Here is a 113,351-nt window from a genome sequence, read left to right as displayed (position 1 = left end):
ATTCTCGTGCAATTGCCGTTGCCGAAGCATATCGACGAGAATCGCGTCATCATGCGCATCTCAGCGGACAAAGACGTGGATGGGTTCCATCCGACGAACGTCGGGAAAATGATGCTCGGTCTCGAGACGCTATTGCCATGTACCCCGCACGGGATTCTGCACCTCGTCAAGACGCAGACCGACCTTGTCGGCAAGCACGTCGTCGTCGTCGGTCGCAGCCAAATCGTCGGGAAACCGGTCGGGATGCTGTTCTTGAACGAATCTGCCACCGTGACCTACTGCCATTCGAAGACGAATGATCTCGGGGCGATGACACGGCAAGCCGATATATTGATTGTCGCTGTCGGTCGGGCCGGTCTCGTCACCGCTGACATGGTCAAGCCTGGGGCGATCGTCATCGATGTCGGTGTCAACCGCGTCGACAGCCGTCTCGTCGGCGACGTCGACTTTGCAGGTGTCCGTGATGTCGCGAGCGCCATCACCCCTGTTCCGGGTGGTGTCGGCCCAATGACAATCACGATGCTCATGCACAATACGGTCGAGGTCGCCTCCCGTGGCTAATCCGATTCAAGTTTCCGAAGTCGTCCGCTACGTGAAGCGACAGCTCGATGATGACCCGATTCTGCAACAACTTGCTGTCATCGGCGAGATTTCGAACTTCAAACGGTACGCCTCCGGGCACTGTTATTTTACCCTCAAAGACGAATCGTCGCGGATGAAGGCGGTCATGTTCTCTCGTGACGCCCGGACGCTCAATTTCGAACCGAAAGACGGGATGAATGTGATTGTCGTCGCCCGCGTGACGATGTACGAGTCGACAGGCGATATCCAGCTGTACGTCGAACTGATGCGACAGGACGGTATCGGGATGTTGTTCGAACGGTATGAGGCACGAAAACGTGAGCTCGAAGCGAAGGGGTGGTTCGCAGCGGAACGGAAACGCCCGCTGCCAGCCTTCCCGGAGCGAATCGGGATCGTCACCTCACCGAAGGGAGCGGCCCTTCACGATATCGCCACGACGCTCAGACGACGTGCGCCGCACGTGGCCATCACGTTCGCGCCCGTCGCCGTCCAAGGTGATCAATCCGCCCCCCAAGTGGCGAGTGCGATTCGATGGATGAACGAACGCACCGATTGCGACGTATTAATCGTCGGCCGAGGTGGCGGTTCGATTGAAGAGTTATGGGCGTTCAATGAGGACGTCGTCGTCGAGGCGATTCACGAATCTCGGATTCCAGTCATCTCGGCCGTCGGGCACGAGACCGATTTCACGTTGGCTGACTTTGTCGCCGACGTGCGGGCCGCGACGCCGACGGCTGCGGCAGAGCTCGCGACAGCGACAATCGAAGCGCAACGAAAAGACGTCGAACGGTTGACGGACCAGTTGACCCGGTCTGTCACAAATCAGATGTCGTCGATTCGGGAACGGCTCGGTCGGGCGACGAACAGTTACGGCTTAAAGTCGCCCCGCTTCACGCTCACACAAAAGCGGGAGCGGTTCGAACAAGCCGAGATTCGGCTCGAACAAGGTGTCACGAAACAAGTGACGCATGCCAAACATCGTCTGGCCCAGTCCCAGCAACAGCTCGATGTCCGGAAGCTGGCGCAGACGCTTCGTCGCAACGAGGAATCACACCGTCAGTTCGACGGTCGCCTCAAACGCATTCGGCCACTCGAACGACCGACTGACCGCTTCGCAGCTCAAGTCGGTCGCTTGAACGCGGTCAGTCCGCTCGCCGTGCTCGCTCGAGGATATACGTTCATCGAGCAGGACGGGATGTACGTGAAAGATGTCAAACAACTACATGACGGCTTGGTGACAATCCGGTTTCGGGATGGCCACGCCGTCGCGGAAGTGAAGGAGAGACATGATGGCGAAACAACAAGCAGAACAGACGTTTGAAGCGGCGCTCGCCCGCCTCGAGGAAATTGTGACGCAACTCGAGACGGGAGAAGTCGCCCTTGAAGAAGCGATGACGCTCTATGAGGAAGGTGTCCGCTTGTCGGCACTCTGCCAGGCCAAACTGACGGCGGCGGAACAGAAGATGGATGAGATTCTCGAACTCGACGGGACGCTCCGTGAAAAGGGTGGCACCGTATGAGCGCGCAAGCCTATCTCCAAGAGTGGAAGCAGGAAGTGGAGACGGCGACGCGCCGTCTCATCGACGCGTCGTCGATGCCGGAACGTTTATTCCAATCGATGACGTACTCGCTCGAGGCAGGGGGGAAACGGATTCGACCGGCTCTCCTTTATGCCGTCCTCGATACATATGGTCGTTCACGGGCGCTCGGTCATGATGCGGCCGTCGCTCTCGAGATGGTCCACACGTACTCCCTCATCCACGACGACCTTCCGGCGATGGATGATGATGACGTAAGGCGCGGGCGTCCGACGAATCATCGTCAGTTCGATGAGGCGACCGCGATTCTCGCAGGTGACGCCTTGTTGACGGACGCGTTTCGGATTCTGGCCCATGCGGAGCTCGAACCGGCGAAGAGCATCTTGCTCATCGCCCGCTTCAGTGAAGCGGCAGGCAGCGCCGGCATGGTCGGGGGGCAGCTCGATGATATGCTCGCCGAAAAACGCGCCGGCGTGTCGCTGGCGACGTTGCAATCGATTCATGAGCGCAAGACGGGGGCACTGCTCGTCTACGCCCTAGAGGCGGGCGCGATTTTGGCTGACGCCCCGGTGGCAGACCGACAGGCGCTCGTTCGCTTCGGGAACCATCTCGGGATCGCCTTCCAAATCCAAGACGATATTTTGGACGTCGAGGGAGACGAGGCGCTCATCGGCAAGCGGGTCGGTTCGGACGAAGGCAACGATAAAGCGACTTATCCGAAGCTGCTCGGGCTCGATGGGGCGAAGCAAGCGCTCGAACGGGAAGTCTTGGCAAGCGAGGCCGCATTGGCCGAACTATCGGTCGAGGCCCCCCGTTTGCGAGAGCTTCTCGATTTCGTCGTGCAACGCAATCATTAATCTCGGTGACACGATGAGCACATCGTGTCACCTTTGTTTTTGTGAATGTATAGCATCTATCGACACATTCTTGTAAAATGTAAGGTACGAATCAGTAATAAGACAGGAGAAAGGATGGTCATCATGGACTTGACATCCATTCAAGACCCGTCATTTTTAAAAAGGATGTCGGTGCCCGAGTTAGAAGCACTCGGCGCGGACATCAGACGGTTTTTGATTGAAAAATTGGCAGAAACGGGGGGGCACTTGGGGCCAAACCTAGGGGTTGTCGAATTGACGCTTGCCTTGCACCGTGTATTTGACAGTCCGAAAGACCAACTCGTATGGGATGTGGGGCATCAAGCCTACGTCCACAAAATTTTGACGGGACGGACGAGCCAGTTCGACACGCTCCGCCAATACAACGGCTTATGCGGGTTCCCGAAGCGTTGTGAGAGCGATCACGACGTCTGGGAGACGGGCCATAGCTCGACGTCGTTGTCGGCCGCGATGGGGATTGCCATCGCCAACGAATTGAAAGGCCGCACGAACGACCGGGCCATCGCCATCATCGGGGACGGGGCGCTCACGGGGGGAATGGCGCTCGAAGCACTGAACCATATCGGCGCAGAGAAACAAAACGTCATCGTCATCTTGAACGACAATGAGATGTCGATCGCCCCGAACGTCGGTGCGATGCACAATATGCTCGGCCGGATGCGCTCGTCGCGTAAATTGAAACACGCCCGTGAAGAAGTCGAGACGCTCATCAAACACATCCCGATCGTCGGCAACTCGCTCGAACGGAGCGGGGAACGTGTGAAGGATATGCTGAAATCAGCGCTCATCCCGGGGACGTTCTTCGAAGAGCTCGGATTCACGTACTTCGGACCGACAGACGGGCACGATTTACGCGACCTGCTCGAGACGCTCGAGTACGCCAAGAAAATCGATGGACCGGTCATCGTCCACGTCATCACGAAAAAAGGCAAGGGCTATCGCCCGGCCGAACTCGATGGTGTCGGCACGTGGCACGGCCTCGGACCGTATAAAATCGAGTCGGGAGAAGTCATCAAAGGCAAGGTCAAAGGACCGAGCTATTCGAAGGTCGTCGCTGAGACGATCACGAAAGTCGCCGAGACGGACGAGCGCGTGACACTCATCACACCAGCGATGAGCGTTGGCTCGAAACTCGATTGCTTCAACAAGCGCTTCCCGGAGCGGATGTTTGACGTCGGCATCGCCGAACAGCATGCGGTCACATTGGCCGGAGGACAAGCGACACAAGGCTTGAAGCCGGTCGTCTCGATTTATTCGACGTTCTTCCAACGCGCCTATGATCAACTCGTGCATGACATTTGCCGTCAAAACTTGAACGTCGTCTTCACGATCGATCGTTCCGGTCTCGTCGGGGCGGACGGGGAGACGCACCAAGGGGTATTCGATATTGCCTTCATGCGCCACGTCCCGAACATTCGCATCTTGATGGCGAAAGACGAGGAAGAGTTGCAACATCTCGTCTATTCAGCGCTGAAGTATGACGACGGTCCAATTGCCGTCCGCTTCCCGCGTGGAGAAGGAATCGGTACACCGATGAGCGAGACGCTCCGCGAATTGCCGCTCGACGTCTGGGAGACGGTCGCTGATGGGACGGACGTCGCCATCTTGACGTTCGGCCCGCAAGTGCAAGACGCGCTCGAAGTACGCGCCCTGCTTGAAGGACAAGTGAGCGTCCGCGTCATCAATGCTCGGACGATTAAACCGCTGGACGACGCCATGCTCACCGCTTTATATGCGGAAGGCATCCCGCTCGTCACGTTAGAGGAAGCAGCGCTTGCCGGTGGCTTCGGCAGCAGCGTGCTCGAACATGCGAGCGACGCCGGGCAGTTCCCGCGTGTGCTCCGCCTCGGCATTCCGGACCGCTATATCGAACATGGCGGCGTCAATCAGCTGCTCGAAGAAATCGGGCTCCGACCGACGCAAATCGCTGACTCGGTTCAGCAGTTCGTTCAAGTGACAAATCGACAGAATGTGTGAGGAACTATGGAAAAACGAAAGAAAACTAGATTAGATGTTCTCCTCGTCGACCGCGGGTTAGCGGAGACGAGAGAGAAGGCGAAGCGGTCTGTCATGGCCGGGCTCGTCTATAGCGGGACCGAACGGCTCGACAAGGCGGGCGACAAAGTGTTCGACGACATCCCGCTCGAAGTGAAAGGCCAAGTGTTGCCATACGTCGGACGGGGCGGACTGAAGCTTGAGAAAGCGCTCCACGTCTTCCCGTTCGATGTGGCAGGTAACATCGGCATCGATATCGGCTCATCGACAGGGGGGTTCACCGATTGTGCGCTCCAAAACGGGGCAACGCAGATGTATGCCGTCGACGTCGGCTATAACCAGTTGGCATGGAAACTTCGGAGCGATGACCGCGTCGTCGTCATGGAGCGGATGAACTTCCGCCATGCGACCGCGGACCAGTTCCCGGTGGCGCCGGATTTCGCGACGATTGATGTCTCGTTCATCTCGCTGCGGCTCATGATTCCGCCGTTGAAGACGATTTTGAAGCCCAACGGCATCGTCATGGCGCTCGTCAAACCGCAATTTGAGGCCGGGAAGGCCGATGTCGGTAAAAAAGGCATCGTCCGGGACCGGGCCATCCATGAACGGGTCGTCGACGACATGGTCCGTTACTTCGCCTCGGAAGGATTCGAAGTTGCGGGACTCGACTTTTCACCGATCACCGGTGGGGATGGGAATATCGAATTCTTATTGTTCGCCCGGTTCACCGGTGTCGGCAGTGTCGACCCAGCCATCGACGTGGACGCGGTCATCGACGCCGCCCACGCGCAATTGAAGAAGAACGCTTGAGCTGCAGACGAAACGTCTGCAGCTTTTTTATGCGTGGAGGCGACCGACTGGGGAAATCATCCTGCGAATGCTAGACCTTTTTTCGACAATACTTTAGAATGATACTGAGTATGTGAAACAACAAATGAGGTGTCAGCGAGTATGAATAAAGGACAGCGTTTGATTAAAATTCGAGAAATCGTGACAAACCGTGAAATCGAGACGCAAGACGAGCTCGTCGACGAGCTGCATCGCTCTGGATATCCAGTGACCCAGGCAACGGTGTCACGGGACATTAAAGAGCTCCATCTCGTCAAAGTACCACTCAACGACGGGCGCTATAAATATAGCCTGCCGGCCGATCAACGTTTCAACCCGTACGGCAAAATGAAGCGGATTCTCGGCGACAGTTTCGTCTCGGTCGACTCGGCCCAAAACTTGGTCGTCATGAAAGTGTTGCCCGGCAATGCGGATGCAATCGGTGTGTTAATCGACCATTTGTCATGGGATGAGTTGATTGGAACGGTGTGTGGCGATGACACGATTTTGATGATTGCCCGGGACGAAGACCAGGCGAAGCGAATCATCGAACGACTACTCGGAATGTTATGAGGTGAATTATCGTATGTTAGCAGAACTATCGATCAAACAATTTGCGATCATCGATGAACTGAATATCACGTTCAAGCGTGGGATGACCGTATTGACGGGTGAGACCGGGGCGGGGAAATCCATCTTGCTCGATGCGATCGGCCTGCTCGTCGGGGGCCGTGGTTCGAGCGAGTTCGTCCGCTATGGCCAAGACAAGGCGGAGATCGAAGGGCTGTTCAACGTCGAACCAGATCATCCGATTATCGAGGCGGCGACCCAATACGGTATCGAGATTGAAGAAGGGACCGTCATTTTGCGCCGCGACCTACATAGCAGCGGAAAGAGCGTCTGCCGTGTCAACGGCAAGATGATGCCGTTGTCGACGCTTCGTGAGCTCGGACGGCTGCTCGTCGATATTCACGGCCAGCATGAGCATCAACACTTGATGGATGCCGAATACCATCTCGGCATTTTAGATAGTTTTGCCGAAGCCGAGCTCGCGCCGCTCCTCGAGCGTTATCGTGAGGCTTACGTCGATTGGAAGAACGTCGCCGATGAGTTGAAGCGATTGAGTCAAAGCGAACAAGAGCTGGCCCAACGCATGGACCTGCTCGCGTTCCAGACAAATGAGATTGAGGCGGCCGAACTGAAGGTCGGGGAAGAACAAGCGCTCACCGAGGAACGGAACGAGCTCGCCAACTTCGAGCGGATTCATCAACACGTACGGTTATCGTATGAGGCCGTCGCCGACGAATCGAAAGGACTCGACCAAATCGGGATTGCCATGCGCGAGATGGAGGAAGCTTCCTCCTTGTCGACATCGCTCGCGCCGATGGCCGAGACGATCTCGAACGCTTACTTCTTGCTCGAGGACGCCAAATTCCAGCTGCGTGACCAGCTCGATTCACTCGAATTTGACCCGATTCGACTTGATGAGATTGAGACGAGGCTCGCCTTGTTCCAACAGTTGAAACGGAAATACGGGGCTACGATTGATGAGGTCATCACGTATGGGGAGAAAATCGCCGACGAGTTAAAATCGATGACGAATCGGGAAGAACATTTGCAAGAACTATCGGACCGGCTCGCCCGGCTCGAGCAACAAGTACGTACGACCGGACTGGCGTTATCGGCGGCACGCAAACAAGCGGCGACCGAGCTCGAGAAGGCGATTCAGCGTGAATTGAAAGAATTGTATATGGAGAAGACCCAATTCGAAGTCCGGTTCAAAGAAGGGCCGTTCAAAGCGGACGGACTTGACCAAGTCGAGTTCTACATGATGACGAACGTCGGCGAACCGTTCAAGCCGCTCGCCAAAGTCGCCTCAGGCGGAGAGTTGTCCCGTGTCATGCTCGCGTTGAAGTCGATTTTCTCGCGCACGGTCGGTGTCGCGTCCATCATCTTCGACGAAGTCGACACAGGCGTGTCGGGACGGGTCGCCCAAGCGATGGGCGAGAAAATTTTCCGCCTGTCGGTCGGATCGCAAGTGCTCTGCATCACCCATTTGGCCCAGGTGGCCGCCATGGCGGACCAGCACTTGTATATCACGAAGACGGAGACGGATGAGCGCACGAAGACGAACGTCTCGACGCTCGGACATGCCGAACGGGTCGATGAACTCGGACGAATGATTGCCGGGGCGCAGATGACGGAATTGACGAAACAACATGTGGAGGAACTGCTTACCATGTCTCTCCAATTAAAACGGAAGTTTATCGAAGGGGTGTCTTAATTGATCACATTATGCATCGCGGACGACAATCGAGAAATCGTCGATCTGTTGACCCGCCAACTCGAGTCCGAAGACGATTTAAAAGTCGTCGGGACCGCCTACGACGGCGAGGCATGCTTAGACGTCGTCAAGACACACCAGCCGGACGTGCTCCTGCTCGACATCATCATGCCTCACCTAGACGGCATCGGCGTCCTCGAACGGTTACAGACGGAATTGGCGCACGCCAAGCCGGAAGTGATTATGCTCAGTGCGTTCGGAAAAGATGAAGTCACGAAGCAGGCCGTGCAACTCGGCGCTTCTTACTTTTTAGTCAAACCGTTCAACATTCAGCAACTGATCACAAAAATCCGCGAACTCGCCGCTGGTTCGAGCCGTGAGTTCGAGGCGATGTCGCCAGAAGAACTTGATATCTCGCTCTTGTTGCAACAGCTCGGCATCTCGCCGCGCATCAAAGGGTTCAAATATATCCGCCAAGCGGTCGTCTACGTCCGGGAGCGTCAAGAGTTGCTCGGCTTGATTACGAAGGAACTCTATCCGATGGTCGCGAAAGAGCATGAGACGACCTCGTCCCGCGTCGAGCGGGCGATGCGCCACGCCATCAAGACGGCATGGGAGAACGGGATGCGGGACCACGAGATGTTCGATGGTCGTCCCGAGCGCGAGCGCAGTCCGAAAAACTCAGAATTTATCTCGTATTTCGTCACGTATCAATCGTTCAAACAGCAATAATCGATCAGGAGGGCCTCCTCCTGATTTTCTTTTACTTTGTGAAAGAAAGCGCTTGCAAATCGGGCGAGACTTGTTATAATAAAGGTGTACCAAGTTACTTGGACGAGCGTCAGATGAACGCTTTCTAACGTGTTCCGGAACGGGTTAGAGCAAGAAATCATCTCGGACCGCTATCCGTTAATAGCTCAGAGGTGGGAACGACATCTCAAATCGTCATCGTCCCGACGAGAGGTCGCGACGTACGCTCATTCGCGAGGCGATTCCGGCATCGAGTTCGAAGCTAGGGACCGTGCCCGGGGAAAACGAATCGTTCAGTTGACCAAAAGGAGTGTTGTCAACCGTTGAACAGTTTATGGCAAGCGTTCGACTTCACGATGGATGGTTCGACATGACCCGATGAACAAACGTTAGTAACTCGAATGGGTACGTTTCCGTTCACGCAAGACGGCAGTTACTACTTTCTTTCAAACTTCTTCATTAAGAAGACCATTGGACCTCATGTCACAAGATTGTAGCAAGTAGGAGAGGAGATCATCCGTAGTGATCACAATTCAATACGAATAAAAAGGTTCCGCACTTGAAATGAAGTCAAGTTAGGGAACCTTTTTTTGTGTTCAAGAATCTATTCGTGGGACTTTGCCTGTTTTCTTGTCACGATTGAAGATATAACCTGCTACAAAACCGATCCCGCCCATCGCAATCAACAGTCCGAACGTTCCTTGTAACATTGAGGCGGCTGCCACCGACTCGATCCAAGAGAACGGGACGCTCGTCTTGAGGAAGAAACTGTCGCGAAGTAACTTGATGCCATAGACACCGAAGAGGCCAGGGATGATTAAGATCAACAGTGCGATGATGCGCATAGGATCTCCTCCTTAACACTCATAAGTTTAACAGAAAATACATAGGTCGACACGGCCTTTTTTGTGAGGTTGCGAAATCAGTTCAGGTTCAGTAGCATGAATGCAGAACGGTAAAAATGGGGGATGTCTGAATGAATAAACGATTGATGATTGTCGGTGCGGGGAAAGGCGGGACCGAGGTGTTGAAAATGTTGCTCGACTCGCCGCTCGCCACCGTCGTCGCCGTGATCGACCCGGAGTCGACGGCCGAAGGGATGCAGCTCGCACGGAACCAGGGGATCATGACAGCGGGAGATTGGCGGGCGTGTGCCGACAAGCGTCTCGATTTTGTGATTGAGACGACGGGCCGCTCCGAGACGTTCGATGAATTGAAAGGACATTTCGCGGACGCGGTCGTCTTGCCCGGCGAGTTCATCCGCATCGTCGTCGAACGGTTGAAACAAAACCAACAGATGCTCGAGGCGATTATCGACTGTACGAGCGAGGCAATCTCGGTCGCCGACCATAACGGGAACACGATTTTAATCAACCCGTCCTATACGCGACTGACGGGTTTTAAGAAAGAAGACGTCGTCGACAAGCCGGCGACGGCCGACATCGGCATGCAGGAGAGTGTCCACTTGAAAGTGCTGTCGACCGGGCAAGGAGTCCGCGATATCCGGATGCAAATCGGGGCGACGCGGCGCGACATTCTCGTCAATGCCGAACCGATTATCGTCGAAGGGAAGTTGCGCGGGTCGGTCGGTGTCATCCGGGACGTGTCTCAAATCCGAGCGCTCCGTGACGAGCTGCAAGAAGCGAAGACACGCATCCGCAACCTCGAGGCGAAATACCAGTTCGCCGACATCATCGCGTCGAGCGACGCGATGCGCTTCGTCATCGAACAGGCCCGCCTCGCCGCGGTCACGCCGGTCACCGTCCTTATTCGCGGGGAGTCGGGGACGGGCAAGGAACTGTTCGCCCACGCCATCCACGGTGAGTCCCCGCGCAAATACAAGAAATTCGTCCGCGTCAATTGCGCGGCCATCTCCCCGACGCTCCTCGAGAGTGAGTTGTTCGGCTACGAGGACGGCGCATTCAGTGGGGCGAAACGTGGTGGGAAGGTCGGCTATTTCGAAGAGGCCGATGGCGGCTCACTCTTCTTAGATGAAATCGGCGAACTGCCGGTCGATGTCCAAGTCAAACTACTCCGTGTCCTGCAGGAGCATGAAATCGTGCGGGTCGGGGGTACGAATGCGATTCCGGTCGACGTCCGCATCATCGCGGCGACGAACGCCGACCTTGAACAAAAAGTGGCGGACGGCACGTTCCGTGAAGACTTATATTATCGAATCAACCGGATGCCGATTCACATCCCGCCGCTCCGGGACCGGCTCGAAGAAATCGAGCCACTCTGCGAACGCATCGTCCGCAAGCTGAACCAAGAGTACGGCCGCAGCGTGCGTGGGGTGAACCGCGAGGCGACCGAGCTGTTGAAACATCAATATTGGAAAGGCAACGTCCGTGAGCTCGAGAACGTGCTCGGGCGGGCAATCATTTATATGGCGAGTTCTGAACAGTGGATCGCACCGCACCATCTGCAACTGTCACCACGCGTCGCATCGGCCCGGCCGACCGACGCGCTGTCGTTACAGGATGCCGTCTCGCGCTATGAGCGGGATTTGATTGAACGGGCCATCGAAGAGGCGGACGGCAACAAGTCGGAGGCCGCCCGTCGATTACACATTTCGATTCGGACGCTGTATAATAAGCTTGAACGCATGCAATAAATTACCTGCAACTTTTTTCATACCACGCAAAAAAATGCAGACACCACGACCGATTAAAGCGCTTTCAAAAGTGGAAACAAACTTGCATGATAAAAGATGAAGACAGGCAAGGGGGGACATGCATGAATTTTGAACGGATGCTTGAAAAGGCGAAACGGTTGGACGGACGCACCGTCTCGATTGCCGGGGCCGCCGACGTGGAGGTCATCCGCGCCGTCAAACTCGCGACCGACCACGGGCTATCCCGCTTTAAATTGTATGGAGATGCCCGGGAGACAAAACGGTTATGTGACGAGCACGGCATCGAGGAGGATGCGGTCGACATCATCCACGTCAAAGGCGATCAGGAGATGGCCAAGCGGGCGACGCTCGCGGTCAAGACCGGGGAAGCGGATGTGCTCATGAAAGGCATGGTCGCGACGTCGACGTTCATGAAGGCCGTGCTCAGCCGTGAGTCGGGTCTCCGGACGAACCGGACACTCAGCCATATCGCCTTGTTTCAAATCCCGAACCGGGAACGATTGATCGGGGTGACCGACGCGGCCATCCATATCGCACCGACGCTCGAGGAGAAAGTCGACATCATCACCAATGCGGTCGATGCGATGACAGACATCGGCTATGAGTTGCCACGCGTCGCGGCCATCGCCGCCGTCGAAGTGGTCAACCCACAGATGGCCGCCACGACGGATGCCGCGCTACTCGCTCAAATGAACCGACGGGGCCAAATCAAAGGTTGTGTCGTCGACGGTCCGCTCGCGCTCGATAACGCCGTCGACATGGTCGCGGCCAAACAGAAAGGCATCGCGAGCGACGTCGCCGGACAAGCCGACCTATTGCTCGTCCCATACATAGAGGTCGGCAACGTCCTTTATAAATCGATGATGTACTTTGCCGGAGCGAGCGTGGCGGCAATCGTCGTCGGCGCAGCCGCACCCGTCGTCTTGACGAGTAGGGCCGATACGGCCGAGGCCAAACTGTATTCACTCGCCTTCGCACTCTTGCACGCTAAAAAATAAATTTTTGGAGGAATCATCAATGATGGAAACAAACATGGAACCACGCTTTCGAATTTTCGACGTCTTGCAGGCCGAGGACTATGAGCAAATCGTCTTTTGCCAAGATCAGGCGTCAGGACTGAAGGCGATTATCGCGATTCATGACACGACACTCGGACCAGCTCTCGGGGGACTGCGGATGTGGAACTATGCGTCGGAAGAAGAGGCGCTCACGGACGTCCTTCGTCTCGCGAAAGGGATGACGTATAAAAACGCGGCGGCGGGACTTAACCTCGGTGGCGGGAAAGCTGTCATCATCGGCAATGCGAAGACGGACAAATCGGAGGCGTTGTTCCGTGCGTTCGGTCGTTACGTGCAATCGCTCAGCGGTCGCTATATCACGGCGGAAGACGTCAATACGTCGGTCGCCGACATGGACTTCATCCACATGGAGACGGATTACGTGACCGGTGTCAGCCCGGCGTTCGGATCGAGCGGCAACCCGTCACCGGTGACCGCGTACGGTGTATATCGCGGCATGAAGGCGGCGGCGAAATGGAAGTTCGGTTCGGACTCGCTCGCCGGCAAGACGGTCGCTGTCCAAGGTGTCGGTAACGTCGCCTACAACTTATGCCGTCATTTGCATGAAGAAGGGGCGCACTTGGTCGTCACCGACATCAACGAAGAGGCGCTCAAGCGCGCGGAGACGGACTTCGGCGCGACGGTCGTCAAACCGGATGAGATTTATGCGGTCGATTGTGACATCTTCGCCCCATGTGCGCTCGGTGCCATCATCAATGATAAGACGATCCCGCTACTCAAAGCCCAAATCGTCGCCGGTGCGGCCAACAACCAGCTCGCCGAGGACCGTCACGGGGACGTGCTCGAGGAGCGCGGCATTCTCTATGCGCCGGACTTCGTCATCAACGCGGGCGGTGTCATCAACGTGGCCGACGAGCTCGAAGGCTATAACCGTGAGCGGGCGATGAAGAAAGTCGAACTCATCTATGACAACATGCAACGCGTCTTCGAAATCGCCGAGCGCGATGGGGTGCCGACGCATGTCGCCGCCGAGAAGATGGCCGAGGAACGGATTCAGATGATGTCCCGTTCACGCAGCCAGTTCTTGAAAGTCGAAAAGAGCTTATTGGGTGGGCGCTGAGATGACACGACAGCTCATTCTTGCCATCAACCCGGGTTCGACATCGACGAAGGTCGGTTTGTTTGACGGAGCGGACGAGATATTGTCTCGTACCGTCCGTCACGGGGCCGACGTCACAGGATTGTCACTTCCGGAGCAATTGCCGCATCGAGAACGCGAAGTACGGGACTTATTGGCCGAGTCGAATATCGCGGGCGAGGAGTTGTCCGCGATCGTCGGTCGCGGCGGCTTACTGGCCCCGATGACATCGGGGACGTACGCCGTCAACCCGCTCATGCGTGAGGATTTGGCGAGCGGTCGCTTCGGGATGCATGCCTCAAATTTGGGCGGGCTGCTCGCGCACAAGCTTGGCGAATTATTTCAAGTACCGAATTTTATCGTCGATCCGGTCGTCGTCGACGAGCTCGGCCCGCTCGCGCGAATGACGGGAATGCCTGAAATCAATCGCCGTAGCATCTTCCATGCCTTGAACCAAAAGGCGGTCGCGAAACGATTCGCAGCTGAAAATGGAAGCGATTACAAAGAGCTGAACTTGATTATCGCCCATCTAGGGGGCGGTATCACGGTCGGTGCCCACGCCAAAGGGGCCGTCATCGATGTGAACAACGGACTTGACGGCGATGGGCCGCTCGCACCGGAACGGGCAGGCTCGATTCCTGTTGGACAGGTAGTAGAACTATGTTATAGTACCAGGTATAAAGAGTCGGAAATGAAACAGAAAATCGTCGGACGAGGCGGGTTGTTTGCTCACCTCGGGACGTTCGACGCGATTGAAATCGAACAGCGCATGGCAGATGGGGATGAACAGGCCGCTCTCCTTTACGAGACGATGGCATACCGCGTCGCCCAAGAAATCGCCAAACACGGCGCCACGCTACGCGGCGACGTCGACGCGATTCTGTTGACGGGTGGCATCGCCTATTCGACTTGGCTGACCGAGCAAATTAGTGCGCGCGTCGGCTATTTGGCGCCAGTCCACATCTATCCGGGTGAAGATGAGCTGAAGGCACTCGCCGAAGGCGCACTCCGGACCATCCGACATGAAGAAGCAGTTCGAGAATATGAGGGGGATACACATGGCACGAGAATTTGAGATTGTCGTCATCGGCGGCGGTCCTGGCGGATATGTTGCGGCCATCAAGGCGGCCCAAGCCGGGAAAACTGTCGCAATCGTGGAGGCCGAGAAACTCGGCGGGACATGTCTACATAAAGGCTGCATCCCGACGAAAGCGTTGTTGAAAGCGGCCCACGTCTATCAGACGGCAAAACACGGGAGCGCGTACGGTGTTGAGACGGGATCGGTTTCGTTCAATATGGAGCGGGCCCAGTCGTTCAAACGCGACTTGGTCGCGGGACTAGAAAAAGGTATTGAGCACTTGATGAAGCAAGGCAAAATCGAGGTGTTTCGCGGAAAGGCATCGATTTTGGGACCGAGCATCTTCTCGCCGCAGCCGGGAACGGTCGCGGTCGAAGACGAATCCGGGGAGTCCGAGCTCATCTTGCCGAACCAGCTCATCATCGCGACCGGGTCGATTCCGCGCGAATTGCCAGGCCTGCCGTTTGACCATACACGTATCTTGAACTCGGACGACCTGCTCCAGTTCGAGCAGTTGCCAGAATCCATCGCCATCGTCGGTGGCGGGGTCATTGGTGTCGAATGGGCCTCGATGCTCATCGACCTTGATGTCGCGGTCACGTTGATTGAAGTCGGAGAGCGTCTGTTGCCGCTTGAAGACAAGGCGGTGTCACGGGAAGTCGAGCGACTCCTGAAAAAACGGGGCGTCCGTGTGTTGAAAAACGTCACCGTCGACCCGGAACGGACAGAAGTAGCAACCGATGCCGTCTCGCTCGCGGTCGGTGAAGAGACGATCTCGGTCGAGTGTGTGCTCGTCTCGGTCGGACGGGTCGCCAATACGGAGCATCTCGGGTTACAGAACACATCGATTGTCGTCGAGAACGGTGTCATCCAAGTCGATGAGCAGTATCGGACGAAAGAACGTCACATCTTCGCCATCGGAGACTGCATCGGCAAGCTTCAACTCGCCCATGTCGCCTCGGCGGAAGGTGTGAAGGCGGTCGAGACGATTCTCGGTCACGAGCCGACTCCGCTCGATTACGCCTTGATCCCGCGTTGTGTCTATGGGGTCCCGGAAGTCGCATCGGTCGGCATGACCGAAGAAGGTGCCAAAGCAGCCGGGCATGAAATCAAGACGGGCACGTATCGTTTCAACGGCCTCGGCAAGGCCCGCATCGAAGGACAGGCGGACGGATTCGTCAAACTCGTGTCGGACAAGACGACGGACGACCTGCTCGGGGTGCACATCGTCGGACCGAAAGCGACGGAATTAATCACAGAAGGCGGACTCGCTCTCGTCTTGAACGCCACGGCATGGGAAATGGGCCAACTCGTCCATCCTCACCCGGCGCTGAGCGAAGCGTTCCAAGAAGCGGCACTGGCCGTCGACGGATTACCGATTCACGCCTAAGGAGGAAACAGAATGGAACAGATGACTGTGAATTCATATGAGGAACTAGGATTGACGAAACAAGACCTCGGTGCGATGTATGAGACGATGGTCCGCGCCCGTAAAATCGATGAGCGCATGTGGAAATTGAACCGCGCCGGAAAAATCCCGTTCGTCGTCTCGTGTCAAGGACAAGAGGCGGCCCAAGTCGGGGCGGCGTTCGCGCTCGAGAAAGGGACGGATTATATTCTTCCGTATTACCGCGATGTCGCCGTTGTCCTCCACTTCGGGCAGACGGCTCGCGATTTGATGTTGTCGGCGTTCGCCAAGGCGGAAGACCCGAACTCGGGCGGCCGTCAAATGCCGGGCCATTTCGGTTCGAAACAGCATCGCATCGTGACGGGCTCGTCTCCGGTGACGACACAAGTGCCACATGCGGTCGGTGTGGCGCTCGCCGCCAAACTGAAAAAAGAAGAACTCGTCACGTTCGTCTCGTTCGGAGAAGGCTCATCGAACCAAGGTGACTTCCACGAAGGCGCGAACTTCGCGGGTGTCCATAAATTGCCGGTGATTTTGTTCTGTGAGAACAACAAGTACGCCATCTCGGTACCGCTCTCGAAGCAGCTCGCTTGCGAGCGCGTATCGGACCGCGCCAAAGGGTACGGGATGCCGGGCGTCACGGTCGATGGGACAGATCCGATTGCCGTCTATGTCGCCGTGAAAGAAGCCCGAGCCCGCGCGCTTCGAGGCGAAGGCCCGACGCTCATCGAAGCCGAAGTCGAACGTCTCGTACCGCATTCGTCGGATGACGATGACAAAGCGTACCGCTCGGTCGAAGAGTTGGCTGACCTGAAGAATCGTGACGGGAATCAATTGTTCCGGAAGCGTTTGATCGAAGATGGCGTCATGACCGAGGAAGAACTCGCAGAGATCGAGGCGAACGTCGATCGTGAAGTGAATGAGGCGACAGCGTACGCCGACAAGGCACCATACGCGTCTCCTGAATCGACGATGGACCATGTGTACGAGGGGGAAATGTGATGAAAACGTTTATTGAAGCGATCAATGAAGCGATCCATGAAGAGATGGACCGCGATGAGAACGTCTTCGTGCTCGGAGAAGATGTCGGCGTCCGCGGCGGCGTGTTCCGCGCGACGCAAGGCTTGATTGAGAAGTACGGCGAGGACCGCGTCATCGATGCGCCGCTAGCCGAGAGCGCGATTGCAGGTGTCGGCATCGGGGCGGCCATGTATGGCATGCGTCCGATCGCCGAGATGCAGTTCGCCGACTTCATCATGCCGGCGGTCAACCAAATCGTCTCCGAAGCGGCAAAAATCCGCTACCGCTCGAACAATGATTGGACGTGCCCGATGGTCATCCGGGCGCCGTTCGGCGGCGGCATCCACGGCGCGCTCTATCACTCGCAATCAGTCGAGGCGATGTTCAACTCGACGCCTGGCCTCAAGGTCGTCATTCCGTCCGACCCGGTCGATGCGAAAGGATTGCTCAAGGCAGCCATCCGCTCGAACGACCCGGTCCTCTTCTTCGAACATAAACGGGCGTACCGCCTCTTGAAAGCCGACCTTCCGACCGACGACTATACGGTCGAGATCGGCAAGGCTGCTGTCAAGCGAGAAGGTGACGACATCACGATCATCACGTACGGTCTGTGCGTCCACATGGCCCAGGAAGCGGCCAAGACGCTCGAAGCCGAAGGCATCAGCACGCACATTCTCGATTTGCGCACGATTTATCCGCTCGACCAAGAGGGGATCGTCGAAGCCGTCAAGAAGACCGGGAAAGTGCTCCTCGTCACCGAGGACAATAAGGAAGGCAGCATCATCGGGGAAGTCGCGGCCATCATCGCCGAGAAAGCGCTGTTCGAACTCGATGCGCCAATCGAGCGTCTGGCGGGACCGGACGTCCCGTCGATGCCGTATGCACCACCGATGGAGAAATTCTTCATCGTATCCCCTGAAAAAATCGCGGAGCGGGCACGTCAGCTCGCCGCCTTTTAAGGAGGGGTCATATGGAACAGACAATCAAAATGCCACAGCTCGGGGAAAGTGTCACTGAGGGGACGATCACAACGTTTCTCGTCAAACCAGGGGACCGCGTCGAGGAGTATGAGCCGCTCGCCGAGGTCATGACCGATAAAGTGACGGCCGAGATTCCGGCGACGAGTGCCGGTGTCGTGAAACAGATTTTAATCAGTGAAGGTGACACGGTCGCCGTCGGCACACCGGTCCTCGTCATGGAAGTCGAAGGTGCCGACTCGGCGCCCGCGAAAGCAGAAGTGGAAGCAGAACCGGCACAAGTCGAAGCTGCCCCGGTCGAGACGAAGCAAGCGGTCACTGCAGTGTCGGCCGCGCCACGAAAACAGAATAACGGCCGTTTCTCGCCGGCCGTCATCCGACTCGCCAACGAGAACGCAATCGATTTGAACGAGCTCGACGGTAGCGGCCTCGGCGGTCGCATCACGCGCAAAGACGTCCTCCGCTACGTATCGGAAGGCCGTCCGGTCAAGCCGGAAGCGGCGACGCAAGTTCCGGTCCAAGAGACGATGACACAAACGAAGCTCGACGTACCTGAGACGGTCGCGGCACCGGCCGTGTCGCCATCTGTGCCGGCAACCGGCGCGTCGTCGGACCGAGTCGAACTAATTCCGACGGCTGGTGTCCGTCAAGCGATCGCGAACAACATGGTCCGCTCGAAACATGAGGCCCCGCATGCATGGCTCATGATCGAGGTCGATGTGACGAACCTCGTCACGGCCCGGGCCAAGTTGAAAGACGAGTTCTTCAAACGCGAAGGCGTCAAACTGACGTTCATGCCGTTCTTTATGAAAGCGGCGATCGAGGCACTGAAAAAACACCCGATGATGAACTCTGAATGGGCGGGCGATCACATCAAAGTCCATCAAGACATCCATCTGTCGGTCGCCGTCGCGGCGAACGACGCCCTCTACGTCCCGGTCATCAAGCACGCGGACGAGAAGAACATCAAAGGTCTCGCCGTCGCGCTCCAAGACGTCGCGGCCCGTGCCCGCGGCAACCGCTTGAAAGCGGACGAGATGCGGGGCGGCACGTTCACGATCAACAACACAGGTGCGTTCGGTTCGATTCAATCGGCGCCGATTCTGAATTACCCGCAAGCGGCGATTCTGTCAGTCGAATCGATTGTGAAGCGTCCGGTTTGGGTGAACGGGATGTTCGCGGCGCGCGACATGGTCAACTTGTGCATGTCGGTCGACCACCGCGTCCTCGACGGTCTCGTCGCCGGTCAGTTCATGCAGGCGATCAAACAGTCGCTCGAGTCCATCGACCCGGACACGTATACGCTCTATTGATGCACGTCCTGCCTTCGACCGAGGGCAGGATTTTTCATATAAAAACTAAAAAAGCCACGGAAATGTCCGTGGCTGCATCGCTCAGATGGAACGTTCGATCAACCCCACGATATCGCGGCGGATGCGTTCGGGCGAGGCGAGCTCGGCGTTCGTGTAGCTGAGGCGGTGAGTCGATTCGTCGGTCCCGGTCAAGTCGGCGAACAGGCTACCGAGATTGTGGACGCTCTTGTCGACTTGAATCAATAAGTCGAGCGACGCCTCCGTTTGCAGCATGACGACTTCAAGCTCATCGAGTTTACGTCCGTAGCTCGTCCCGTTCGGCGAGTATTCGAGCTCTTGGGCGATTGGGAGACGGCCGGAACGATGGCGGGCCGGGAGCATCTCCGTATCGGCCTTCTTCAAGCGGAAACCGATGTCATCGAGCACATCGAGGACGACTTGCTGGGCCTGGTTCGGTTTGACGAGAATCGAGTCCTCGTCTTTCGGGTCGACGGCCTGGGCGATATCGAGACCGGTCTCGATCCACGATTTCGATTGGCTGACCGAGATTGGCGTGTTGAACGGCACGTCGATTGTGAACGGGATTTCTTTCACTTCTTCGGGACCGATCATGAACGGTGCTTCGTTCAATAAGATTTTCTCAATTGTGAACGTCGAATACGTCGACTTGTCGTTCACCTCGTGCTTATAGAGCGTGTTGAAGAAGATGTAAATCCGGTCGACCGATTGTTCGGTGCTGCCACCCTTGATATGGACGACGCCGTTGAGCGTGCCGCCTGGCACACAAGCGCTCTCTTCGAGTCGTGTATCCACAGTCGCGGCACCGATTCCGATTGATGATAATAACTTTTTGAACATACAATGATCCTCCTTTGACGTTTGCACGTGTTCGTGTAATAGTATGTACGAATACACGTGCACAAAAGTTTCGAAACTATTGAAAAAAGGATGAACGCAGTGGAATATACAGCATTAACCGAACGACTCGCTGATGTGATTCGCCAGAACGAGCTCGTCACAGCGACAATCAGTCAGCCGCGTCAAAAGTCGAACGATTTACGCCGGGTCAAATTGAAGCCGGTCCTGTTGAAGGGCGAGTACCATATACAATTCGAATACCAATTTGAACGGGTGATGAAACATAAAAATCTCACACCGGACGAGGCAATCATCGAACTCGACGACTTGCTAGAGACGTTTCGCCAAGGACAGTTCCAATTGAAGGCGTCCGAGTTCCACTTTCAACTGTCTAAAAAGTTCAAAGTGACGTTCAAGGAACGTGAGACGGCCGTCAAACAAGTGAAGCTGAGCCATAACCGTGAGAAGCAGTACCTGTTGCCGCTCGATGAACCGGTCCCGTTCCTCATCCGCCTCGGCGTCCAGTCCGAGGACGGGAAAGTGAAGCGCCAAAAGTATGACAAGTTCAAGCAAATCAACCGCTTCCTCGAATTTATCGAAGACTCGATCAAACATTTACCGACCGACCGGACGATTCGGATTCTCGACTTCGGATCGGGTAAGTCGTATTTGACGTTCGCCCTTTATCACTTCTTGCATGAGATGAAAGGTTATGACGTCCATATCACCGGGCTCGATTTGAAGAAAGAGGTCATCGAGGAATGCGCCGGGATTGCACGCGACCTCGGCTATGAACGTCTCGAGTTCCTCGTCGGCGACATCAACGAGTTCGAAGGGGAGACGGCGGTCGATATGGTCGTCACGCTCCATGCGTGCGATGTGGCGACGGATATGGCGCTCGCTCGCGCCGTGCGCTGGGGGGCGAAAGTCATCTTGAGCGTGCCGTGTTGTCAAAAAGAGTTGAACCGTCAACTTGTGGCACCGAGCCTCGACGTCATGTTGCAGCATGGGCTCGTCAAAGAACGGTTCGCGGCGCTCGCCACCGACTCGATTCGTGCCGAATTGCTCGGCCTCGTCGGCTATGAGGCGCAACTGCTCGAGTTCATTGATATGGAGCACACACCGAAGAATATCCTCATCCGGGCGTATTTGACGAACCGGGAAGCGACCACAGAAGCGCGGGCACGCTATGTGGCCTTCAAGACGTTGTTGAACGCGACACCGTTCCTCGAAGGACAATTGAGCGATAGACTTGTCCTAACCGATCCACTCGACGTAAAATAAGAAAGAACAGACGCAAGTCGAAAGGGGAAACAATATGGATTTTCAATTATACTTTCAAGATGTAGTCGAACAAGCGCGCAATGAGGTACGCTCTGCAGGGTATACAGAACTCACGACACCGGAAGAAGTCGACGCGGCGTTAACGAAAGAAGGCAAGACGCTCGTACTCGTCAACTCGGTATGTGGCTGTGCTGGTGGCATCGCCCGTCCGGCAGCGGCGTACGTGAATAAGATGGAAGGCGTCAAACCGGACCAGTTCGTGACTGTGTTCGCAGGTCAAGACCGTGAAGCGACGGACCGCGCCCGTGAATATTTCGAAGGTTACGCCCCGTCGTCACCATCGATTGCGCTACTAGAAGACGGCAATATCGTCACGATGGTCGAACGGAGCACGATCGAGTCATCGACGGCCGAAGAGCTCGTCGAGCAGTTACAGACGTTGTTCGATATTTATTACGCCTAAGAAGTGAGCGCAGAGGCATTGCCTTTGCGCTTTTCCTTAAGAAGGGATCGATGAGATGGAACCAGTCGTCAAAATCATGAGCGAGGCCGAATATACGATCGCTTTGTCGCGCGGCGAGATCAACGAGCCTACCCTCCAAACGGAAGGGTACATTCGTTGTTGCACCCCGCAACAGATCGGAAAATTCGTGCGTCGACATTATCATGGGGAGCGAGTCGTGCTCGTCTCGTTCCATGTCGGACGTCTCGGCAGCCTGCTCCACTATGAGTTTGACGAGGACGGGGAACGCTATCCCCACGTGTATAGCGCCATTCCCATCGCTTCGGTCAAACGAGTGCAGCCTTACGGCTCTCGCGACAACGGTACGGTCACTTATTTTGCTTACGAGCGAATGTGACCGTATTTTTTTGGATTTTATGCATGAATATACTTTACAAGTAATAATTATGTGTATATAGTGGTTGAAGAACAAGTCGGACATATGATGAGTCAGAGAACTGTTGAGCAACATTCACATATATGTCATAATTTTGTTAAAGTTCTGATAATTTCATCCTAATGAAGAAAGGGACGATGAACATGAAAAAAGGTTTTCTAGCATTATGTATCGCAAGCCTAGCCGCTTTTTCAGTAGCCTGTGGGGCAGACGTGAATGAAGGAGGTTCGACATCGACCGATGAGGACGACAAAGTCATCGTCATGGGGACGAGTGCGGACTACTTCCCTTATGAATTCGTCGATACGGCGAACGGGGACGAGATTGTCGGATTCGATATCGATATCGCCAAGCAAGTGGCCGAGAACATGGGCTACGAATTGAAAATTGAAGACATGGACTTCGGGAGCCTGCTCGGGGCGCTTAACGCCGGTCGTGTCGATTTTGTCATGGCAGGTATGACGCCGACGGAAGAACGGAAAGAGAACGCCGATTTCTCAGATATCTACTTCACGGCAAAGAACTTGATTTTGTCAAAAGGCGATGCCATCCAGACGCTTGAAGATTTAGATGGGAAACAAGTCGGGGTCCAACTCGGTTCGATTCAAGAAGGGATTGCCAAAGAGCAAATCCCGGGCGCAGAAATCGTCGCCTTGAACAAGATTCCGGAGATCATTCAGGAAATCAAGACCGGCCGCATCGATGCAATGGTCATCGAGGACACGGTCGCGAAGAAATATCTCGATCAAGACAGCGAACTCACGACGTTTGAGATCGTCGACGAGGAAGAGGCCGGTTCAGCCGCTGCCTTCCGCAAGGATGACGAGCTCCGCGATCAGTTCAATGAAGAGTTGAACAAGATGATCGATTCAGGAGAAATCGAGAAGTTGGCTCAAAAATGGTTCGAACAAGAAGCTGCACCAGCAGAATAAAGATTGTAGAAGGCTGACTGAAAGCATCAGTCAGCCTTTTTTAGGAGGAACTCACAATGGATTTTAGTCGGATTTATGATTCTATCCCGTATATTCTCGAAGGGATTCCCGTCATGTTCCAAGTCGTGCTCGTCTCGGCCTTGTTCGGGATCACGCTTGGCGTCGTCGTCGCCACATTCAAAATCGTCCCGAACCGTCTCGTCAACTTCATCGGACACGCCTACACGGCCGTGTTCCGTGGGACACCGCTCATCTTGCAACTCGCGATCATCCACTTCGGGTTGCCACAATTGACCGGTTATATCACGACGCCGTACCAGTCGGCCGTCATCGCGTTCTCACTCAACTCGGCGGCCTATATCTCGGAAATCATTCGGGCCGGGATTCAAGCGGTCGATAAAGGCCAGTGGGAAGCGTCGGATGCCCTCGGCGTCCCGTACGTCAAACAACTGCGGTCGATCATCTTGCCGCAGGCGTTCAAAAACATCTTGCCGGCCCTCGTCAACGAGATGATCACGCTCACGAAAGAATCGGCGCTCGTCTCGACGGTCGGTGTGCTCGACATCATGCGCCGGGCGCAAATCGTCGGTGGGCAGAAGGCGATCTACTTTGAACCGCTCCTGTTTGCCGGTGTGATATACTTTACAATAGTGATGGTGTTGACGTATCTTGGTCAACGTCTAGAAAAACGGCTAAGAAAGAGTGATGGCAGATGATACAAGTAAAAGATTTATACAAACAATTTGGCGACCTCGAGGTCCTCAAAGGCATTACGACATCGATTGAGAAAGGGGAAGTCGTCGCCGTCATCGGTCCGTCCGGTTCGGGGAAATCGACGTTCCTCCGTTGCTTGAACATGCTCGAGGTACCGACGTCCGGAACGGTCAGCGTCGACGGCTATGAGCTCACGAAAAAAGGGGCGAACGTCTCGAAGGCACGTCAAAACATCGGGATGGTGTTCCAACAGTTTAACTTGTTCCCGCACATGAATGTGCTCGACAATTTGACGTACGCACCGATCAACGTCTTGAAAGTGAGCAAGGCCGAGGCGATCGAACGGGCGAAAAAGCTCCTCGAACGCGTCGGATTATCAGAGAAGATTGATGCCTACCCGAGCCAATTGTCGGGCGGACAAAAGCAACGTGTCGCCATCGCCCGGGCGCTCGCTATGGAGCCGAACGTCATGTTGTTCGATGAGCCGACGTCAGCGCTCGATCCAGAGATGGTCAACGAAGTGCTCGACGTCATGAAAGGGCTTGCCGAGACTGGGATGACGATGGTCGTCGTCACGCACGAGATGGGCTTCGCCCGTGAAGTGGCAGACCGCGTCCTCTTCCTCGACGAAGGCATCTTGATGGAGGAAGGCAAACCGGCCGACCTGCTCCTCAATCCGCAGACCGACCGTGCGAAACGCTTCTTAGAAAAAGTCTTATAACTGAAACGATCCATCTGATAACAGAAAGGGAGGATTTCTATGAAGATCACATACTATGGCCATGCAACCGTTCAACTCGATATCGACGGGACGTCCGTCTTGATTGACCCGTTCCTGACGAGCAACCCGCATACGGATGTCGACCCGGCGAGCGTTAAAGCAGACTACATCCTGCTCACCCACGCTCATTTCGACCATATCGAAGACGTCGAGTTGATTGCGAAACAGACGGGCGCGACGATCGTCGCGACGCACGAACTGGCGACATATTACGAGAAGAAGGGCTTCTCGGTGCACGGCATGAACATCGGGGGCGGCCATTCGTTCGCGTTCGGCCGCGTCACGATGACGCAGGCGTTCCATAGCTCGAGCCTCGACATGGGCGACGTCCCGGTCTATATGGGGATGCCGGGCGGATTCATCATCGAGACGAACGCGCTCACGGTGTATCACGCCGGGGACACGGCACTATTTTCGGATATGAAACTGTATGGCGAACGCTTCGAGATTGACGTCGCCTTCCTCCCGATCGGAGACAACTTCACGATGGGACCGGTCGACGCGCTCGACGCGGCGCACTGGCTCCAAGCGAAACGAGTCGTGCCGATCCATTTCGATACGTTCCCGCCCATCAAACAAGACGCTCGAGCGTTCTGCGATCAATTGCATCAACGCGGTCTCTTGATTGAGCCGAACACGACGATCGAGATTTGATGAGTCATCCAGCGGTGCTCGAGACCGAGCGGTACGTGACAAAGCTCCATGCCGGAGACCATACCGGGCATGACATGGCTCATCTCGACCGCGTCCGCCGTTTGGCGATGCATCTCGCGGAAGGCGAGGTGGTCGATGGTCTCGCCTTGACGCTCGCGGCGCTGTTGCATGATGTCGAGGATGAGAAGCTCCGGCGTGACAAAGGGCTCGTCGCACGACACCTCGACACATTGGCACTCGATACCGAACAACGGGCACACGTCCTGACGATGATTGAGGAGACGTCCTTTTCAAAAGGACGATCCCCGTCGTCACGCGAGAGCGCGATCCTGCAAGACGCCGACCGGCTCGATGCGATTGGGGCGATCGGTATAGCCCGGACGTTCCAATTCGCCGGTGCCCGCGGCAATGCCCTTCACGGTGAGGACGACCCGACGAGCGCGGTCGCTCATTTCGAGGAGAAGTTGCTCCGGCTCGCGGATCAGATGCATACGGAGCGGGCGCGACGAATCGCCCGGGAACGCCATGCGTTCATGCTTACTTTTTTGGACCGGTTCGAAGCGGAATGGACAGGTCAAGACATATGAAACGGCCGAGGAGTCTCCTCGGCCGTTTTTTGGTTAGAACGGATGTTTATTGAGCCAATGGCCACCGTCGAGAGAGATGCAGTCCCCGTTCAAATAACGCATCTCATCCGACGCCATCCAATAGGCGAGGTCGGCAATCTCTTCCGGCGTCCCGAACCGGCCGAGCGGCACGTTGCGGCGGATGCGCTCGACTTCTTTGACGTGGACGGCGAGCTTGTCGGCACCGCCCGTCCGCTCGATCGGGCCCGGACTGATCGCGTTGACGCGCGCCCCGAACTGATATCCCCATTCGACGGCGAGCGTTCGCGTCAAATTGAGTACGCCGGCCTTGGCGGCCGCGCTCGGTGCGACACCGGCGCCTGCTTGCCAGGCGTACGACGCGACCATATTGATGATGGAACCGTCACGCAGTTGCTCCCGGTCCCAATGTTTGCCGAGCACGTGGGTGCAGTTGAACGTCCCGTTCAAGACGATATCGATGACGCTCGTCCATCCGTTTGGCGTCAAGTCGAGCGTCGGACAGACGAAGTTGCCGGCCGCGTTGTTGACGAGCGCGTGCACTGGACCGAACCGCTCGACGATTTGATCAAGTGCGACGGCACACCCCTCATAGTCGCGTACGTCGTGTTGCACGGCCATCGCCGCTCCGGGCCCGACCGCCTCCAGTTCACCCATCGCCTCTTGTAACCGCTCCTCGTTGCGGCCGCTGATGGCGACGTTCCAGCCCTCGGTCTTGAATTTTAGCGCCATCGCCTTGCCCATCCCCGATGAGCCACCTGTGATCCAAATCGTTTTCATACAAATCCCCCTTTGGAATGAATGGTCGTTCAGTTTATGTATTCGCTCAGCGCTAGGGGGATTCCTGCAAAAAAAGTGACGGCCATTTGGCCATCACTTCATCTGTTCGAAATAGGTCAATCCGAGATCACGGTCGATGCGATACATCGTCCCGGCGACTTTCTCGCCCCAATACGGGTCAGAGGCGTAATTCACATTGACGCCTGCTTGCTTATTGCCAGGGAACGGTCCACGGTCATAGACGCCCGTCACGTACTTCTCGGCGAATAGTCGGGCCGCCGCGTCGATGCTGGCCTCGACGGATGGATAGGCGGCCGCATTTCCGCTCGGGTCGTTGTCGGTCGCCTGGAAGCCGAACAAGTTATTCTTTTCCCGGGCGATGGCGGACGTACCGAACCCGGACTCGTGTCCGGCGACGGCCATGAGGAACAAGGCGTTGATGCCGAACTCCGCCTCGGCGTCTTTGAAGGCATCGCCTTTCCCAGTGAGCGGGCTGTCATCGAGTGAGCCGAGGAATGCGTCGAGCTCGCGAGCCGAATACGGAGCCTTCGACGCGATCGAGGCGAATTGATATGGCGAATCGAACACGTCGCGCACGTCCTCGGTGTAATAGCGGTCGGACGACTCTTGCGGGGCCGGTCCGACGAGGAATGTGCCGGCCAAATTTCCGTTCGCCTCGACGGTATGGAACACTTGTCCGTCCCGCATCTGATAAAAGCCGCGCCGCTCGACGACGGCGTCCGGATATAGCGTCATGTCGGCCGGTTTCACGTAGACGTCAGCACCAGAGATGTTCACCAACAAATGCGTGTCGGTCGTCTGCACGAGACGGAGACGGGTCCCGCCGGCAACATACGATTGCCGTTGCTTGAACTCGGCGTCTTGATACAAGTTTGTGATTCGGTCGGTCGGGGTGACGGCGATGCCGGTGCCCGTGAAGTCGATGACGTCGCCTGACGAATCGAGCAACGCCCGATTGCCTCCCCGTTCCATATAGGCCCGGGCCTCGTCAAGCGTTTCGAACGACCGGGTCGAGACGTCACCACCATCATACGTCTGAACGATATACGACCCGCTCGGACGGTCTTGGAGCCACAGGAAGCCCAGAACGGCGAGGGCGAGCGTGAACAGCGTGGAAATCACGCCGCGTTTTTTTCTTTTCAATACGATCACTTCCAAACATATGGATTGCCAAACGGAACAAACTAGTGAACAATTTTGTGAGAGAGGAGGAGATATTTATGAAAATCGGATCACGCACGCTCAAAACTGCGGCGGCAGCCGGAATCGCCATGCTCATCTCCGAGACGATTCATCTCGATTACTACGTCTTCGCAGCGATCATCGCCATCCTCAGTATTCAGGAGACACGGAAAAAGTCGTTTCGGGCTTCCTATGAGCGGGTCATGGCCAGCCTGATTGCCATCGGCATGGGGGCATTGATGTTCACCTTGCTCGGTTATTCACCGGCGACGCTCACACTTTATTTTGTCATGTTCATCCCGCTCGTTCAACAGCTCAAACTGCAAGATGGCATGATCACGAGTGTCGTCATCTTGACCCATCTGTACACGGAAGGGCGCTTCTCGCTCGACCTGTTCGTCAACGAATTGTTATTGATCGCCATCGGCGTCGGGGTCGGACTTGTCGTCAACATGTACATGCCGACACTCGATAAAGAGATTGAGCGCATCAAGGACAATATCGACCGGGCCCTCGCCGTTCACTTTTATGATGTGGCCGCCTGTGTCGAGACGGGCGTCTATAACGACCATTCGATGATGCTTTTGAAGACGCGGGATTATTTGAAACAAGGGAAAGATCTCGCGCTCCGTCGCATGGGGAACTCGATTGGGAAGCGGAACGAGGACATGGATTATTTGTACTTTCGGATGCGGGAACGGCAATATGACATCTTGAAGCGTATCGCCGAGAACTCTCGGGAAATCACGATGGTCGTCAATGAGGCCAAACCGGTGGCGACATTCCTCCGACGCGTCGGGGATAACGTCAACCAACGGGCCGACGCTTCGACGTTCCTACGGGAGCTCGAAGAGACGATTGAGCATTATCGAAAAAACGTACCCCTTCCCACATCGCGTGAGGAATTTGAGGTACGTTCATCGCTATTAAATATCTTGTCAGACGTGAAGAGCTACTTGATTTTGAAAGAGCGGTATATCCTGCTATTACAGGAACATGGCCATCCCAGACAAAAACGTGCTCAATAAAAAGATGGATACGATGACGACGACACCGATTTGAATGATGCGTTGACGCTTTTTCTGTTTATTACTCATGACGTTCCTCCAAATGTGTTTGTCCTCATTGTACAGAATGGAAAAGGTTCGTGCAAACGGCACGAGTTTGTTATAATAACCTAGAAATGTTTGGATGGAGGGATGTTTTCATGGTAAACGAGAAACGAGTGCTTGACACATTTTTACAACTGGTCGGGATCGACTCAGAGACGAAAGAAGAAGCAGTCATCTGTGAGCATTTAAAGGCGGTCTTCACAGAGCTCGGATGCGACGTCTATGAAGACGATGCGTCGACGAAAACGGCTCATTCAGGTAACAACTTGATTATTACGCTACCGGCTACAAAACAAGGCGTCGACCCGATTTATTTCACGGCGCATATGGATACGGTCACACCTGGTAAAGGAATCAAGACGAGCATTCAAGACGGTTACGTCGTGACGGACGGGACGACCATCCTCGGGGCGGATGATAAAACCGGATTGACGGCGATGATCGAACTCGTTCGCGTGTTGACGGAGCAAGCGATTCCGCACGGTCAAATCCAATTTGTGATCACGGTCGGGGAAGAATCTGGGCTCGTCGGGGCAAAAGTACTCAATCTTTCGAAAATCGATGCGAAGTTCGGCTTCGCGCTCGATTCGGATGGCCCGGTCGGCGACATCATCGTCGCAGCTCCGACTCAGGCGAAAGTGAACGCCAAAATCTATGGCAAGACAGCTCATGCCGGTGTTGCCCCGGAAAAAGGTGTATCTGCGATTCAAATCGCGGCGAAAGCGATCGCGAAGATGAAGCTAGGTCGAATCGATAAGGAGACGACGGCAAACATCGGACGCTTCGAAGGCGGCCGTGCCACGAACATTGTCTGCGACTACGTCGAAGTGCTCGCGGAGGCCCGCTCGCTTATCCACGATAAGATGGAAGCACAAGCCGAAGCGATGAAACAAGCATATCTTGACGCAGCTGAAGAACATGGCGGACGTGCGGAAGTCGACATCGACATCATGTACCCAGGCTTCAAGTTCGAAGAAGGGGACGAAGTCGTCGAAGTGGCGAAAGCAGCCGCGACAGCGATTGGCCGTCCAATTCGAATCTTGCATTCAGGCGGCGGTTCGGATGCGAACGTGATTGCCGGCGGCGGGATTCCGACCGTCAACCTTGCTGTTGGATATGAAGAAATTCATACGACGAACGAGCGTATGCCACTCGTCGAACTGTACAAGTTGGTTGAATATGTCGTTCAAATTGTCGAGCTCGTCGCGACACCGAAAACGAAATGAAAAAGAGCCGACGTGATGTCGGCTCTTCCTATGTGTTCGAGCTATTATGCGGCGAACTCCAACGATTCTAAAACGAGTTCGTCTGAACAGTGAAGTTCCATCGCTATGTCGTGAATGAGGATTGAGGTGCCTAATTCTTGTTGGTGTTTGCGATTCATTGAAGTCGCCCGTTCCCGGATCTGTTGATAGATCGAGTCGGAATGTTCAACTTTCTTCATCACGGATCACATCCTTTTTCAACGATTGCCTACAGTATAGCATGGAATGGACGACAAGAAAGGACATTATCATTTATGAAGTTACAATTTTTAGGAACTGGCTCTGGTATGCCGTCGAAACAACGGAACGTCTCCGGGTTGGCAGTCACGCTTGCGAAACAGACGTGGCTCATCGATTGTGGCGAGGCGACGCAGCACCAGATGCTGCATACGAAAGTAAAACCGCGCAAAGTCTCCGCCGTTTGGGTGACACACCTTCACGGCGATCACGTCTTCGGTCTGCCCGGGTTCTTGTCGACGCGTTCAGCGCTCGACGGGTCGAGCCCGCTCACCTTATATGGACCGAAAGGCATCAAGAAATGGCTCGAGTTGACGATGAAAGTGACGGGTTCTTATCTCGGCTATGACTTGACGATTGTCGAGTACGAGGACGGCGATACGTTCGAACAGGACGGTCACCTCGTCATCGTCAAACGACTCGACCATCGCTTCCCGTCGTACGGATTCCGTATTGAAGCGCCGGAACGACCGGGCGCATTGCTCGTCGACAAAGTGAAGGCGCTCGGCATCCCGAGCGGACCGATTTATCGGACGATCAAGCAGTCTGACACGTTCGAGTTTGAAGGGAAAACCTACGCCTCTAAAGAATACGTCACTGACGCGGTCCCAGGACCGGTCGTGGCGATTCTAGGCGATACGGTCCCTTGTCCGAACGCCGCGGTCCTCGCCGCAGGGGTCGATGTGCTCGTCCATGAAGCGACGTTCATGCAAGCTGAGGCGAAGCTCGCCCGTCAATACGGTCACTCGACGACAGTCGAGGCGGCGACGCTCGCGAAAACGGCGCAAGTTGGGCGTTTGATCGTCACTCATATCTCGGCCCGCTACCAAGGCCGGGACGAGGCGTTCGTCGACGAAGTGCGCACCGTGTTTCCAGACAGCCATGTAGCCAGTGACTTCTTCGAGTTTACAGTGGGGGATTAACGTGACAGTACAACTATACGTATGGCTAGGCTTTTTCGTCATCAGTACGTTGCTAGGTTTACGCTTGAATCAACTGAAAGAACCGGAACCGAACTTTTTTATCAAATTTTTATTTTTCTCATTGCTCGGGATCGTTTCGTTCCCGATCGGCGGCTTTCATATACCAATCGGTTTTTTGATGTCGTTCTTATTTTTCCCGAAACGCAACAGCCGCTATAAATGGTACGGCGCGCTCGTCGGCTTCTTTTTCTTCATCGTCCTGTTGTTCGTCCCGCTGTTTGATCAATCCGAATTCCGGGCCGAATCACAACAGATTGGCCCGGTGTCGATTCAAGACGAGACGTTTGACGAGATGACGGACAACATCCTGCGCCGCATCAATAGTGACTCGATCAAACTCGACCGGAGCAAAATGATTTTCACTGAGGACGGTGAGCTCCGTTCGCTCGAATATTTGCTCATGGTCGAACGCGCGAACTCGTTCCAACAGATTCGAATCAACTATGACGAGTCGGGCGAGCTGACGTATCGTCAAGTCGATGAACTGAACAAAGATTCGGGCAGTGCCTTCTTCGAGAAGCTCGTCGACTTTCAACATATGCTCGACGCCATCCGGAAACCGGACTGGTCCGAGTTTACGTCACAAGTCGATGCGCCATTGTTGCAACTCTCATTCGATGGACTGTATGACATGTACACGTTCGAGAACGAGTCGATGCTCATGATCAATCGGGACAATCGTCTTGTCAAGTTTTGGTTGCAACGCGAACCGGTACTTGCCAACAGTATTCAACTGTCGGGGCTGAGCCAGCAAGGGCGGACGACAGGCGAGAAATATACGATTCTATACAATTACTCTATCCATCAACGAGAGGATTTGACTGATTTATGAAAAAATTGCTCCTGATGAGTTTACTCGTCCCCCTTTTGACCGCATGCGGAGGGGACACGACCTCGACCGAGGAAGCGGCTTGCGGCGTCGAGCCGACGATTTCCGTCTACAACGCGTCGACCGAAGAGACGTTGTTCAATGAAAAGAGTGTCTGCTTGGAAGAGGGGGCGACGGTGCTCGATGCCCTCGAAGCGACCGAGCTCGACATCGAATCGGTCGGTAACGGCGAGATGACGTATGTGACGGCGATTGACGGCATCGAAGAGAAGTCGGCCGGACAATCCTCGGGCTGGGTTTACGCATTCAATGGTAGTCCGGGCGATGAAGGCGCCGGAGCCAAAGAAGTCGAATCGACCGACATCATTCAATGGCGCTTCGAAGAAGATGCGATTTCTTTCTTCGAATGAGGCAGATTGGGAGCGCAGACATCCGGTCACGCTCCTTTTCTTCTTACTCGTCCATTTATACGTGTTGACGTACGTGAATGACTCGATTTGGCTCCTCCTCGGTCTGGTCGGTTTGTTGCTGCTCGAACGACGGTTTCCGCTGGCGATGCTCGGTGTCATCCTCGCGTTCTCATTGATTTCACTCGCCCCGTTCGCCCTCGGGTGGCGGATTTCATTCGGGGGTGTCACGAATCAATTGATTCCACTGGCGACTTTTTTGTTCGGTATGATTTGGGTCAATCGATTCATGCGTCTCGAACGCTTATTGCCGTTCTTGAACAAGTGGCCCCGTTCCACACGATTGCTCTACGGGGGGTGGGCGCTCGTCCCGACGATGGAACGGGCGGTCCGTCTATCGTTGGCGAGTCATCCGCGACGGGACTGGCAAGAGGCGGTCGTCGTCGGTATCGACAGCCAACGTCTCGAGCCGATATACGTGACGAACCGGATGCGACGCTTTGAAAAGCACGACTGGGTCCAATGCTTCGTCCTCGCTGGTTTCGCGGCGATCGCGATGATGGTCACACCGGTCGTTTGGCTACTGTATCCATATTTGACGAAGGGAGGGGTGCGCGATGCGTTGGTTATCCTTGGCAGACGGACATGACGAATTCGGGGAGTGGGTTCAAGCGGAACAAGCGCGAGTCGTCCGCCTCGATACCCCGCTCGCCGGGAAGGTCGCAACGCTCATTTCTGGAAGTGACGCCCTGCGCGGCGCCGAACTGGCCGCCATTCTCCAAATCGATCACTTGTTCCATAAACGGTTCGACGAGTGCTCGAGCGGGGAACGTCAACTCGTCCGCATCGCGCACGCGCTCGCCGATTCAGCCGAGTCGCTCGTCTTAATCGAGCCGTTCCGACATTTGGATCGGTTTCGGGTCGAGCATTTGACGATGTTACTTAGCCGACTGACCGCACTCGGCGTACGGGTCGCTTACACGGACAGGGCGCGCGAACATACCCCGTCCGACGCGTTCCACGTCAATCCGACCGTGAACCAGCCGCAGCTAGTCGTCACAGACGTGTCTTATCGCCATCCGTTACAGGCGTCCTATGCGGTCGAGCATGTATCATACGAGGCGAAACAGGCGGGACTGACCATCTGTATCGGAACGAACGGGAGCGGCAAATCGACGTTGCTCGAATTGATTGCCAAAAGTGTGCGTCCGTTGTATGGAAAGGTCAAATGGACCGAGCGTCCGGTCTATTTACCGGCCGAACAAGAGTACGGCCCTTTCCCGCAGGCGACGAATCGTCGCGTCGCTCAACTACAAGCCGTCTTCGATTCCGAGGCTTCGCTGTTCTTGTTGGACGAGCCGAGCGTCGGTTTGACCGAGCAAGAGCGAGCTCAGTTTGAACGGGCGTTAATCGAGAAGGCCGCGACGGCACATATATTGTGTGCGACCCATGATGAGCGACTGATACAGGCGGCGGACCGAATTCTTTGCCTGTCGAACGGTACGCTCGTCTTCGATGGTGATGTTGCCGAGTATACGGAACGGAGCGCGCTATGGTCACATACATCGTCATCCTAATCATTGCGGCGGGGGTCATGTCGAGATTTGAGCGGACGGATGTCCCGATAGCCGTCTTGACGCAGATTCTCGCCTTGGCCGTCATCGGGCGCTGGCTGTTCGTGGCCATCCCGAACGTGCAACCGTCGACGGCGCTGCTCATGCTGACGGCTCTGTATTTCGGCTTCACAAGCGCCGCCATGCTGGCGTTGTTTGTCCCGATTTTATCGGGACTGTTGCTCGGACTCGGACCGTTCGTCTTGTTTCAATTTTTAGGCTGGCTCCTCGTCGTTCTTGTCGTCATCCTGCTCAAGCCGCTGCTTCTGCGCTCGCGGTGGATGCTTGCTGTCGTCGGGCTCTTGTCCGGTTTTCTCTATGGCTGGACAGCCAATCTTTCGTTCGCGGAGGTCATCGGGGCCGACTTTATCAAGTTGCTCGTGCTCAGTCTACCGTTCGATGTGGCCCACGGCATCGGGAACGCCGTCTTCCTAATCTTGTTGCACGATTTGTTCGTTCGCATATTTGTGCGGGAAGACGGGTAACAAGAAGGTATCACACCGAGTGAGGTGACACGTGCATGAGCGGATACGTCAATCTGGTTGAAATCGGTTGGTTTCTTTTCATCGGACTGTTGTTTATGGGACTCAATCTATTTTTGATGTCACGTCGGCTCTTACGGACGCGCTACGGGATGATCAGTATCCTCGGGGCGAGCGTCTGGCCGGCACTCATGATCGTCTTGTCCGTCCGAGGCGGAAGCGTCCTTGGCGGGTTGATGGAACGGGCGCTCACGCTCGAAAGCGCATTGTCCTGGTCGGTCGTCGTGGCGACGACACTGATGGTGTGTATCCCGGGCGTGTCACTCATCCGGCGTATGATTCAGCTATCAAAGTCTTAATCAACTGACATAAAGCAGGAGGAGGTCCCGAGTGGGAACCTCCTCCTTTTGTACGTATCTAACCGGGTCAGACAGTCGAGACGTCTTCTGATCCACCATCCGATGGTTTTTGGAAGCGACGCAAAATCTCAAGGCTGACCGCGCGCGGCATGAGCTTGGCCGCGGCGACGAGCAGTTGGTTCGAGACACCCGGCACGATCACGCGTTTGTTGGTCATGACGCCTTTATAGCCGAAGAAGGCGACGAGATGAGACGGCATTTTTGACACCATCATCTCACTGCCGGCCCGGTTGAAGAAGCCGGTATCGGTCGGACCTGGGCAGAGGACACTCACATGCACGCCTGTCCCTTTCATTTCGGCATGGAGCGCCTCGGTGAGCGACAACACATAAGCTTTCGTCGCATAGTAGACCGCCATATATGGACCGGGTTGGAAAGCGGCGACCGAGGCGACGTTCAACACATAGCCATGATTCCGTCCCACCATGTCCGGCAAATAAGCTTTCGTCAATTCGGTCAAGGCGTTGACGTTCAAACGGACCTCTTCGGCCTCGGTTTCGGCATCGAGCTCGATGAACTCACCGGCCGTCCCGAAACCGGCATTATTGATTAAAAAGTCGACCGTCAGTCCGGCATCGGCGATTGCACTCGTCAATCGTTTTACTGCTTGGTGTTCAGACAAGTCGAGGGCGAAGACGTGCACGCTGACGCGGTAACGCTTCTCCAGTACTTTTTTCAATTCGTGCAATCGTGGTTCGTTGCGGGATACGAGGATACAATCAAATCCATCCCGGGCCGCCAAGACAGCCAAATCGAGTCCGATTCCCGTCGAGGCTCCTGTGATTAGGGCAGTTTTTGTCAAAATCGTCCACTCCTTCGATGTAAAAAGTCATACATTGTTACTGATTTCTTCACGAGTTGTTAAATTCCTGCTCGGCCGCGGTGTCAATACGTATGCTAGAGTATAGCGAGAATATGTGATTAGGCTCACAAAGTGAGGAGAAGAAACCAGATGATGATTCAGCTAGTGACTACAGCACAAGGCGTTGAGCAAGCAGAAGCGCTGATGATGGCGGGCTCTGACCGCATCTATATCGGAGAAGCAACATACGGGTTACGCCACAAAGGAGACTGGTCGTTGGAGGCTGTGCGAGAAGTCACAGCGATTGCCCACCGTTACGGCAAAGAAGTGACCGTCGCCGTCAATAATTTGATGCATAATCATCAGATTGAGACGCTGCCCGACTATTTAGCGGCTTTAAAATCAATTGGGGTTGACAGTGTGACGGCCGGTGATCCGGGCGCCATCCGTTTAATCCGTAATGCAAATATCCCCTATTGGTATGATGCTCAAACGCTCGTCACGTCGGCCCGACACATTCAATTTTGGGGCAAGCGCGATGCCATCGGGGCCATCGCGGCCCGTGAAGTGACGCTGACCGAACTCGGCTTGATTCAACAACAAATCGGATTGCCGGTCGAAGTCCAAGTGTACGGCCCGACATGCATCCACCACTCGAAGCGACCGCTGTTGACGAACTATTTCAATGAAATTGGTCGGCCGAGTGACGGGGCGCAAAAGCGTGAGTATTACATCAGTGAACCATCGGACGCGGCCAGCCGCTATCCGGTATATGAAGATGAAAATGGGACGCATGTGTTCTCTGAGGATTTGACGCTCATGGGACAATTGCCCGTCCTGTTGAAGGGTGGGCTACACACGTGGAAACTCGAGGGCTGGCACGCAGGTGACGCGTTCGTCGACATCGTCCGCCTGTTCGATAAGGCCCGTTCAGATTTGTTGAACGGTCGGTTCGACCGTCACGTCATGGAACGTCGTTTCGCCGAACTGCAACCGGAACGATTTAGGCTCGGGACGGGACTATTGTTACGAAATCCAGAAGAGATCAAGTGAGGGATTGAGATGAAAAAACGTCCAGAATTATTAGCACCGGCCGGCAACTTAGAAAAATTGAAGATGGCGATTTTGTATGGGGCCGATGCGGTCTTTATCGGGGGACAACAGTTTGGGCTCCGCTCGCGAGCCGGCAATTTCGGTTATGACGAGATGGCCGAAGGCGTTGCCTTCGCCCATGCACGCGGGGCAAAAGTGTATGTCGCCGCGAATATGGTCACCCATGAAGGGGATATCGAAGGTGCGGGTGAGTTCTTTTGTCAGCTTCGCGATATCGGCATCGATGCCGTCATCGTCTCCGACCCGGCCATGATTGAGGTCTGCCTCACGGAGGCGCCTGGGCTGCCGGTCCATTTGTCGACGCAGGCGTCAGCGACAAACTATGAGACGCTCCGCTTTTGGCAAGAGGAAGGATTGGAGCGGATCGTCCTCGCCCGCGAAGTATCGATGGAAGAAATCAAGGAGATGAAACGGCAAGTCGATGTCGAGATTGAGACGTTCGTCCACGGGGCGATGTGTATCTCGTACTCGGGTCGCTGCACGCTATCGAACCACATGGCGCTCCGCGATGCGAACCGGGGTGGCTGTGCCCAATCGTGCCGTTGGAAGTATGGCTTCTTCGAGGCGGACGAGCTCTTGTCCGATGAGATGGTGGCACGCGACGAGGAACCGTTCTCGATGAGCTCGGTCGATTTGGCGATGGTGCGCCATATCCCAGATTTGGTCGAGGCGGGTGTCGACAGCTTGAAAATCGAGGGCCGGATGAAGTCGATTCATTACGTGGCGACAGTCTGTAACGTCTATCGGCAAGTCATCGATGCGTACTGTGATGATCCTGATGGCTTCGTGTTCGACCCGGCCTGGGAAGAAGAGATTTGGAAAGCGGCACAACGGGAACTCGCGACCGGGTTCTATTACGGCGTCCCAACCGAAAACGAGCAACTGTTCGGCAAACCGCGTGTCATCCCACAGTATGCGTTCGCGGCCCGCGTCATCTCGTATGATGCGTCGACACAGCTGGCGACACTCGAGCAACGGAACCATTTCCGGCGCGGGGAAGAAGTCGAGTTCTTCGGGCCCGGTTTTGTGCGATTCACGCAAAAGGTTGATGAACTATACGATGAGATGGGAGCCGTGATTGAGACGGCGAACCAGGCGATGATGACGGTGCGCGTCAAGGTCGAGCAACCGGTCGCGACCGATTTCATCATGCGTAAGCGAAAAGCGTGTGCCGTGAACACGCCCGTGCCGAGTCAAGTCTGACACATCCGGCAAGACAACATAGTCGACCGTTCCATCCAATCTTGCTACCCTGTTAACATAGACGACAAAGGGGATGGAAGCATGAATCAAAATACGGAGCAGCTCCGGACCGACCCAATCGGACGCCTGCTGTTCAAGCTGTCGCTACCGGCGATGATCGGGATGTTGGTGACGGCACTGTACAATATCATTGATACAATCTTCGTCGCCCGCGGTATCGGGGCATCCGCCGTGGCCGCCATCGGGATTGCGTTCCCGATTCAAATGATTCTCATGGCCGTCTCGAGTGCGGTCGGATTGGGCGGGGCGTCCATCAGTTCACGAAAACTCGGTAAAGGCGACGATGCCGGGGCTGCTGTCACGTTTCTGAACGTGCTCGTCCTCGTCGGCGTGTTCGCCGCCTTCGCGGTCAGTTCCGCCTTTTTCATGCTCGATGACATCTTGAAAGTGTTCGGTGCGACGTCGGCCATCATGGAATTGAGTCGACAATACTTATCGGTCGTGCTCATCAGCTCGCCGTTCTTCATGTTCACGCTTGCGGCGAGCGCGATGGTGCGCGCCGAGGGGCAGGCGCCCTATCAGATGAAGGTCATGCTCACGACCGTCGTCGTCAACTTGGTGACGACGCCGCTGTTCATCTTCACGTTCGGTTGGGGCATTTACGGGGCGGCTTGGTCGACGGCGCTCGCCCAAGTCGTCGGGTCGGTGCTCATGCTCCGTTTCTTCTTCGCAAAAAATCGCCGCACCGAGCTCGATTTCCAATGGCGGAAATTTCGATTGCGGTTTGGCGAGTTGAAAGAGATTATGGCGATTGGGTCGTCTTCGTTCATCATGATGGTGTCGCAGTCAATTTTATTCGTCGGGGTCAACGTCATGCTCGGAACGTATGGGGGCACCGAGGAACTTGCCATCTTCGCGATCATCAATAAATTCATGGCGCTCGTCGGCATGCCGATCATGGGCATCGTTCAAGGCATGCAGCCGATTGTCGGCTACAATTTTGGGGCCAAACAATTTGACCGGATGCGAGAGACGATTTGGACGGCAATGCGGGCCGGAATCGCCATCGCCGTCATCATCTGGTTGACGCTCCAATTGATTCCAGAACAGCTGATGCGTATGTTTACGACCGACGCCAACTTGATTACCGGTGGTGTGACGGCGATTCATGTGTTGTTCGCCGTCTCGTTCCTCCCGAGCGTCCAAATGCTCGTCAACGGCATCTATCAATCACTCGGTAAGGCTCGGGTCGCGATGTTCTTGTCGCTGTCGCGGCAAACGCTCTATACGATTCCGCTCGTGTTCATCTTGCCGAACTTCTTCGGCGTATTCGGGGTGTGGCTCGCGTTTCCAATCGCTGATGCGATGACCTTTTTGACGGCGGTCGGCATGGCGGTGTGGGACCGCAAGTTATTGTTCCGCCCGTCTGAAGACGAAGTCGAAGCGAAGGCAACCAATTTATGAAGCGACGTCCGTTCTTGTAGAGCGGGCGTCTTCTTTTAGGAATAAGTAAATCCCGCCGAGCAGGACGGCCGCACCAATCCATTGCATGACGCCGAGGCGTTCTTCGAAGAAGACGAATCCGAATAGCATGCCCCATAGCGCTTCCCCTAGAATCGTGATGCTGACGACGGTCGCACTGACACGGGCGAGCGCATAGTTGAACAAGTTATGCCCTAAAATCGTCGGGAAGAAGGCAAGGGCGAGGAAGTACCACCAGTTGACCGATTCGAACGCGGTGAACGTCGTCCCCCGGACGAGGAGCATGAAACAGAGAACGACCGCGGCGACGAGATAGACGCTGAACGAATATGTATTCGTGTTCATCTCGGTCCGGACGTGTTGACCGACAAGCCAATAGCCGGCAATGAGCAGCGCGGCGATTAAGGCGAGCAAGTCGCCGAATAACGCTTCACGTCCGAGTTGAATGTCGCCGGCCGCGACAAGCATGCCGCCCATGACAGCGATGAGCGCGAAGGCCAAGCCTTTACGGGTCGGATTCTTTTTAAAAATCAAGGCGTTTCCGATTAAGACAAAAATCGGGCTCGAGGTGACGAATAGGGTCGAGCTGGCGACGGTTGTATAATCGAGCGATAAAAACCAGAGCCAAAAATGAAACGCGAGCAACGTCCCGCTGAGCAACAAGGCGTACCGCGTCATGAGACGTGTCCCGAGGAGTGACTTGAAGTCGACGAAGGGCAACAACATCAGACAAGTGATGAGCATGCGGTAAAACGCGGCCGTCTCGGCCGGTGCGGACGTCCATTTGACGAACAAGACGCTCGTCGATAAGAAAAAGACGGCGGCGAATAAGATAAGATAAGACAAGAGACATCCCCCTTTTTGTTGTACATACTCTTCTAATGATATTATAGAATAGATAAGAAAATACATTCTTTCTCGAAAGTGTCGTTCCGACAAGAGATTTCGGATGACTTTGAAAGTAGGGATCCTATGAGATTAATCATTGCGGAGAAACCGTCGCAAGCTCAAAAACTGGCTGCGCCGTATCCTTCAAAAAAGAAAAAAGACGAGATTGAAATTTCATCTTGTGCCCGGTTCCCGGAAGGCGCCATCGTCGTCTGGGCGGTCGGTCACTTATGCGAACTTCAAGAACCGTCCCACTATAAGCCGGAATGGAAGTCATGGAAATATGAGTCACTCCCGATTGTCCCGGACCGATTCGACTATCGCATCTCGAAAGGCAAGTCCAAACCGTTCCAGACGATCAAGAAGTGGTTACACGACCGATCCATCACCGACGTCATCATCGCGTCCGATGCCGAGCGGGAAGGGGAAGCCATCGTGCGGCTCATTTTACGGCTCGCCGGCAATCAAAAACCGTTGTCGCGCCTATGGATTTCGAGTTTGACCGAGCAGGCGGTCGACCGTGGTTTCGCCGCGCTATTGCCGGGCGACCAGACGGTCCCGTACTATCACGAGGCGATGAGTCGCGCCTGCGCAGACTGGCTCGTCGGTATGAACGCTTCCCGCGCGTATACGACGCTATTGAAGACGATTGGCATCGAAGACGTATTCTCGCTCGGTCGTGTCCAAACACCGACGCTCGCATTGATCGTCAATCGCGAACGCGAGATTAAACAGTTCGTCCCGGAACCGTATTTCGAGGTCGAGGCGACGCTCCAAAAAGGACGTGGCACGTTCAAAGCGAAATACACGCTCGGAAAGACGACGAAACTGAAGACGCGCGAACAAGCCGACGCCGTCGTCGACCGGGCAAGCGGGACAGCCGTCGTCCATTCCATTGACAAGGAAGACAAGACGGAACACCCGCCGTTCTGGTTCAGCTTATCGGGTCTGCAGGCCGAGGCCGGCAAGCGATTCGGCTTCGGGGCGAAGAAGACGCTCGACATCGCCCAAAAGCTATATACGAAAGGCTGGATCAGTTATCCGCGGACCGACTCGAGTTTCGTCACACCGGATGAGGCGACGCTGTTCCCGCAGACGAAAGCTCGCCTATTGAAGTCTGCAGCATACGCCGGACTGAAGGACGTGTTGACCGAGAATCCGTCCCGGAACAGCCGCTACGTCAACGCGAAAAAGGTCAGTGATCACTATGCGATCATCCCGACCGAGGCGTGCGGGGATGTGGCCCGACTCAGTGGGGACGAGGCGAAGCTATACGATTTAATCAATCGGCGTTTTCTCGCTGCTTTCGCCCCACCGGCCAAACTTGAGAAAACGACGGTCGACCTTATGGACGGGGACGATTTGTACCGGGCAAAGGGGACGGTCGTCGTCAGTCCGGGCTATCGTCAAGTCGTCGAGATGAAGTCCAAAGACGTCGAACTCCCGGCGCTCACATGTGGAGAACCATTGACGGAAAAGAAAGTCGAAGTGTTGTCGAAACAGACGGAACCGCCGAAACGGTATACCGAAGGCGCGCTCATCATGGCGATGAAAGTCGCCGGAAAACAGCTCGACGATGAGGAATTGATTCACATCATGAAAGAGGTCGAAGGGCTCGGCACCGAGGCGACGCGGGCCAATATTATCGACGGATTGAAGAAGCGGGGTTATGTCGACCTGCAAAAGAAAGAGCTCGTCCCGACCGACAAGGGGCGTCTGTTGATTGACGTGCTCGGCGACAGCATCCTCGCCTCGCCGGCCATGACCGCAAAATGGGAGAAGCGCCTGAACGAGATCGGACAGGCCTCAGCTTCGGCCGCCGAATTCATCGACCAGGCGAAAAAGATGTCGATTCACATCGTCGAAGAAGCGAAAGCGCGCGTCGAGACGGCGAATCCGGAAGGTTACACGATTGAGGCACGACGCTTCGGGAAAAAAGCGGCGTCACGGCCGAAAGCCTCGTTCGGCGTCTGTCCGAGTTGCGGCAAGGGACTTGTCGAGCATCCGAAGTTCATTGGTTGTAGCGGTTATCGCGAAGGGTGCAAGTTTACGATGTCGAAGCAAGTGCTCGGTGTCGGGATTGCCAAGGATGAGCTGAAACAGATGATCAACGGCGGACAATCGAACGTGCACACGTTCAAAAAAGGGGACAAGACGTTCGAGGCCGCGCTTTACCTTGAAAAAGGGGCGCTTCGGTTCGAATTCAAATAAAAAATAGAGCCATCCGCCGATGGCTCTATTTTTTCTGCTGTTCTTCTTCAGTGATGCGGCGATTGATCTCATCGTAATCGAGCACGATGTCGTCTTTGTTATCTTTATAGGCATACCCTTTTTGAATGACGACGATTGAAGCAATCAAGACGAGCAAGATAATCAAACCGCTCACAGCGAATATCCATCCCATGCGGCATTCCTCGCTTTCGTACTTCTAGTATGCCAAAAACAGACGAGATTCTCCATCTTTGAACCACATCGAACTGTCACAGCATTGAAATACCTAATGAAACGATTAGATATGATACAATAACGTATAGAAGAACACTGACAGAGAAAGTAGGGATGACTATGGCGATTCTGATTGTGGACGACGAACCGGTCAATACGATGGTTCTCGAACAATTATTGCATCAACATGATTATGAGACGATTTCGGTCTCGAGTGGTGAAGATGCGCTCGCGCTCCTGATGGACCCGCAAGCCCCGTCGCTATACGACCTTGTCCTGCTTGATGTCGAGATGCCAGGCATCTCTGGAATCGAGACGTGCAAACGGATTCGACAGATGAGCGGCTATGAAGAGCTTCCCGTCATTATGGTCTCGGGTCGCACCGAGGAAAAACAGATCGCGGAAGGACTCGACGCCGAAGCGTCCGACTATACGACCAAACCGATAAAAATCACAGAACTGCTCGCGCGAATCCGCTCCGCACTCCGGTATAAAGCGGCCGTCGACGAACGGAAAAAATATGAGGCGCGGCTGCAATACGACCTCGATCTCGCGCAAAAGATTCAACAGAGCGCGTTGACCCCGCCCATCAGCAACGATGAGATTGACGTCCGGGCGCTATACTTGCCGTCCAAAAAACTGGCTGGGGACATGTACGCCTGGTTCCAGGTCGCCCCTGACCGCTACGGCGTCATCATCTTCGATGTGATGGGGCACGGTGTCTCATCGGCGTTGATTACGATGGGCATCCGCTCGATTTTGCCCGGTCTCGTCAGCAACGTCCAATATCCGGTAGATGTGATGAGTGAGTTGAACCGTCAGATGACATTCTTGTTCTCGGGAGAGGACATGCAGAGCTATTTCACGGCCGTCTATTGTTATATCGACACGACGAAACGGCAAATCGAGTACGTCAACGCCGGTCACCCGCCGGTCATCGTGACGTCGGACTCGGGCGTGACTCGTCTTGAGACGACCGGTGTCCCGGTCGGCATGTTCGAGGAGCCGAATTTTGAGTCAAACGTCGTCGACATCGAACCGGGGATGACGATGCATATGTATACGGACGGATTGATGGAATGTTACAGCAAAGACATCGACGACGGCATCCGTTGGCTCGAGAAGGACGTCGCTTCTTACGGGCTTGACTACGCCCGTCACGTGGCCGAACAGCTCGTTCCGAAAATCGAGATTGATGATGACTTGTGTCTCGTCACGGTCAAATTGATGTAAAAAGATGGTGTCGCCCCAACGGGCAACACCATCTTTTTTTAGAAATATCGTTTGCGCCACAAAATGTAAAACGCGAGGCTTGAGAATCCGATCATCATCGTGATGGCGAACACGAAGCCGATTGGTTGGCCTTCCCACGGCACTTGGACGTTCATCCCGAATATCCCGGAAATCATCGTCGGGATACTGAGTACAATCGTGATCGAAGCCAAGAACTTCATCACGAAGTTGACGTTGTTCGAGATAATCGAACCGAAGGCGTCCATCTTGATGCTGATGATATCGTTATAAATCGACGCCATCTCCATCGCCTGGCGGTGCTCGACGAACACGTCCTCGAGCAGTTCCTCGTCTTCCTCGTGCTTCTCGAGACTCGGTGTCTTGACGATGCGGTCGAGGACGCTGTCGTTCGCTTTGAGCGACGTCATGAAGTAGACGAGCGACTTCTGTAAGTTCATCAATTGAAAGATTTCCTGATTTCGCATCGAACGTTGCAACTCTTGCTCGAGCTCGTCCATGCGCCGATCGATTTGGCGAAGGAAGCGCAAATACGTCATGCTGACTCGGTGCAAAATCTGGAAGACGAACCGGCTCCGATAGTTCGTCCGGAACAGACGGGCTTTTCCGTTGGCGAACAAGTTGAGCACGTCAAGGTCACGCGAACAAACGGTGATGAAATGTCGCCCCGTGACGATGATACCGAGTGGAATCGTATTGTAGGTGCGTCCCGTGTCGTCTTCTTCGACATATGGGACGTCGATAATCATGAGGAGACCCTCATCATCTTTTTCAAATCGCGGTTTTTCTTCAATATCAAGCGGGTCGTAGACGAAATCTTCAGGAATGCCGGAGGCGGCGATGACTTGATCGGCCTCATCTTTCGTCGGATTGACGAGTTGGATCCAGCTCCCTTTGTCAAAATCTTCGATTTCGTCGACACGCCCAGATGCGTCGGTACGGTAAATCGTTAGCATAATGTTCCTCCTACCTTAGCTCAACCTAATTATAGGTAGGCGACTGGGAGAGTGCAATCGGAAAAAGAGGAGTTTTTTTGTTTTTTCTCGAAAACATGCTACAGTGGGTAGGAATGTTAGTAGGATTGAGGTAAAGGAGGGATGGAGTTGTCACAAACACCCCATAATGCTCTGTTTAACGAAGAAAAGTTGGCGGAGCTCCATCAAATCGCTAGCGGAAATAAAGATTTCTTAAAAAAGATTGCCGAGACATATATCCGCCAATTCGAGGCGAAATTCCCTGAATTGAGACGCATGGTGACGGAACGGGACCACGAACAAATCGAACAGCTCGCCCACTTGTTGAAAGGGGCCTCTTATTCGGTCGGACTCGACGAGACGGCTGCACGGTTCCATCAGCTCGAAATGGCTGGGGAGACGAACGAGATTGAAAACCTCGAACCGATTCTCGACGACATCGAAGCCGATATGCGACGCTTCGACCAGGAATGGGATGCGCGATTAAATAAATTTTCATAAAAAAACGGGATTTCGCTACGATGCGACGTCCCGTTTTTTTGGATTAGGCTAAAAATTCGTCGAGTGTGGCAATCAAGATGCCAATCTCTGGTTTTGTGATTTGGGCGTTCGCCCCGACCGCGTCGCCTTTATGCTTCAAATCGTCCGAGATGAGTGACGAGAAGATGACGATTGGCAGGTCGGCGAAACGATCCATGTCGCGGAGTCGTTTCGTCAAATGCAATCCGTCCATTTGCGGCATCTCGATATCGGTGATCAGTAAGTCACAATGGACGTCGCTCTGTTCGAACGCATCGAGCGCTTCCTTTCCGTTATTGAAGATCGTCGTGTTGAAATAGCCGGCATCATCGAGTGTATCGATGATGAGTGTCCGCAGCATCTCCGAGTCTTCCGCGATCCAGACATGTTTGTTTGAGCGCTCCCGGGCACCGAGTCGTTTGACCGATTCACGGGCCATGATGTCTTTACGGGACAGTTCGAGGGCGATGCGCTCGTAGTCGAGGAGGATAATCATTTGGTCGCCGGTCTTGACGACCCCGTTCGTGATTCCTTGCATACCGCGCGCGAGATCGGACGGCGTGTCGATCTGTTCCCAAGAGATACGCTTAATCTCTGTCACTTGATCGACGCGGAGCACCGATTTCTCACCGTTAAACTCACAGACGATCAAGCGGTCGTTGTCTCCGGCGTCACGCGGATGTCCGATGACCATCGGTAAATCGATGACGGTCATGACCTCACCACGGAGCTCGATCAAGCCCATAATCGCTTCCGGCGTGCCCGGTAGCGGAGTGAGGGGAAGCATCGTGATAATCTCACGTACCTTCATGACGTTAATCCCGAAAATGAACGGGCCTGACTGGAAAATGACGATTTCTAATTCGTTCGTGCCTGCCTCAAGTAAAATATTATGATCCATGCTCACTGGTGGTCCCTCCTAGTTCACGTACTCTCATCTCTTCTATCGGTCGATTTGATGAACATCTTCAGTTGAAAGTGGCAAAGTCGAGGCGGAATTGACAAAAAATTGACGCGTAACCGTTTACATTACATAAACTGAATCTTTATAGTTGTTCAACCGATTTGATTTGCATACAATGGGGGTGGCAACGAGATATCAAAGCTTACTCAGGAGGCAGATAGAGATTATGAGTATGAACACGTATCCATATTTAATTAATGGACAATGGCAGGAATCGACAACGAACGAAACAATCGAACTCGTTTCACCTTATACAGATGAAGTCGTCGGGCACGTCCAGGCGATGTCTCGCGACGAAGTCGACGAGGCGATTCACGGCGCGAAAAGCGCACAACAGGAATGGGCGGCGCTTCCGGTCAACAAGCGTGCCGAACTGTTGTACGCTTGGGCAGATAAACTCGAAGAACGTGTCGATGAGATTGGTCAAATCATCATGCGTGAAGTCGGGAAGAACTTGAGCGACGCGAAAAAAGAAGTCGTTCGGACAGCAGAAATCATCCGTTATACGGCTGAAGAAGGTCTTCGCTTCACGGGTGGGTTCATGCAAGGGGACTCATTCCCTGGCGGCTCGAAGAACAAGATGGCAATCATCAAGAAAGAAGCGCTCGGTGTCGTCCTCGCGATTTCACCGTTCAACTACCCGGTCAACTTGGCAGCAGCCAAAATCGCACCGGCGCTCATCACGGGTAACGCGGTCGTCTTCAAACCGGCGACACAAGGTGCCATCAGTGGTGTGAAGATGGTCGAGGCGCTCCAAGACGCTGGTCTTCCGAGCGGGCTCTTGAACCTCGTCACAGGTCGCGGGTCGGTCATCGGTGATTACTTGACGTCACATCCTGGAATCGACATGATCACATTCACAGGCGGTACGGGAACAGGGCAACACTTGTCACAACAGGCATCGATGGTACCTGTCGTGCTCGAACTTGGTGGAAAAGATCCGGCGCTCGTCCTCGAAGACGCAGACCTCACGCTTGCGGCTGATCAGATTGTCAGCGGCGCGTTCTCGTATTCAGGACAACGCTGTACGGCCATCAAGCGCGTATTCGTGCTCGAGCACCAAGCAGACGAACTTGTCGGCATGTTGAAAGAGCGTGTTGAGAAACTCACGGTCGGGTCACCGGTCGATAACAGCTTTATCGTCCCACTCATCGACAAGAAGTCGGCGGATTACGTCCAAGGCTTGATTGACGATGCCGTCAACAAACAAGCGACGGTCGTCCACGGAAACGAGCGCGACGGCAATCTCTTGCACCCGACGCTTCTCGATCATGTCACGCGAGATATGCGCGTCGCTTGGGAAGAGCCGTTCGGACCGGTCTTGCCGGTCATTCGCGTCAACTCGCTCGACGAGATGATTGAACTCACGAACGAGTCTGAGTTCGGTCTTCAAGCGAGTGTGTTCACGCAAAACGTGAACAGTGCCTTCACGGTCGCCGACAAGCTCGACGTCGGTACGGTCCAAGTGAACGGTCGCACGGAACGTGGGCCAGACCACTTCCCGTTCATCGGCGTGAAGCAGTCAGGCCTCGGCGTTCAAGGGATTGGACGCAGCCTCGAGACGATGACACGCGATAAAGTCACCGTCATCAACCTATAAGACATCGGAGAGGAGAAATCCTCTCCTTTTTTTGTGTGATTGAAATCCATTCTTATCGACAGGTATAATGAGTGAAGATAGGTGGAAGGGGTTGTGGGGACGTGGCGAACTGGATTTCAAGCCAACTGGCAAGACTCGATATACCGACGCCGTTCGAGGTCGGCAACGTGAACGTCTATGTCGTCGAACATATGAACCGATTCTTTATGGTCGATTGCGGACCGGACACGGAAGAAGCATGGACGTCATTGACGACGCAATTGGCCGAGCTCGAACTGACGCTCGCGGATATTGATTTTTTATTTTTGACGCACCATCATGCCGACCATGCGGGTCAGGCGTGGCGTCTGCGTGATGCCTCGATTCCCGTCTATGGACATGAGAAACTCGTTCGCTATTTGGAACAGACACCGAACTTCATTAAGCGGGGCAACCAGTTTTTATACGACCTGGCGCACTGGTTCGGGACACCGGAGGCGATTGTGAACAAACTGCCGGATTATCGGGAGGCGTTGCGTTGGATCGGTCCGACGACCGTGACGATGACGTTCGAGGACGGGCAGGATGTGACGAGCGACGGGGCGTGGAAGACGATTCATCTGCCAGGGCATGCGAGTGACCAGCTCGGATTGCTCGGTCCGGGTGGCGTGTTAATTGCGGGCGACCATTTGATCGATGCGGTCGAACCGAACCCGCTCATTGAACAGCCGTACGAAGAGGAAGGGTTCGCCTCGCCGGTCGTCCTCTATCTCGATTCGCTACGGAAACTGCAAGCGGTCGACTTGAAACTTGTCGTGAGCGGGCACGGGGAACCGATTCACAAACCGCTTCCGTTGATTGAGGCCCGCATCAGTCAGCGTTATGAGCGGAGTGAATTATTGCTTAACGACTGGGTTGATGGTTTGAGCGTCTTCGATTGGTCGATGCGTCTCTATGGACGCAAGATGCGACGGGCGATGCCGCTCGTCTTCAGTGAAGTGTTCGCCCGTTTGACGTTGCTCGAGGAACGTGGGCGTGTCGTCAAACAGCTGACGGACGGAAAATGGATTTATGTGAGAGCGGAGGAAATTGTAGAATGAGACATATTGTCATCACGGGTGCGTCGAGCGGCTTTGGGGCCGCGCTGGCGCATTCTTTTTATGAGTCGGGTGCCAAGTTGACGTTGATTGCTCGGAACGAGGAGCGGTTGCGCGAACTAGGGGCAACGTTATCGGCCGATTGGATGGTGGCCGACGTCTGTACCGACTATGAAACGCTCGTGGAACGAGTCGAACGTACATATGGAGCAATCGACGTCTGGGTGAACAATGCCGGAATCGGCGAGTTCGACCGGGTCGTCGATCAAACGACCGACGTCATCGAGGAGACGATGCGCTTGAACGCGACCGCCCCGATGTTGCTGGCGCGTGATTGTGCGCGAACGATGCGCCGTGGCAGTACGATCATTAACGTCTGCTCGCAAGCGGCGAAAGTCCCGACTCCGAAATCGGCTGTCTATGCCGGATCGAAAGCGGCGCTGCTCCAGTTCTCGAACGCGCTCCGGTTGGAACTGAAGCCGGCTGGGATTCATGTGTTGACCGTCAACCCGGGACCGATCGCGACACCGTTCTTTCTCCGGGCTGATAAGAGTGGTCGTTATGAAGCGAGTGTGAAATCGATTATGCTCGATCCCGATCGCCTTGCGAAACGCGTCGTCGCGGCGTGTGAGGCGTCGAAACGTGAAGTGAATGCCCCGTGGTGGATGGAACTCGGCGCCAAACTGTACGCAATGTGCCCGGTCATGTTCGAACGACTCGCAAAACGGGGATTTGACAGAAAGTAAATGTGTCAACACAGAGAAAAAAGGGGGAGCTATGATGCGCCTATTGAAACAGTTTGGCTTGATGCTGTCACTTATCTTCCTCGCTGCCTGCGGGACGACGCGAGCGGAAATCGCACCGACGTTCGAACAGGCGGCCGAAGAAGCAAAACAGTCGACGGTCAATTTTTATATGTGGGGAGGCGATGATGGCATCAATCGCTATATCGATGAGTATGTCGCGCCCCGTCTGAAAGAGACGTATGACATGGAGTTGAACCGCGTCCCGATGGACACGGCTGAATTTGTGCGCCAATTGTCGCTCGATAAGCGGGCGAACCGAGAAGAAGGCACCATCGACCTGATGTGGATCAATGGGGACAATTTCCGTAACGCCGCCGAGGCGGACTTGTTGCAGGGCGACCTGCTCGACAAAATCCCGAACGCCGCACTGTTGAACGAGGAAGCGCAAGCGACCGATGCGGGAACACCGACAGACGGGCTCGAGATTGCATGGGGCAACGTCCAGTTCGTGCTACATTATGATACGGACAAAGTAAAGAATCCACCGACGACGTTCGACGAATTACATCGTTGGACCGAAGAAAATCCGGGCCGTTTCACGTATCCTGAAGTGACAGACTTCACAGGAAACGCGTTCATCCGTCATTTGCTCTACGCCGAGTATGGCGCTGCGGCCGGTGAAGGTGAGATTCCAGATGACTTCTGGAAGAAGCTCGCGACGTGGTCGCCGTCTCTATGGAAACAAGGGACGACGTATCCGAAGTCGCTCGCCCAGCTTGACCAGCTGTACGCCGCGGGTGACGTTTGGATGACGATGGGCTTTAATGAGCGGCGTGCCGAGGCGGAACGCAACGACGGCGTGTTTCCGAAAGGGACACGGGCGCTCGTGCTCGATCATTCGATTGCCTCGACGCACTTCCTCGCCGTACCGTTCAATGCCAAAAATCCGAACGGTGCGCTCGTCGTCATCAATGAGTTACTGTCACCGGAAGCCCAGCTCGCCAAACAAGATGCGACATACTGGGGGGACGGGACATCGCTTGATTTGTCGAAACTCGATGTGTCCGACCGTGACGCCTTCTTGAAACTTGATGACGGTGTCACTTATCCTGATCCGGAACGTCTCGCCGAACGATCGATTCCCGACTATGGGCCGGGCGTGATTGACGCGATTCGCGAGGAGTGGGACCGTGTCGCGCAGTAGTCTATGGCTCAGTTTGTTCGTCCTGGCTTTGCCGTTCACCGGGGTCGCCTTCTTGATTTACGAGACTGTCGGCTTCGACTGGTCTGAATTGAACGATGCGGCCTGGCGCGCCAGTCTCGCAGTGACGCTGTATGTGACACTCGTCTCGACGGTCCTCTCACTTGTCATCGGCACGTGGCTCGCCCGATCGGTGTATCGGAGGCAATCGACATGGCTCGCATCACTGCTCAGATGGCCGATGTTCGTACCGCACGTCGCAGCAGCGTATTTATTTTATGTCTTGTTCTCGGGTGGCTTTCCGTTCTACGGGTTGGTGGAGGCGAACGAACGTCATCATCTCGTCGTCATCTTGACGTACGTTTGGAAAGAAGTGCCGTTCGTGTTTTTGATGGTAATCGGGACGTATGCCCAATTGAACCGAGGCTATGTGGATATGGCGAAGACGCTTCAACTCACGCCGTTCGAACAATTTAAAGTGGCCGAATGGCCATTTCTCGTCAAACCGCTCCTTGATTCGTTTTGGGTACTCGTCGCGTTCATTTCGTTTGCCTATGAAGTGCCGGCCTTGTTAGGCGTCACGTTCCCTGAACTGCTCGGAGTGCTCGCCTACGAACGATTGACGACCGGCCTGTTTTTAAATGCGTACGAGTCGTATGCGGTCGCTCTCATCTGGACACTGTTCATTTTTATCGGTGTCATCGGCTCCTATACCATGACGGCTAAACGACGACGGCGCATCGAACGGGGGGTGAGACGATGAATCGGCTTATCGTCGCGGGTTTGATCCTGTTCCCGTTCATCGGGCTGTTTTTGGCGTTCCCGGCTGCGTTCAGTTGGGATGAGGCGTTCGGCAACACGGTCCTCTATGTCATCATCCTCGGCCTGGTCAACGTCTGGCTCGGCATCGGGACGGCGTGGTGGCTCATGTTCACCGAGTCGAGATGGAAAACTGCAGTCGAATGGTTCACGTTCCTTCCGCTGTTCATCCCGGTCCTGGCCAGTATGTTCGGTATGTATATCGCTTTGGCGCCACTCGGCCTTGTCGGCACACACATTGGAGTTGGCCTCGTCCTGCTCGTCACGACGCTGCCTTATTCGATTCGGTTGGCGTATAACGCCATGTACGTAATCGGTCGACCGCTCCTTGAACAGACGTTGACGCTTGGCCCGTGGAGCCGGTTCGGTTTCGTGCTGTTCCCGCTCTTGAAAGAGACGATTCGGACGATTGTCTTGTTCTCGACGGTCATCGTCTTGAGTCAATTCGTGCTCGTCCAATTGATGGGGGCGGGGCTCATCCCGACAGTCACGACGCGGCTTTATCAGTTCTATGCAGGCAATGACGTCTCGCTGGCGTTACAGAATACATGGGTGCTCATCCTCGTGCCGGTCCTGCTCTACGTTGGACTCGGAGGACTGTGTGGCATCTGGATTAGATTGGCGAAAGGACGGTTGCAATGAGTTTAGTGTTATCAGGTGTTCAAAAACGCTTTAAAGACCGCGACGTGTTACGCGGCATTGATTTAGACATTCCGAACGGCGAGATTCATGCTCTCGTCGGCGTGAGCGGGTCCGGGAAGTCGACGTTGCTCCGCATCATCGCAGGATTACAGACACACGACTCCGGTACAGTGACGTGGGAGGAGACGCCGCTCGACGGGGTGCCGCCTCACTTGCGCCGAATCACGATGCTGTCGCAATCCCCACTCATGTTCCCACACTTAACGGTCGGCGAGAACGTGACGCTGGCCACGCCGAATCGGTCGCGTCAAGAAGCAGAGACGTGGCTCTCCCGCGTTCGACTGGCAGGTCGCTATGACGCTGAGATTCACGAGCTGTCGGGCGGGGAACAACAACGGGTGAGCTTTGCCCGGGCACTCGCGGCTTCGCCACGGCTCATCCTGCTCGATGAACCGTTCACAAACCTCGATCCCAATCTCAAATACGAGTTGCAGCGCTTGATTCGCGACCTCGTCCGTGAACTTGGATTGACGGCGCTGCTCGTGACGCACGACCGGGAGGAAGCGATGCTCGTCGCTGATCGGGTGACGCTGCTCGAAGCGGGGCGTGTCCGCGCGAGCGGAACCCCACAAGTGTTAGCCGAGACGGAATCGACGTTCGGTGACTTTATTGTACTGGACGGCAGGCTGTATCCCTCGCTTCAGATCGAGGTGACTGACTCCCCGACGGAAGAGACGGTCGAGCTCGTCCGATCGTTCACGCGTTTCGGGCATCGTCTCGGCGAGTATCGCCGCGGGCAGGGGGACTATGTCATCTTGCCGAGAGATGAATCGTTCCGGGACGGCGAGACGTATTATTTACGTAAGAGACAAGGAGGAATTTGATGTTAGACACATACGGTAGCCGGTTCGTTCGTCCCGTCATCGAGCGCGGGGCCGATCGGCTCTTGAAATGGAAGTTTACACCGAATGAGGTGACCGTCCTCGGGGGCATCATCGGCATTTCGGTCGGCCTATTCATCTATAACGACATGCTATGGACGGCCGTGTTGCTGTTGTGGGTGTCCGGTCTGTTCGATGTCCTCGATGGGACGATGGCGCGGCGTTCACAGAGGACGGGCTTTGGGACGGTGCTCGACCTCGTGTTCGATCGCATCGTCGAGATTGCCGTCGTCATCGCGCTCGCCTTACGTCATCCGGAGCACATGCCGATCTTTCTGCTGTTGCTCGGTTCGTTCGTCGTGGCGATGACGTTATTCCTCGCCGTCGGGGCGAGCAGCTCCCGCAGGTCGGAAAAGTCGTTCTATTACCAACCGGGGATTTTGGAGCGGACGGAATGCTTCATCTTGTTCACGCTCATGATTTTATTCCCGACGTGGATTGGCGTCATCGCGACGATGTTCCTCGTCCTTGAAGTGGCGACCATTTTGCAACGGTTGCTCGAAGCGCGGCGGATTTTACGATGAAGCCCCGTCTCGTCCTCGTTGGGCTCGGTCACGGACAGCTCGAGATTCTCGAGCAGCTCGATGCGCTACATGAAATGTATGACGTCCAGTACATCGGGGGACGTGAAACGATTTACACGGGTGCGTTCCCGCAAGTGATTGCCGGGGAGATGGAATCGGCGACGACACGGTTGCGACCTGATGTGACACCGGTCGCGCATCGCCTCATCGGTCTCGACCCGGACGCCCGGATTGTTGAGACCGAACGCGGACAAGTCGGCTATGACGTCCTCGTGCTCGCGACTGGTGCCAAAAGCCGTGGACTTGGCACAGGCATCAAACCGATGACGTCCTACGTCTTGGACGACATCGTCAACTGTGAGGCGGTCACGATTGTCGGTGGCGGCAAGGCCGGGGTCGAGCTCGCCTTCGCATGCATCCGTCACAAGCGACGCGTGACATTGTATGCGCGTCGCCTGTTGCCTGAACTCCCGCGGCACGTCGCTCAGCGCATGGCACGTCGTCTCGTCCGGAGCGGCGTGACAATCATCCTGGCCCCGTTCCAACCTGGACAAGCGGACGGACTCGTCTTGGATGCGACCGGTGTCGTTGCCGACGACTGGTGGTCGGCGTCCGGTCTGGCGGAAGAAGCGGCGTTCATTGAGACCGAGGACGATTTGCGGCATCCGGTCTATCGCGACATCTTCGTCACCGGTGATATGGCGGCTCGGTTGAACGGCGGCGTTGATGCCGTGCGTTCGGGGCGGCACGTCGCCCGCCTATTGCTCGGTACACCGCGACCGTTCAAATCACGGACATCGCTCAATATCTTACTGACGACGCCGGGACAAGCGCTCTTGACGTACGGGAAGTTGACGTGGCACGGGCGGTTTCCATATTGGTTGAAACGGACCATCGACCGGCGCTACGTCGAACGATTTACATGAAGGGACGAAAAAAAGACGGCCATGACGGCCGTCTTTTTGTTTAGTCGTTCAACGTATCGAGGAACGAGCGGATTTGCATCTCCGTCTTGGCGTTCGCTGAGTGGAGATGCTCTTGTTTGACGCCTTCTTTATAGAAGAGAAGCGAGGGGATGCCCCGTACTTCTTGCGCGTCCGACAGTTCCGGCAATTCGTCGCGGTCGACGACGTACCAGTTGAACTGTGGATAGTCTTTGACGAGCTCGTCGACGTACATGTCGAGACGACGGCAGTCCGGGCACCATGACGTCGTGAAGACGACCATGCCTTTATCTTGAATGGCTTCTTGGAATTGCTGATCGGATTGAATCGGTTTCATAATAATCTCTCCCTTCACGTATATTGTCCAAGTAATCGCAATGGGCGTCAACCGATTGGCATTCTCGGTCGCGCCGCAATATGTGATACACTAATAAAAATAGAACCGCAAGGGATAGGTGATGGTTATGGCGTTACGTCATGCACTACTCGGGTTATTGACCCATCAACCCGCTACCGGCTATGCCTTGAACGCGACGTTCAAAGCGCAAATGATTCATTTTTGGCACGCCCATCATACACAGATTTACCGTGAACTGTTAAAAATGGAAGACGAAGCACTCGTCTCCTCTGAGCATGTGGCCCAACATGATCTACCGGACAAAAAGATTTACTCGATTACCGACACGGGACGCCAAGAGTTGATCGACTGGCTGCGGCAACCGACCTCGTACCAACCGAAGATGAAAGACGAGAACTTGCTCCGGGTCAGCCTGTTACAGTTGCTCCCGCTCGATGAGGCGATTCGCTACGTCGAAGAGACGAAAGCGCATCATGAGCAAGTCGCCCATCAAATCAGGGCGTTTCAAGCGGCCCATCAGTCCGAGGCCGATACGCTCGGCTATTTATTGACGAGCGAATATGCGATTCGGATGATGGAAAACTACGCCGGTTGGGCCGATTGGGCCATCGAACAAATGAAACAACGTGACACCGATGCGACCTGACGTTCAGGTCGCATGTTTTGTGTATGGGTGAATCGGCAACCGTGCCAACAGCTCATCAAGTTTGTCCGAATCGATGTCGGCTTGATTAGCGGTAATCAAGTCGTTCAATTGCTTGACCGAAGAGGCGCCTGGAAGGACGACGGCACACGTCCGTTTCGCGGCGGCGAGGGCGTACGCTTGAATCGGCGTCGGGATTGTCGGCAACACGTCGCGCAACTCGGAAGCAGACCATGCCTCGAAGCCTTTGTCCGACAAGCGTTCGGACCACGCAGCGGTCAATAGTCCTTTGGCGAGCGGTCCGCGCCCGACAATCGGGATGTCGAGGTCGAGCGATTCGACGCGACGATCGAGCAACGAGTAGGGTGTCATCAAGACGTCAAGCTCCCCATGCTCGAGCCAATAGCGAATGACGTTTGGACGAATCGAGGAAAGTCCGATCTGTCGGATGACCCCGGCTTGTTTTTGCCGGCGCATGAAGGCGATCGTCTCATCGAGGTCGTCCTCGATCGTGCCGCCATGGACGTAATATACATCCAAATAGTCGGTCTGGAGCCGTTCGAGCGAATCAGAGAGCGCCTGCTTCAAATACGATGCGCTCGGATTCCAGCGCATCCCGTCCTCGGTCCATACGTTCCCGCCCTTGCTCGTCAAGAATAGCTCGTCCCGGCGTCCAGCAAACGTCGAACCGACGAGACGTTCTACCGCGAAGTGATCGTAGACGTCGGCCGTATCGAAATGCCGAATCCCTGCGTCGTAGGCAGCCTCCAGAATCCGACGACCTTCTGCTTCCCCGTACTTTAAAATCGACATCGTTCCTAACCCTAACTCTGGCATTGATAATTCCTCCTTGTTCCGTCTGACGATATGAATCATAATCACAGTATATAGGAAAAGTGAGGGGTACATACAAATGGAAGAGAAAACGATTGAACGGGAAGTCATTTACGAAGGAAAGATTTTTAACGTCGAGAAACACGTCGTCTCGCTACCGAACGGAGGGACCTCGGTCCGTGAACTCGTTTATCATAACGGGGCCGTCGCCGTCCTCGTCGTCGATGAAGACGACCGGATCGTCCTCGTCGAGCAGTACCGGAAAGCGTTCGAATCGTTGTCGCTCGAGATTCCGGCCGGGAAATTGGAGGTCGGTGAGGAACCGATCGCAAGCGCGAAGCGCGAACTTGAAGAGGAGACCGGCTACACGGCCGAGTCGCTTGAAAAAATCTTCTCATTTTACGGAGCGCCCGGTTTTTGTAGCGAGCGGGTCGATGTCTATGTCGCTCATGGCTTGACGGCCGGTACGATGAACCTCGATGAGGACGAGTTTTTACAAGTCCAACGCTTCACGTTCGACGAGGCGATCAAGTTGCTGGCGAGTGGACACATCACGGATGCGAAGACGATTATGGCGATTCAATGGTGGCAATTATCTAAATTGAAATGATTCTAAACTAGAGTGAGTTATGTTACACTTACATAGGAATCATTTTAATTTGAAAAACCGGACGAACTTCGGTATGCTTTGAATAGTGAATTATGCTAAGAGGGGGCGCCTTATGGAAACGCGAATTGAACGGATCAAACAGCAATTGAGCGCCAAAGGATATAAATTGACACCGCAACGAGAATCAACTGTCCGGATTCTACTTGAGAATGAGACGGACCATTTGAGCGCGGAGAACGTGTTCATGCTCGTCAAAAGCATCGCACCGGAAATCGGACTCGCGACCGTCTATCGGACGCTCGAGCTATTGACGGAGCTCGGTGTCGTCGACAAAGTCAACTTCGGTGACGGCGTCGCACGTTTCGACCTCAGACCGGAAGGCGCGAACCATTCGCATCATCATCTCGTCTGTGTCGAGTGCGGTTCGGTCGAAGAAATCATGGAAGACCTGCTCGTCGACGTCGAGAAGAAAGTCGAAAGCAAATATGAATTTTTAATCAAAGACCATCGTTTGACGTTTCACGGCATCTGTAAAGTCTGCCAAGCTAAAGGCGTCACGCTCGAGGGTCATAAAGCAGTCATCAACGGATAAACCAAGACAGGCAGCCTCCCAAAGGCTGCCTGTCTTTTGTATATCATCACGTCGTCAAGTAACGGGACAAGACGGTGGCAATCCCGTCTTCATTGTTCGATGTCGTCACTTCCGTGGCGATGGCCATAATGTCTTCGACGGCGTTGCCCATGGCGATGCCGATGCCGGCATACTCGATGATCGACCGGTCGTTATGCCCGTCACCGAACGCGATGACACGGTCGCGGTTAATATTGAGGTTTTGGAACACCTGGTCGAGCGCCCGGGCCTTGTCGATGCCGAGGTCTGTGAACTCATAGTACATGGCGGCCGTGAACATGCCGGTGACGCGATCCGTGAACGGTCCGGCGAGCGAGGTCGCATGCGCCTGCAGATAGTCAGGTTGTCCCGCGACGAGAATCTTATAGACAGGGAAGTCGATAACATCGGCGAGACGAGGTGCTTCCCGTAATCGGAACCGACCGCCGCGCGACTCATACTCGATGATATTGAACGGCTCACCGTTCAACTCGAGCATGCCGTTGAAGACGTCATTGACGTACATATACGTCTCGTCATTAATCATCGGGATGACGTCGAAGCCGGTCAAATGATCCAAGATGGCACGTGCGTCGTTCGGATGAATCGCCTGTTCGAACAATGTTTCATTAGTCGCCACATCCGTGACGCACGCCCCGTTCGAGGAGACGATGAGTCCACCGTACTCATGTAGCCTTAGTTCTTCTGCGAACGGTTCGATGCCTCGTTTCGGCCGGCCGGAGGCGAGTACGACTTTTTTGCCTTCCGCCTGAAGGTCGAGCAATATCTGTTTCGTGCGCGGTGAAATCATCTTTTGGTCGGTCAACAGCGTTCCGTCAAGGTCGAGTAAAATCGCCTGAATCATCAACTCATCTCCTTAGATTGTCAATTCGAGTTTGTTTTGTTCGGGGTCGAGCAGGACGCTCTCGTAATAACCGTCTCCCGTCGTCCGCGGTCCGTCGATGAGCGGATACCCGTCGGCTTCGAGTCGTCGCGTCAATACATCGACCGCCTCTTTGCTACCGAGCGCGAACGCGATATGCGCGTAGCCGATCGTTTCGCGTGGTGTGCCTTGGACGTCAGGGCGTCGCATCAACTCGAGCCGACATGTCGAATCAGGGAACGTCAGAAAATAGGATTCGAACTGTTTTTGTTCGTTCGTATACTTGTCGTTCGCAGTTGCCCCAAGGTACGTCTCGTAGAAGTGGCGCATCGGTTCAAGGTCGTTCACCCATAGGGCGACATGTTCGATTTTCATGTAAGTTCCTCCTCAGATGGTTGGTGCAAGATGACGTTTAAGCGTTCCGTGTTCAAGAGCATCCCGAGCATTATCAAGACGGTCACGAGCGGAAATAAGCCGAGCGACGTCTGAGACACGATGAGTCCGAATAGCGGGGGCAGGAACGTGCTGCCCGTGTAGGCGAACGCCATCTGGAAGCCCATCAACCGTTTTGCCCGCTCCGCACCAAAGCGTTGCGGCGTCTCATGGAGCATGCTCGGGTAAATCGGGGCCAAGCCTAGCCCGATACAAATCAATCCGACCAACATCGCTCCGGTCGCCGGAATGAGAAACACGAGGCTACCGATTAAAGCAAGGGTTTGCCCGAGCCGAATCATCTGTCGATTCGTGAAGCGGAACGAGAGGAACCCGCTCAGGAAGCGACCGAGCGTGATGCTGCCGTAATAGATTGACACCCACATCGCAGCCGTCGCGACAGAGAACTGTTTCATCTGGACGAGGTAACTGCTCGCCCACAGGCCGATGAGCGCTTCAATCCCACAATAGAGCAGGAACGTGGCCAGCGCATACGAGAGGCCTTTTGGCATCTTTCGTTCGAGCCCGGTCACGGCCGTCTCTTGTCGTTCGAGCGTGGAGGGCTCCGTTTTGATTTCGCGCTTCCAGAGCGGGAACGACAGGAGCAGGAGGAAGGCGAGCGCAAACTGAATCAACGCGACAATCAAATAGCCGTCACGCCACCCGCTCTCCGTCAAGACGCCGGCCATGACGAGCGGTCCGCCCGTCGCTCCGACGCCCCAGAAACAATGGAGCCAGTTCATATGGTGCGCCTTATAGTTTTCTGCGACGTAATGGTTGAGCGCGGCATCGACCGCCCCGGCACCAAGTCCGAGTGGAATCGATAGGACGAACAGCCAAATCAAGGACGGGGCCGCATAAAAGCCGAGCAGGCACAATGCCGTCACAAGTCCGGAACCGAACGTGACCTGCTTCGTATCGAACCGTTCGAGCAATCTACCGCTAAGCAGACTCGATAAAATCGTACCGGCGGCAATGGTCATAAAAATCCACCCGGCCATCGAGATCGGGGCGTTGAACTCGACGTGCATCAATGGCCAACTGACACCGAGCAAGGCGTCGGGCAGGCCAAGACTGATAAAGGCAATGTAAATCACGGTCAATAATAAAAATCCTGTCATAATTCACCTCTTCAAATTGATTCAAGGATCAACCCGACGCAACGTCGAGCCAAGCCTGCGAAATAATCTTCTTCCCATATGCCAATCAATAAATCGGGGGTATGGGCCGCCGGAATGTGACGCTGGCAGGCGTGCCGAATCCCCTCCAACTCGGCATCGACGAGATCGACGTCCGAAAAAATGATGGCGTGCGGATTGAGCGTCGCGGTGAAGGTCGCGACAAGCCGACCGAGCGCATCGAGTGCGGCGTCCGACAATGGGGCCGGGGTCGGGGCCGACCGCTCGCTCGTTATCCGGTCAAGAAACGTCGAGTCGTCATAGAGCGGTAGAAACGAGATTTCCCCGCTGAACCCGGTCTTTCCGCGGATGAGCTGTCCGTTGATGAGAATCCCGGCACCGGGTCCGTTCTTTCCTAAATAGATGTAGACGATTGACTGGTCGCCGCTGAGTTCGTGCGTGTGTCCATACCCATAGACGGCCGCATTCATATCGTTCTCGATGACAGCGGGGCGATCGGTGCGAGACTCGACCCAACGTTTCAAGTCGAGGTGTGCGAACGTCGGATATTCCGGAGCTAAGATGATTGTCCCGTCCGCGACGGCCGCTGCGACACCGAGGGAGATTGCACTCACGTCGGAGGTCTGGTCCAACTGTCGATCGAGCACCGCACCGAGTGCACCAAGGTGGTCCGCGTCTAAAATCAGTTGCGTCCCGTCGTCAATCGTCTTACCGGTGCAATCGATGAGACGATAGCGGATGACCGTCTTCTCGACGTATAGCGTCAATCCGTGCGTGAACTGCTCATTATAGACGTAACGTTTGGCAGGGCGTCCGCCGCGTGAATCCTCGAATCCATGTTCGAACACTTCACCGGCTTGTATCAACTGCTCTAACTGTTTCTTGACAGTCGGAAAGCTGAGCCGGGTCGCCTCCGAGATGGAGGCGACGGTCGAAAGATTGGATAGAACGAGCTGACGCCGCACGGCAATCGTTAAATCTGTAGTGGTATGCTCCATAACCGACTCCTTCCTAACTTTTTAAATTGGTTTAATAAGTCGACTTGAGTGTACCAAATCCTGCCGGGATTCGTAAGCCCCAATCGGAAGGAAAGCGTAAAAACCTCACCAAAATCTGTCACAAAAAAGCTTTTAAAAAAATGAGGTCAGACGTCTTCACAACGGTTTACATAAGTGATATGATGTAAGCGTATTCAGGTGTAACGAGAAAGGAGGGGGATGTCATGCGTTCGCAAGTCGAGTCATTTTTGCAGTACATGACGGTAGAAAAACGAATGTCGACGAACACGAGACAAGCCTATGCGAGCGATTTGACCCAGTACTTATCGACGTTGACCCAACTCGGGGTGACCGAATGGAATGAGGTCACGCGGGCACATATCGTCAAACATATGGAAGAGTTATCGCAAGCCGGTCGGGCCGCCTCATCATTGCGGCGAGCCGTCAGTTCGATTCGGACGTTCCATCATCATTTAAAGATGACCGGTGGCGCCACGACTGACCCGGCGCTCTATTTAGAGACGCCGAAAGCAGAACGTCATCTGCCGGACACGTGGTCGCAGGACGAAGTCGAGCGGTTGCTTGACAGCGTTCCGACGTCAGACCCGCTCGCACTCCGCGATCGGGCCATGCTCGAACTGCTCTATGGCACGGGTATGCGCGTCAGTGAACTTCTTGGGCTCGATTTGGATGATTTACAGTTCGAATTGGGGTATCTACAGTGTGAAGGCAAAGGCGAGAGTGCCCGGATCATCCCGGTGTCATCTGTCGCCCAGAGTTTTGTCGAGCGCTATATCCAACAGGCGCGTAACGGGCTCGGTGGTCGGGAGACCGAGGCGTTGTTCTTGAACGGACGTGGCGGCCGGCTCAGTCGTCAAGGATTCTGGAAGATGATTAAACGACGGGCCAAAGAGGCTGGCATTCAAAAAGAGATCACGCCACACGTGCTCCGGCATTCGTTCGCGACACACTTGCTCGAGAACGGCGCCGACCTTCGGGCCATTCAACAGATGCTCGGGCATGCAGACCTCTCCACGACTCAAATTTACACACATGTCAATAAGGCACGACTTCATGATGTCTATCGAAAACATCACCCGCGTGCGTAACGACACCAAAGGAGGAACTTTTTGTGAAGAAATTTAAACGTATTTTCTTGGTCGTCATGGACTCGGTCGGAATCGGGGAGTCCCCGGATGCCGATCAGTTCGGTGACGTCGGTTCGGACACGCTCGGACATATCGCCCGTGAACACGGAGGCTTGAATATGCCGCAGATGGGCCGTCTCGGCTTGGCGAACATTAAACCGATCGAAGGTATCGAACCGTCTGAGACGCCTAGCGCCTATGGACGTATGGAAGAGATTTCAGCCGGAAAAGACACGATGACCGGCCATTGGGAGATCATGGGCCTTCATATCGATACACCGTTCCGCGTCTTCGAGGAGTTCCCGGATGACTTGATCAATCGTCTCAAAGAGTTCAGCGGACGTGACATCATCGGCAACAAGCCGGCATCAGGCACAGAGATTTTGGATGAGCTCGGCGAAGAACATGTCAACACGGGCGCCTTAATCGTCTACACGTCGGCTGACTCGGTGCTTCAAATCGCGGCGCACGAAGAAGTCGTCCCACTCGACGAATTGTATCGCATCTGTGAATACGCTCGTGAAATCACGCGCGAAGACCCGTACATGCTCGGTCGCATCATCGCCCGTCCGTTCCTCGGAACGCCTGGCGCTTGGGTCCGTACGTCGAACCGCCACGACTATGCGCTCAAACCGTTCGGCAAGACGGTCATGAACACGCTCGAGACAGCCGGGAAAGACGTCATCGCCCTCGGGAAAATCAGCGATATTTACGACGGTGAAGGCGTCACGAAAGCGATTCGGACGAAGTCGAACATGGACGGGATGGACAAGCTTGTCGCATCGCTCGATGAAGACTTCGAAGGACTCTGCTTCTTGAACCTCGTCGACTTCGACGCGCTCTTCGGTCACCGCCGTGACCCGGAAGGCTATGCGATTGCGCTTGAAGAGTACGACGCCCGTCTACCGGAAGTGATGGAGAAGTTGCGTGAAGACGACTTGCTCATCATCACGGCCGACCACGGCAACGACCCGACGGCACCAGGTACGGACCACACGCGTGAATACGTGCCGCTCATCGTCCATCATCACGGCGCGACGGCAGTCGACCTCGGGATTCGAGGAACGTTCGCCGACATCGGCGCCACGGTCGCGGATAACTTCGATGTCGATGCACCAGCACACGGAAAGAGTTTCTTAAACGAAATTTGAGGAGGCACTACTCATGGTAAATTGGAACGAAACAAAGGCATTTTTACAAGAACGCATGAACGGAACACCAGAAATCGGACTCATTCTCGGCTCAGGACTCGGCGTCCTCGCTGACGAGATTGAGAACGCGGTCAAAATCCCTTACGAGGACATCCCGCACTTCCCGGTATCGACCGTCGAAGGACACGCAGGACAACTCGTTTTCGGTGACCTCGAAGGAAAACGCGTCGTCGCGATGCAAGGACGATTCCATTTTTATGAGGGTTACTCGATGGAACAAGTCACGTTCCCGGTACGCGTCCTCAAATTGATTGGTGTCGAGACGCTCATCGTCACGAACGCGGCCGGCGCTTGCAACGAGTCGTTCAACCCGGGCGATTTGATGATCATCACGGATCACATCAACTTCTTCGGCACGAGCCCGCTCATTGGCAAGAACGCGAGCGACTTCGGGACACGTTTCCCGGATATGTCAGAAGCGTACGATAAAGAGCTCGTCACATTGACGGAAGGTGTCGCGGCGAAGCTCGGTCTTACGATTCAAAAAGGCGTCTATTTCGGAAACACAGGTCCGACATACGAGACACCTGCCGAAGTGAAGATGGCACGCCTTCTCGGTGGCGACGTCGTCGGTATGTCGACAGTACCTGAAGTCATCGTGGCCCGTCATTCGGATATGCGTGTGCTCGGCATCTCGTGTGTGTCGAACATGGCAGCCGGGATTTTAGATCAACCGCTCAACCATGAAGAAGTCATCGAGACGACAGAACGCGTCCGTCAAGACTTCCTTTCACTCGTACGCGGCACGATTCAAAGCATGTAACCACTATCTAACTAGGAGGACGAAACTTATGCGCATGGTCGATTTGATTTTGAAAAAACGTAACGGTGGCGAATTGAATGAAGAGGAGATTCGCTTCATCATCGAAGGCTTCACGAACGAGACGATCCCTGACTATCAGATGTCGGCCCTCTCGATGGCGATTTACTTTAACGGCATGACCGAGAAAGAGACGGCGGCCTTGACGATGGAGATGGTCAAGTCTGGTGACGTCATCGATTTGTCAAACATCCAAGGTAAAAAAGTCGATAAACACTCAACCGGCGGTGTCGGTGACAAAATCAGCTTGATCGTCGCTCCGCTCGTCGCGTCAATCGGGATTCCGGTCGCGAAGATGAGCGGTCGCGGTCTCGGCCACACGGGCGGGACAATCGATAAGCTTGAATCGTTCCCAGGCTTCAACGTCGAGTTGACGGAAGAACAGTTCACGAAGCAAGTAAACGATATCAAAATGTCAATCATCGGGCAGACGGGCAACTTGACGCCTGCCGATAAACGTCTGTATGCACTTCGTGACGTGACGGCGACGGTCGATTCGATCCCACTCATCGCGAGCTCGATTATGTCGAAGAAAATCGCGGCCGGTGCCGACAGTATCGTCCTCGACGTCAAGACGGGCTCAGGGGCATTCATGAAGTCGTTCGATGACGCGAAAGCGCTCGCTGAAGAGATGGTTGCCATCGGGAAGAACGTCGGCCGTCAAACGGTCGCCGTCATCACGGACATGGACCAACCGCTCGGTTTCGAGATTGGGAACGCGAACGAAGTGAAAGAAGCGATCGAAGTCCTCTCGGGCAAAGACGTGAACGATTTGAAGACGATCGCCCTTACGATTGCCGGCCATATGGCGGTACTCGGCGAATTCTATCCGACGTTCGACGAGGCGTATGCTGACCTTGAGAAGCGTATGGCAGACGGTCATGCCCTCGAGGTGTTCCGTCAGTTCGTCGCCGCACAAGGTGGCGACGCATCACTCGTCGATGACTTGTCGAAACTTCCACAAGCAAAATATGAGACGACGTTCGTCGCGAAACAAGCGGGTTACGTCGAGTCGATCATCGCCGACGAAGTCGGCGTGGCAGCGATGCTCCTCGGCGCAGGTCGGGCGACGAAAGATGATCAGCTCGACTTCGCGGCTGGGATCACCCTCGAGAAGAAAGTCGGCGACAAGGTCGAGGCCGGTGACGTGATTGCCGTGCTCCGTTCGAATAAAGAAGATATGACTTCTGCGCTCGAGCGGATGGACCACGCGTATACGATCGGTGCGACAGAGCCGAAGGCACGTCCGCTCGTCCATGCCGTCATCCAGTAAGTAGCAAGTCAGAACGTCTGTTTCCACAAAATAGTGGAGACAGACGGTTTTTTTTGATAGAATGGGCAATGTGTGAGTGAGAAAGACTATATGACCATAAAGGGGTAACTTGATATGAAAAAAGGATCAATGCAATTAGAGAACGGTGAAATGATCGAATTCGATTTGTTCCACGATGCGGCACCGATCACGGTTGAAAACTTCGAGAAGCTCGCGAACAGCGGCTTCTATAACGGTTTGACATTCCACCGGGTCATCCCAGGCTTCGTCAGCCAAGGCGGCTGTCCAGAAGGTACAGGCATGGGTGGCGCAGGCTACACGATTCCATGTGAGACGTCGACGTCATTCCCGTACAAGCATGAAGCCGGTTCGCTCTCGATGGCGCACGCAGGTCGCAACACGGGCTCGTCACAGTTCTTTATCGTCCACGAGCCACAGCCACACCTTGATGGCGTTCACACGGTCTTCGGAAAAGTGACGTCTGGCCTCGAGCACGCGGTCAAACTTCGTCAAGGCACGAAGATGGCCGAAGTCAAAGTTTGGGACGAGAATTGATTTCTGCCTGAACGTTATGGCACAATGAGCCATGTCTCTCACGTGTTCACTTAGTGAAACATGAATGACTAAAGGTGGTGAAACCAGCGATGCTGGTGAAATATAAACAATCGTACGAAAAGACGGCGATGGGACTGCTTGCGTTCTCATGTAGCGACAAGTCCCCACTCGCCTTGCTCGACCTCGTTCGGTCCTATGAAGATGATCCTGCCAAATTCCTTTATCTCTGGAGAGTCGGGGAAGACTTCGTCGGGATTATCGGGATGGAGCAACAAGAGACGACGATGATCATCCATCATATCGCGCTGTCTCCGTCGTTCCGCGGCGAGAAGCGTTCTTACGAACTGCTCGATGAGACCCGTAACTTATTGCCGCTCGACTTGACGCTCGTCGGTCGAGGCAAGACCGGGGACTTGCTCGATAAATGGAATCAAGTCGCAATCTAAAAAAGCTAGGCTCAGCGCCTAGCTTTTTTGCGTGCCTCGAGCGCCCGGAGCCGCTCGTTGACGACCGGTGTCCGGTCTCGATACATATGTTTATGGACGAGCTCGTCAAACGTGAGCGTCGTCGGTTCGAAAGTGGGTTTCAAGCGCTCGATTCGTTGCCGCGTCGGGTTGTCGAGCGGGAGCGTCTTGGGAAGCGGCCAACGACCCAGGTCCTTGGCGAACGCGTCCACGTCGATGCCGTGTCCCTCGAGCTCGGTCGCGGCCAATCCAAGCTTTTGCTGCAACGCCGCGATGCTCTTTTTCGCCCCGGCCGAATTGCCGCGTCGGGCATGGTAATGGGCGACGGCGTACTGAATCAGGGCGGCGTAACCTAAATCTTGACGGCCTCCGTCTTGCCATGCTTCCTCGAGCACTTCGTGGCATTCGAAATAATCGGCATGGCATTCAAACAAGAGCGTATACTGGATTAAAGGCGTTGACATCAATTTTCTCCTTTCGTGGTCACGGTACTACAAAACATGTTATACTAAAGCGCAAAAATGTAAATGGCAGGTGTCTCTATGGAAGCGTACAACGTCAAAATCGATACGTTCGAAGGTCCGCTCGACTTGTTGCTCCACTTGATCGGTAAGATGGAGCTCGACATCGCGGACATCTCTGTCTCCGAGGTCACGGACCAGTATGTCGCCTTTATCCGGACGATGCAAAAATTTGAGCTCGATGTGGCCAGTGAATATTTGGTCATGGCGGCGACGTTGCTCCAGTTGAAGAGCAAGCAACTGTTGCCACCCGTACCGGTCGAAGAGGATGATATTCCTGACTTCGGCGAAGAACCGACCCGCGAAGGGTTGATTCGACAGTTGATTGAATATAAGGCCTATAAAGAAGCGGTCGTGTTCATGCGCGAGCAAGAAGAGTCTCGGCTCGAACTGTATAGCCGTCCGGGCGAAGATTTGACGCGCTATATGTCTGACCTCGTCCAACCGTACGACGGACCGCTCAACTTCTCGGACTTGTTGCACGCCTATTCGAAAATGGTCGAACGCAAGCGGTGGAAAGAACGCCGCAAGAAGACGATCAAACGCGAAGAACGGACGCTTGAGGAGCAGATGATGCGGTTGCACGAGCACGTCTCGGCAGAAGGGAAGACGTCGTTCTTTTCGTTTTTCGAAGAGCGGCCTGACGTCTCCGATCTCGTCGTCACGTTCATGGCGTTGCTCGAGCTGATCAAGTTGCGTGTCGTCACGACCAAACAAGAAGACCGGGACATTCAAATCTCGTTCGTCGAATCGTCAAAGGAAAGGAATGAAGCCGTTGTTGTCTTATGAAACGATTATTGAGAGTCTACTGTTCGTCGTCGGTGAAGAAGGGATGGAAGTGCGTGCCCTCGCGGATACACTTGACATTTCTGAAGCCGCCGCCCGCGAACAGTTGAGTAAACTAGAAGGATCGTTTAAAGACTCCGGTCGTCCGTTCCAATTGATCGAGTCGGCGGGCGTATACAAGCTTGTGACGGTCCCCGAGGTTTCCGAGTATATTCAGCGATACGTCGGCACGATGGCCGAACAAGCGTTGTCTCGGGCCGCGATGGAGACGCTCGTCATCATCGCGTATAAGCAACCGGTCACCCGGGCCGATATCGAAGAAGTTCGGGGCGTCAAAGTCGAACGCGTCATCCATACGCTGTTATCAAAAGGATTGATCGAGTCGGCGGGCCGGGCCAAGACGATTGGACGGGCCAAGTTGTACCGGACGACCGAGCATTTCCTGGACCATTTCGGGTTTAATTCACTTGATGAATTGCCCCCATTAACGTTTGAAGACGAGCTCTCGGACGAAGGCGATTTGTTCTTCGGCCAGCCGTCTGCGATTATGCAAGATAGATTGGAGAATGAATAAATGGAACGTTTACAAAAAGTGATTGCCCAAGCAGGTGTCGCCTCACGGCGCAAAGCCGAAGAAATGATTTTAGATGGACGGGTCCGCGTCAACGGGAAAGTCGTGCGCGAACTCGGGACGAAAGTCGGACCGAAGTCTGAAGTCGAAGTCGACGGTGTGAAAATCGAACAAGAAGAGCATGTCTATTATGTCCTCTACAAGCCGAGCGGTTACGTCTCGACGGTCGAAGACGATAAAGGTCGGAAAGTCATCACTGACCTCGTCCCGCCTGGATCGCGTGTCTTCCCGGTCGGACGTCTCGACTATAACACGACGGGACTCATCATCTTGACGAACGACGGAGAGTTCTCGAACATGATGACCCATCCGAAGTTCAAAATCCCGAAACGCTATGTGGCGAAAGTGAAGAACATTCCTTCGTATATCGCGATGAAACAACTCGAGTCGGGCGTCGAGCTCGATGACGGTTATAAGACGGGTAGCGCCCAAGTGAAGATGAAGACGGTCGACCATAAGAAAAACTCGGCCATTCTTGAAATCGTCATCTCGGAAGGCCATAATCGTCAAATCCGTCGCATGCTCGAAGCGGTCGGTTCGGAAGTCATCAAACTGAAGCGCGAGCAGTTCGGTTTCTTGACACTCGACGGTCTCACGACCGGCGAATGGCGTGAACTGTCACGCAAAGAAGTATCAAAGCTGCGTGAACTTGCCAACCCGACCGTACCACCCGTACAACGAGGCAAGAAAAAGAAAAAATAACAACTAAAAATCGTCCTGATATAGGATGATTTTTTAGTTTGTGGAGATTGTGTGACAAAAAGATGAAAAAAGTCTGTTAATGTGCGTTTTTAGTGTTTTTTCAGTACAATAACAACTGAAGGATGGTGTGAACTCATGACAAAAGAAACAAAGTCGGGTGATCGCATGAACCAGGCGATGGCCCATAAGAAAAAACGGTCATTTTGGCGGCTCATGATTATGACGATGGTCCTGTTCGCAGGAGCGGTCGTCATCATGCAATTGATTGAACAAGCCGGTAACGACGGACGGGTCGAGGCTGGTGACGATGCGCCGAACTTCAAGCTTGTCAGTCTGGACGGGACGACGATGGTCGAGCGTGAGACATACGACGGCAAAGGACTACTTTTGAACTTCTGGGGCACGTTCTGTGAACCGTGTGAGAAAGAGATGCCCGTCGTCCAGGACAATTATGCGACCCTTCAGAATATGGGCGTCGATTTTTGGGCGGTCAATGTCGGTGAGACACCGCTCCGGGTCGATAACTTCGTGAACGACCTCGGCGTCAAGCTCGACTATCCGATTTTGATGGATACGCGCAGCGAAGTCGAGAAGGCGTACGGGATTTATAACTTGCCGGTCACGTTCGTCATCGACGCCGACGGTAAAGTGATTGAAAAGTACGAAGGTGAACTCACGAAAGAGAAATTGATGGAGTTGGCCGAGAAGTCATTGTAAGCGAACGGGGGGCGCACATATGCTAGATATGAAATACGACGGCGCCGATTTACGATCGAAGCGTCGTCCACGGTCATGGATTGACCGGGTGTGGAGCTTTTTCGCATCGGTCAAGGTCGGTCTATGGCTGATCGGGCTCATCATCGTCGGATCGGCGGTCGGAACGATTTTTCCGCAAGAGATGTACATTCCGCAACAGCTGCCGGCGAGCCAGTATTACACGGACGAGTACGGGACACCGGGAACGATTTATTACACGTTAGGATTCCATAACCTCTATACATCGTGGTGGTACATCACGTTGATCGTCATGCTGACGTTATCGCTCATCGTCGTATCGATTGATCGGTTCTTCCCGCTCTATAAAGCGTTGAAAAACCAGCCGGTCCGACGTACTGACCGCTTCATGCGCGGGCAACGTCTGATTGGAGAAGGCAAAGGTTCGGACGAACAAATCGATGCGTTTGGTGACGCCTTAAAAGCGAAGCGCTATCAAGTGAAGCGTGACGGGGATGCCCTGCTCGCCGAGAAATTCCGCTTCGGTCGTTGGGGCCCGTACGTCAACCACATCGGACTCGTCATTTTCTTTATCGGCGCGATGCTGCGCGTCTTCCCGGCATTCCATACGGACACGCTCGAATGGGTGCGCGAAGGCGATACGGTTCCGCTCGAGGCGACGGACGATGAGTATTATCTACGCAACGACCAATTCATCTTAGAGATGTATGATCCGGAAAACAACGCCGAAGATGCGAAGTTTGCTGAGGCAATCGAGAAAGCGGGCGCAGTCCCAAAAAACTATGAGACGGAATTGACACTGTTCAAGAAGACCGGAACGAACGAGGACGGATCGCCGCAACTCGAGGAAGTCGATACCGGTTCGACGAAAGTGAACCATCCGTTCAAATTTGAAAAATATGAAGTGTATCAAGAACAGTATTCGAGTCGACCGGAGTTCTTGTCGATGTCCTTCAACGTCGCCGATAAAGAGACAGGCGACGTGTACGGACCGTTCACGGTCGATTTGACAAATCCGGAGACGACGTACGACCTCGGTGACGTCACAGTCAACCTGAACGACTTGTATCCGGACTTTGAGGTCAAGGACGGCCAGCCGAACACGAAATCGCCACGGGCGCTCAACCCGGCCTTCTTCATGGCGATTGACACGCCGGACGGCACGACCGAATCGAACTTGATTGGAATCCGCTTGAACGTCGCTGACGAAGAGAACCGCTATGCGGTCCAATTCGCCGGAACGGAGATGGCGAGCACGAGCGGTCTGCGCGTCAAGAGTGACTCGACGTACCCGGTGTTGATTGTCGGTGGCATCATCTTCATGGTCGGAATCGTGATGGGCATGTATTGGCCGCATCGCCGCATCTGGATTCGCCGTCAAGGCGAGACGGACGTGCTCATCGCCGGTTTCACGAATAAGAACCCATCTTCGCTCAACCGCGAAATCACACCGCTCCTAGAGAAACATGGCCTGCCGATCTGGGAAGATCAGGCACGGTTCGAAAAAAAGACAGACGACAACTCAACCAATGAAAGAGGGGAATCATAATGGAGTGGATTCAGTGGAGCAGTCGTTTGCTCTTCATCGCGTTCATCCTGTACGCTGTCGCGACCGTGTTGTTCACGATCGCGGTCAGCGGGATGCGCAAAGACCGTAACGTCAACCGCATCGCCTACGGCAAATATGCGTTCATACTGGCGGTCATCGGCTTTATCGCCCAAATGGGATACTTTATTTTACGGTGGGTCGGGGTCGGCTATGCGCCGGTATCGAACCTATACGAATACACGACGTTCTTCGGAATGATGATGGTGCTCGGCTTCCTCGTCGTGTACGGGATTTATAAAAATGATGTGCTCGGGTTGTTCGCCATGCCGGTGGCGTTGCTCGTCATCGCGTTCGCCTCGATGTTCTCGAGTGAAGTGGCACCGCTCATCCCGGCCTTGAACAGCGTCTGGTTGAAGATTCACGTCACGACCGCAGCGCTCGGGCAAGGGATTCTGGCCATCAGTTTTGCGTCCGGTCTCATCTTCTTGCTGAACGAGACGTCGATGCGCGAGCAGTCGAAATCACGGACGTGGCTCGAAGTTACGATGTTCGTGCTCATGTGTACGCTCGGCTTTATTCTCGTCTCGATGCTCTTCAAGGCGATTGGCGCCGGTGGCGTCGTCGAGTTCACGAACGACCGCGGGACGCAAGAGTCGTATGAGTACTTCATGCCGATGCTGTTCGTACCGGAAGGGGCGCAGCTCGTCTCTGGTGCCAGCGGCTTGTCACTCGAGTTGCCGACGTTCATCAATACGTTGAAATTGAACACACTCATTTGGTCGGTTATCGCCGGCGTCGTGATTTACGTGTTGCTCCGTTTCGTCATCTTGCGCAAGCGCGTCGCTGAGGCGTTACAGCCGCTCGCGAAGAAGGTCGACCTCGACCTCGCTGACGAAATCAGTTACCGGTCGATTGCCATCGGCTTGCCGGTGTTCATCCTTGGCGGCCTCATCTTCGCGATGATTTGGGCCCAAATCGCCTGGAACCGTTTCTGGGGCTGGGACCCGAAAGAAGTGTGGGCACTCATCACGATGCTCATTTATATCTATTACTTGCATATGCGCATCCAGCGTGGCTGGACAGGAACGAAAGCGGCTTGGCTATGTGTCGGTGGATTCGCCGTCATCATGTTCAACCTCGTCTTCGTCAACCTTGTCATCGCCGGTTTGCATTCGTATGCGTAAACAAAGAAGTCACTTCGGTGGCTTCTTTTTTCATGGCGCTATCAACTGACCGTTGTGAAGCCAAATAATAGAGTGGTATAGTTATGAAAGAGAGCGGAATGTTCACAATTGTGCAACAATCGCTACATCTTGTGAAGGTTCGATTAGGAGGTTTTGTGGATGGCTAATAAAACTAAAATTTTAGTGGTCGACGACGAGGAAAGAATTCGCCGCCTATTAAAAATGTATTTGGAACGGGAACAGTATGTCATCGTCGAAGCGACAAACGGGGAAGAGGCGCTACAGCTCGCCCTCGAGCATGATTTTGATGTCATCCTGCTCGACTTGATGATGCCAAAAATGGACGGTGTCGAAGTGTGTACCGAGCTTCGCAAGTCGAAGGCGACACCGGTCATCATGTTGACGGCCAAAGGGGAAGAGGTCGACCGTGTCCAAGGGTTCGAGGTCGGTGCCGACGATTATATCGTCAAACCGTTCAGCCCTCGCGAGGTCGTCTTGCGCGTCAAGGCGCTCCTTCGCCGTTCAGGCTCGACGAAATATTTGCGTACGGCTGAAAAATCAAAAGACTTGATTGTCTTCCCGCACTTGACGATTGACAATGACGCGCACCGTGTCACGGTCGACGGGGAAGAAATCGCGCTCACGCCGAAAGAGTATGAACTGTTGTTCTTCTTAGCGAAGCAAGTCGACAAAGTGTTCTCACGGGAACAGTTGCTAAAAGAAGTGTGGAACTATGAATTCTTTGGAGACCTTCGAACGGTCGACACGCACGTGAAGCGACTCCGGGAAAAGTTGAACCGGGTCTCTCCAGAAGCCGCGCATATGATCACGACGGTATGGGGTGTCGGTTACAAGTTCGAAGTCGTCAGTGAGTGATGATTCGCCGCAATAGCATCGTCACAAAGTTGTGGTTGACGATTCTCGTATTGGTCAGTCTCATCTTGTTCATCGTCTCCGTCTTGATGCTCGAGTTTTTCAACTCGTTCCATATTGATCAGGAGCGGGGCCATCTGGCCAAGCTCGGAGGACAAGTCCAATCCGTTTTGCTTCAAGAAGGCGACGCGTCACGGACGGTCGATCAAATTATCGAAGTGTATGGCGCCAATTATATATTGGAGAACGGGACGGTCCGCTCGAATTTCGGGACCGAAGTCGATGGGCTCATGACTGAATTGGCACGTCAAGACTGGGGCGCTTATCAAGCCGTCGGAGAGACATCGATTGGAAACTTCTCGTCGTTCGACGACCAGGCCGCGCTCGCATATCGGACGACGTTCTCACTCGAGACGGGCGAGTATACGCTCTATTTGATTGAACCGCTCGATGCGATCTCGAGCGCGAACGAAGGGGCCCGGACGATCATCTTTTGGACGGTCGCCTCGGCCATCATCGTCACGACCGTGTTCGCGTTCTTCTTATCAACGCGCATCACAGCACCGCTCCGGGAGATGCGCGACGCCGTCAACAAGACGGGGGAAGGACAGTTCGACCTGCGTCTCGTGCAAAAATCGAACGATGAGATCGGCGAACTGGCCGGCTCGTTCAATGCGATGAGCAGTCAGCTGTCGACATATGTGAACGCCCTCGATCGGGAACGACTGCAACTGGCCTCGATTTTACGGTCGATGGCCGATGGGGTCATCACGCTCGACCGCCATGCGAACGTCATCGTGACGAACCCACAAGCCCAGCCTCTCCTCATTGACGAGCAACCGCACGAAGTCGTGTTGTCGCTCTATGAAGATGTCGTCGCCGGGGCTCCGGAGAAGACGATTGAAGTGAAACAGCACGACCATTATTACACGTTGACCGTGACACCGCTCCTTGGCGAGGACGATTTCGAAGGCGCCGTCGTCGTCATCCGGGACACGACGGAGAGCCACCGTCTCGACAAGATGCGGACCGATTTCGTTGCCAACGTCAGCCATGAACTCCGGACCCCGCTCGTGACGCTCCAAGGGTATTCCGAGGCGATTATCGACGGCATGACCGAGAGTGATGATGCGACGAAAGAATTCGCGTCGATTATCTACGACGAGTCACTCCGGCTCGCCCGTCTCGTCAACGACTTACTCGATTTGGCACGGATTGAATCAGGCAAAGAGACGATGCAATTCGCGACGTTCGACCTCGGTGAGTTTTTACCGCGCGTCATGCGCAAGTTCAACCAAATGGCGAACGAGAAAGGCATCATGCTCTCGACTGAAGCGCCGCGTCACACGATCGAGGCGGATGGGGACCGATTGGAACAAGTGTTCACGAATTTGATCGGCAACGCCATCGCGCATACCGAGTCCGGCTCGATTCGACTCGAGGCGAGCGAAGAAGAGACCGGTTTCGTGATTCGACTGTCCGACACGGGCAGTGGCATCCCGAAAGAAGATTTGCCGTTCGTGTTCGAACGATTCTACAAAGCGGATAAAGCACGGACGAGCGGCGGCAAGGCGGGTACCGGAATCGGTCTCGCCATCGTCAAGAACGTCATCGATGCCCATCAAGGCACGGTCGACGTCTCGAGCACGCTCGGGGAAGGGACGACGTTCACAATCCGTCTCCCTTACACGCAACCGCAGGCATAACGACAATGGTGACTCCTATGGGTCACCATTTGTGGCATTAAGGAGGAAACGACATGAAACTTTACACACGAGGCGGGGACAAAGGCGAGACGTCGCTCATCGGCGGGCGCGTCTTGAAAGTCCATCCCCACATCCAGGCGATGGGATTGTTAGACGAGCTGAACAGTCACATCGGTCTCGCGCTCGCCCATCAGACGGACGAGACGCTCCGGACCCAACTGACACGAATTCAACACGACTTGTTCGACCTTGGCTCTGAGCTGATGTATAAACAAAATCCGCCCCAACAAGTCGATTTAGTCATCGTCACCGAGCTCGAGACGTGGATTGACGAGCTCGAAGTGAAATGTCCCGAGCTCGTCCGGTTCATCTTGCCGGGAGGCAGTGTCGGAGCGGCAAGCCTGCACGTGGCGCGCACCGTCTGTCGCCGGGTCGAACGAGAGCTCGTCAATGTCGATGCGGCCGTCCGTCAACTCCCATACTACAATCGATTGAGTGATTACTTATTTACGGCGGCCCGTTACGCCAACGTCGTGGCTGGTGTGCCCGACCAAGAATACGCCCGCGGTGCCGATGTCTTTAAAACGAAGAAGAAGGAGTAGATCCAGTTATGAAAGGAATCGAACAATTCCAACAGCGATTGCACTATTCGGTCTACCCGACCCAAAAATTCAAGACGACGACGTGTCTCGTCTCGTTCGCGGCGCCCTTGTCGCCTGAGACGATTGCAGCCCGCGCCTTGTTGCCGTATGTGATGGAAAAGGCGACGGAAGCTTATCCGTCAATCGAGCTGTTCCACACTCCGCTTGAACAACTATATGACGCGAGCCTGTACGCCGGGGCATCGAAAGTCGGGAAAGAGCATATCATCCAGTTCCAGCTCGAAGTCGTGAACGATGACCTCGTCGGCGAACCGGTGCTCGCTCAAGCCATCAAACTGCTCGAGGAAGTGCTACTTCGTCCGAACGCCTATGACGGGGCGTTCCAACCGCTCATCGTCGAGCAAGAGGCCCGCCTTCAACGTCAACGGATTGAATCGGTATACGATGACAAGATGCGCTTCGCCCAGCAACGTCTCCAAGAGCTGCTCGGCGGAGAACTCGCCATCCCGTCGCTCGGGACACTTGACCAGTTGGAACACGTGACACCGCGCACGCTGTTCGAGGCGTATGCATCGATGATTCGCCACGACCGCGTCGATGTCTATGTCGTCGGTGACGTCAACCGCGAACAAGTGACGGACGCGTTCGCCCCGCTCGAAGGGCTCGGCGAACGCCTCGTTCGAGAGTATCCCCAGCCGGTCGACCGTGAGTTCCAGCGGCTCGAGGAACATCAAGCCATCAATCAGAGCAAGTTGCACCTCGCCTATCAGGTCGACATCGACCCGAGAAGTGAGGACGCCGTCCGGATGCAAGTCGTCAACGGCCTGTTCGGCGGATTCCCGCACTCGAAACTGTTCATGAACGTCCGCGAAAAAGAGAGTCTGGCCTATTACGCGGCCTCGCAGTATAGCTCGCTCAGCCGGATGTTGTTCGTCTATGCCGGAATCGATGCCTCGAACCAGGCGAAGACCGAGGCAATTATCGCCGATCAGCTGGCCGACCTTCAAGCCGGCACGTTCGAGGAGGAGACGCTCGAACAGACGAAAGCGATGTTATTCCATCAGCGTCGCCAACTCGGCGACAATCCGCGCCAACTGATCGCTTGGATGAGCGGTTCGGACATCCGTCCGTTCTCGCTCGACGAAGAGATGGCGATTATCGAACGGACGTCGCGTCAAGACGTGGCCGCGCTCGCGAACCGATTGACGCTCCAGGCCGTCTATTGTTTAAAGGGGGGAACCGCATGAGACTCGATTTTCCAAACGTCGGAGAGACGCTTCATCACACCGTCCTCGAGAACGGATTGACGGTCTACTTATTGAAAAAGACCGGCTATGAGAAAACGTACGCCACGTTCACGACCAAATACGGGTCGATCGACCGTCGGTTCAAGCTAGACGACTGGGTCGACGTACCGGACGGGATCGCCCACTTCCTCGAGCATAAGATGTTCGAGAAAGAGGACGGCGACGTGTTCCAACAGTTCGGTCGTCTCGGCGCCTCGGCGAACGCGTTCACGTCGTTCACACGGACGGCATACTTGTTCGGTGCGACGTCGAACGTCAGCGAGAACTTGAAGACGTTAATCGACTTCGTCCAAGCGCCGTACTTCACGGAAGCGTCGGTCGAAAAAGAGAAAGGCATCATCGGCCAAGAGATTCAGATGTATCAAGACAATCCGGGCTGGCGGCTCTACTTCGGTTTGATTGAGGCGATGTACGCCGAACACCCGGTCAAAATCGACATCGCCGGGACGATCGAATCGATCAGCGCCATCACGGCCGACGATCTATATCGTTGCCACCAGGCGTTCTATCATCCGAGCAACATGGTACTGTTCGTCGTCGGGAATATCGAACCGGACGCGATTCTCGCCGAAATCACCGCTAACCAGGCGGCGAAGACGTTCCCGCAACCGCTGTTGACAGCGCGCGAAGCCATCGAGGAGCCGGAGACGGTGTACCTGGCCGAACGCATCATCGAGATGGACGTCTCCGTCCCGAAAGTGATGATCGGCTATAAAGATACGCCGCTCGCCGGCAAGGATGGCATGAAGCAAGAGCTCATCGTCGAACTTCTCATGCATGCCTTGTTCGACACGACGGCACCGCTCTATGCGGAACTGTATGCCGAAGGGTTGATCGATGACGCGTTCTCGTTCGACTATACGTCAGAAGAGACGTTCGCCTTCGCCGTCTTGTCGATGGAGACGCCGCACGTCGACACGTTCGTCGACCGCATCACGTCCTCCCTCGAGCGTCCGCTCGAACTCGGTGCCGAGACGCTCGACCGCAAGAAGCGCATGATGAAAGGGCAATTTTTGAAGGCGCTCAACTCACCTGAGTTCATCGCTAACCAGTTCTCCCGCTATGCGCTCAGCGGCGGTAACATGTTCGACATCCCTGATTTGCTCGATGCGATTTCACTCGATGATCTGTACGCCGCGTATGACCGTCTCTTCCAAGCCGATCACCGGACCGTCTGCATCGTCAAGAAGCCGTGACGACGCTCATCACGGGAGCGAGCGGGGCAATCGGTCGTGCCGTCGCCCGGTCGTTCCGGGACGATGACCTTATCTTGCAGGCGCATACGCAGGCGGAGACGCTACGTGCGTTCGTCGCGAGCGAAGGACTGACGGCCGAGGTCGTCACGTGTGACCTCGATGATGAGGCCGGACTCGAGGCTTGGCTAGACACACTCGGACAGGTCGACCGCATCGTCCACGTCGCCGGCAACCACGCCTACGGGCTGCTCGTCGATCAGTCGCTCCTCGAGCTCGATCGGTTATACCGGATTCACGTTCGCTCGATGGTTCAACTTGTACAACACGTTGTCGGGCAGAAGCCATACGACCAGCCGCTCGATATCGTCGTCGTCTCGAGCGTCTGGGGTGAGGTCGGTGCAGCCGGGGAAGTCCTCTACTCGACGGTCAAGGCCGCCCAGCTCGGATTCGTCAAAGCGTTCGCCCGTGAGGCGGGACCGTTCCATGTCCGCATCAATGCGGTCACGCCGGGGTGGATTGACACCCCGATGAATGATACGGTAGAAGAGACGAAACAAACCGCCCGTGAGGAGATTCCGCTCGGCCGGTTAGGTGGGCCTGAGGACGTGGCGGAGACGATTCGTTTCCTCTGCTCTCCAGCCGCCGCCTATATGACGGGTGCCGTGCTCCGCATCGATGGCGGTTGGGTATAAAACTTTGTCGCCACGACTGAAACGAGTTCTTTTCAATTCTTCTAAAATAATTTAGAATGAACAAGGTAGCGAGCACACATCAGAAAGGGTGGACGAGATGGATCATAAGTTCGAAGAATGGTATCTCGAATATGAACTTTGCCAAAATCGGCCCGGTATCCTAGGGGATATCGCTTCACTGATGGGGATGCTTCAAATTTCAATCGTGACGATTAACGGCGTCGATCTCCAGCGTCGCGGCATGCTGTTAAAGGCCCCGGCAGCGGATCACGTCCATCGTCTGGAACATATTTTGCGCAAGATGGAAGCCATTGTCGTCATCAAGCTCCGGCGCCCGAAACTCCGGGATCGGATCGCGATTCGCCATGGCCGCTACATCGAACACGACAACGATGACAAGAAAACGTTCCGTTTCGTCCGCGAGGACTTAGGTGTCCTCGTCGACTTCGTCGCCGAACTGATGAAAGAAGAGCGGCACTTGTTGATTGGGGTGCGGGGCAACCCGCGTGTCGGGAAGACCGAGTCGATTGTGGCGGCGAGCGTCTGCGCGAACAAGCGCTGGCTGTTCCTGTCATCGACGCTCATGAAGCAGACGGTGCGGACGTCTCTGTTCGAAGAAGAACGCGAAGGGGACCACGTCTATATCATCGACGGTGCCGTCTCGACGCGTACGATGGATGAACGCCATCGTCAATTGATTCGAGAAGTCATGCGGCTGCCGTCCGTAAAAGTCATCGAGCATCCGGACCTTTACGTGCGCAACACCGATTGCGTGTTCGAAGACTTTGATTACATCATCGAACTGAGGAACTCACAAGACGAGGAGATTATCATTCCTCAAGAGACACATCGTGAGGCAGAATGGTTTGAATAACTACTTGAATGGAAGGTGTGGACCCCTGTGACAGAACTAGGGACTTTTTTGAAACAAAGGCGTGAGGCGAGCGGTTTGACGCTCGACCAAATCCAGCAGACGACGAAGATTCAAAAACGCTATATCATCGCGATCGAGGAAGGTGATTACAAAAATCTCCCTGGCTCGTTCTATGCACGGGCGTTCATCAAGACGTATGCGGAATCGTTAGGGCTCGATGTCGATGAACTGTACGAGACGTATGCGAAAGACTTGCCGAAAATCGAGCCGCAACCGACCGTTCAATTATCGCGTAAGCAAACCTATTCGAAAGCGTCCGAGACGTCGAGCCGTGTCTCGCGTTGGGTACCGAAAGTCATGCTCGTGCTCGTCGCCTTCCTGTTGATGACGGCCGTCTATTACGTCGTCCGCAATCTTGATTTCGGCGACCAAAACGCGTCGCAAACAGAACAGACGAATTCAAGCGTATCCATCGATCAAAACAAGGATGTGCCGGAAGAAGAGCCGGTCGAGGAAGAACCGCCGGCCGAAGAGCCGGTCGAAGAAGAACCGGCCGAAGAGACGGGACCGATTGCGGTCGCGTCGACGAACGGGGCAGACCTCACGTATGAGATCGCGACAACCGATAAATTGACGACGGAGATTCATGTGAAAGAGTCACCGGCTACCTATGTCGGTGTTCGGGACACCTCACTCGAAGGACCGTTCCTCGCTCCGGAATATCCGAACCAATCGAAACAAAACCCGATCGTCATCGAGGACGCGGAGACGGATACGCTTCGCATCCGAATCGGCTTGATCGGTGGGGTCGAGAAAATTGTTGTCAATGGCCGGGAGCTTGAATTAGCCGACTCGCCGGTCACACAAAATATATTTGTAAAGAGAGTCGACGCAGAATAAGTTGACTCTCCTTCTAGAGGAGGAGTTCTCGATGAACCTACCTAACCGTTTGACGATGTTACGGGTATTGCTCATCCCCGTGTTCGTCGTCTTACTCGCCGTAGATTTTGATTGGGGAGACATCGCTTTCCTCGGGGCGGACGTACCGCTCCATCAATTCATCGCAGGCGTCGTATTCACGATCGCCGCTATCACTGACTGGCTCGACGGGCATCTCGCCCGGAAGCACAACTTGGTCACCAACTTCGGGAAGTTCATGGATCCGCTCGCTGACAAACTACTCGTCACGGCGGCACTCGTCCTGCTCGTCGAGATGGACCTCGTCGCGGCATGGGTCGTCGTCGTCATTCTCTCGCGTGAGTTCGCGGTGACGGGACTTCGTCTCGTGGCGGCCGATGAAGGGATTGTCGTCGCGGCCGGGAAGTCGGGCAAAGCGAAGACATGGGTCCAACTCTTTGCCATCATCTTCCTGCTGTTCGGCAACCCGATTTTCAGCTATGTCGGCATCCCGTTCGGCGAATGGGCCATGTGGCTCGCGCTCGTCTTGACGATTTACTCAGGGGCCGAATATTTCGCACAAAACTATAAGATCATTGTAAAGTCGATGTAACCATCGGCATAGACGAGTTGTTCAGCTTGGCCGAACAGCTCGTTTTTTTATTGGGGGGGAGGAATTTGGATGAAACGCACCGAAATCATTGCGGTAGGCTCTGAACTGCTCTTAGGGGAAATCACGAACACGAACGCCCGTTACTTGTCAGAACAGCTATCGAAATACGGCCTGTCCGTGCTGTATCATGTAGTCGTCGGGGATAACGAGGAGCGGTTGCGAGCGACGCTCGAACAAGCGCGGGCACGAAGTGAATTCGTCATCGTCACCGGCGGCCTTGGGCCGACAGCGGATGATATCACGAAAACGACACTCGCCGATGTGCTCGGCCGTCCACTGATCCGTGACAAGGCTTCGCTCGAGACGATCCGTCGTTTCGTTGCCTCGCGCGGACGTGAACCGAACGAGGGTGATGCGCGGCAAGCCGACGTTTTGACTGGGGCCGAAGTGCTCACCAACCCGGTCGGTCTCGCGCCCGGGATGTGGATTGAAGACGAACCGACCTGGCTGTTGTTACCGGGCGTCCCGTGGGAGATGAAAGCAATCGTCGACGCCACGTTCCCAGAAAAATTCGGCGGGATGACCATCGTCTCTGAATCGTTGCGCTTTTATGAGATCGGCGAGTCGGCGCTCGACGCGGCCGTCGCCGATTTGATGACCGGATCGAACCCGTCGGTCGCGCCGTACGCCGAATCGGGCGAGGCACGACTGCGCATCAGCGCCCGCGCCGAGACCGAGACCGAGGCGCGACAGATGATTGACCGGATGAAACAAGAAATTTTGGCCCGGGTCGGCCGTTATTATTTCGGTTCGGACGACGATACGCTCGCCACACGGCTGATTCACGAGCTCCAGGCGCGCCAGGCGACGCTGTCGATTGCCGAATCGCTCACGGGCGGTCAAGCCCAAGCGATGCTCACGGCGGTTCCAGGGGCTTCCTCGGTGTTCAAGGGCGGGGTCGTCACATACTCCGACGAGCTAAAAAATAGGTTTTTAGGGGTGTCGCTTGTTACAATTGAGTCACACTCGGTCGTCTCAAAAGAAGTCGCCTTTGAAATGATCCTCGGTCTGACGCGTCAGACCGGAACGGATTATGGGCTGGCGTTCACCGGCGAGGCCGGCCCGACGTCAAGTTCGGGTCAACCGGTCGGAAAAGTGTTCATCGGCATCCGGTCACCGGACGGGATTGACGTGATCGAACGTGATTACCCGCATCAAGAGCGGCATGTCATTCAAGCCCGGGCTACGAAAGATGGAATGTGGGCGCTCCTGCAACAAATGAAAAAAGGCGAATAAACGTTCGTAAAAAACTTGTGTATCGTCTTCGCTTCGCTTATAATGAAAGTATCAATCAAAGGAGGCTCATTAATCTATGAGTGATCGTAAACAAGCGTTAGAAATGGCATTACGCCAAATTGAGAAACAATTCGGTAAAGGCTCAATCATGCGCCTCGGTGAAAATACAGATCAGCAAGTTTCGGTGACCCCGTCAGGCTCAATCGCCCTCGACATCGCCCTCGGTGCAGGTGGTTATCCACGTGGTCGTGTCATCGAAGTGTACGGACCTGAATCGTCAGGTAAGACGACGGTGGCGCTTCACGCCATCGCTGAAGTTCAAAAACGCGGCGGACAAGCTGCCTTCGTCGACGCCGAGCACGCGCTCGACCCGAAATACGCACAAAACTTGGGCGTCAACATCGATGAGTTGCTCTTATCACAACCGGATACAGGGGAACAAGCCCTTGAAATCGCGGAAGCCCTCGTCCGCTCTGGTGCGGTCGATATCCTCGTCGTCGACTCGGTTGCGGCACTCGTTCCGAAAGCCGAGATTGAAGGGGAGATGGGAGACTCACACGTCGGTCTTCAAGCCCGCCTCATGAGCCAAGCGCTCCGTAAATTGTCTGGTGCGACGAACAAGTCGAAGACAATCGTCATCTTCATCAACCAAATCCGTGAGAAAATCGGAATCATGTTCGGTAACCCGGAAACGACACCTGGTGGTCGTGCCCTCAAGTTCTATTCGTCGGTCCGTCTCGAAGTCCGTCGTGCTGAAACGCTCAAACAAGGCCAAGACATGGTCGGGAACCGGACGAAAATCAAAGTCGTCAAAAACAAGATCGCGCCACCGTTCAAGACGGCAGAAGTCGATATCATGTACGGCGAAGGAATCTCGCGTGAAGGCGAGCTCATCGACATCGGGGCCGACCTCGATATCGTTCAAAAGAGCGGCGCGTGGTACTCGTACAACGAGGAGCGTCTCGGTCAAGGCCGTGAGAACGCGAAGCAGTATATGAAAGAGAACCCGTCGGTGGCCGCATCGGTCGAAGAACGCATCCGCGACCATTACGGTCTCAACGGTGAAAAGACGGTCACGGTCGAAGCTGACAACGATGACGTCCTCTCACTCTTAGACGAAGATTAAGTAACATTTCTCGCCTGACACGGTTCAGGCGAGATTTTTTCAGTATAATTTTCTGACGAATTGGTAGTTCTATCCTGTCCGTGCATTGCATTCTAACAGGTAAATAAGTACAATAAAGCTATACGCGGGCTCGCTCGCGTTTTCATTCATGAAAAAATAAAATAACCTTGCGAAAGGGAGGTGAACATGATGGAATGGCTATTAGAGCTTATTCTGATCCTCCTTTTGCCGATAGCTTTTGTTGCAGGTTTTTTTGTGCGTAAATCGATCGCCGAAGCGAAGATTCAAGGTGCCGAGACGGAAGCGACCAAGATTGTAGAGCAAGCGCGACAACAATCGGAAGCGATGCAAAAAGAAGCACGGCTTGAAGTAAAAGAAGAGATGATTCAACTTCGCAATGAAACCGAACAAGAATTGCGCGAACGACGTGAAGAGCAGAAAGTGAAAGAAAATCGTTTCGTCCAAAAAGAAGAGCTTCTCGACCGGAAAGCAGACATGCTCGAACGGAAAGAAGACGCGTTGGATGAACGTGAGGCTGCCCTCGCGAAACGGAAGCGTGAAGCGGAAACGCTCGAGAGCAAAGTGGAGGAATTATATGAGGAGGCGCGCCAAGAACTCGTACGCGTGGCAGCCTTGTCGAAAGAAGAAGCACGGACCATCATCATGGACGAAGCGAAGCAGGAAGCGCTTCACGATGCTGCTCTCCTTCAAAAAGAAATCGAGCAAAAAGCAAAATTAGAAGCTGATAAAAAAGCGAAACACCTCTTGTCTCTCACGATGCAACGTTATGCGGCCGAACACGTCGCCGAGACGACGGTATCTGTCGTCAACTTGCCGAGTGATGAGATGAAAGGGCGGATTATCGGACGTGAAGGACGTAACATCCGCACGCTCGAGACACTCACCGGCATCGATCTCATCATCGATGACACGCCGGAAGCGGTCATCCTGTCTGGATTTGACCCGGTCCGTCGTGAAATCGCCAAGATGACGCTCGAAAAACTCGTTCAAGACGGTCGGATCCATCCGGCCCGCATTGAAGAGATGGTCGAGAAATCACGTCGTGAAGTCGATGAACGCATCCGTGAATACGGGGAAGAAGCGACATTCTCAGCCGGCATCCACGGCGTCCATCCGGACCTCGTCAAGACGCTCGGACGTATGCGTTACCGGACGAGTTACGGTCAAAACGTGCTCGCCCACTCGGTCGAGGTGGCCCACCTCGCCGGCATGATGGCCGCCGAGCTCGGGGAAGACGTTACCCTCGCCAAGCGAGCGGGTCTCCTCCACGATATCGGGAAAGCCATCGACCATGAGGTCGAAGGAAGCCACGTCGAGATCGGTGTCGAGCTCGCCACGAAGTACAAAGAGCATCCGGTCGTCATCAACTCGATTGCCTCGCACCATGGGGACGTCGAAGCGACGTCGACGATCGCGGTTCTCGTCGCAGCGGCTGACGCCTTGTCAGCGGCGCGGCCAGGAGCCCGTCAAGAGACGCTCGAAAGCTATATCCGACGCCTTGAGCGCCTTGAAGCGATTTGTGAGTCGTTCGAAGGAGTCGAGAAGTCATATGCCATCCAAGCGGGACGTGAAGTCCGGATCATCGTCCGCCCAGACGTCGTCGACGACGTCGTGGCGAACAAGATGGCCCGCGACATCTGTAAACGGATCGAAGATGAGCTTGACTATCCAGGTCAAATCAAAGTGACGGTCATTCGCGAAACGCGTGCCGTCGATTATGCGAAGTAACAAGAGCGGAGACATTCTCCGCTTTTTCTATTGGAGGAGGACAAGACTATGAAAATCTTATTTATCGGCGACGTGGTCGGAAAACCGGGTCGTGACATCTTGAGCGCCCAAATCGGACGCTTAAAGAGCAAGTATAGCCCGACGTTCATGCTCGTCAACGGTGAAAACGCAGCCAACGGGCGCGGTATCACAAAAAAAATATACCAACAATTTCTTGAGCTTGGGTTCCATGGCGTGACGATGGGGAATCATACTTGGGACAACCGTGACATCTTTGACTGGATTGATGATGCCGACCGCATCGTCCGTCCGGCCAACTATCCGGACGGCACGCCGGGTGTCGGGATGATGGTGTTGAAACAAGGCGGGAAGAAGCTCGCCGTCATCAACGCGATGGGGACGGTGTTCTTACCGTCGCTCGACTGTCCGTTCCGCACCGTCGACGCGCTCGTCGAAGAGATTCGGGGCGAGGTCGATGCGATTTTCGTCGACATGCACGCCGAGGCGACGAGTGAGAAGATTGCGATGGGGTATCACCTTGACGGGCGCGTCCAAGCCGTCGTCGGTACCCATACGCACGTCCAGACGGCTGACAACCGCATCCTACAAAACGGCACGGCGTATATCACGGACGTCGGGATGACGGGACCGCTCGACGGGGTGCTCGGCATGGATGCCGAGATTGTCTTAAGAAAATTCATCACCCAGCTCCCGGCCCGGTTTGAAGTTGCCGAGGGACGGGAACAATTAAATGGAGTTTTAATCACAATCGATGACCAATCGAAACGAGCCACGAAAATCGAACGCATACACCTAGATGATCAGACCGTATGGTTTGATTGAACAACCTACCCGAGGGGGAAACAAGAATGGACGTACTCAAAGTTTCGGCAAAATCGAATCCTAACTCCGTGGCGGGTGCACTCGCTGGCGTACTTCGTGAAAAAGGAACGTGTGAGATTCAAGCAATCGGCGCCGGGGCGCTCAATCAATCCATCAAAGCGGTCGCGATCGCGCGTGGTTTCGTCGCGCCGAGCGGGCTGGATTTGATTTGCATCCCGGCGTTCACCGATATCATGATTGACGGAGAAGAACGAACGGCAATCAAGCTCATCATCGAACCACGATGAGCTTGCGGTCGGGACATAGGTCCTATTCTTGTAAGAGAAGCCATCGGCGCGGATGGCTTCTCTTTTTTGTTTGAAAAATCGACGTTCTATCTTCTCAGGTTCGTCATTTTATGACAAGATGAAAGGGAACGTGAAGTTCGATTAAGAGATGAAGAGGGGGACGTTTTCAATGGAGCAGCTCGTGTCTACGACAGAGAAGGAAGCAACGACACCTGTGATGAAAGCGATTCAAAAACATACGGCCGGATTCGGGGCCCAATTGGTCGAAGTGCCAATCCCGACACCAGGAGCCGGGGAAGTGTTAATCAAAGTGAAAGCGACATCGATTTGCGGGACCGATGTCCACATTTATGAGTGGGACGACTGGGCAAAGAGCCGGGTCAAGCCGCCATACGTGTTCGGTCACGAGTTCGCGGGGGAAGTCGTGGCGCTCGGGGAAGGAACGAAACGCATCCAAATCGGACAGACCGTATCGGCCGAGACGCATATCGTCTGTCACCAGTGTAAACAGTGTTTGCGCGGGCAGTATCACATCTGTAAGAACACGAAAATCATCGGTGTCGACACGCAAGGCTGTTTCGCTGAGTACGTCGTCATGCCCGAAGAGAACTTGTGGGTCAACCCAGAGTCGATGCCGGCGAAACTCGCCTCGATTCAAGAACCGCTCGGCAACGCCGTCCATACAGTGCTCGCGAGTGACGTGTCGGCCAAGTCGGTCGCCATCGTCGGTTGTGGACCGATCGGGCTCATGGCCGTCGGCGTCGCCAAGGCTGCCGGTGCGAGCCGCGTCTATGCGATTGACGTCAACCCGTACCGGTTGAAGCTCGCCGAGGACATGGGTGCAGACGTCGTCATCAACAGCCTCGAGCAAAATCCGCTCGAATTGATCATGGACGAGACCGACGGGGACGGCATCGATGTCGTCTGTGAAATGAGCGGACATCCGGTCGCCATCGACCAGGCGTTCAAGATGGTCACGGCCGGCGGGGACGTCAACGTGTTGTCACTCCCAGCCAAGCCGGTCGCGATCGACTTGACGCGTGACGTCGTCTTCAAAGGGGTGCGTGTACAAGGCATCACCGGACGTAAGATGTATGAGACGTGGGGCCAAGTGTCGACGCTACTCGCGACAGGTCAATTGAACGTCGAACCGATTATCACGCACGTGTTCAAGCTCGAGGAGTTCGAGCAAGGTTTCGAGCTCATGCGGGCCGGGAAATGTGGAAAGGTCGTCTTAATACCATAACAGGGGGGAATCGATATGGCATTTGAACATATTACAGAAGCAGTCAATGAAATGAAACAAGCGGGCACGTTCCGCTCGCTCGTACCGCTCGAGTCGGCGCAAGCGAATGAGGTCACGATTGGCGGCAAGTCGCTCGTCCAGCTGTCGTCGAACAACTATCTCGGACTTGCCAACCATCCGCGCTTGAAACAAGCAGCGATTGAAGCGGTCGAACAGTTCGGGGCCGGCACAGGATCGGTCCGAACGATCGCCGGGACGTTCGAGATGCACGAGGCGTTCGAACGCGAGCTCGCCGAGTTCAAACATACGGAAGCGGCGCTCGTGTTCCAGTCAGGCTTCGCGACGAACCTCGGCGTCTTGTCGGCACTCCTCGGTCCGGAGGACGTCGTCATCAGTGACGCGCTCAACCACGCCTCGATCATCGACGGCATCCGGTTGACGAAAGCGGCCCGCCGCATCTATAAGCACACCGACCTCGCCGACTTAGAAGCGGCGTTGAAAGAAACGCAAGACTACCGGACGCGCCTCGTCGTCACGGATGGCGTCTTCTCGATGGACGGCAACATCGCGCCGCTCCCAGAAATCGTCGAACTCGCCGAGAAGTATGACGCGGCGGTTATGGTCGACGATGCGCACGCCTCGGGCGTGCTCGGGAAGAACGGCCGTGGGACGGTCAATCACTTCGGGCTCGACGGACGGGTCGCGCTCCAAGTCGGGACGCTGTCGAAAGCGATTGGTGTCCTCGGTGGCTATGTCGCCTGCTCGAACGACATCCGTGACTTCTTGATTCAAAAGGGACGTCCGTTCTTGTTCTCGACGTCACATCCGCCAGCGGTCGTCGCGGCGAACCGTGAGGCGATCCGTGTCATGAAAGAAGAAGAGGAGCTGTTCGACAAGTTATGGGCGAACACCGAGTTCTTCAAGACAGGCCTGCGTGACCTCGGCTTCGATATCGGCCATGCGACGACACCGATCACGCCGGTCATGCTCGGCGAAGAGACGCTCGCGCACACGTTTTCGGACAAGCTGAAAGACCACGGCGTGTTCGCACAGAGCATCGCCTTCCCGACGGTCGAGAAAGGCAAGGCCCGTATCCGGACGATCGTGACGGCGGAACATACCCGTGACGACCTCGAACGTGCGCTCGCCGCCTTCAAGGCGGTCGCGGAAGAATTGAACGTCACGCTTCACGCGTAAGGTTGAAACTGCAGACGAATCGTCTGCAGTTTTTTCATGCAACGAAACGCGAGGCTGTCGACTCTAATGTATGACAGATAAAAAAGGGGGTCGACCGGATGGAACAACGAAGACGCCTCGTCAAGCGGGCGCAAAAAGGCGATGAAGAGGCGTTCATCACCTTGATGCAATACTATGAGTCGACGCTCTATGGCGGTGCACTACGCATGTTGCGCCATGAAGCGGATGTCGCCGACGTGATGCAAGAGACGGTGCTCCTCGCCTATACGAAACTGCATACGTTGCGTGACCCCGAATTTCTACATACGTGGCTATACCGAATCATGCTGAATGAATGTCATCGCCTCATCCGCAAGCGAGAGCGAGAGACAAGCGTGAACGATATCATCATAGAGACAGCGGTAAACGATGCATATCGCGTTGAACTCGACGAGGCGATTCATGCTCTTGCCCCGATGTATCGCGAAGTCGTCACGTTGCGCTATGTGATGGAATTGACGACCCGTGAGATTGCAGACGTACTCGACACACCGGAAGGCACAGTCAAGGCGCGATTGTCGCGGGCGAGACAACAGTTGAAGAAGACCTACTATCGACAGGAGCGTGAATCGGTATGAATGAAGAACTCGACAAACGATTGACACAATTACATAACGATACAAGACTCTCGAGCGGGGCCCGCCAGGCGTTCGATGCTAGCTATGCCAGTATTAGAGAGCAGGCGAACCGGTCGCGTCGCAGAAAACAGCGCCGTATCGGTGGGGTGGTGATGATGGCGGCCGCGGCGATGCTCGTGTTCATCCTGTCGTTTGACGGTACAGCACTTGCCGCCATCGATCGTTTATTTAAGTTCGGGGACCGTGGCGTCGACCAAGTCGTGCTGACGAACGGAGGAGAGCGACCGAACGCGACCGTCACCAATCAAGACGTTTCCATCACATTAGAGCGGGTCATCGCCGATCGCCATCAACTTGCGCTCCGTTTCGTCCTGACAAAAGAGAAAACGAGATGGGAAGACGTCACTGACGTGAGCCTTGATTATCGGGTTCGAAGTGAAGATGGATCGTATATCGATGAGATGGTACCGGATACGAAACCATTGAAGGGGAAAGGAGTAATGCGTAGCCATCAAGTGAACGTGATGGTCGATGAGAACGGATCGCTCGTGTATGAAGTGTTGAGCGAGGCGGGCGACAAAGACATTCCGTCACTTGAAGGGACGACAATCGAGATTGAGACGGTTCGGCTATTCGGTGACGGGGCGACCGAGACAATCGATGGTGATTGGCGCCTCCCGATTACGCACGTGACGGTGCAAGATGTCATCCGTTATAAAGCGGACGATGTCGACTCTTCGCTTGACGTCGGGAGTGCCGTCGCCGACCAGACATCGATGCGAATCCAGCTTTCCGTCAACGGGGACGATTACGATGAGAACTATTTTATCGACCATGTGAAGCTCCGTGATGCGAAAGGGAATGTGTACAACATCGAATCCGGCTATAGCCGGACGGTCAGTGCGGGAAAAACAAATCTGGTGTTCCAAGTGCCATTCACGTCAAGAGATGCCGTGTCGGAACTGATGCTGATTGTGGAAGGCATTGGTCAAGTAAAGCTTCTACCCGTTAATAAGTGACTAACAGCATGCCTGACTCAGGTATGCTGTTTTAGTTTGAAAATTTTGGTAGACATTTTGGGGGGATGACTCTAAAATTTGAAAGGGAATCATTCGAAATTCATTTTTATTTCAAATACCGAATTTATGATCAAGGAGTTTTAGAAATGTCATTATGGATTAATCTTATCGGAATCGCCTGTGTCGGTATACTGTTTTCCACAGTGGGTATTTATCTACTGATTAAACCCGGAAAAGAAATCACGGATGGTTCAGGGAGTGAGGATAGCATCATCGCTACGATTGTGATTCATGTTGTCCTAGTATTCATGACAACGAAACATCTCGGTGCAATCTTGCTACTCGTCGGCATCGGTCTGGGAGTCGTCATGTATATCCTATTATATGACGCACTGTTTCCCTACGAAAAAGCGATGAGGATGCAATGATGGGACAAAACAGAAGCTTATTCATTGGAAGTGTTTTTGCCCCTGATCAGTTTTCCATCCTGACGATTTCGCCACCATTTATCATCAATGTAATTTTTAGTGTATTGATTTTAATTGGAGTCTTTTATTTCCGAAGTGAAACGTGGAAAGGATTAATTTTGAATATTTTTTTGACGATGTGGTCACTTCTTTTTATCTCGACATATATCATGGCTTGGTACGTGCGATTAAAACATGATATCACGCCAGAATTTGGCTCGTTATTTGAGTCAGGTCCGTTTCCAGGATGGAAAGAGTTGCTTACACCAAATATGGAGGAACCAAACGTAACAGGGGATGCCATTGCTTATGGTGCTTTGCTCTTTTATACGCGTAATTTTAACGGTTGGTATATATGGGTGTTAAGAGTAATCTCAATCGTTCCTGTTAGTCTATTTTTCATCAAGTACATTCCGGTCGTCTTCCAGTGGCTGTTCATGTGAAAAAAGCAAGGCACGTAGCCTTGCTTAAAGGATGAACATGCCGCGGAATCCACGGGCCGCATAATAGGAGTCGGCCCCATTATGATAGACGAAGATGTGGTCGTAGCGGCGGTCGCAGAACAAGGCGCCGCCTTTTTGACGGATTGATTCTGGGGTGGCAATCCAGCTCGACGTCTTCAAGTCGAACGTACCGAGCGTCTGCAGATGGCGATACGTTGCTTCGTCGAGTAGCTCGATGCCCATCTCTTTAGCCAACGCGACGGCACTCCCCACCGGTTTGTTTTTCTTTCGTGCCGCTAACGCCGCATCGTCATAGCATAGGCTGCGTCGACCGCTCGGACTTTCCGGTGAGCAGTCGCAAAAAGCTAAGGTGCCGTTCGGGAGTCGAATGACGTCCGGTTCGCCACCGGTCCGCTCCATCTCGGCCAGCGTGGCGAGTTTACGGTCGTCCGCTTGAAGACGCGTCAAGATGTCGGGCCAGGTGAGATCTGGATGTCGTTCCGGGTTGGAGATAAAGCGCGCTTCGAGAGTGTTCAACAACTCGGTTGTTTCTTCGTGTGAAAGGGTGGACATCATCAATCACTCCATTCCAAGGTTTCTTTCAGTATACGACATCACTTGTGAACGATTCAGCATACCGTTTATGGAAAGGGGAATACATTTTGGATTTCGATGCATTAGATGTTCAGCATCTACACGCGCAAACGTTCCAAACGATTGATTTGTTTCAATTCAAAACGATTTGGTCTGATTGTCTGCCGAATGATTCTTATCGTGTGACAGATTATTCAGAGCTGAACTTACATATGACGAAGCAAGAATTAATTCAGCTTCGATGGATTGATTTGACGTTACCGTTCGTTATCTATTCGAATGAACAGCTCGTGTTTTTGTATGACCCGTATCATCGCAAGCTACATACAGATACAGTTGTGTCCGTTGAGCTAGCGGGACATGATGTTTCTTTTCTCGATTTTATAATGGTGCATAGCCAGACGTTTCATGATCCGGATTCGTATTCTCTGAAAATGGAGGATGTTTATGGTTTGGCACCGGACAGTCAATGGAGGGAATTTGGGTTACCGAAAGTGACTGCCCCTGCGGCATTCATTGCGGACTTATTCTTCGCACTCGGTGTCACTTCATTCCAAGTCGTCTTATCCAAAAATAAATTGTTATCTCATTTTGAGTCTTGGGCGAAGCGGACCGGAAGCAATCATACAATTGAATCTAGTGGAAAATGGACGTGGTCAAAGACGTATAAGGTAAGCTGTGATGTCTCCCGACAACAAGTACAAGCTGTTCATCAACTTTTGTCACTCTTGGAACATTATGAAGAGTGGGAAGGGTTCCGATTTTTAATCCCAAACGAAACCGGAATCGTCTCATTGTTCATCGGAGGCGATTTGACGCAAGGATATGGCTACGGTGTGTTTCAATATGAACATCCTGGAGAGGTGGTTTCCAATGAGATTTGAAGATTTGTTCCTGTATGACGGGATGATGCATGTGTTTGCTTTCAATTATGACCTCGGACCTAAGACTCTGACGTTCAATCTACAGCTCTCCGACCACCCTAGGAAACGGAACGCCTCTTTCCGTGAGCGGCTCGAGGCGGATGAGATCCATCCGCAAAGCGAGGTGGTGAACGTGAAGCTCCGCTTTGAAGACATCATCTACATGGAAGTCATCGATGAATCGTATGCCGATGGAGTGGTGATCACGCCTCATGACCAGTTTGAAGGACATCAAATCATTCGTTACATGAGATCAGGTTATCTCGAGCAGCTCCAAGAGACGCGTTTTCAGTTGTGGGAGTTCATTAAACCGGATGATGCTACATTGTGTCACTATCGGATATACGGTATGGATAACGTACTTGAGATCATCACGATGTCGGACCCGATTGTCGAGGCGGCGATCGGATTGAAATGTTTCCGTCGCGGCAGCCCGACCATCTATTTTGGCGGGACGCATTACTCAGAGCAATCGTAACAAGCTCCCATATCAGAAAACAGGCGCCCTCTCTGACTGAGAAGGCGCCGTTTTATTATGCGGATTGGATCACATCTTCCGTCAAATCGATTTGTCGACCGAGCCAGACGAGCGGGACGGTCAAACCTGCGCCAATTAAATAGACGATGGCGATCGGCAATCCGTCCGCGAGCATTCCGAACGTCAGGCTGCCGATGCTGAAGGCGAGGGTATAGGCCGTCTGTTGGACGCTATAGACGTACGGAAGCTGCGTGGCCGTTGTCGTTTCCTGGAGCAGCGTGTTCGTCTGAATGATGCGGAGCTGGGTGGCGTATCCTTGAACCGCGAGCGCGACGAGCGCGAAGGCGATATGAGACGTCACGCCGAACAATAAGGCGGCCCCGACCGACAGCAGGGAGCTGATCCCAAGCGAACTGCTTCGTTGAGCGCGATACAGATACGCACTGGCCAGAATCATGCTGATCAAGAAGCTCGCGTTCATCGTTCCCCACCAGCCCGTATCGATGTGGAGGTGTCGTTCCAGATAGACGAGCAGGAGCGCCGAAATCCAAAGCGTGCTGACGAACGATTCGAACGTGACGAACACCGTGATTAAGCGAGCGTGAGGTGCTGTTCGCACGATGGCGAGGCTGTCTCTTAGGGAAATGTCTGATTCGCCATCTTCTATCGTCACGTCGCGCTCAAGGGAACGGACGAATTGATACGTGACGAGCGTCGAGAGCATGAACATCATCAACGCGATCATCAGAGCAAGTGCGCTAGAAAACGAGGCGACAAGAATCGTACCGAGTGGCCACATCGCCAGCTGGATGAACTGGTTCGACCCTTGAACGAGACTGTTCGCTTGTTGACGATTCGTCGTCAGCCGTGGGATGAACGACGCCTGGACCGGACGGGCGAACCCGTCCAAGAAGGCGATGAGCACGACGAGTCCGAGGACGAGAATCGACTCAGACCAGATGACTGCGCCAAGCAAGACCGTCTTCAACAGTTGTGTGACGAGCAACGTCTGACCGAGGGTGAACCGAGACAAGACGCGGGCAAAGAACAGACCGCTCACGGTCATGCCGATTGTGACGGCAATCGGGAAACTGGCGGCGGCCAGAGCGGAACCGGTCTGTTGATATAACAAAGCGATCAAGGCGACGATATAAAGCACGTCACCGATATTGGCCAGCCATTGATTGACCAGCAGCAGGTAAAACGACTTCATCATGACTCTCCTCCAGAACTATTCAATTTTGGGTGGATGACATGATGTCGAATTACATACTTTCACCGCTTTCAAATTATTTACAAATAGTTTACGATAAAATGATTAAGAACACAAGAAATGAAAAGTGACAGGGGGAAACGACATGTTACACTATGACATCAATGACCAGCTTCAACTACGAATGTTTACCATCGATGATGCGGAGGCATTGTTCCAGTTGACGATGGCGTCGAAGCCATACCTTCGCGAGTGGCTCGGTTGGCTCGATTATACCGAGACGGTCGAGGATTCGCGACAAAATATCGAAGGCAGAATTAAAGGATTGATGGAGACGGGCGGGTATCCGAAATCGTTCGCGATTATGTATCAGGGCGAGTTCGCCGGGACGATTGGCTTCAACGATATCGACCGGGGCATCAAATGCGGGACGGTCGGCTATTGGCTCGGTCAAGACTTTCAAGGCAAGGGCATTATGAGTCAAGCGCTCGAGGCGGTTATCGATTACGGGTTCCGTGACTTGAAACTCGATAAAATCGAGATTCGGGTCGCAACCGGAAACGTGAAGAGTCGGGCCTTGCCGGAACGGTTCGGCTTCCTCGAAGAAGGGGTGCTCCGCAATGCGGAGTGGCTCTATGACCGTTACGTCGATCACGTCGTGTACGGATTGTTGCGAGACGAGTGGGCCCACTGACTACAACGTGTTGAAATGATGGCCGAGCAGTTGGTCGACCGTATAGAAAACGAGGGCACTGCATATTCCGAGTAACGATGCGAAATTAAGTACGCCTGTCTCGAAGATGGATGGATCGAACAATAGTCCGTATGGAAGCACGAACAACCAGCCAGCGATAAGATGGAACACCAAAGACGTCATCCGTTTCGAACGGAATGGCGTCTTTTGGCTAATATACTCGGACAGCAACGACATGAACGTCCCGTAGATGAACACGATCGGAATCGCATAGAGCAGATAGATGGCCACACTAGGTCCATATGACAGCCCGAGCGCTTCGGGGAATAAGAACGGCAACACGACTGGAATAATGAATAGACTGATGAGGGCGGACTGGATTTTCTGAAAGAGCACAAGACGACCACCTTTCTGACAGTAAGTATGGGAATAACGAGGCATCCTACATAAAAAGTCGTCACCTGCAAAGATGACGACTCGTTACGGGGTGACTCTGCCTGACTCGAAAAGCGTCGCGCCGAACTCCGCATACGCCTGCTCATAACGCCGGAGCGATGACTCTTTATGCATACACGTCACGTTCATCCGCTCGAGTGACGTCATGTCGGTCGCATACGTCTTCAAGACGTGGGCGTTCCGGAGCATCGACGGTGTGACCGAACGCGTGAGACCGCTGCGTTCATTCAATTGGCGCATCATCTTCGTGATCATGACGATTGTCAGCTGTTTCGGCTGGTTCTTCGCATACACCCAACGGAACGTCATCCGGGAGAAGTCGAACGAGACGAAGACGGGATCGTCTGAGTACCAACGTGGACGGACCGGCGTCGGGATGTCAGCCAAATAGTTCATGAGGAGCGTCTGGTCCTCTTGACTGAGTTTCAATGTGAACCGGTTACCGAGACGGTCATAGACGTCGAACTCATGGCTCGCGAGATGCAAGTCGTTCATCCGGAGGCGGATGATATGATGCACCCGGAGTCCATATTTATAGAACAACGTGACAATCAGCTCGTTCCGATTGACGAGATACGGATGGGCCTGAAGCTGGTTCTCACTCAGCCCGCTTGTCGAACGGATCGTCCGAACGAGCTTGCTGAACTCGGCGGGCGAGGCGATCTGGTCGACGGTGAGCGTATGGGCCGGCTGGGCATAGGCGAGCATCTTTTTCCGGAGCGGATTCAAAAAGACGGTCAGGCTATTGATGACGGTGACGATTCGGGCGACCGTCGCTTGTTGGTATTGCTTCTCTTCGATGAGGAAGTCGTTGACGAACGTCTTCCACGATTCGAGCGGGACGGCGAGCCACGCTTCCGGGTCATCGAGCTCGACGTTATGGTCATGAAAGTATTTGTGCACATCGATTAAGTCGTACCGATAGCGTTTCAGCGTCGACGGTTGACGGCCGCTCGCTCCGAGATGGAACAAGTACGCCTCGATATATTCAGGCAATGGATACTCTTTTCTACGTTTCGTCATGGACGTTCCTCCTTCTCCTCATATCGTACCACAAACGGACGTTCTCCATTCGTCGTTTCGTGGTAAGATGGAGGATGAGACTTATAGGAATGAGGGATTTTTATGCAACGAGAGAAAGTCATTATCGTCGGATGTCAATTACCGACTGTCGACGATTGGACATATGAACAATCGATGGGGGAACTCGTCGAATTGGTCGATACGGCACGAGGTGAGGTCGTCGCCCGTCTCGATCAGAAACGGCAGCAAGTCGACCGTCGCACGTTTATCGGGAAAGGGAAGGTCGAGGAGCTCGCGGTCCTCATCGAACAGTTCGAGCCGGACATCGTCATCTTCAACGCCGAGCTGTCACCAGCCCAATCGAAGAACATCCGCATCTCGCTGAACGACCCGGACGAGATGAAACTGATTGACCGGACGCAATTGATTCTAGACATCTTTGCCGGACGGGCCCAATCGAAAGAAGGGAAGCTCCAAGTCGAGCTCGCCCAGATGAACTATCTGCTTCCGCGTTTAATCGGACAAGGCACGCAGTTGTCACGTCTCGGTGGCGGAATCGGGACACGGGGACCGGGTGAGACGAAACTCGAGTCGGACCGCCGACACATCAAGCGCCGCATCGACGAAATTAAGAAAAATCTCGAAGGTACCGTCGCGCACCGTGACCGTTACCGGGAACGTCGGAAAGAGAACCGTGTGTTCCAAGTCGCGCTCGTCGGATATACGAACGCCGGAAAATCAACAATTTTCAACCGCTTGACGGACGCCGATACGTACGAACAGGACGAATTGTTCGCGACGCTCGATCCGCTCACGCGTGAGCTCGAATTGCCGCGCGGTGGAAAAGTGCTCATCACGGATACGGTCGGATTCATCCGCGACTTGCCGACGAAACTTGTCGCCGCCTTCCGTTCGACGCTCGAGGAAGTGCTCGGGGCTGATCTCGTCTTGCACGTCATCGACGCGTCAAACCCGCATTACATGAACCAAATCGACACGACGAATTCGGTCTTGTCGGAACTCGGCGCGAGTGAGTTGCCACAGCTCGAGGTATACAATAAGAAAGACCGGTTGACCGAAGACTTCGTCGGCGGACCGCTCGTCATCTCGGCGCTCGATTCGAACGATATCGAGACGCTCATCGGCGCAATCGAAGATAAGATTGCTGATGTGTTGACGAAAGTACACGTCATCTTGCCGGTCCGCTCGTTCGAGCATTACCATCCGGCCAAAGATTCGATGTATCGTCTCGAGGAGAAGTTCCTCGATGACGGTTCGGTCGAACTCGTCGGATATATGAGAGAAGACACGCGTCTATATGCGACGCTGAAACAATTTGAGGTGTGAAACAATGATGTGGCAAGAAAAGATTGCGTATTATGATGAATTGGCCCCGTTCGTGACCGAGGCGGAAGCACGGGTAAAACCATATTTTGAAACGATCGAGGCGACGGCGGAATTCAACCAATACCGCGTCCTCGAGTCGTTCAAAAAACATAAAGTGTCGGATTTTCATTTCAATCCGACGACCGGGTACGGCTATGACGATATCGGGCGCGACACGCTCGAGTCGATTTACGCCGACGTGTTCGGGGCGGACCTCGCCCTGTGCCGCCCGCAAATCATCTCGGGGACGCACGCCATCGGGATCGCCTTGTTCGGTGTGTTGTTGCCAGGAGATGAACTGCTCTATATCACCGGCAAGCCGTACGATACGCTCGAAGAGATCGTCGGGATTCGGGGAGACGGCCGTGGCTCGCTCAAAGAACTCGGTGTCGGCTACGACACGGTCGAGTTGAAAGACGACGAGATCGACGTCGAGACCGTCATCGCACGGATTCGCCCTGAGACGAAGCTCGTCGGCATCCAACGCTCAAAAGGTTACGCCAACCGACGCAGCATCCCGGTCCAAGAGATCGGGGAGGCGATCGCAAAAATCAAAGCCGCGCATCCGCACGTCTTTGTCTTTGTCGATAACTGCTACGGCGAGTTCGTCGAGACGATTGAACCGACCCATGTCGGGGCCGACCTCATGGCCGGTTCGCTCATCAAAAACCCGGGTGGCGGCTTGGCGAAGACAGGCGGCTATATCGCCGGGACGAAAGAACTCGTCGAGCGCTGCTCGTTCCGCATGACGACGCCTGGAATCGGCAGCGAGGCCGGTCCATCGCTCTATTCGCTCCAAGAGATGTATCAAGGGTTTTATATGGCGCCGCATACGGTCGCCCAAGCGTTAAAAGGGGCGCACTTGACAGCGAGCCTGCTCGGATTGCTCGGTTTCAAGACCGACCCACACTACACGACGCCACGGACTGATTTGATTCAATCGGTAACGTTCCGCGATCGCGACAAGATGATTGCGTTTTGTCAGAGCATCCAAATGGCATCACCGGTCAATGCCCACGCGTTGCCGGTACCGGCCTATATGCCGGGATACGAGGATGATGTCATCATGGCGGCCGGGACATTCATTCAAGGCTCGTCGATTGAACTGTCGGCCGACGGACCGCTTCGCGCCCCTTACACTGCCTATGTGCAAGGCGGTTTGACTTACGCCCACGTCAAGGTCGCACTCATGCTCGCCTTGAGCCAATTACGCACGAAAGAGCTCGTCACATTTGACCGTGACAAAATCTCACAGAAGTTGTAACCGAAATGTCATGTTAACTTTCTTAACATCTATTGACAGGTAAGTTGTCATGTATTATTCTCACAGTGTGAGACAGAAAAGGAGGGGTAAGAGATGGCCGATCAATTTCGTCGCTCCAACCCGTTGTTTCCGATTGGAATCGTTCAAGATTTGACCCAACTGACAGGTAGACAGATTCGGTACTATGAAGAACAGGGTCTGATTTCGCCTAGTCGGACGGAATCGAAACGACGGCTCTATTCCTTTAATGATGTCGAACGTCTACTCGCGATCAAGGATTTCATCGATCAAGGGTTCAACTTGGCGGCGATTCGTCATATGCTCGACAATGCGGACGCCAAAGAAGTGGAACCAGCAAAAACAACGGTCGAGGAACCACCGAAGATCTCTGAACAAGAGTTACACAAACTATTGAAAACACAGCTTCAAGAAGCTGGCCGTTTCAATAAGACGTCGCTCATTCAAGGTGAGTTGTCACGTTTTTATCGATGACGCCAGTACATTAACCATTACACAATGTGAGAGGGGACATTTTACCATGGCCAGAAAAACGTTCACGAAAGAAGACATCAAACGGATCGCACAAGAAGAGGACGTACGCTTTATTCGTCTTCAATTCACGGATATCCTCGGTACGATTAAAAACGTCGAGGTGCCGATCAGCCAATTGGACAAAGCACTTGATAACAAGATGATGTTCGACGGCTCTTCGATCGAAGGCTTCGTACGCATCGAGGAATCAGACATGTACCTCTATCCAGACCTCGACACATGGGTTGTCTTCCCGTGGACAGACGGCAGCGGTAAAGTCGCTCGCTTGATTTGTGATATTTATAACCCGGACGGCACACCGTTCAGCGGTGACCCGCGCGGTAGCTTGAAGCGTAACCTCGAGCGCATGCAAAAGCTCGGCTTCACAGCGTTCAACGTCGGACCAGAGCCTGAGTTCTTCCTCTTCAAGAAAGACTTGAACGGCAAACCGACACTCGAACTCAATGACCAAGGCGGTTACTTCGACTTGGCACCGGTCGACCTCGGCGAGAACTGCCGTAAAGAGATCGTCATCGAGCTCGAAAACATGGGCTTCGAAATCGAAGCATCACACCACGAAGTCGCTCCAGGTCAGCACGAAATCGACTTCAAATACGCGGATGCAGTCACAACGGCTGATAACATCCAAACGTTCAAACTCGTCGTCAAGACGATTGCAGCGAAATATGGCCTTCACGCGACGTTCATGCCGAAGCCACTCTTCGGTGTCAACGGTTCTGGGATGCACGCCAACATGTCGCTCTTCAAAGGTGACACGAACGTCTTCTACGACCCGAACGGCGACATGGAATTATCAGATACAGCCCGCGCCTTCACGGCAGGAATTCTCGAGCACGCTCGTGCGTTCACGGCTGTCTGTAACCCGACTGTCAACTCGTACAAGCGCCTCGTGCCTGGTTACGAAGCACCTTGCTATGTAGCATGGAGCGCGCGCAACCGTTCACCACTCGTTCGTGTACCGGCGGCCCGTGGCCTCTCGACGCGTATCGAAGTGCGTTCGGTTGACCCAGCGGCGAACCCGTATCTCGCCTTGTCGACGCTCTTGGCTTCTGGCCTCGACGGAATCGAGAAAGACATGACGGCACCGAAGCCGATTGACAGCAACATCTACGTGATGGACAAGCCAGAGCGTGTTGCCAACGGAATCGATGATCTTCCGGCTACACTCTTTGACGCACTCGAAGTACTCCGTGCCGATAAAGTCGTGATGGATGCTCTCGGTGACCACATCGGTGAACACTTCCTCGAGTTGAAAGAAATCGAGTGGGATATGTTCCGTACGCAAGTAACAGAGTGGGAACGCGATCAGTACATGACGCTCTACTAAGTCGATGAACTGGGGACGTTAACCCTATCAATCAGAGTCCTGAATGAGTTCTTCTTGTGAAGACTCGTTCAGGACTCTTTTTCTATCAGTCTATATAATGAGGAAGCATGTATGGCTAGATGAGCGGACTAGACGAAACTGAAGGAGGTGGAAGACGTGGCAGCACCGTTGAAAGAGGTATATCATGAGGACTTTTTGCTAGGATTTGGACGACGTGTACAATCCGTCTACCCATCGTTTGACATAGAGGCATTTGTCGCATCGATCGTAGATGAGTCATGGGAAGCGTTAGCGCTGAAAGGGCGTATGCGCCGTATCTCGACAAAGCTCGGGGAGTACTTACCTCAACACTACGAGTCGGCTATAGACGTCTTGATCGAAATTGCAGACGATTGTGTCGGCTTTCCATATTTATTCTTTCCCGACTTCGTAGAAGTGTATGGACAGGCGGAAGAACATTGGGAACGCTCGATGTCAGCGCTCGAACTCTTCACGCAGAAATCGTCTTCGGAATTCGCGATCCGACCTTTTCTGCTTCGTGATTCGACGCGAGTGATGAATCGTATGATGGCATGGGCCAAGCATCCGAATGAGCATGTGCGGAGATTGGCGAGTGAAGGCTGCCGCCCTCGTCTTCCGTGGGCGGAATCGTTACCGATGTTCAAAGCAGACCCGGCTCCAGTGTTGGCGGTTTTAGAGTTATTGAAAGAAGACCCATCATTATATGTAAGGAAAAGTGTCGCTAACAACCTCAACGATATCTCGAAAGATCACCCGGAAGCCGTGCTCGCGGTCTCGCGTCGATGGCAGGGCGAACATGATCATACCGATTGGGTCATCAGACATGGGTGTCGAACATTGATCAAATCCGCTCACCCCGACGCCTTAACGCTGTTCGGTTATGCGCAAGAAACGGATTTAACCGTCAACGCATCGATTTCGATACATCCGAACATGCTCAGTATCGGGGAGGCGTGCGAGATTCAATACGATGTGTCGATTCGTCCAGGCGATGCTGCATATATTCGGGTCGAATACGCCATCGACTTTATAAAAGCGAATGGGAAAGCGAGTCGTAAGGCGTTTCTTTTTACGAATAAAACCGTCGCTGGGGGAGCAAAACTTGCAGCGAGCAGAGTCCACAACTGGTCAGACTTGACGACGCGTCGACATTATCCGGGTGCGCATCGAATCGTCCTGTTGGTAAATGGACGAGAAGTTGCCGAAACTCGACTCGTGTTGCATAAACGAGACGACTGATAAATGTTTTAGATACAATCGACGGTTCGAAAAAGGGCAACCCAGTCTAATAGACGGGTTGCCCTTTTGGGTGTATGGCATAAGCATTTGCTTAAAACGCACGTTTGAAGAACGTCGATGCATAGTCGAGCGTCGTATGTAGCGTCGTCGCGAAGACGAGTCCGAAGAAACAGGCTGCCCCGTTCAGGTCGAGCCACGATTTGGCAGCTTCCTCATACGGCGTGAACGTGAGCACGAGCGTGAGCGGGAAACCGAGATAGATGACCCGGATCAGATCGCTCAAGAGCGGCAAATGCGAGAATAACGACCGATGGGGCATAAGCTTCACGTAAGGGAGCCAAAAGCCCCGAAGCGGTCCCCATCGATAATAGGCGTCCGACTTCAAGTCGAGGTCCGGGGAGAGCCAGAACGTCCCGATCAGGGCGCCGAATAGGAACACGGTCGGAACATCGATGTCAATAAAAGGCGTGGCAATCGCAAGAGCACCGATTGCCACGAGATTCGTACGGGTATGTGTCTTGCCACTCGCCATTAGTGAATCGTCCGGTATACACCGATGACCTTCCCTAAAATCGACACGTTATCGAAATACATCGCTTCGAGTTCGTCGTTCTCCGGCTGGAGACGCACTTTCGAAGCTTCTTTATAAATCCGCTTCACCGTCGCTTCGCCTTCATCCGTCATGGCGACGACAATCTCTCCATTGTCGGCCGTGTTCTGTTGGCGGACGAGGACACGGTCCCCATCCAAGATGCCGGCGTTAATCATCGAGTCTCCCGAGACCGAGAGCATATAGACGTTGTCGGAACCGACGACGTGGGCCGGGAGCGGGAAGTGTTCTTCCACGTTCTCGATTGCCGTAATCGGCGTACCAGCCGTGACTTTCCCGATGACCGGCACGTACATGACAGCATCGTGGTCTTCGACGACTGACATCTCTTCATCTAAAATCTCGATGGCACGTGGCTTCGTCTTGTCACGTCGAATCAATCCACGTTTCTCTAGACGGTCCAAGTGTCCGTGGACGGTCGAGCTCGATGCGAGTCCGACAGCCTCTCCGATTTCACGAACAGAAGGGGGATACCCTTTCGCCCGAACCTCGGATTTTATAAAATCAAGAATCTGTTGTTGTCTTGCTGACATTTTTTTCAATGGATTTCACCTCGATTATGTCGAATATCCTGCGAACGCATCCTATTCTTTATGGGTTTAGTTTAACACAAGAACACATGAGCGCACAAACATTCGTTCGTTTTTTTCTACTTGACCGAACAGAAGTTCTTGTTTTATGATGAGAACAGATAAACGAACAGACGTTCTCGAGAACGTGTATTCTTATTCCCAGGAGGTAATCGTTATGAGAGACACAATCAATGGAATCATTTTAGTCGGCATGTTGGCACTTGGAATGTTCGCGTTTTATATGGTCGGTGAGATGCGCCACGACGTTGATGTCGTCGCGACCGAACCGGCGATTGAGCACAGCGTCGAAGAGGAAGTCGCCTTGACGGAAGCTGAGTCACTCGAGGCACAGCTTCTCGCCGAACGCGCTGAGGAAGAAGACGACAAGACGACGTGGTTCGCCGCCGAATAATCTTTTCTGATTGCGAACAGCCCCTGAACCTGTGTATCGTAGAGGGCGAATGGAAAGAAAGGAAGTGACGGGATGCGAGTCGTCATTTATTGTCGCGTGTCGACGAACAAGTCCACGCAAGAGACGTCACTCGGTCGCCAAGCGGACGAACTGACGCGGATGGCGAAACGTCTGGACGCCGAAATCGTCGATGTGATCAGTGAGCAGGAGAGCGGATATGAAGTCAATCGGACGGGATTGCTCGATTTGTTGGAGCACGTCTCGACGTCCAACCTCGACGCCGTGCTCGTCAGCGATGACAGCCGCCTCGGACGAGGGAACGCGAAAATCGCCATCTTGCATACGCTCATGAAACATAACGTCCGCTTGTTGACGATGCAATCGTCCGATGAATACGTCGTCTCGGATGCCGAGAAGATGGTGCTCGAAATCGTCAGCGTCGTCGAGGAGTACCAACGTAAAATCCATAACGCCAAAATCTCACGTGGCATGCGCCGGGCGGTCGCGAACGGGTTCAACCCGCATCGCAATATTCAGCATCATGACCAAGGCGGCCGGAGCCGAATCGAAGTGCCGATCGAAGAGATCGTCCAACTGCGCGAGCGCGGGTTAACGTTCGCTGAAATTGCCGCCACGCTCCGTGGTTTTGGCTACGAGGTGTCAAAAGCGACTGTGAACCGCCGCTATTTGGAGCACGTGTCAGTACCAGAAACTTGATTCCTGCTCGCTGATTTTGTACAGTAGAAGAACAAATTCAGTAGAGAGGGGGCGAGCCTGATGCTAGCACCTGAACAGTTGGAGCGAATCAATTTTCTCGCCAACAAAGCCAAGACAGATGGACTGTCACCACAAGAGATGGACGAGCAGCAAGCGCTGCGTCAACAATATTTGCAAGCGTTCCGCCAATCATTCAAATCACAGATGATGGGAATGAAGGTCGTCGATCCGGACGGGAACGACGTAACGCCTGAAAAATTGAAAGACGAGCAGAAACGACATCGCTCTGAGTGACCACGAATGCACATCCTATTTCATATAGGGTGTGCATGTTTGTTATACGCGAACGGGGATCAGGGGGACTTATTGGACTGATTTTGAACGAAAGGAAGTAAACGATTCCATTCAATGTGTTATACTAATTAATTAGTTGTGACACACGAATGAGTGTGCTAAAATATGACGGGTAGAAACTTTGTAACAACAGAGAGGATGAAATTAGTGGAAACAACTACTAAAGAATTATTAGCGATTAACTCGATTCGGACGCTCTCGATTGATGCGGTCCAAAAAGCGAACTCTGGTCACCCGGGGATGCCGATGGGTGCGGCTCCGATGGCGTTCACACTTTGGACGGATAAGATGCGTCACAACCCGAAAAACCCGAACTGGTTCAACCGCGATCGGTTCGTTCTTTCAGCGGGACACGGTTCGATGCTCTTGTACTCGCTTCTTCACTTATCTGGTTACGACCTTTCACTCGACGATCTCAAATCGTTCCGTCAAATGGATTCGAAGACGCCTGGACACCCAGAGTACCGTCACACGGCTGGTGTCGACGCGACGACTGGACCACTTGGCCAAGGGATTGCCATGGCAGTCGGTATGGCGATGGCTGAGAAGCATTTGGAAGCGACATACAACCGTGATGAGTTTAAAGTGGTTGACCACTTCACATACGGGATTTGTGGAGACGGTGACTTGATGGAAGGCGTGTCGGCAGAAGCTGCCTCACTCGCTGGTCACTTGAAACTCGGAAAGCTTGTCGTCCTTTATGATTCAAACGACATCTCACTCGATGGCGACCTTCACAAGTCGTTCTCAGAAAGCGTCGAAGATCGTTTCAACGCTTACGGCTGGCAAGTGATTCGCGTTGAAGATGGCACGGACATCGATACAATCGCGAAAGCAATCGACGAAGCGAAGGCGGAAACGTCGAAACCGACCCTCATCGAAGTGAAGACGGTCATCGGTTTCGGTTCACCGAACAAGTCAGGGAAATCGGCCTCACACGGCGCGCCGCTCGGCGAAGCTGAAATCGAGCTCACGAAGCAGTTCTACAAGTGGGAAGGCGAGAACTTCTACGTACCGACCGAAGTGTACGACTTGTTCAACGAGAAAGTCGTTGAGCCAGGCGCTAAAGCGGAAGCGGACTGGAACGAACTCGTCGCGGCTTATAAGTCGTCACACCCTGAACTCGGTGCCCAATTCGAGCGTGCAGTGAACAACGAGCTCCCAGAAGGTTGGGACAGCGAGTTGCCGACGTTCGAAATCGGTTCGAAGAAAGCAACACGTCAAACGAGCGGTGAAGTATTGAACGCGATCGCCAAAGCAGTGCCGACACTCTTCGGTGGCTCGGCTGACCTCGCCGGATCGAACAACACGATGATTAAAGGTGCTGCGGACTTCGATGAAGATCCAGCAGGCCGCAACATCTGGTTCGGTGTCCGTGAATTCGCAATGGCAGCTGCCGTCAACGGTATGGCACTCCACGGTGGAGTCCTTCCTTACGGTGCGACTTTCTTCGTCTTCTCAGACTACTTGCGTCCAGCGGTACGACTCGCGGCCCTCATGGGAATCCCATCGACGTTCGTCTTGACGCACGATTCGATCGCGGTCGGCGAAGACGGCCCGACACACGAACCGGTCGAGCACTTGATGAGCTTCCGTGCGATGCCAAACTTGTCTGTACTCCGTCCAGCTGACGGAAAAGAGACGATTGCGGCTTGGAAGCAAGCGATCACGACGAAATCGTCACCATCGCTTCTCGTCTTGACGCGTCAAGCGTTGCCAGAACTCGAAGGCACGTCGATTGAAGACGCGGCCAAAGGTGGCTACGTCGTCGCCGGTAACTCGAGCGAGGCGGATGTCCTCCTTCTCGGTACAGGTTCTGAAGTCCACGTCCTCGTCGAAGCTCGCGAAGCACTCGCGGCTGATGGCGTGAACGCGGCTGTCGTCTCGATGCCTTCATGGGAATTGTTCGAAGCCCAGTCGGCAGCATACAAAGAGTCGGTCCTTCCTTCGTCAATCACGAAGCGTGTGTCGCTTGAAGCGGGCGCGACACTCGGCTGGTACAAATACGTCGGATTCGGCGGTAAAGTACTCGGAATCGACAAGTTCGGTGCTTCTGCCCCTGGAGATCTCCTCATGAAAGAATATGGCATGTCGGTCGATAACGTCGTCGCGGCTGTCAAGTCACTTTAATCGCTTGCTATCAGTGGTGGCCCATCGTTTTGGGTCACCACTTTTTTTACAGACGACTAGCGAATTAGCGTAATATAGTGTATAGTAAAAAACGATGTTTCATATGGTAGAGGAGGTTAAGCCTTGAGTACATTATTCTGGATTCTTCTGATCGTGGCAGCACTAATCGGGGGTATTGCGATCGGTTTCTTTATCGCTCGTAAATACATGATGAACTACCTCGAACAGAACCCGCCGATCAACGAAGATATGATTCGTACATTGATGATGCAAATGGGTCAAAAGCCGTCACAGAAGAAAGTCAACCAAGTGATGCGCGCCATGAACGTTCAAATGAAAAACGAAAAGAAATAAAACTGATTGACCGAAGCACTTTGCGCCCGCAAAGTGCTTTTTGCATCCATTTTTTGTTAGACAATCGAACAAACTTTCGCTAATCTAAAAGAATAGTCTGAATTCAAGACAACATAGGGGGTGTTTCAGATTCGTGTATTTAAACAATTGGCTTGGTTCTTCAAGCTCGAATGGCGGACGTATGCGCTCGGGATCGTCCTACTCATGTTCGTCGCGGCGCTCGAGCTCGTGCCGCCACGCATCATCGGCCGAATCGTCGATGAGATTAACCGAGAATCGCTCGAAACAGATTTATTGTGGATGTTGCTCGGCGGGCTCGCGGCCGTCGGAATCGGGAACTACGTGGCCCGCTTCTTTTGGCGGTACTTCATCTTCGGTGCTTCGATTCGGCTCGGTCGGATGTTGCGGAGTCAACTCTATCGACACTTCACCGATTTAGATCAACGCTTTTACAAGAAGTCGCGGGTCGGGGATTTGATGGCCCATGCGACGAACGATGTCCAAGCCGTCTCGACGACGGCGGGTGCGGGGATTTTGACACTCGTCGACAGCATTACGATGGGGACGTTCGTCATCATCACGATGGTGACGACGATCAGTTGGAAGTTGACGGTCGTGGCACTGTTGCCACTACCAATCATGGTCGCGTTGACGACGCGATACGGCAAACTATTACATAACCGGTTCGGGGTCGCCCAGGCGGCATTCTCCGAACTGAATGACAAAGTCCAAGAGAGTGTCAGCGGCGTCCGCGTTTTAAAATCGACCGGAGAAGTCGGCCGCGACGTCGACTCGTTTGAGAAGTTATCGGACGAGGTCATGGCGAAGAACGTCCGCGTCGCCAAAATCGATGCCTTGTACGACCCGACCATCTTTGGAATCGTCGGCCTCTCGTATATCCTGTCAATCGGCTATGGGGCCTATTTGATTGAACAAGGCGAGCTGACGATTGGTCAAATCGTCAGTTTCACGGCGTATCTCAGTTTGCTCACTTGGCCGATGCTCGCGTTCGGCTGGCTGTTCAATATCGTCGAACGCGGACGTGCCTCGTATGACCGGATCGAGCGGATGCTCGCCGTCAAGCCTGAGATTCAAGATGACCCGATGGCGGCGACGAAACTCGCGCATTCGGAGATTGAGGCGGACATCCGTGCGTTCCGTTATGATGAGACGCCTGTCTTGCAGGACGTCACGTTCCGGATTGAACGCGGTCGTACGCTCGGTATCGTCGGGCGGACCGGTTCCGGAAAAACGACGATCGTTCGATTGTTGACGCGGGAATATGACGTCCATGACGGCACCATCAAAATCGGGGGTATCAACATCCGCCAAGTGAAAAAGTCACTTCTGCTCGACAAGGTCGCCGTCGTGCCACAGGACCACTTCTTGTTCAGCGACTCGATTGCGAACAATATCGCGTTCGGCAAACCGGAAGCAAAACTCGACGAGATTATGGAAGCGGCCAAAATCGCTGAAGTGCATGAAGACATCATGCGGTTACCGGAAGGATACGCCACGCTCGTCGGCGAACGAGGCGTGACGCTATCGGGCGGTCAAAAACAACGGATTTCGATTGCACGTGCCCTCATGATTGAGGCGGATGTGTTGATTCTAGACGATGCTCTCTCCGCCGTCGATGCGAAGACGGAAGAAGCGATCATCGAGCATTTCCGGGCCGGGAATCCCGATCAATCTCGGTTGATTGTCGCGCATCGACTGTCCGCGGTCGAGCATGCCGACGAGATTCTCGTCCTCGAAGACGGTCGCATCATCCAACGGGGCCGGCATCAGGATTTGATTCGCGAACCGGGATGGTACAAAGACACGTATGATCGTCAACAGCTCGAAGCAATCGTAGAAGGGGGTGGCCACCATGAAGCATGACGTTCAGGAATGGCCGGTCATCAAACGTCTATTGGCGTATACGAATCGTTACGCGCGTCCACTCGGTCTCGCCTTCGTGTTCTTGTTGCTTGCCACCGGCGCGAAGCTCGCCGGACCATTTTTGATCAAAGTCTTCATTGATGAGTTCGTGACGCCAGGCGTCTATCCGACGAACTGGGTCGTCACACTGCTCGTCGTTTATTTGGTGTTGCATGTGTCGGCAATCATCTTCGACTATCTGCAGTCGATTTCATTCCAAAAGATTGCCTTGAAAATCGTTCAAAACATTCGGATGGATATTTTCCGACATGTCATGGGCATGCGGCTCGCCTATTTCGACCGGACGCCGGCGGGTGTGCTCGTCTCGCGCATCACGAACGACACCGAGGCGGTCAAGGAGCTGTACGTCGGGGTGATGAGTACGTTCGTCCAGTCGGCCGTCCAGCTGCTTGGGACGTATATTTTCCTCTACATCCTCGAACCTACGCTTGCGACGATGGGGCTCGTGCTCGTGCCATTGTTCTGGCTCATCATCTGGGTGTACCGTCGCTACTCGACGAAGTACTTCGCCCAAGTGCGTGACTTGTTGTCGCAATTGAACGGACAATTGAATGAATCGATAAACGGGATGGGAATCGTTCAACAGTTCCGTCAAGAAGAGCGGCTTGTCCGCCAATTCGAAGAGACGAACGAGGCACATCAACAGGCGCGCTATCGGAACTTGAAGCTCGACAGTATGCTCTTGCGGCCGATTATCGAATTGTTGCTCGCTTTCTCCATCATCGGGTTACTCGGTTATTACGGTGTCTTGTCGACGACCGAACAAGTACAGGTCGGCGTCGTCTACGCGTTCATCAGCTATATCGAGCGTATTTTCCGTCCGGTGCTCGATATCATGCAACGTTTAAGCGAGTTCCAACAGGCGGTCGTCTCGGCGGACCGCGTCTTCAAAATCTTGGACACCGATGAGCCGGCCCCAGGGAAGAGCCTGGAGGGAACGGCTGAAATTGGCTCTGGGGAAGTGCGGTTCGAAAACGTCACGTTCAGCTACGACGGCGAAGTCGACGTGTTGAAACACATTTCGTTCGTCGCCAAGCCGGGCGAGACGGTCGCACTTGTCGGTCATACCGGGAGCGGGAAGAGCTCAATCATCAACTTGTTGACCCGGTTCTATCCGTATCAATCAGGACAAATCACCATCGATGGCCATCCGATTGAGCAGTTCGAGGAAGCGGAACTCCGGGCCAAAGTCGGGCTCGTGCTCCAAGACCCGTTCTTGTTCACGGGGACGATTGAGGACAACTTGAAACTGTTCAACCCGACAATCGACTCGGACAAAGTCCGAGAAGCGGCCGAGTTCGTCCAAGCCCACACGTTCGTCGAGAAACTTGAAGCCGGCTACGGTCACACGGTCGGGGAACGGGGAGCGACGTTCTCGAGCGGAGAACGGCAATTGCTCGCATTCGCCCGGACGGTCGCCCGCGATCCGAAAATCTTGATTTTGGATGAGGCGACGAGTTCGATTGATACCGAGACCGAGGAGCGCGTCCAGCTCGCCCTCGACCGGATGCGGCGCGGTCGGACGACAATCGCCATCGCCCACCGGTTGTCGACGATTCAAGATGCTGATTTGATTCTTGTGCTCCATCGCGGGGAAATCGTCGAACGGGGCAATCATCAATCGTTGTTGAAACAAGACGGGCTCTATAAAAAGATGTATGAACTGCAATCAGGTCAACGTCTGATGTCATAAATTACAAAAAAAGACGCCGGAATCGGCGTCTTTTTTCCATGGAAAAGGCTCTCCACTAATGAGATGTGGAGAGCCGGTCAGTTAAAAGGTTAAAGGTTCTGAAGCGTGTATTGCCAGGACGTGACGTGTGATCAGCTTGTCTAACTCTTGACTGACGTGAATCACTTCGGGAGACGTCCAACTGTGCTGCGAAGCGATTTCGTACAGTTCATCGCGTTTCTGTTCAATGGCATAATGTAAGTTTTCAGCTGTGATGACCGCCACGGTATTTCCCCCATCGTTATAAAGTCAAAACTGTTTCTTAGGAATATCCAAATCTTAGCATCTAACACTACTGTTTACAAGTTTCATTTCCATTTCAAAGATTACAATTTCACTCAAACAATCGTTGTAGAAAAAGATGCGAGCATTTTGAAAAGGTTTTCGCTATAATGGGGCTGAAAGGTGGAAGATCGCATGGAAGTTACCCTTTGGCTCGCATTTGGGGCGGGCGTCTTGTCATTTTTGTCTCCGTGCACGCTACCGTTGTATCCAGTCTTTTTATCGTATATTACAGGAGTCTCTGTCTCTGACTTAAAGAGTGAGGGACTACGGCAGCGCACGGCAT

Annotated in this window: 123 protein-coding genes (2 of these 123 only partly in view); 100 read left to right on the top strand and 23 right to left on the bottom strand. The window is 54.2% G+C overall.

Annotation, left to right across the window (positions count from 1 at the left end):
- From KNO58_RS08895 to spo0A, 9 genes are all read left to right on the top strand, one after another.
- A protein-coding gene (locus tag KNO58_RS08895) for a bifunctional 5,10-methylenetetrahydrofolate dehydrogenase/5,10-methenyltetrahydrofolate cyclohydrolase (protein WP_214753200.1) crosses the window boundary here: on the top strand, window positions 1-561 show its 3' portion. It extends 276 nt beyond the left edge of the window; the window shows 561 of its 837 coding nt (coding positions 277-837); its start codon lies beyond the left edge, outside the window; its stop codon occupies window positions 559-561.
- On the top strand, window positions 554-1,903 hold the full coding sequence (gene xseA / locus KNO58_RS08890) for an exodeoxyribonuclease VII large subunit (protein WP_214753198.1): 1,350 nt from the start codon (window positions 554-556) through the stop codon (window positions 1,901-1,903). Before KNO58_RS08895 ends, xseA begins: the two co-directional genes overlap by 8 nt.
- The gene (gene xseB, locus KNO58_RS08885) at window positions 1,872-2,102 is read left to right on the top strand and encodes an exodeoxyribonuclease VII small subunit (protein ID WP_029595272.1); all 231 of its coding nucleotides are present in this window, start codon (window positions 1,872-1,874) and stop codon (window positions 2,100-2,102) included. The genes xseA and xseB overlap by 32 nt, the downstream gene beginning before the upstream one ends.
- The gene (locus KNO58_RS08880) at window positions 2,099-2,977 is read left to right on the top strand and encodes a polyprenyl synthetase family protein (RefSeq protein WP_214753196.1); all 879 of its coding nucleotides are present in this window, start codon (window positions 2,099-2,101) and stop codon (window positions 2,975-2,977) included. The genes xseB and KNO58_RS08880 overlap by 4 nt, the downstream gene beginning before the upstream one ends.
- Before the next feature lie 123 nt (window positions 2,978-3,100).
- Window positions 3,101-4,993, top strand: coding sequence for a 1-deoxy-D-xylulose-5-phosphate synthase (gene dxs, locus KNO58_RS08875; protein ID WP_214753193.1), 1,893 nt, complete (start codon window positions 3,101-3,103; stop codon window positions 4,991-4,993).
- Window positions 4,994-4,999: 6 nt separating this feature from the next.
- A complete protein-coding gene (locus tag KNO58_RS08870) occupies window positions 5,000-5,821 on the top strand; it encodes a TlyA family RNA methyltransferase (protein ID WP_214753191.1) in 822 nt (273 codons plus the stop codon).
- 141 nt (window positions 5,822-5,962) lie between these two features.
- A complete protein-coding gene (gene ahrC / locus KNO58_RS08865) occupies window positions 5,963-6,412 on the top strand; it encodes a transcriptional regulator AhrC/ArgR (RefSeq protein ID WP_021067696.1) in 450 nt (149 codons plus the stop codon).
- A 13-nt stretch (window positions 6,413-6,425) separates the two neighbouring features.
- Window positions 6,426-8,123 carry a DNA repair protein RecN gene (gene recN, locus KNO58_RS08860; RefSeq protein ID WP_214753189.1) on the top strand — a complete coding sequence of 566 codons (1,698 nt, stop codon included), beginning with the start codon at window positions 6,426-6,428 and terminating at the stop codon, window positions 8,121-8,123.
- Entirely contained in the window at window positions 8,124-8,855 is a 732-nt protein-coding gene (gene spo0A / locus KNO58_RS08855; RefSeq protein WP_214753187.1) for a sporulation transcription factor Spo0A, read from the top strand.
- Window positions 8,856-9,469: 614 nt separating this feature from the next.
- Here spo0A and KNO58_RS08850 read toward each other — a convergent pair.
- On the bottom strand, window positions 9,470-9,718 hold the full coding sequence (locus KNO58_RS08850; protein WP_021067693.1) for a DUF2627 family protein: 249 nt from the start codon (window positions 9,716-9,718) through the stop codon (window positions 9,470-9,472).
- A gap of 131 nt (window positions 9,719-9,849) precedes the next feature.
- Here KNO58_RS08850 and KNO58_RS08845 point away from each other — a divergent pair, with 131 nt between their 5' ends.
- The 8 genes from KNO58_RS08845 to KNO58_RS08810 all read left to right on the top strand — a co-directional run bounded on the left by KNO58_RS08845 (window position 9,850) and on the right by KNO58_RS08810 (window position 19,461).
- Window positions 9,850-11,487: a sigma 54-interacting transcriptional regulator gene (locus KNO58_RS08845; RefSeq protein WP_214753184.1), complete on the top strand. Its 1,638-nt coding sequence runs from the start codon at window positions 9,850-9,852 to the stop codon at window positions 11,485-11,487.
- Between the two features lie 122 nt (window positions 11,488-11,609).
- Entirely contained in the window at window positions 11,610-12,506 is an 897-nt protein-coding gene (gene yqiS, locus KNO58_RS08840) for a phosphate butyryltransferase (RefSeq protein WP_214753181.1), read from the top strand.
- 19 nt (window positions 12,507-12,525) lie between these two features.
- On the top strand, window positions 12,526-13,647 hold the full coding sequence (locus tag KNO58_RS08835) for a Glu/Leu/Phe/Val family dehydrogenase (protein ID WP_021067690.1): 1,122 nt from the start codon (window positions 12,526-12,528) through the stop codon (window positions 13,645-13,647).
- A gap of 1 nt (window position 13,648) precedes the next feature.
- Complete coding sequence (gene buk, locus KNO58_RS08830) at window positions 13,649-14,740, top strand: butyrate kinase (protein WP_214753179.1); 1,092 nt, start codon at window positions 13,649-13,651, stop codon at window positions 14,738-14,740.
- Window positions 14,724-16,133 (top strand): dihydrolipoyl dehydrogenase, encoded by a 1,410-nt coding sequence (gene lpdA, locus KNO58_RS08825; RefSeq protein ID WP_214753177.1) that lies wholly within the window; start codon window positions 14,724-14,726, stop codon window positions 16,131-16,133. The genes buk and lpdA overlap by 17 nt, the downstream gene beginning before the upstream one ends.
- 21 nt (window positions 16,134-16,154) lie before the next feature.
- Window positions 16,155-17,153 carry a thiamine pyrophosphate-dependent dehydrogenase E1 component subunit alpha gene (locus KNO58_RS08820; RefSeq protein ID WP_029595280.1) on the top strand — a complete coding sequence of 333 codons (999 nt, stop codon included), beginning with the start codon at window positions 16,155-16,157 and terminating at the stop codon, window positions 17,151-17,153.
- Window positions 17,153-18,130 carry an alpha-ketoacid dehydrogenase subunit beta gene (locus KNO58_RS08815; RefSeq protein ID WP_021067686.1) on the top strand — a complete coding sequence of 326 codons (978 nt, stop codon included), beginning with the start codon at window positions 17,153-17,155 and terminating at the stop codon, window positions 18,128-18,130. The genes KNO58_RS08820 and KNO58_RS08815 overlap by 1 nt, the downstream gene beginning before the upstream one ends.
- 11 nt (window positions 18,131-18,141) lie before the next feature.
- Window positions 18,142-19,461: a dihydrolipoamide acetyltransferase family protein gene (locus KNO58_RS08810; protein ID WP_214753175.1), complete on the top strand. Its 1,320-nt coding sequence runs from the start codon at window positions 18,142-18,144 to the stop codon at window positions 19,459-19,461.
- An 81-nt stretch (window positions 19,462-19,542) separates the two neighbouring features.
- On the opposite strand, the gene KNO58_RS08805 is transcribed toward KNO58_RS08810, so the two are convergent.
- Window positions 19,543-20,319: a sporulation protein gene (locus tag KNO58_RS08805; protein WP_214753173.1), complete on the bottom strand. Its 777-nt coding sequence runs from the start codon at window positions 20,317-20,319 to the stop codon at window positions 19,543-19,545.
- A 99-nt stretch (window positions 20,320-20,418) separates the two neighbouring features.
- Between KNO58_RS08805 and KNO58_RS08800 the strand changes: the two genes are divergently transcribed.
- The 8 genes from KNO58_RS08800 to KNO58_RS08765 all read left to right on the top strand — a co-directional run bounded on the left by KNO58_RS08800 (window position 20,419) and on the right by KNO58_RS08765 (window position 26,170).
- Window positions 20,419-21,603: a class I SAM-dependent methyltransferase gene (locus KNO58_RS08800; protein WP_260570670.1), complete on the top strand. Its 1,185-nt coding sequence runs from the start codon at window positions 20,419-20,421 to the stop codon at window positions 21,601-21,603.
- A 34-nt stretch (window positions 21,604-21,637) separates the two neighbouring features.
- The gene (locus tag KNO58_RS08795) at window positions 21,638-22,066 is read left to right on the top strand and encodes a BrxA/BrxB family bacilliredoxin (RefSeq protein ID WP_021067682.1); all 429 of its coding nucleotides are present in this window, start codon (window positions 21,638-21,640) and stop codon (window positions 22,064-22,066) included.
- Between the two features lie 55 nt (window positions 22,067-22,121).
- Window positions 22,122-22,463, top strand: a complete 342-nt coding sequence (locus tag KNO58_RS08790) for a DUF952 domain-containing protein (RefSeq protein WP_021067681.1) — start codon at window positions 22,122-22,124, stop codon at window positions 22,461-22,463.
- Window positions 22,464-22,645: 182 nt separating this feature from the next.
- The gene (locus tag KNO58_RS08785; protein WP_214753170.1) at window positions 22,646-23,434 is read left to right on the top strand and encodes a transporter substrate-binding domain-containing protein; all 789 of its coding nucleotides are present in this window, start codon (window positions 22,646-22,648) and stop codon (window positions 23,432-23,434) included.
- Window positions 23,435-23,490: 56 nt separating this feature from the next.
- The gene (locus KNO58_RS08780) at window positions 23,491-24,150 is read left to right on the top strand and encodes an amino acid ABC transporter permease (protein ID WP_021067679.1); all 660 of its coding nucleotides are present in this window, start codon (window positions 23,491-23,493) and stop codon (window positions 24,148-24,150) included.
- On the top strand, window positions 24,147-24,869 hold the full coding sequence (locus KNO58_RS08775; protein WP_214753167.1) for an amino acid ABC transporter ATP-binding protein: 723 nt from the start codon (window positions 24,147-24,149) through the stop codon (window positions 24,867-24,869). Before KNO58_RS08780 ends, KNO58_RS08775 begins: the two co-directional genes overlap by 4 nt.
- 39 nt (window positions 24,870-24,908) lie before the next feature.
- Window positions 24,909-25,583 carry a metal-dependent hydrolase gene (locus tag KNO58_RS08770; RefSeq protein ID WP_214753165.1) on the top strand — a complete coding sequence of 225 codons (675 nt, stop codon included), beginning with the start codon at window positions 24,909-24,911 and terminating at the stop codon, window positions 25,581-25,583.
- Window positions 25,583-26,170, top strand: a complete 588-nt coding sequence (locus KNO58_RS08765) for an HD domain-containing protein (RefSeq protein WP_214753163.1) — start codon at window positions 25,583-25,585, stop codon at window positions 26,168-26,170. The genes KNO58_RS08770 and KNO58_RS08765 overlap by 1 nt, the downstream gene beginning before the upstream one ends.
- A 33-nt stretch (window positions 26,171-26,203) precedes the next feature.
- Here KNO58_RS08765 and fadH read toward each other — a convergent pair whose 3' ends face one another.
- A complete protein-coding gene (gene fadH / locus KNO58_RS08760; protein WP_251026162.1) occupies window positions 26,204-26,968 on the bottom strand; it encodes a 2,4-dienoyl-CoA reductase in 765 nt (254 codons plus the stop codon).
- A 93-nt stretch (window positions 26,969-27,061) separates the two neighbouring features.
- Window positions 27,062-28,141 (bottom strand): N-acetylglucosaminidase, encoded by a 1,080-nt coding sequence (locus KNO58_RS08755; RefSeq protein ID WP_260570672.1) that lies wholly within the window; start codon window positions 28,139-28,141, stop codon window positions 27,062-27,064.
- 68 nt (window positions 28,142-28,209) lie between these two features.
- Here KNO58_RS08755 and KNO58_RS08750 point away from each other — a divergent pair, with 68 nt between their 5' ends.
- From KNO58_RS08750 to KNO58_RS08710, 9 genes are all read left to right on the top strand, one after another.
- On the top strand, window positions 28,210-29,199 hold the full coding sequence (locus KNO58_RS08750) for an aromatic acid exporter family protein (RefSeq protein WP_214753158.1): 990 nt from the start codon (window positions 28,210-28,212) through the stop codon (window positions 29,197-29,199).
- A gap of 179 nt (window positions 29,200-29,378) precedes the next feature.
- Complete coding sequence (locus KNO58_RS08745) at window positions 29,379-30,509, top strand: M20/M25/M40 family metallo-hydrolase (RefSeq protein ID WP_214753156.1); 1,131 nt, start codon at window positions 29,379-29,381, stop codon at window positions 30,507-30,509.
- Window positions 30,510-30,802: 293 nt separating this feature from the next.
- Window positions 30,803-31,708 (top strand): ribonuclease Z, encoded by a 906-nt coding sequence (gene rnz, locus KNO58_RS08740; protein ID WP_214753154.1) that lies wholly within the window; start codon window positions 30,803-30,805, stop codon window positions 31,706-31,708.
- A 1-nt stretch (window position 31,709) separates the two neighbouring features.
- Window positions 31,710-32,600, top strand: coding sequence for a hypothetical protein (locus KNO58_RS08735; protein ID WP_214753152.1), 891 nt, complete (start codon window positions 31,710-31,712; stop codon window positions 32,598-32,600).
- Window positions 32,597-33,007, top strand: coding sequence for a DUF4430 domain-containing protein (locus KNO58_RS08730; protein WP_214753150.1), 411 nt, complete (start codon window positions 32,597-32,599; stop codon window positions 33,005-33,007). The genes KNO58_RS08735 and KNO58_RS08730 overlap by 4 nt, the downstream gene beginning before the upstream one ends.
- A complete protein-coding gene (locus tag KNO58_RS08725; RefSeq protein ID WP_214753148.1) occupies window positions 32,985-33,653 on the top strand; it encodes a hypothetical protein in 669 nt (222 codons plus the stop codon). The genes KNO58_RS08730 and KNO58_RS08725 overlap by 23 nt, the downstream gene beginning before the upstream one ends.
- A complete protein-coding gene (locus KNO58_RS08720; protein ID WP_214753146.1) occupies window positions 33,622-34,581 on the top strand; it encodes an ATP-binding cassette domain-containing protein in 960 nt (319 codons plus the stop codon). Before KNO58_RS08725 ends, KNO58_RS08720 begins: the two co-directional genes overlap by 32 nt.
- Window positions 34,557-35,102: a hypothetical protein gene (locus KNO58_RS08715; protein WP_214753144.1), complete on the top strand. Its 546-nt coding sequence runs from the start codon at window positions 34,557-34,559 to the stop codon at window positions 35,100-35,102. The genes KNO58_RS08720 and KNO58_RS08715 overlap by 25 nt, the downstream gene beginning before the upstream one ends.
- A gap of 35 nt (window positions 35,103-35,137) precedes the next feature.
- Complete coding sequence (locus tag KNO58_RS08710) at window positions 35,138-35,458, top strand: hypothetical protein (protein WP_214753142.1); 321 nt, start codon at window positions 35,138-35,140, stop codon at window positions 35,456-35,458.
- A 67-nt stretch (window positions 35,459-35,525) separates the two neighbouring features.
- Here the strand turns inward: KNO58_RS08710 and KNO58_RS08705 are convergent, their stop codons facing one another.
- Entirely contained in the window at window positions 35,526-36,320 is a 795-nt protein-coding gene (locus KNO58_RS08705) for an SDR family NAD(P)-dependent oxidoreductase (RefSeq protein WP_251026160.1), read from the bottom strand.
- A 150-nt stretch (window positions 36,321-36,470) separates the two neighbouring features.
- On the opposite strand from KNO58_RS08705, the gene KNO58_RS08700 reads away from it, so the two are divergent.
- The 3 genes from KNO58_RS08700 (at window position 36,471) to KNO58_RS08690 (ending at window position 40,100) form a co-directional block, all read left to right on the top strand.
- Entirely contained in the window at window positions 36,471-37,373 is a 903-nt protein-coding gene (locus KNO58_RS08700; protein WP_214753140.1) for a peptidase U32 family protein, read from the top strand.
- 9 nt (window positions 37,374-37,382) lie between these two features.
- Window positions 37,383-38,636 (top strand): peptidase U32 family protein, encoded by a 1,254-nt coding sequence (locus KNO58_RS08695; RefSeq protein ID WP_214753138.1) that lies wholly within the window; start codon window positions 37,383-37,385, stop codon window positions 38,634-38,636.
- Window positions 38,637-38,717: 81 nt separating this feature from the next.
- Window positions 38,718-40,100, top strand: a complete 1,383-nt coding sequence (locus KNO58_RS08690; protein WP_214753136.1) for an MATE family efflux transporter — start codon at window positions 38,718-38,720, stop codon at window positions 40,098-40,100.
- Here the strand turns inward: KNO58_RS08690 and KNO58_RS08685 are convergent.
- Entirely contained in the window at window positions 40,095-40,964 is an 870-nt protein-coding gene (locus KNO58_RS08685; RefSeq protein ID WP_214753134.1) for a DMT family transporter, read from the bottom strand. The two genes, KNO58_RS08690 and KNO58_RS08685, sit on opposite strands and share 6 nt — an antisense overlap.
- A 126-nt stretch (window positions 40,965-41,090) precedes the next feature.
- Between KNO58_RS08685 and KNO58_RS08680 the strand changes: the two genes are divergently transcribed.
- The gene (locus tag KNO58_RS08680) at window positions 41,091-43,217 is read left to right on the top strand and encodes a DNA topoisomerase III (protein ID WP_214753132.1); all 2,127 of its coding nucleotides are present in this window, start codon (window positions 41,091-41,093) and stop codon (window positions 43,215-43,217) included.
- Between the two features lie 25 nt (window positions 43,218-43,242).
- On the opposite strand, the gene ytzI is transcribed toward KNO58_RS08680, so the two are convergent.
- Window positions 43,243-43,410: a YtzI protein gene (gene ytzI / locus KNO58_RS08675; protein WP_021067657.1), complete on the bottom strand. Its 168-nt coding sequence runs from the start codon at window positions 43,408-43,410 to the stop codon at window positions 43,243-43,245.
- 161 nt (window positions 43,411-43,571) lie between these two features.
- On the opposite strand from ytzI, the gene KNO58_RS08670 reads away from it, so the two are divergent.
- A complete protein-coding gene (locus tag KNO58_RS08670; RefSeq protein ID WP_214753130.1) occupies window positions 43,572-44,684 on the top strand; it encodes a PP2C family protein-serine/threonine phosphatase in 1,113 nt (370 codons plus the stop codon).
- A gap of 38 nt (window positions 44,685-44,722) precedes the next feature.
- Here KNO58_RS08670 and KNO58_RS08665 read toward each other — a convergent pair whose 3' ends face one another.
- Window positions 44,723-45,658: a magnesium transporter CorA family protein gene (locus KNO58_RS08665; protein WP_214720437.1), complete on the bottom strand. Its 936-nt coding sequence runs from the start codon at window positions 45,656-45,658 to the stop codon at window positions 44,723-44,725.
- Window positions 45,659-45,799: 141 nt separating this feature from the next.
- Between KNO58_RS08665 and KNO58_RS08660 the strand changes: the two genes are divergently transcribed.
- On the top strand, window positions 45,800-46,177 hold the full coding sequence (locus KNO58_RS08660) for an Hpt domain-containing protein (protein WP_214753128.1): 378 nt from the start codon (window positions 45,800-45,802) through the stop codon (window positions 46,175-46,177).
- 43 nt (window positions 46,178-46,220) lie between these two features.
- On the opposite strand, the gene KNO58_RS08655 is transcribed toward KNO58_RS08660, so the two are convergent.
- Window positions 46,221-47,096, bottom strand: coding sequence for a chemotaxis protein CheV (locus KNO58_RS08655; RefSeq protein WP_214753492.1), 876 nt, complete (start codon window positions 47,094-47,096; stop codon window positions 46,221-46,223).
- A gap of 226 nt (window positions 47,097-47,322) precedes the next feature.
- Here KNO58_RS08655 and KNO58_RS08650 point away from each other — a divergent pair, with 226 nt between their 5' ends.
- The 9 genes from KNO58_RS08650 to KNO58_RS08610 all read left to right on the top strand — a co-directional run bounded on the left by KNO58_RS08650 (window position 47,323) and on the right by KNO58_RS08610 (window position 55,634).
- Window positions 47,323-48,759, top strand: coding sequence for an NADP-dependent glyceraldehyde-3-phosphate dehydrogenase (locus KNO58_RS08650; protein ID WP_214753490.1), 1,437 nt, complete (start codon window positions 47,323-47,325; stop codon window positions 48,757-48,759).
- 101 nt (window positions 48,760-48,860) lie between these two features.
- On the top strand, window positions 48,861-49,838 hold the full coding sequence (locus KNO58_RS08645; RefSeq protein WP_214753126.1) for an MBL fold metallo-hydrolase: 978 nt from the start codon (window positions 48,861-48,863) through the stop codon (window positions 49,836-49,838).
- Window positions 49,835-50,581 carry an SDR family NAD(P)-dependent oxidoreductase gene (locus KNO58_RS08640; RefSeq protein ID WP_214753124.1) on the top strand — a complete coding sequence of 249 codons (747 nt, stop codon included), beginning with the start codon at window positions 49,835-49,837 and terminating at the stop codon, window positions 50,579-50,581. The genes KNO58_RS08645 and KNO58_RS08640 overlap by 4 nt, the downstream gene beginning before the upstream one ends.
- Window positions 50,582-50,615: 34 nt before the next feature.
- Window positions 50,616-51,785, top strand: a complete 1,170-nt coding sequence (locus tag KNO58_RS08635; RefSeq protein WP_214753121.1) for an ABC transporter substrate-binding protein — start codon at window positions 50,616-50,618, stop codon at window positions 51,783-51,785.
- Window positions 51,772-52,545 carry an ABC transporter permease family protein gene (locus KNO58_RS08630; protein WP_214753119.1) on the top strand — a complete coding sequence of 258 codons (774 nt, stop codon included), beginning with the start codon at window positions 51,772-51,774 and terminating at the stop codon, window positions 52,543-52,545. Before KNO58_RS08635 ends, KNO58_RS08630 begins: the two co-directional genes overlap by 14 nt.
- Complete coding sequence (locus KNO58_RS08625) at window positions 52,542-53,243, top strand: ABC transporter permease subunit (protein WP_214753117.1); 702 nt, start codon at window positions 52,542-52,544, stop codon at window positions 53,241-53,243. Before KNO58_RS08630 ends, KNO58_RS08625 begins: the two co-directional genes overlap by 4 nt.
- Window positions 53,240-54,127 carry an ABC transporter ATP-binding protein gene (locus KNO58_RS08620; protein WP_214753115.1) on the top strand — a complete coding sequence of 296 codons (888 nt, stop codon included), beginning with the start codon at window positions 53,240-53,242 and terminating at the stop codon, window positions 54,125-54,127. The genes KNO58_RS08625 and KNO58_RS08620 overlap by 4 nt, the downstream gene beginning before the upstream one ends.
- The gene (locus tag KNO58_RS08615; RefSeq protein WP_214753113.1) at window positions 54,127-54,708 is read left to right on the top strand and encodes a CDP-alcohol phosphatidyltransferase family protein; all 582 of its coding nucleotides are present in this window, start codon (window positions 54,127-54,129) and stop codon (window positions 54,706-54,708) included. Before KNO58_RS08620 ends, KNO58_RS08615 begins: the two co-directional genes overlap by 1 nt.
- Complete coding sequence (locus KNO58_RS08610; protein ID WP_214753111.1) at window positions 54,705-55,634, top strand: NAD(P)/FAD-dependent oxidoreductase; 930 nt, start codon at window positions 54,705-54,707, stop codon at window positions 55,632-55,634. The genes KNO58_RS08615 and KNO58_RS08610 overlap by 4 nt, the downstream gene beginning before the upstream one ends.
- A gap of 40 nt (window positions 55,635-55,674) precedes the next feature.
- Here KNO58_RS08610 and KNO58_RS08605 read toward each other — a convergent pair whose 3' ends face one another.
- Window positions 55,675-55,989, bottom strand: a complete 315-nt coding sequence (locus KNO58_RS08605) for a thioredoxin family protein (protein WP_029595313.1) — start codon at window positions 55,987-55,989, stop codon at window positions 55,675-55,677.
- A gap of 127 nt (window positions 55,990-56,116) precedes the next feature.
- Here KNO58_RS08605 and KNO58_RS08600 point away from each other — a divergent pair, with 127 nt between their 5' ends.
- Window positions 56,117-56,656, top strand: coding sequence for a PadR family transcriptional regulator (locus KNO58_RS08600; RefSeq protein ID WP_021067642.1), 540 nt, complete (start codon window positions 56,117-56,119; stop codon window positions 56,654-56,656).
- A gap of 3 nt (window positions 56,657-56,659) precedes the next feature.
- Here the strand turns inward: KNO58_RS08600 and KNO58_RS08595 are convergent, their stop codons facing one another.
- Window positions 56,660-57,490 carry an aldo/keto reductase gene (locus KNO58_RS08595; RefSeq protein ID WP_214753109.1) on the bottom strand — a complete coding sequence of 277 codons (831 nt, stop codon included), beginning with the start codon at window positions 57,488-57,490 and terminating at the stop codon, window positions 56,660-56,662.
- Between the two features lie 76 nt (window positions 57,491-57,566).
- Here KNO58_RS08595 and KNO58_RS08590 point away from each other — a divergent pair, with 76 nt between their 5' ends.
- Complete coding sequence (locus KNO58_RS08590; protein WP_214753108.1) at window positions 57,567-58,097, top strand: NUDIX domain-containing protein; 531 nt, start codon at window positions 57,567-57,569, stop codon at window positions 58,095-58,097.
- 112 nt (window positions 58,098-58,209) lie between these two features.
- Window positions 58,210-58,689: a ferric iron uptake transcriptional regulator gene (gene fur, locus KNO58_RS08585; RefSeq protein ID WP_016509373.1), complete on the top strand. Its 480-nt coding sequence runs from the start codon at window positions 58,210-58,212 to the stop codon at window positions 58,687-58,689.
- A gap of 46 nt (window positions 58,690-58,735) precedes the next feature.
- Here the strand turns inward: fur and KNO58_RS08580 are convergent, their stop codons facing one another.
- Genes KNO58_RS08580 through KNO58_RS08565 form a run of 4 tightly spaced genes read right to left on the bottom strand, consistent with a single transcriptional unit; the run spans window position 58,736 to window position 62,159 of the window.
- Window positions 58,736-59,572, bottom strand: a complete 837-nt coding sequence (locus tag KNO58_RS08580; RefSeq protein ID WP_376778143.1) for a Cof-type HAD-IIB family hydrolase — start codon at window positions 59,570-59,572, stop codon at window positions 58,736-58,738.
- A 12-nt stretch (window positions 59,573-59,584) separates the two neighbouring features.
- Window positions 59,585-59,965: a VOC family protein gene (locus KNO58_RS08575; RefSeq protein WP_214753103.1), complete on the bottom strand. Its 381-nt coding sequence runs from the start codon at window positions 59,963-59,965 to the stop codon at window positions 59,585-59,587.
- Window positions 59,962-61,143 carry an MFS transporter gene (locus KNO58_RS08570; RefSeq protein ID WP_214753101.1) on the bottom strand — a complete coding sequence of 394 codons (1,182 nt, stop codon included), beginning with the start codon at window positions 61,141-61,143 and terminating at the stop codon, window positions 59,962-59,964. The genes KNO58_RS08575 and KNO58_RS08570 overlap by 4 nt, the downstream gene beginning before the upstream one ends.
- Before the next feature lie 11 nt (window positions 61,144-61,154).
- The gene (locus KNO58_RS08565) at window positions 61,155-62,159 is read right to left on the bottom strand and encodes an ROK family transcriptional regulator (protein WP_214753099.1); all 1,005 of its coding nucleotides are present in this window, start codon (window positions 62,157-62,159) and stop codon (window positions 61,155-61,157) included.
- A gap of 224 nt (window positions 62,160-62,383) precedes the next feature.
- Here KNO58_RS08565 and xerD point away from each other — a divergent pair, with 224 nt between their 5' ends.
- The 6 genes from xerD (at window position 62,384) to KNO58_RS08535 (ending at window position 67,612) form a co-directional block, all read left to right on the top strand.
- Window positions 62,384-63,268 (top strand): site-specific tyrosine recombinase XerD, encoded by an 885-nt coding sequence (gene xerD, locus KNO58_RS08560; RefSeq protein WP_021067635.1) that lies wholly within the window; start codon window positions 62,384-62,386, stop codon window positions 63,266-63,268.
- 23 nt (window positions 63,269-63,291) lie between these two features.
- Entirely contained in the window at window positions 63,292-64,458 is a 1,167-nt protein-coding gene (deoB, locus tag KNO58_RS08555) for a phosphopentomutase (RefSeq protein WP_214753097.1), read from the top strand.
- 13 nt (window positions 64,459-64,471) lie between these two features.
- Window positions 64,472-65,281, top strand: coding sequence for a purine-nucleoside phosphorylase (locus tag KNO58_RS08550; protein WP_214753095.1), 810 nt, complete (start codon window positions 64,472-64,474; stop codon window positions 65,279-65,281).
- Between the two features lie 28 nt (window positions 65,282-65,309).
- Entirely contained in the window at window positions 65,310-66,611 is a 1,302-nt protein-coding gene (locus tag KNO58_RS08545; protein ID WP_214753092.1) for a pyrimidine-nucleoside phosphorylase, read from the top strand.
- A gap of 114 nt (window positions 66,612-66,725) precedes the next feature.
- Complete coding sequence (locus KNO58_RS08540) at window positions 66,726-67,166, top strand: peptidylprolyl isomerase (RefSeq protein WP_214753090.1); 441 nt, start codon at window positions 66,726-66,728, stop codon at window positions 67,164-67,166.
- A gap of 89 nt (window positions 67,167-67,255) precedes the next feature.
- Window positions 67,256-67,612, top strand: a complete 357-nt coding sequence (locus tag KNO58_RS08535) for a GCN5 family acetyltransferase (RefSeq protein ID WP_214720417.1) — start codon at window positions 67,256-67,258, stop codon at window positions 67,610-67,612.
- Window positions 67,613-67,623: 11 nt separating this feature from the next.
- Here KNO58_RS08535 and KNO58_RS08530 read toward each other — a convergent pair whose 3' ends face one another.
- Window positions 67,624-68,094, bottom strand: coding sequence for a DUF309 domain-containing protein (locus KNO58_RS08530; protein WP_214753088.1), 471 nt, complete (start codon window positions 68,092-68,094; stop codon window positions 67,624-67,626).
- Between the two features lie 78 nt (window positions 68,095-68,172).
- Here KNO58_RS08530 and KNO58_RS08525 point away from each other — a divergent pair, with 78 nt between their 5' ends.
- The 26 genes from KNO58_RS08525 to KNO58_RS08400 all read left to right on the top strand — a co-directional run bounded on the left by KNO58_RS08525 (window position 68,173) and on the right by KNO58_RS08400 (window position 92,788).
- The gene (locus tag KNO58_RS08525; RefSeq protein ID WP_214753086.1) at window positions 68,173-68,940 is read left to right on the top strand and encodes a segregation and condensation protein A; all 768 of its coding nucleotides are present in this window, start codon (window positions 68,173-68,175) and stop codon (window positions 68,938-68,940) included.
- Window positions 68,918-69,511 (top strand): SMC-Scp complex subunit ScpB, encoded by a 594-nt coding sequence (scpB, locus tag KNO58_RS08520; protein ID WP_214753084.1) that lies wholly within the window; start codon window positions 68,918-68,920, stop codon window positions 69,509-69,511. Before KNO58_RS08525 ends, scpB begins: the two co-directional genes overlap by 23 nt.
- Window positions 69,512-70,270 (top strand): pseudouridine synthase, encoded by a 759-nt coding sequence (locus KNO58_RS08515; protein WP_021067626.1) that lies wholly within the window; start codon window positions 69,512-69,514, stop codon window positions 70,268-70,270.
- Window positions 70,271-70,405: 135 nt separating this feature from the next.
- The gene (locus KNO58_RS08510) at window positions 70,406-70,987 is read left to right on the top strand and encodes a redoxin domain-containing protein (protein WP_214753082.1); all 582 of its coding nucleotides are present in this window, start codon (window positions 70,406-70,408) and stop codon (window positions 70,985-70,987) included.
- Between the two features lie 19 nt (window positions 70,988-71,006).
- Entirely contained in the window at window positions 71,007-72,554 is a 1,548-nt protein-coding gene (gene resB, locus KNO58_RS08505; RefSeq protein WP_251026159.1) for a cytochrome c biogenesis protein ResB, read from the top strand.
- Window positions 72,554-73,738, top strand: a complete 1,185-nt coding sequence (ccsB, locus tag KNO58_RS08500) for a c-type cytochrome biogenesis protein CcsB (protein ID WP_214753079.1) — start codon at window positions 72,554-72,556, stop codon at window positions 73,736-73,738. The genes resB and ccsB overlap by 1 nt, the downstream gene beginning before the upstream one ends.
- A gap of 159 nt (window positions 73,739-73,897) precedes the next feature.
- Entirely contained in the window at window positions 73,898-74,614 is a 717-nt protein-coding gene (locus tag KNO58_RS08495; RefSeq protein ID WP_214753077.1) for a response regulator transcription factor, read from the top strand.
- Entirely contained in the window at window positions 74,614-76,317 is a 1,704-nt protein-coding gene (locus KNO58_RS08490; RefSeq protein ID WP_214753075.1) for a sensor histidine kinase, read from the top strand. Before KNO58_RS08495 ends, KNO58_RS08490 begins: the two co-directional genes overlap by 1 nt.
- Before the next feature lie 53 nt (window positions 76,318-76,370).
- Window positions 76,371-76,919, top strand: a complete 549-nt coding sequence (locus tag KNO58_RS08485; protein WP_214753072.1) for a cob(I)yrinic acid a,c-diamide adenosyltransferase — start codon at window positions 76,371-76,373, stop codon at window positions 76,917-76,919.
- An 8-nt stretch (window positions 76,920-76,927) separates the two neighbouring features.
- Complete coding sequence (yfmF, locus tag KNO58_RS08480) at window positions 76,928-78,166, top strand: EF-P 5-aminopentanol modification-associated protein YfmF (protein WP_214753069.1); 1,239 nt, start codon at window positions 76,928-76,930, stop codon at window positions 78,164-78,166.
- Window positions 78,163-79,422, top strand: coding sequence for an EF-P 5-aminopentanol modification-associated protein YfmH (gene yfmH, locus KNO58_RS08475; protein WP_214753067.1), 1,260 nt, complete (start codon window positions 78,163-78,165; stop codon window positions 79,420-79,422). The genes yfmF and yfmH overlap by 4 nt, the downstream gene beginning before the upstream one ends.
- On the top strand, window positions 79,419-80,114 hold the full coding sequence (ymfI, locus tag KNO58_RS08470; RefSeq protein WP_214753064.1) for an elongation factor P 5-aminopentanone reductase: 696 nt from the start codon (window positions 79,419-79,421) through the stop codon (window positions 80,112-80,114). The genes yfmH and ymfI overlap by 4 nt, the downstream gene beginning before the upstream one ends.
- Window positions 80,115-80,211: 97 nt before the next feature.
- On the top strand, window positions 80,212-80,988 hold the full coding sequence (locus KNO58_RS08465; protein WP_034777827.1) for a YmfK family protein: 777 nt from the start codon (window positions 80,212-80,214) through the stop codon (window positions 80,986-80,988).
- Between the two features lie 27 nt (window positions 80,989-81,015).
- On the top strand, window positions 81,016-81,888 hold the full coding sequence (locus tag KNO58_RS08460; protein WP_214753062.1) for a helix-turn-helix domain-containing protein: 873 nt from the start codon (window positions 81,016-81,018) through the stop codon (window positions 81,886-81,888).
- Window positions 81,889-81,919: 31 nt separating this feature from the next.
- The gene (gene pgsA, locus KNO58_RS08455) at window positions 81,920-82,498 is read left to right on the top strand and encodes a CDP-diacylglycerol--glycerol-3-phosphate 3-phosphatidyltransferase (RefSeq protein ID WP_128122366.1); all 579 of its coding nucleotides are present in this window, start codon (window positions 81,920-81,922) and stop codon (window positions 82,496-82,498) included.
- Window positions 82,499-82,567: 69 nt separating this feature from the next.
- Complete coding sequence (locus tag KNO58_RS08450) at window positions 82,568-83,794, top strand: competence/damage-inducible protein A (RefSeq protein WP_214753059.1); 1,227 nt, start codon at window positions 82,568-82,570, stop codon at window positions 83,792-83,794.
- Between the two features lie 76 nt (window positions 83,795-83,870).
- On the top strand, window positions 83,871-84,920 hold the full coding sequence (gene recA / locus KNO58_RS08445; RefSeq protein WP_214753057.1) for a recombinase RecA: 1,050 nt from the start codon (window positions 83,871-83,873) through the stop codon (window positions 84,918-84,920).
- A gap of 186 nt (window positions 84,921-85,106) precedes the next feature.
- Window positions 85,107-86,669 carry a ribonuclease Y gene (gene rny, locus KNO58_RS08440; RefSeq protein ID WP_029595337.1) on the top strand — a complete coding sequence of 521 codons (1,563 nt, stop codon included), beginning with the start codon at window positions 85,107-85,109 and terminating at the stop codon, window positions 86,667-86,669.
- A gap of 48 nt (window positions 86,670-86,717) precedes the next feature.
- Entirely contained in the window at window positions 86,718-87,512 is a 795-nt protein-coding gene (locus KNO58_RS08435) for a TIGR00282 family metallophosphoesterase (protein ID WP_214753055.1), read from the top strand.
- Between the two features lie 26 nt (window positions 87,513-87,538).
- Complete coding sequence (locus KNO58_RS08430; protein ID WP_012726477.1) at window positions 87,539-87,799, top strand: stage V sporulation protein S; 261 nt, start codon at window positions 87,539-87,541, stop codon at window positions 87,797-87,799.
- Between the two features lie 169 nt (window positions 87,800-87,968).
- Entirely contained in the window at window positions 87,969-89,045 is a 1,077-nt protein-coding gene (tdh, locus tag KNO58_RS08425; protein WP_214753052.1) for an L-threonine 3-dehydrogenase, read from the top strand.
- Between the two features lie 15 nt (window positions 89,046-89,060).
- Entirely contained in the window at window positions 89,061-90,242 is a 1,182-nt protein-coding gene (locus KNO58_RS08420) for a glycine C-acetyltransferase (protein ID WP_214753050.1), read from the top strand.
- A 98-nt stretch (window positions 90,243-90,340) separates the two neighbouring features.
- A complete protein-coding gene (locus KNO58_RS08415) occupies window positions 90,341-90,859 on the top strand; it encodes an RNA polymerase sigma factor (protein ID WP_214753048.1) in 519 nt (172 codons plus the stop codon).
- Complete coding sequence (locus tag KNO58_RS08410; protein WP_214753046.1) at window positions 90,856-91,878, top strand: DUF4179 domain-containing protein; 1,023 nt, start codon at window positions 90,856-90,858, stop codon at window positions 91,876-91,878. The genes KNO58_RS08415 and KNO58_RS08410 overlap by 4 nt, the downstream gene beginning before the upstream one ends.
- A gap of 146 nt (window positions 91,879-92,024) precedes the next feature.
- Window positions 92,025-92,306, top strand: a complete 282-nt coding sequence (locus KNO58_RS08405) for a hypothetical protein (protein WP_214753044.1) — start codon at window positions 92,025-92,027, stop codon at window positions 92,304-92,306.
- Entirely contained in the window at window positions 92,306-92,788 is a 483-nt protein-coding gene (locus KNO58_RS08400; protein ID WP_214753042.1) for a hypothetical protein, read from the top strand. The genes KNO58_RS08405 and KNO58_RS08400 overlap by 1 nt, the downstream gene beginning before the upstream one ends.
- Before the next feature lie 24 nt (window positions 92,789-92,812).
- Here KNO58_RS08400 and KNO58_RS08395 read toward each other — a convergent pair whose 3' ends face one another.
- Entirely contained in the window at window positions 92,813-93,361 is a 549-nt protein-coding gene (locus tag KNO58_RS08395; protein WP_214753040.1) for a DUF4256 domain-containing protein, read from the bottom strand.
- An 89-nt stretch (window positions 93,362-93,450) separates the two neighbouring features.
- Here KNO58_RS08395 and KNO58_RS08390 point away from each other — a divergent pair, with 89 nt between their 5' ends.
- On the top strand, window positions 93,451-94,266 hold the full coding sequence (locus KNO58_RS08390; RefSeq protein WP_214753038.1) for a hypothetical protein: 816 nt from the start codon (window positions 93,451-93,453) through the stop codon (window positions 94,264-94,266).
- Window positions 94,256-94,783, top strand: coding sequence for a hypothetical protein (locus KNO58_RS08385; protein WP_214753036.1), 528 nt, complete (start codon window positions 94,256-94,258; stop codon window positions 94,781-94,783). Before KNO58_RS08390 ends, KNO58_RS08385 begins: the two co-directional genes overlap by 11 nt.
- Before the next feature lie 55 nt (window positions 94,784-94,838).
- On the opposite strand, the gene KNO58_RS08380 is transcribed toward KNO58_RS08385, so the two are convergent.
- Window positions 94,839-95,999 carry an MFS transporter gene (locus tag KNO58_RS08380; RefSeq protein ID WP_214753034.1) on the bottom strand — a complete coding sequence of 387 codons (1,161 nt, stop codon included), beginning with the start codon at window positions 95,997-95,999 and terminating at the stop codon, window positions 94,839-94,841.
- Between the two features lie 142 nt (window positions 96,000-96,141).
- On the opposite strand from KNO58_RS08380, the gene KNO58_RS08375 reads away from it, so the two are divergent.
- Window positions 96,142-96,690, top strand: coding sequence for a GNAT family N-acetyltransferase (locus KNO58_RS08375; protein WP_214753032.1), 549 nt, complete (start codon window positions 96,142-96,144; stop codon window positions 96,688-96,690).
- On the opposite strand, the gene KNO58_RS08370 is transcribed toward KNO58_RS08375, so the two are convergent.
- Window positions 96,691-97,086, bottom strand: a complete 396-nt coding sequence (locus KNO58_RS08370) for a hypothetical protein (RefSeq protein WP_214753030.1) — start codon at window positions 97,084-97,086, stop codon at window positions 96,691-96,693. It abuts the gene before it with no gap.
- Window positions 97,087-97,170: 84 nt separating this feature from the next.
- Entirely contained in the window at window positions 97,171-98,169 is a 999-nt protein-coding gene (locus tag KNO58_RS08365; protein WP_214753028.1) for a site-specific integrase, read from the bottom strand.
- A 102-nt stretch (window positions 98,170-98,271) separates the two neighbouring features.
- On the opposite strand from KNO58_RS08365, the gene hflX reads away from it, so the two are divergent.
- The 5 genes from hflX to KNO58_RS08340 all read left to right on the top strand — a co-directional run bounded on the left by hflX (window position 98,272) and on the right by KNO58_RS08340 (window position 103,958).
- A complete protein-coding gene (gene hflX, locus KNO58_RS08360) occupies window positions 98,272-99,516 on the top strand; it encodes a GTPase HflX (protein WP_214720227.1) in 1,245 nt (414 codons plus the stop codon).
- 7 nt (window positions 99,517-99,523) lie between these two features.
- Window positions 99,524-100,819, top strand: a complete 1,296-nt coding sequence (locus tag KNO58_RS08355; RefSeq protein WP_214753486.1) for a methionine gamma-lyase family protein — start codon at window positions 99,524-99,526, stop codon at window positions 100,817-100,819.
- Window positions 100,820-100,912: 93 nt separating this feature from the next.
- The gene (locus tag KNO58_RS08350) at window positions 100,913-101,311 is read left to right on the top strand and encodes a MerR family transcriptional regulator (RefSeq protein WP_128122378.1); all 399 of its coding nucleotides are present in this window, start codon (window positions 100,913-100,915) and stop codon (window positions 101,309-101,311) included.
- 46 nt (window positions 101,312-101,357) lie between these two features.
- Complete coding sequence (gene glnA, locus KNO58_RS08345; protein WP_214707608.1) at window positions 101,358-102,698, top strand: type I glutamate--ammonia ligase; 1,341 nt, start codon at window positions 101,358-101,360, stop codon at window positions 102,696-102,698.
- A gap of 156 nt (window positions 102,699-102,854) precedes the next feature.
- Complete coding sequence (locus tag KNO58_RS08340; protein WP_214753026.1) at window positions 102,855-103,958, top strand: DNA alkylation repair protein; 1,104 nt, start codon at window positions 102,855-102,857, stop codon at window positions 103,956-103,958.
- A gap of 91 nt (window positions 103,959-104,049) precedes the next feature.
- Here the strand turns inward: KNO58_RS08340 and KNO58_RS08335 are convergent, their stop codons facing one another.
- A complete protein-coding gene (locus tag KNO58_RS08335) occupies window positions 104,050-104,490 on the bottom strand; it encodes a metal-binding protein (RefSeq protein ID WP_214753023.1) in 441 nt (146 codons plus the stop codon).
- Window positions 104,490-105,110, bottom strand: coding sequence for a transcriptional repressor LexA (lexA, locus tag KNO58_RS08330; RefSeq protein ID WP_214753021.1), 621 nt, complete (start codon window positions 105,108-105,110; stop codon window positions 104,490-104,492). The genes KNO58_RS08335 and lexA overlap by 1 nt, the downstream gene beginning before the upstream one ends.
- A 205-nt stretch (window positions 105,111-105,315) precedes the next feature.
- Here lexA and KNO58_RS08325 point away from each other — a divergent pair, with 205 nt between their 5' ends.
- The 7 genes from KNO58_RS08325 to KNO58_RS08295 all read left to right on the top strand — a co-directional run bounded on the left by KNO58_RS08325 (window position 105,316) and on the right by KNO58_RS08295 (window position 112,744).
- Window positions 105,316-105,552 (top strand): hypothetical protein, encoded by a 237-nt coding sequence (locus KNO58_RS08325; RefSeq protein ID WP_214753019.1) that lies wholly within the window; start codon window positions 105,316-105,318, stop codon window positions 105,550-105,552.
- A gap of 72 nt (window positions 105,553-105,624) precedes the next feature.
- Complete coding sequence (locus KNO58_RS08320; protein ID WP_021067587.1) at window positions 105,625-106,269, top strand: YneB family resolvase-like protein; 645 nt, start codon at window positions 105,625-105,627, stop codon at window positions 106,267-106,269.
- Between the two features lie 60 nt (window positions 106,270-106,329).
- A complete protein-coding gene (locus KNO58_RS08315) occupies window positions 106,330-106,563 on the top strand; it encodes a DUF896 domain-containing protein (RefSeq protein ID WP_214753017.1) in 234 nt (77 codons plus the stop codon).
- A gap of 198 nt (window positions 106,564-106,761) precedes the next feature.
- Window positions 106,762-108,753 carry a transketolase gene (tkt, locus tag KNO58_RS08310; RefSeq protein WP_214753015.1) on the top strand — a complete coding sequence of 664 codons (1,992 nt, stop codon included), beginning with the start codon at window positions 106,762-106,764 and terminating at the stop codon, window positions 108,751-108,753.
- 123 nt (window positions 108,754-108,876) lie between these two features.
- Complete coding sequence (locus tag KNO58_RS08305) at window positions 108,877-109,107, top strand: YneF family protein (RefSeq protein WP_021067584.1); 231 nt, start codon at window positions 108,877-108,879, stop codon at window positions 109,105-109,107.
- A gap of 129 nt (window positions 109,108-109,236) precedes the next feature.
- The gene (locus KNO58_RS08300; RefSeq protein ID WP_214753484.1) at window positions 109,237-110,991 is read left to right on the top strand and encodes an ABC transporter transmembrane domain-containing protein; all 1,755 of its coding nucleotides are present in this window, start codon (window positions 109,237-109,239) and stop codon (window positions 110,989-110,991) included.
- Window positions 110,981-112,744 (top strand): ABC transporter ATP-binding protein, encoded by a 1,764-nt coding sequence (locus KNO58_RS08295; protein ID WP_214753013.1) that lies wholly within the window; start codon window positions 110,981-110,983, stop codon window positions 112,742-112,744. The genes KNO58_RS08300 and KNO58_RS08295 overlap by 11 nt, the downstream gene beginning before the upstream one ends.
- A gap of 81 nt (window positions 112,745-112,825) precedes the next feature.
- Here KNO58_RS08295 and KNO58_RS08290 read toward each other — a convergent pair whose 3' ends face one another.
- Entirely contained in the window at window positions 112,826-113,008 is a 183-nt protein-coding gene (locus KNO58_RS08290; protein WP_214753011.1) for an aspartyl-phosphate phosphatase Spo0E family protein, read from the bottom strand.
- Window positions 113,009-113,200: 192 nt separating this feature from the next.
- Between KNO58_RS08290 and KNO58_RS08285 the strand changes: the two genes are divergently transcribed.
- On the top strand, window positions 113,201-113,351 hold the 5' end (the start) of the coding sequence (locus tag KNO58_RS08285) for a cytochrome c biogenesis CcdA family protein (protein ID WP_021067580.1). Its footprint extends 548 nt past the window's final position; only the first 151 of its 699 coding nucleotides appear in the window; it begins with the start codon at window positions 113,201-113,203; the stop codon falls past the right edge of the window.

This window comes from Exiguobacterium sp. J17977, assembly GCF_018616375.1.
GTDB classification, from domain to species: domain Bacteria; phylum Bacillota; class Bacilli; order Exiguobacteriales; family Exiguobacteriaceae; genus Exiguobacterium; species Exiguobacterium mexicanum.
This window is presented reverse-complemented; position numbering and strand designations above follow the sequence as displayed.

What these genes read in the sequence shown, in the direction of transcription:
- rny (WP_029595337.1), top strand. Translation starts at nt 85,107, where the DNA reads ATGATGGAATGGCTATTAGAGCTTATTCTGATCCTCCTTTTGCCGATA.
- KNO58_RS08590 (WP_214753108.1), top strand. Translation starts at nt 57,567, where the DNA reads ATGGAAGAGAAAACGATTGAACGGGAAGTCATTTACGAAGGAAAGATT.
- KNO58_RS08335 (WP_214753023.1), bottom strand. Translation starts at nt 104,490, where the DNA reads ATGGCGAGTGGCAAGACACATACCCGTACGAATCTCGTGGCAATCGGT.
- KNO58_RS08485 (WP_214753072.1), top strand. Translation starts at nt 76,371, where the DNA reads ATGAAACTTTACACACGAGGCGGGGACAAAGGCGAGACGTCGCTCATC.
- KNO58_RS08700 (WP_214753140.1), top strand. Translation starts at nt 36,471, where the DNA reads ATGATGATTCAGCTAGTGACTACAGCACAAGGCGTTGAGCAAGCAGAA.
- KNO58_RS08570 (WP_214753101.1), bottom strand. Translation starts at nt 61,143, where the DNA reads ATGACAGGATTTTTATTATTGACCGTGATTTACATTGCCTTTATCAGT.
- KNO58_RS08720 (WP_214753146.1), top strand. Translation starts at nt 33,622, where the DNA reads ATGCGTTGGTTATCCTTGGCAGACGGACATGACGAATTCGGGGAGTGG.
- KNO58_RS08660 (WP_214753128.1), top strand. Translation starts at nt 45,800, where the DNA reads ATGGAGTTGTCACAAACACCCCATAATGCTCTGTTTAACGAAGAAAAG.
- KNO58_RS08380 (WP_214753034.1), bottom strand. Translation starts at nt 95,999, where the DNA reads ATGATGAAGTCGTTTTACCTGCTGCTGGTCAATCAATGGCTGGCCAAT.
- KNO58_RS08820 (WP_029595280.1), top strand. Translation starts at nt 16,155, where the DNA reads ATGACTGTGAATTCATATGAGGAACTAGGATTGACGAAACAAGACCTC.
- xerD (WP_021067635.1), top strand. Translation starts at nt 62,384, where the DNA reads ATGCGTTCGCAAGTCGAGTCATTTTTGCAGTACATGACGGTAGAAAAA.
- KNO58_RS08315 (WP_214753017.1), top strand. Translation starts at nt 106,330, where the DNA reads ATGCTAGCACCTGAACAGTTGGAGCGAATCAATTTTCTCGCCAACAAA.
- scpB (WP_214753084.1), top strand. Translation starts at nt 68,918, where the DNA reads ATGAAGCCGTTGTTGTCTTATGAAACGATTATTGAGAGTCTACTGTTC.
- KNO58_RS08580 (WP_376778143.1), bottom strand. Translation starts at nt 59,572, where the DNA reads ATGATTCAGGCGATTTTACTCGACCTTGACGGAACGCTGTTGACCGAC.
- KNO58_RS08795 (WP_021067682.1), top strand. Translation starts at nt 21,638, where the DNA reads ATGGATTTTCAATTATACTTTCAAGATGTAGTCGAACAAGCGCGCAAT.
- KNO58_RS08465 (WP_034777827.1), top strand. Translation starts at nt 80,212, where the DNA reads ATGGATCATAAGTTCGAAGAATGGTATCTCGAATATGAACTTTGCCAA.
- KNO58_RS08775 (WP_214753167.1), top strand. Translation starts at nt 24,147, where the DNA reads ATGATACAAGTAAAAGATTTATACAAACAATTTGGCGACCTCGAGGTC.
- KNO58_RS08765 (WP_214753163.1), top strand. Translation starts at nt 25,583, where the DNA reads ATGAGTCATCCAGCGGTGCTCGAGACCGAGCGGTACGTGACAAAGCTC.
- resB (WP_251026159.1), top strand. Translation starts at nt 71,007, where the DNA reads ATGCTAGATATGAAATACGACGGCGCCGATTTACGATCGAAGCGTCGT.
- KNO58_RS08730 (WP_214753150.1), top strand. Translation starts at nt 32,597, where the DNA reads ATGAAAAAATTGCTCCTGATGAGTTTACTCGTCCCCCTTTTGACCGCA.
- KNO58_RS08690 (WP_214753136.1), top strand. Translation starts at nt 38,718, where the DNA reads ATGAATCAAAATACGGAGCAGCTCCGGACCGACCCAATCGGACGCCTG.
- lpdA (WP_214753177.1), top strand. Translation starts at nt 14,724, where the DNA reads ATGGCACGAGAATTTGAGATTGTCGTCATCGGCGGCGGTCCTGGCGGA.
- glnA (WP_214707608.1), top strand. Translation starts at nt 101,358, where the DNA reads ATGGCCAGAAAAACGTTCACGAAAGAAGACATCAAACGGATCGCACAA.
- KNO58_RS08665 (WP_214720437.1), bottom strand. Translation starts at nt 45,658, where the DNA reads ATGCTAACGATTTACCGTACCGACGCATCTGGGCGTGTCGACGAAATC.
- KNO58_RS08695 (WP_214753138.1), top strand. Translation starts at nt 37,383, where the DNA reads ATGAAAAAACGTCCAGAATTATTAGCACCGGCCGGCAACTTAGAAAAA.
- KNO58_RS08625 (WP_214753117.1), top strand. Translation starts at nt 52,542, where the DNA reads ATGAATCGGCTTATCGTCGCGGGTTTGATCCTGTTCCCGTTCATCGGG.
- KNO58_RS08320 (WP_021067587.1), top strand. Translation starts at nt 105,625, where the DNA reads ATGCGAGTCGTCATTTATTGTCGCGTGTCGACGAACAAGTCCACGCAA.
- fadH (WP_251026162.1), bottom strand. Translation starts at nt 26,968, where the DNA reads ATGAAAACGATTTGGATCACAGGTGGCTCATCGGGGATGGGCAAGGCG.
- KNO58_RS08415 (WP_214753048.1), top strand. Translation starts at nt 90,341, where the DNA reads ATGGAACAACGAAGACGCCTCGTCAAGCGGGCGCAAAAAGGCGATGAA.
- KNO58_RS08365 (WP_214753028.1), bottom strand. Translation starts at nt 98,169, where the DNA reads ATGACGAAACGTAGAAAAGAGTATCCATTGCCTGAATATATCGAGGCG.
- KNO58_RS08420 (WP_214753050.1), top strand. Translation starts at nt 89,061, where the DNA reads ATGGCATTTGAACATATTACAGAAGCAGTCAATGAAATGAAACAAGCG.
- fur (WP_016509373.1), top strand. Translation starts at nt 58,210, where the DNA reads ATGGAAACGCGAATTGAACGGATCAAACAGCAATTGAGCGCCAAAGGA.
- KNO58_RS08295 (WP_214753013.1), top strand. Translation starts at nt 110,981, where the DNA reads ATGAAGCATGACGTTCAGGAATGGCCGGTCATCAAACGTCTATTGGCG.
- KNO58_RS08550 (WP_214753095.1), top strand. Translation starts at nt 64,472, where the DNA reads ATGGTAAATTGGAACGAAACAAAGGCATTTTTACAAGAACGCATGAAC.
- KNO58_RS08535 (WP_214720417.1), top strand. Translation starts at nt 67,256, where the DNA reads ATGCTGGTGAAATATAAACAATCGTACGAAAAGACGGCGATGGGACTG.
- KNO58_RS08615 (WP_214753113.1), top strand. Translation starts at nt 54,127, where the DNA reads ATGTTAGACACATACGGTAGCCGGTTCGTTCGTCCCGTCATCGAGCGC.
- KNO58_RS08515 (WP_021067626.1), top strand. Translation starts at nt 69,512, where the DNA reads ATGGAACGTTTACAAAAAGTGATTGCCCAAGCAGGTGTCGCCTCACGG.
- yfmF (WP_214753069.1), top strand. Translation starts at nt 76,928, where the DNA reads ATGAAAGGAATCGAACAATTCCAACAGCGATTGCACTATTCGGTCTAC.
- recA (WP_214753057.1), top strand. Translation starts at nt 83,871, where the DNA reads ATGAGTGATCGTAAACAAGCGTTAGAAATGGCATTACGCCAAATTGAG.
- KNO58_RS08710 (WP_214753142.1), top strand. Translation starts at nt 35,138, where the DNA reads ATGAGCGGATACGTCAATCTGGTTGAAATCGGTTGGTTTCTTTTCATC.
- xseB (WP_029595272.1), top strand. Translation starts at nt 1,872, where the DNA reads ATGGCGAAACAACAAGCAGAACAGACGTTTGAAGCGGCGCTCGCCCGC.
- KNO58_RS08575 (WP_214753103.1), bottom strand. Translation starts at nt 59,965, where the DNA reads ATGAAAATCGAACATGTCGCCCTATGGGTGAACGACCTTGAACCGATG.
- buk (WP_214753179.1), top strand. Translation starts at nt 13,649, where the DNA reads ATGACACGACAGCTCATTCTTGCCATCAACCCGGGTTCGACATCGACG.
- KNO58_RS08490 (WP_214753075.1), top strand. Translation starts at nt 74,614, where the DNA reads ATGATTCGCCGCAATAGCATCGTCACAAAGTTGTGGTTGACGATTCTC.
- recN (WP_214753189.1), top strand. Translation starts at nt 6,426, where the DNA reads ATGTTAGCAGAACTATCGATCAAACAATTTGCGATCATCGATGAACTG.
- KNO58_RS08655 (WP_214753492.1), bottom strand. Translation starts at nt 47,096, where the DNA reads ATGGATCATAATATTTTACTTGAGGCAGGCACGAACGAATTAGAAATC.
- KNO58_RS08405 (WP_214753044.1), top strand. Translation starts at nt 92,025, where the DNA reads ATGTCATTATGGATTAATCTTATCGGAATCGCCTGTGTCGGTATACTG.
- KNO58_RS08530 (WP_214753088.1), bottom strand. Translation starts at nt 68,094, where the DNA reads ATGTCAACGCCTTTAATCCAGTATACGCTCTTGTTTGAATGCCATGCC.
- dxs (WP_214753193.1), top strand. Translation starts at nt 3,101, where the DNA reads ATGGACTTGACATCCATTCAAGACCCGTCATTTTTAAAAAGGATGTCG.
- KNO58_RS08600 (WP_021067642.1), top strand. Translation starts at nt 56,117, where the DNA reads ATGGCGTTACGTCATGCACTACTCGGGTTATTGACCCATCAACCCGCT.
- KNO58_RS08605 (WP_029595313.1), bottom strand. Translation starts at nt 55,989, where the DNA reads ATGAAACCGATTCAATCCGATCAGCAATTCCAAGAAGCCATTCAAGAT.
- pgsA (WP_128122366.1), top strand. Translation starts at nt 81,920, where the DNA reads ATGAACCTACCTAACCGTTTGACGATGTTACGGGTATTGCTCATCCCC.
- KNO58_RS08845 (WP_214753184.1), top strand. Translation starts at nt 9,850, where the DNA reads ATGAATAAACGATTGATGATTGTCGGTGCGGGGAAAGGCGGGACCGAG.
- KNO58_RS08620 (WP_214753115.1), top strand. Translation starts at nt 53,240, where the DNA reads ATGAGTTTAGTGTTATCAGGTGTTCAAAAACGCTTTAAAGACCGCGAC.
- KNO58_RS08385 (WP_214753036.1), top strand. Translation starts at nt 94,256, where the DNA reads ATGAGATTTGAAGATTTGTTCCTGTATGACGGGATGATGCATGTGTTT.
- hflX (WP_214720227.1), top strand. Translation starts at nt 98,272, where the DNA reads ATGCAACGAGAGAAAGTCATTATCGTCGGATGTCAATTACCGACTGTC.
- KNO58_RS08670 (WP_214753130.1), top strand. Translation starts at nt 43,572, where the DNA reads ATGGCGATTCTGATTGTGGACGACGAACCGGTCAATACGATGGTTCTC.
- KNO58_RS08870 (WP_214753191.1), top strand. Translation starts at nt 5,000, where the DNA reads ATGGAAAAACGAAAGAAAACTAGATTAGATGTTCTCCTCGTCGACCGC.
- KNO58_RS08495 (WP_214753077.1), top strand. Translation starts at nt 73,898, where the DNA reads ATGGCTAATAAAACTAAAATTTTAGTGGTCGACGACGAGGAAAGAATT.
- KNO58_RS08400 (WP_214753042.1), top strand. Translation starts at nt 92,306, where the DNA reads ATGGGACAAAACAGAAGCTTATTCATTGGAAGTGTTTTTGCCCCTGAT.
- KNO58_RS08810 (WP_214753175.1), top strand. Translation starts at nt 18,142, where the DNA reads ATGGAACAGACAATCAAAATGCCACAGCTCGGGGAAAGTGTCACTGAG.
- KNO58_RS08435 (WP_214753055.1), top strand. Translation starts at nt 86,718, where the DNA reads ATGAAAATCTTATTTATCGGCGACGTGGTCGGAAAACCGGGTCGTGAC.
- KNO58_RS08610 (WP_214753111.1), top strand. Translation starts at nt 54,705, where the DNA reads ATGAAGCCCCGTCTCGTCCTCGTTGGGCTCGGTCACGGACAGCTCGAG.
- KNO58_RS08325 (WP_214753019.1), top strand. Translation starts at nt 105,316, where the DNA reads ATGAGAGACACAATCAATGGAATCATTTTAGTCGGCATGTTGGCACTT.
- KNO58_RS08725 (WP_214753148.1), top strand. Translation starts at nt 32,985, where the DNA reads ATGCGATTTCTTTCTTCGAATGAGGCAGATTGGGAGCGCAGACATCCG.
- KNO58_RS08430 (WP_012726477.1), top strand. Translation starts at nt 87,539, where the DNA reads ATGGACGTACTCAAAGTTTCGGCAAAATCGAATCCTAACTCCGTGGCG.
- KNO58_RS08635 (WP_214753121.1), top strand. Translation starts at nt 50,616, where the DNA reads ATGCGCCTATTGAAACAGTTTGGCTTGATGCTGTCACTTATCTTCCTC.
- KNO58_RS08745 (WP_214753156.1), top strand. Translation starts at nt 29,379, where the DNA reads ATGGTAAACGAGAAACGAGTGCTTGACACATTTTTACAACTGGTCGGG.
- KNO58_RS08880 (WP_214753196.1), top strand. Translation starts at nt 2,099, where the DNA reads ATGAGCGCGCAAGCCTATCTCCAAGAGTGGAAGCAGGAAGTGGAGACG.
- yfmH (WP_214753067.1), top strand. Translation starts at nt 78,163, where the DNA reads ATGAGACTCGATTTTCCAAACGTCGGAGAGACGCTTCATCACACCGTC.
- KNO58_RS08815 (WP_021067686.1), top strand. Translation starts at nt 17,153, where the DNA reads ATGAAAACGTTTATTGAAGCGATCAATGAAGCGATCCATGAAGAGATG.
- KNO58_RS08785 (WP_214753170.1), top strand. Translation starts at nt 22,646, where the DNA reads ATGAAAAAAGGTTTTCTAGCATTATGTATCGCAAGCCTAGCCGCTTTT.
- KNO58_RS08790 (WP_021067681.1), top strand. Translation starts at nt 22,122, where the DNA reads ATGGAACCAGTCGTCAAAATCATGAGCGAGGCCGAATATACGATCGCT.
- KNO58_RS08545 (WP_214753092.1), top strand. Translation starts at nt 65,310, where the DNA reads ATGCGCATGGTCGATTTGATTTTGAAAAAACGTAACGGTGGCGAATTG.
- ccsB (WP_214753079.1), top strand. Translation starts at nt 72,554, where the DNA reads ATGGAGTGGATTCAGTGGAGCAGTCGTTTGCTCTTCATCGCGTTCATC.
- rnz (WP_214753154.1), top strand. Translation starts at nt 30,803, where the DNA reads ATGAAGTTACAATTTTTAGGAACTGGCTCTGGTATGCCGTCGAAACAA.
- KNO58_RS08350 (WP_128122378.1), top strand. Translation starts at nt 100,913, where the DNA reads ATGGCCGATCAATTTCGTCGCTCCAACCCGTTGTTTCCGATTGGAATC.
- KNO58_RS08780 (WP_021067679.1), top strand. Translation starts at nt 23,491, where the DNA reads ATGGATTTTAGTCGGATTTATGATTCTATCCCGTATATTCTCGAAGGG.
- KNO58_RS08355 (WP_214753486.1), top strand. Translation starts at nt 99,524, where the DNA reads ATGTGGCAAGAAAAGATTGCGTATTATGATGAATTGGCCCCGTTCGTG.
- yqiS (WP_214753181.1), top strand. Translation starts at nt 11,610, where the DNA reads ATGAATTTTGAACGGATGCTTGAAAAGGCGAAACGGTTGGACGGACGC.
- KNO58_RS08715 (WP_214753144.1), top strand. Translation starts at nt 34,557, where the DNA reads ATGGTCACATACATCGTCATCCTAATCATTGCGGCGGGGGTCATGTCG.
- KNO58_RS08375 (WP_214753032.1), top strand. Translation starts at nt 96,142, where the DNA reads ATGTTACACTATGACATCAATGACCAGCTTCAACTACGAATGTTTACC.
- KNO58_RS08525 (WP_214753086.1), top strand. Translation starts at nt 68,173, where the DNA reads ATGGAAGCGTACAACGTCAAAATCGATACGTTCGAAGGTCCGCTCGAC.
- tdh (WP_214753052.1), top strand. Translation starts at nt 87,969, where the DNA reads ATGGAGCAGCTCGTGTCTACGACAGAGAAGGAAGCAACGACACCTGTG.
- KNO58_RS08750 (WP_214753158.1), top strand. Translation starts at nt 28,210, where the DNA reads ATGAAAATCGGATCACGCACGCTCAAAACTGCGGCGGCAGCCGGAATC.
- KNO58_RS08640 (WP_214753124.1), top strand. Translation starts at nt 49,835, where the DNA reads ATGAGACATATTGTCATCACGGGTGCGTCGAGCGGCTTTGGGGCCGCG.
- KNO58_RS08805 (WP_214753173.1), bottom strand. Translation starts at nt 20,319, where the DNA reads ATGTTCAAAAAGTTATTATCATCAATCGGAATCGGTGCCGCGACTGTG.
- KNO58_RS08565 (WP_214753099.1), bottom strand. Translation starts at nt 62,159, where the DNA reads ATGGAGCATACCACTACAGATTTAACGATTGCCGTGCGGCGTCAGCTC.
- KNO58_RS08680 (WP_214753132.1), top strand. Translation starts at nt 41,091, where the DNA reads ATGAGATTAATCATTGCGGAGAAACCGTCGCAAGCTCAAAAACTGGCT.
- ytzI (WP_021067657.1), bottom strand. Translation starts at nt 43,410, where the DNA reads ATGGGATGGATATTCGCTGTGAGCGGTTTGATTATCTTGCTCGTCTTG.
- tkt (WP_214753015.1), top strand. Translation starts at nt 106,762, where the DNA reads ATGAAATTAGTGGAAACAACTACTAAAGAATTATTAGCGATTAACTCG.
- KNO58_RS08450 (WP_214753059.1), top strand. Translation starts at nt 82,568, where the DNA reads ATGAAACGCACCGAAATCATTGCGGTAGGCTCTGAACTGCTCTTAGGG.
- KNO58_RS08770 (WP_214753165.1), top strand. Translation starts at nt 24,909, where the DNA reads ATGAAGATCACATACTATGGCCATGCAACCGTTCAACTCGATATCGAC.
- KNO58_RS08510 (WP_214753082.1), top strand. Translation starts at nt 70,406, where the DNA reads ATGACAAAAGAAACAAAGTCGGGTGATCGCATGAACCAGGCGATGGCC.
- KNO58_RS08540 (WP_214753090.1), top strand. Translation starts at nt 66,726, where the DNA reads ATGAAAAAAGGATCAATGCAATTAGAGAACGGTGAAATGATCGAATTC.
- ahrC (WP_021067696.1), top strand. Translation starts at nt 5,963, where the DNA reads ATGAATAAAGGACAGCGTTTGATTAAAATTCGAGAAATCGTGACAAAC.
- KNO58_RS08850 (WP_021067693.1), bottom strand. Translation starts at nt 9,718, where the DNA reads ATGCGCATCATCGCACTGTTGATCTTAATCATCCCTGGCCTCTTCGGT.
- KNO58_RS08595 (WP_214753109.1), bottom strand. Translation starts at nt 57,490, where the DNA reads ATGCCAGAGTTAGGGTTAGGAACGATGTCGATTTTAAAGTACGGGGAA.
- KNO58_RS08395 (WP_214753040.1), bottom strand. Translation starts at nt 93,361, where the DNA reads ATGTCCACCCTTTCACACGAAGAAACAACCGAGTTGTTGAACACTCTC.
- KNO58_RS08835 (WP_021067690.1), top strand. Translation starts at nt 12,526, where the DNA reads ATGATGGAAACAAACATGGAACCACGCTTTCGAATTTTCGACGTCTTG.
- KNO58_RS08410 (WP_214753046.1), top strand. Translation starts at nt 90,856, where the DNA reads ATGAATGAAGAACTCGACAAACGATTGACACAATTACATAACGATACA.